This is a genomic window from Pseudomonas sp. Irchel 3F6 (assembly GCF_900187595.1).
Classification (GTDB): domain Bacteria; phylum Pseudomonadota; class Gammaproteobacteria; order Pseudomonadales; family Pseudomonadaceae; genus Aquipseudomonas; species Aquipseudomonas siliginis.
Genome location: NZ_FYDP01000002.1, coordinates 1,139,056 through 1,237,850, shown reverse-complemented (window position 1 = coordinate 1,237,850; position 98,795 = coordinate 1,139,056). Strand labels below are relative to the sequence as shown.

General features: G+C 60.5%; 77 protein-coding genes, 1 tRNA gene, 1 other RNA gene and 1 pseudogene (1 of these 80 running past the window's edge). 33 read left to right on the top strand and 47 right to left on the bottom strand.

Features of this window, described 5'->3' with window-relative positions; genetic code table 11:
• A pseudogene (locus CKW30_RS27375) lies at positions 1-184 on the top strand (IS110 family transposase); the annotation flags it as partial.
• 70 nt (positions 185-254) lie between these two features.
• Here the strand turns inward: CKW30_RS27375 and recR are convergent.
• The 4 genes from recR to dnaX all read right to left on the bottom strand — a co-directional run bounded on the left by recR (position 255) and on the right by dnaX (position 4,690).
• Positions 255-857 carry a recombination mediator RecR gene (recR, locus tag CKW30_RS11750; protein WP_016773861.1) on the bottom strand — a complete coding sequence of 201 codons (603 nt, stop codon included), beginning with the start codon at positions 855-857 and terminating at the stop codon, positions 255-257.
• A 66-nt stretch (positions 858-923) separates the two neighbouring features.
• The gene (locus CKW30_RS11745) at positions 924-1,958 is read right to left on the bottom strand and encodes an NADP-dependent oxidoreductase (protein WP_095180857.1); all 1,035 of its coding nucleotides are present in this window, start codon (positions 1,956-1,958) and stop codon (positions 924-926) included.
• A 260-nt stretch (positions 1,959-2,218) separates the two neighbouring features.
• Positions 2,219-2,557: a YbaB/EbfC family nucleoid-associated protein gene (locus CKW30_RS11740; protein ID WP_003223337.1), complete on the bottom strand. Its 339-nt coding sequence runs from the start codon at positions 2,555-2,557 to the stop codon at positions 2,219-2,221.
• Between the two features lie 66 nt (positions 2,558-2,623).
• On the bottom strand, positions 2,624-4,690 hold the full coding sequence (gene dnaX, locus CKW30_RS11735; RefSeq protein ID WP_095180856.1) for a DNA polymerase III subunit gamma/tau: 2,067 nt from the start codon (positions 4,688-4,690) through the stop codon (positions 2,624-2,626).
• Between the two features lie 145 nt (positions 4,691-4,835).
• Here dnaX and CKW30_RS11730 point away from each other — a divergent pair, with 145 nt between their 5' ends.
• Positions 4,836-5,585, top strand: a complete 750-nt coding sequence (locus CKW30_RS11730; RefSeq protein WP_095180855.1) for an ABC transporter substrate-binding protein — start codon at positions 4,836-4,838, stop codon at positions 5,583-5,585.
• Between the two features lie 20 nt (positions 5,586-5,605).
• Here CKW30_RS11730 and CKW30_RS11725 read toward each other — a convergent pair whose 3' ends face one another.
• The 8 genes from CKW30_RS11725 to CKW30_RS11690 all read right to left on the bottom strand — a co-directional run bounded on the left by CKW30_RS11725 (position 5,606) and on the right by CKW30_RS11690 (position 17,790).
• Positions 5,606-7,573 carry a hypothetical protein gene (locus CKW30_RS11725; protein ID WP_095180854.1) on the bottom strand — a complete coding sequence of 656 codons (1,968 nt, stop codon included), beginning with the start codon at positions 7,571-7,573 and terminating at the stop codon, positions 5,606-5,608.
• A gap of 36 nt (positions 7,574-7,609) precedes the next feature.
• A complete protein-coding gene (locus tag CKW30_RS27320; protein ID WP_177434208.1) occupies positions 7,610-8,110 on the bottom strand; it encodes a hypothetical protein in 501 nt (166 codons plus the stop codon).
• A gap of 204 nt (positions 8,111-8,314) precedes the next feature.
• Positions 8,315-8,411: signal recognition particle sRNA small type (gene ffs, locus CKW30_RS11715), an RNA gene on the bottom strand.
• 146 nt (positions 8,412-8,557) lie between these two features.
• On the bottom strand, positions 8,558-9,721 hold the full coding sequence (locus CKW30_RS11710) for a putative zinc-binding metallopeptidase (RefSeq protein ID WP_095180853.1): 1,164 nt from the start codon (positions 9,719-9,721) through the stop codon (positions 8,558-8,560).
• Between the two features lie 275 nt (positions 9,722-9,996).
• A complete protein-coding gene (gene ligA, locus CKW30_RS11705) occupies positions 9,997-12,354 on the bottom strand; it encodes an NAD-dependent DNA ligase LigA (RefSeq protein WP_095180852.1) in 2,358 nt (785 codons plus the stop codon).
• A gap of 162 nt (positions 12,355-12,516) precedes the next feature.
• Positions 12,517-13,380, bottom strand: coding sequence for a cell division protein ZipA (zipA, locus tag CKW30_RS11700; protein WP_016773851.1), 864 nt, complete (start codon positions 13,378-13,380; stop codon positions 12,517-12,519).
• A 259-nt stretch (positions 13,381-13,639) separates the two neighbouring features.
• Positions 13,640-17,128, bottom strand: coding sequence for a chromosome segregation protein SMC (gene smc / locus CKW30_RS11695; protein ID WP_095180851.1), 3,489 nt, complete (start codon positions 17,126-17,128; stop codon positions 13,640-13,642).
• A gap of 2 nt (positions 17,129-17,130) precedes the next feature.
• Positions 17,131-17,790, bottom strand: a complete 660-nt coding sequence (locus CKW30_RS11690) for a GntR family transcriptional regulator (RefSeq protein WP_039763015.1) — start codon at positions 17,788-17,790, stop codon at positions 17,131-17,133.
• Positions 17,791-18,058: 268 nt separating this feature from the next.
• On the opposite strand from CKW30_RS11690, the gene xdhA reads away from it, so the two are divergent.
• The 4 genes from xdhA (at position 18,059) to guaD (ending at position 24,199) form a co-directional block, all read left to right on the top strand.
• Complete coding sequence (gene xdhA / locus CKW30_RS11685) at positions 18,059-19,513, top strand: xanthine dehydrogenase small subunit (protein ID WP_095180850.1); 1,455 nt, start codon at positions 18,059-18,061, stop codon at positions 19,511-19,513.
• On the top strand, positions 19,506-21,905 hold the full coding sequence (xdhB, locus tag CKW30_RS11680; RefSeq protein ID WP_095180849.1) for a xanthine dehydrogenase molybdopterin binding subunit: 2,400 nt from the start codon (positions 19,506-19,508) through the stop codon (positions 21,903-21,905). Before xdhA ends, xdhB begins: the two co-directional genes overlap by 8 nt.
• A gap of 118 nt (positions 21,906-22,023) precedes the next feature.
• Positions 22,024-22,881: a xanthine dehydrogenase accessory protein XdhC gene (xdhC, locus tag CKW30_RS11675; RefSeq protein ID WP_024012316.1), complete on the top strand. Its 858-nt coding sequence runs from the start codon at positions 22,024-22,026 to the stop codon at positions 22,879-22,881.
• 13 nt (positions 22,882-22,894) lie between these two features.
• Complete coding sequence (gene guaD, locus CKW30_RS11670; protein ID WP_095180848.1) at positions 22,895-24,199, top strand: guanine deaminase; 1,305 nt, start codon at positions 22,895-22,897, stop codon at positions 24,197-24,199.
• Between the two features lie 156 nt (positions 24,200-24,355).
• On the opposite strand, the gene CKW30_RS11665 is transcribed toward guaD, so the two are convergent.
• On the bottom strand, positions 24,356-25,120 hold the full coding sequence (locus tag CKW30_RS11665) for a GntR family transcriptional regulator (protein WP_007918375.1): 765 nt from the start codon (positions 25,118-25,120) through the stop codon (positions 24,356-24,358).
• A 358-nt stretch (positions 25,121-25,478) separates the two neighbouring features.
• Here CKW30_RS11665 and CKW30_RS11660 point away from each other — a divergent pair, with 358 nt between their 5' ends.
• Positions 25,479-26,669: a benzoate/H(+) symporter BenE family transporter gene (locus tag CKW30_RS11660; protein WP_095180847.1), complete on the top strand. Its 1,191-nt coding sequence runs from the start codon at positions 25,479-25,481 to the stop codon at positions 26,667-26,669.
• Between the two features lie 243 nt (positions 26,670-26,912).
• Here the strand turns inward: CKW30_RS11660 and CKW30_RS11655 are convergent, their stop codons facing one another.
• Positions 26,913-27,257 carry a YggL family protein gene (locus CKW30_RS11655; protein ID WP_016773843.1) on the bottom strand — a complete coding sequence of 115 codons (345 nt, stop codon included), beginning with the start codon at positions 27,255-27,257 and terminating at the stop codon, positions 26,913-26,915.
• A gap of 234 nt (positions 27,258-27,491) precedes the next feature.
• Here CKW30_RS11655 and dacB point away from each other — a divergent pair, with 234 nt between their 5' ends.
• Positions 27,492-28,952, top strand: coding sequence for a D-alanyl-D-alanine carboxypeptidase/D-alanyl-D-alanine-endopeptidase (gene dacB, locus CKW30_RS11650; protein ID WP_041479117.1), 1,461 nt, complete (start codon positions 27,492-27,494; stop codon positions 28,950-28,952).
• Between the two features lie 159 nt (positions 28,953-29,111).
• Here the strand turns inward: dacB and CKW30_RS11645 are convergent, their stop codons facing one another.
• Both CKW30_RS11645 and rlmKL read right to left on the bottom strand, forming a co-directional pair.
• Positions 29,112-31,496, bottom strand: coding sequence for a diguanylate cyclase (locus tag CKW30_RS11645; RefSeq protein WP_095180846.1), 2,385 nt, complete (start codon positions 31,494-31,496; stop codon positions 29,112-29,114).
• Positions 31,497-31,640: 144 nt separating this feature from the next.
• Positions 31,641-33,911 carry a bifunctional 23S rRNA (guanine(2069)-N(7))-methyltransferase RlmK/23S rRNA (guanine(2445)-N(2))-methyltransferase RlmL gene (gene rlmKL / locus CKW30_RS11640; RefSeq protein ID WP_024012311.1) on the bottom strand — a complete coding sequence of 757 codons (2,271 nt, stop codon included), beginning with the start codon at positions 33,909-33,911 and terminating at the stop codon, positions 31,641-31,643.
• A 530-nt stretch (positions 33,912-34,441) separates the two neighbouring features.
• On the opposite strand from rlmKL, the gene rmf reads away from it, so the two are divergent.
• Entirely contained in the window at positions 34,442-34,657 is a 216-nt protein-coding gene (gene rmf, locus CKW30_RS11635) for a ribosome modulation factor (RefSeq protein ID WP_003223300.1), read from the top strand.
• A 298-nt stretch (positions 34,658-34,955) separates the two neighbouring features.
• On the opposite strand, the gene CKW30_RS11630 is transcribed toward rmf, so the two are convergent.
• Positions 34,956-35,975: a quinone-dependent dihydroorotate dehydrogenase gene (locus CKW30_RS11630; RefSeq protein WP_071171588.1), complete on the bottom strand. Its 1,020-nt coding sequence runs from the start codon at positions 35,973-35,975 to the stop codon at positions 34,956-34,958.
• 218 nt (positions 35,976-36,193) lie between these two features.
• Here CKW30_RS11630 and CKW30_RS11625 point away from each other — a divergent pair, with 218 nt between their 5' ends.
• The 8 genes from CKW30_RS11625 (at position 36,194) to cobA (ending at position 48,130) form a co-directional block, all read left to right on the top strand.
• A complete protein-coding gene (locus CKW30_RS11625; protein ID WP_095180845.1) occupies positions 36,194-37,405 on the top strand; it encodes a CmpA/NrtA family ABC transporter substrate-binding protein in 1,212 nt (403 codons plus the stop codon).
• Between the two features lie 15 nt (positions 37,406-37,420).
• Entirely contained in the window at positions 37,421-37,996 is a 576-nt protein-coding gene (locus tag CKW30_RS11620; protein WP_007916390.1) for an ANTAR domain-containing response regulator, read from the top strand.
• Between the two features lie 562 nt (positions 37,997-38,558).
• Positions 38,559-39,770, top strand: coding sequence for a NarK/NasA family nitrate transporter (locus tag CKW30_RS11615; RefSeq protein ID WP_041479125.1), 1,212 nt, complete (start codon positions 38,559-38,561; stop codon positions 39,768-39,770).
• Between the two features lie 7 nt (positions 39,771-39,777).
• The gene (locus CKW30_RS11610; protein WP_095180844.1) at positions 39,778-41,448 is read left to right on the top strand and encodes a bifunctional protein-serine/threonine kinase/phosphatase; all 1,671 of its coding nucleotides are present in this window, start codon (positions 39,778-39,780) and stop codon (positions 41,446-41,448) included.
• 419 nt (positions 41,449-41,867) lie between these two features.
• Positions 41,868-44,321 (top strand): nitrite reductase large subunit NirB, encoded by a 2,454-nt coding sequence (gene nirB / locus CKW30_RS11605; protein ID WP_016773837.1) that lies wholly within the window; start codon positions 41,868-41,870, stop codon positions 44,319-44,321.
• Positions 44,318-44,635, top strand: coding sequence for a nitrite reductase small subunit NirD (gene nirD, locus CKW30_RS11600; RefSeq protein ID WP_016773836.1), 318 nt, complete (start codon positions 44,318-44,320; stop codon positions 44,633-44,635). The genes nirB and nirD overlap by 4 nt, the downstream gene beginning before the upstream one ends.
• Positions 44,635-47,346 (top strand): nitrate reductase, encoded by a 2,712-nt coding sequence (locus tag CKW30_RS11595; protein ID WP_095180843.1) that lies wholly within the window; start codon positions 44,635-44,637, stop codon positions 47,344-47,346. Before nirD ends, CKW30_RS11595 begins: the two co-directional genes overlap by 1 nt.
• A 13-nt stretch (positions 47,347-47,359) precedes the next feature.
• Positions 47,360-48,130: a uroporphyrinogen-III C-methyltransferase gene (gene cobA / locus CKW30_RS11590; protein ID WP_095180842.1), complete on the top strand. Its 771-nt coding sequence runs from the start codon at positions 47,360-47,362 to the stop codon at positions 48,128-48,130.
• Between the two features lie 69 nt (positions 48,131-48,199).
• Here the strand turns inward: cobA and CKW30_RS11585 are convergent, their stop codons facing one another.
• The 8 genes from CKW30_RS11585 to ppsA all read right to left on the bottom strand — a co-directional run bounded on the left by CKW30_RS11585 (position 48,200) and on the right by ppsA (position 56,431).
• Positions 48,200-49,234, bottom strand: a complete 1,035-nt coding sequence (locus tag CKW30_RS11585; protein ID WP_039762998.1) for an OmpA family protein — start codon at positions 49,232-49,234, stop codon at positions 48,200-48,202.
• Positions 49,235-49,341: 107 nt separating this feature from the next.
• Positions 49,342-49,932, bottom strand: coding sequence for an RNA polymerase sigma factor SigX (gene sigX, locus CKW30_RS11580; protein ID WP_016773832.1), 591 nt, complete (start codon positions 49,930-49,932; stop codon positions 49,342-49,344).
• Between the two features lie 90 nt (positions 49,933-50,022).
• Entirely contained in the window at positions 50,023-50,847 is an 825-nt protein-coding gene (locus CKW30_RS11575) for a mechanosensitive ion channel domain-containing protein (RefSeq protein WP_016773831.1), read from the bottom strand.
• Between the two features lie 2 nt (positions 50,848-50,849).
• The gene (locus tag CKW30_RS11570) at positions 50,850-51,098 is read right to left on the bottom strand and encodes a hypothetical protein (RefSeq protein WP_003223293.1); all 249 of its coding nucleotides are present in this window, start codon (positions 51,096-51,098) and stop codon (positions 50,850-50,852) included.
• A gap of 63 nt (positions 51,099-51,161) precedes the next feature.
• The gene (locus CKW30_RS11565) at positions 51,162-52,157 is read right to left on the bottom strand and encodes a zinc transporter ZntB (protein ID WP_065614908.1); all 996 of its coding nucleotides are present in this window, start codon (positions 52,155-52,157) and stop codon (positions 51,162-51,164) included.
• A gap of 21 nt (positions 52,158-52,178) precedes the next feature.
• Positions 52,179-52,670 carry a ribonuclease E activity regulator RraA gene (rraA, locus tag CKW30_RS11560; protein ID WP_016773829.1) on the bottom strand — a complete coding sequence of 164 codons (492 nt, stop codon included), beginning with the start codon at positions 52,668-52,670 and terminating at the stop codon, positions 52,179-52,181.
• A gap of 210 nt (positions 52,671-52,880) precedes the next feature.
• The gene (locus CKW30_RS11555; protein ID WP_095180841.1) at positions 52,881-53,870 is read right to left on the bottom strand and encodes an alpha/beta fold hydrolase; all 990 of its coding nucleotides are present in this window, start codon (positions 53,868-53,870) and stop codon (positions 52,881-52,883) included.
• Positions 53,871-54,055: 185 nt separating this feature from the next.
• Positions 54,056-56,431 (bottom strand): phosphoenolpyruvate synthase, encoded by a 2,376-nt coding sequence (gene ppsA, locus CKW30_RS11550; protein ID WP_095180840.1) that lies wholly within the window; start codon positions 56,429-56,431, stop codon positions 54,056-54,058.
• A 174-nt stretch (positions 56,432-56,605) separates the two neighbouring features.
• Here ppsA and CKW30_RS11545 point away from each other — a divergent pair, with 174 nt between their 5' ends.
• Positions 56,606-57,424: a pyruvate, water dikinase regulatory protein gene (locus tag CKW30_RS11545; RefSeq protein WP_016773826.1), complete on the top strand. Its 819-nt coding sequence runs from the start codon at positions 56,606-56,608 to the stop codon at positions 57,422-57,424.
• 133 nt (positions 57,425-57,557) lie between these two features.
• On the opposite strand, the gene prpD is transcribed toward CKW30_RS11545, so the two are convergent.
• The 6 genes from prpD to CKW30_RS11515 all read right to left on the bottom strand — a co-directional run bounded on the left by prpD (position 57,558) and on the right by CKW30_RS11515 (position 66,143).
• Positions 57,558-59,042: a 2-methylcitrate dehydratase gene (prpD, locus tag CKW30_RS11540; protein ID WP_095180839.1), complete on the bottom strand. Its 1,485-nt coding sequence runs from the start codon at positions 59,040-59,042 to the stop codon at positions 57,558-57,560.
• A 186-nt stretch (positions 59,043-59,228) separates the two neighbouring features.
• Positions 59,229-60,419 carry a 2-methylaconitate cis-trans isomerase PrpF gene (prpF, locus tag CKW30_RS11535; protein WP_095180838.1) on the bottom strand — a complete coding sequence of 397 codons (1,191 nt, stop codon included), beginning with the start codon at positions 60,417-60,419 and terminating at the stop codon, positions 59,229-59,231.
• Positions 60,420-60,474: 55 nt separating this feature from the next.
• A complete protein-coding gene (acnD, locus tag CKW30_RS11530; protein WP_095180837.1) occupies positions 60,475-63,069 on the bottom strand; it encodes a Fe/S-dependent 2-methylisocitrate dehydratase AcnD in 2,595 nt (864 codons plus the stop codon).
• Between the two features lie 197 nt (positions 63,070-63,266).
• Positions 63,267-64,394, bottom strand: a complete 1,128-nt coding sequence (prpC, locus tag CKW30_RS11525) for a 2-methylcitrate synthase (protein ID WP_056784134.1) — start codon at positions 64,392-64,394, stop codon at positions 63,267-63,269.
• Between the two features lie 136 nt (positions 64,395-64,530).
• Positions 64,531-65,424, bottom strand: coding sequence for a methylisocitrate lyase (prpB, locus tag CKW30_RS11520; RefSeq protein ID WP_095180836.1), 894 nt, complete (start codon positions 65,422-65,424; stop codon positions 64,531-64,533).
• The gene (locus tag CKW30_RS11515; protein WP_177434210.1) at positions 65,421-66,143 is read right to left on the bottom strand and encodes a GntR family transcriptional regulator; all 723 of its coding nucleotides are present in this window, start codon (positions 66,141-66,143) and stop codon (positions 65,421-65,423) included. The genes prpB and CKW30_RS11515 overlap by 4 nt, the downstream gene beginning before the upstream one ends.
• A 404-nt stretch (positions 66,144-66,547) precedes the next feature.
• On the opposite strand from CKW30_RS11515, the gene CKW30_RS11510 reads away from it, so the two are divergent.
• From CKW30_RS11510 to pabB, 4 genes are all read left to right on the top strand, one after another.
• A complete protein-coding gene (locus tag CKW30_RS11510) occupies positions 66,548-67,084 on the top strand; it encodes an ATP-dependent zinc protease (RefSeq protein ID WP_041479149.1) in 537 nt (178 codons plus the stop codon).
• A 5-nt stretch (positions 67,085-67,089) separates the two neighbouring features.
• A complete protein-coding gene (locus CKW30_RS11505) occupies positions 67,090-68,625 on the top strand; it encodes an inactive transglutaminase family protein (protein WP_024012295.1) in 1,536 nt (511 codons plus the stop codon).
• Complete coding sequence (locus tag CKW30_RS11500; protein WP_056784132.1) at positions 68,625-69,611, top strand: alpha-L-glutamate ligase-like protein; 987 nt, start codon at positions 68,625-68,627, stop codon at positions 69,609-69,611. Before CKW30_RS11505 ends, CKW30_RS11500 begins: the two co-directional genes overlap by 1 nt.
• Before the next feature lie 303 nt (positions 69,612-69,914).
• Complete coding sequence (gene pabB / locus CKW30_RS11495; protein ID WP_095180834.1) at positions 69,915-71,258, top strand: aminodeoxychorismate synthase component I; 1,344 nt, start codon at positions 69,915-69,917, stop codon at positions 71,256-71,258.
• A 172-nt stretch (positions 71,259-71,430) separates the two neighbouring features.
• Here pabB and thrH read toward each other — a convergent pair whose 3' ends face one another.
• Positions 71,431-72,048: a bifunctional phosphoserine phosphatase/homoserine phosphotransferase ThrH gene (thrH, locus tag CKW30_RS11490; RefSeq protein WP_095180833.1), complete on the bottom strand. Its 618-nt coding sequence runs from the start codon at positions 72,046-72,048 to the stop codon at positions 71,431-71,433.
• 165 nt (positions 72,049-72,213) lie between these two features.
• Between thrH and CKW30_RS11485 the strand changes: the two genes are divergently transcribed.
• The 3 genes from CKW30_RS11485 (at position 72,214) to CKW30_RS11475 (ending at position 75,850) form a co-directional block, all read left to right on the top strand.
• A complete protein-coding gene (locus tag CKW30_RS11485) occupies positions 72,214-72,954 on the top strand; it encodes a phosphoadenylyl-sulfate reductase (RefSeq protein WP_041479156.1) in 741 nt (246 codons plus the stop codon).
• 574 nt (positions 72,955-73,528) lie between these two features.
• Positions 73,529-75,067 carry an NCS1 family nucleobase:cation symporter-1 gene (locus tag CKW30_RS11480; protein ID WP_095180832.1) on the top strand — a complete coding sequence of 513 codons (1,539 nt, stop codon included), beginning with the start codon at positions 73,529-73,531 and terminating at the stop codon, positions 75,065-75,067.
• A gap of 54 nt (positions 75,068-75,121) precedes the next feature.
• The gene (locus tag CKW30_RS11475; RefSeq protein ID WP_095180831.1) at positions 75,122-75,850 is read left to right on the top strand and encodes an aspartate/glutamate racemase family protein; all 729 of its coding nucleotides are present in this window, start codon (positions 75,122-75,124) and stop codon (positions 75,848-75,850) included.
• Between the two features lie 131 nt (positions 75,851-75,981).
• Here CKW30_RS11475 and CKW30_RS11470 read toward each other — a convergent pair whose 3' ends face one another.
• Positions 75,982-76,905 (bottom strand): LysR family transcriptional regulator, encoded by a 924-nt coding sequence (locus CKW30_RS11470; protein ID WP_095180874.1) that lies wholly within the window; start codon positions 76,903-76,905, stop codon positions 75,982-75,984.
• A 125-nt stretch (positions 76,906-77,030) separates the two neighbouring features.
• On the opposite strand from CKW30_RS11470, the gene CKW30_RS11465 reads away from it, so the two are divergent.
• Positions 77,031-77,777 (top strand): 3-oxoacyl-ACP reductase family protein, encoded by a 747-nt coding sequence (locus CKW30_RS11465; RefSeq protein ID WP_095180830.1) that lies wholly within the window; start codon positions 77,031-77,033, stop codon positions 77,775-77,777.
• A gap of 62 nt (positions 77,778-77,839) precedes the next feature.
• Here CKW30_RS11465 and CKW30_RS11460 read toward each other — a convergent pair whose 3' ends face one another.
• The gene (locus tag CKW30_RS11460) at positions 77,840-78,535 is read right to left on the bottom strand and encodes an HAD-IA family hydrolase (RefSeq protein ID WP_095180829.1); all 696 of its coding nucleotides are present in this window, start codon (positions 78,533-78,535) and stop codon (positions 77,840-77,842) included.
• A gap of 239 nt (positions 78,536-78,774) precedes the next feature.
• Between CKW30_RS11460 and CKW30_RS27765 the strand changes: the two genes are divergently transcribed.
• Together CKW30_RS27765 and CKW30_RS11450 are read left to right on the top strand one after the other, a co-directional pair.
• A complete protein-coding gene (locus CKW30_RS27765) occupies positions 78,775-83,553 on the top strand; it encodes an RHS repeat-associated core domain-containing protein (RefSeq protein WP_095180828.1) in 4,779 nt (1,592 codons plus the stop codon).
• Entirely contained in the window at positions 83,550-83,978 is a 429-nt protein-coding gene (locus tag CKW30_RS11450; protein ID WP_056784098.1) for a hypothetical protein, read from the top strand. The genes CKW30_RS27765 and CKW30_RS11450 overlap by 4 nt, the downstream gene beginning before the upstream one ends.
• Positions 83,979-84,054: 76 nt before the next feature.
• On the opposite strand, the gene CKW30_RS27315 is transcribed toward CKW30_RS11450, so the two are convergent.
• From CKW30_RS27315 to CKW30_RS27545, 4 genes are all read right to left on the bottom strand, one after another.
• Positions 84,055-84,222 (bottom strand): hypothetical protein, encoded by a 168-nt coding sequence (locus CKW30_RS27315; RefSeq protein WP_016773805.1) that lies wholly within the window; start codon positions 84,220-84,222, stop codon positions 84,055-84,057.
• Between the two features lie 118 nt (positions 84,223-84,340).
• Positions 84,341-84,760: a YMGG-like glycine zipper-containing protein gene (locus CKW30_RS11445; protein WP_024012287.1), complete on the bottom strand. Its 420-nt coding sequence runs from the start codon at positions 84,758-84,760 to the stop codon at positions 84,341-84,343.
• Between the two features lie 135 nt (positions 84,761-84,895).
• Positions 84,896-85,267, bottom strand: coding sequence for a hypothetical protein (locus CKW30_RS11440; RefSeq protein WP_016773803.1), 372 nt, complete (start codon positions 85,265-85,267; stop codon positions 84,896-84,898).
• 312 nt (positions 85,268-85,579) lie between these two features.
• Positions 85,580-85,768 carry a hypothetical protein gene (locus CKW30_RS27545; RefSeq protein WP_024012286.1) on the bottom strand — a complete coding sequence of 63 codons (189 nt, stop codon included), beginning with the start codon at positions 85,766-85,768 and terminating at the stop codon, positions 85,580-85,582.
• 221 nt (positions 85,769-85,989) lie between these two features.
• On the opposite strand from CKW30_RS27545, the gene CKW30_RS11430 reads away from it, so the two are divergent.
• On the top strand, positions 85,990-86,268 hold the full coding sequence (locus CKW30_RS11430; protein ID WP_095180827.1) for a hypothetical protein: 279 nt from the start codon (positions 85,990-85,992) through the stop codon (positions 86,266-86,268).
• A 55-nt stretch (positions 86,269-86,323) separates the two neighbouring features.
• Here CKW30_RS11430 and CKW30_RS11425 read toward each other — a convergent pair whose 3' ends face one another.
• From CKW30_RS11425 to CKW30_RS11410, 4 genes are all read right to left on the bottom strand, one after another.
• A complete protein-coding gene (locus CKW30_RS11425) occupies positions 86,324-86,644 on the bottom strand; it encodes a YbjQ family protein (RefSeq protein ID WP_016773801.1) in 321 nt (106 codons plus the stop codon).
• A gap of 68 nt (positions 86,645-86,712) precedes the next feature.
• Entirely contained in the window at positions 86,713-87,993 is a 1,281-nt protein-coding gene (locus CKW30_RS11420; RefSeq protein ID WP_095180826.1) for a Y-family DNA polymerase, read from the bottom strand.
• Positions 87,980-88,411, bottom strand: coding sequence for a LexA family transcriptional regulator (locus tag CKW30_RS11415; RefSeq protein WP_095180825.1), 432 nt, complete (start codon positions 88,409-88,411; stop codon positions 87,980-87,982). Before CKW30_RS11415 ends, CKW30_RS11420 begins: the two co-directional genes overlap by 14 nt.
• A 249-nt stretch (positions 88,412-88,660) precedes the next feature.
• Positions 88,661-88,750 (bottom strand) — tRNA-Ser (locus tag CKW30_RS11410).
• A 297-nt stretch (positions 88,751-89,047) separates the two neighbouring features.
• On the opposite strand from CKW30_RS11410, the gene CKW30_RS11405 reads away from it, so the two are divergent.
• From CKW30_RS11405 to CKW30_RS11395, 3 genes are all read left to right on the top strand, one after another.
• Entirely contained in the window at positions 89,048-89,737 is a 690-nt protein-coding gene (locus tag CKW30_RS11405) for a crotonase/enoyl-CoA hydratase family protein (protein WP_076566844.1), read from the top strand.
• 219 nt (positions 89,738-89,956) lie between these two features.
• Complete coding sequence (locus tag CKW30_RS11400) at positions 89,957-90,679, top strand: 1-acylglycerol-3-phosphate O-acyltransferase (RefSeq protein WP_076566842.1); 723 nt, start codon at positions 89,957-89,959, stop codon at positions 90,677-90,679.
• A gap of 132 nt (positions 90,680-90,811) precedes the next feature.
• Complete coding sequence (locus CKW30_RS11395; RefSeq protein ID WP_095180824.1) at positions 90,812-91,783, top strand: magnesium and cobalt transport protein CorA; 972 nt, start codon at positions 90,812-90,814, stop codon at positions 91,781-91,783.
• A gap of 69 nt (positions 91,784-91,852) precedes the next feature.
• Here CKW30_RS11395 and CKW30_RS11390 read toward each other — a convergent pair whose 3' ends face one another.
• From CKW30_RS11390 to CKW30_RS11380, 3 genes are all read right to left on the bottom strand, one after another.
• A complete protein-coding gene (locus tag CKW30_RS11390) occupies positions 91,853-92,581 on the bottom strand; it encodes an amidotransferase (protein WP_095180823.1) in 729 nt (242 codons plus the stop codon).
• Positions 92,582-92,672: 91 nt separating this feature from the next.
• Positions 92,673-94,817: a 3-hydroxyacyl-CoA dehydrogenase NAD-binding domain-containing protein gene (locus CKW30_RS11385; RefSeq protein WP_095180822.1), complete on the bottom strand. Its 2,145-nt coding sequence runs from the start codon at positions 94,815-94,817 to the stop codon at positions 92,673-92,675.
• 24 nt (positions 94,818-94,841) lie between these two features.
• The gene (locus CKW30_RS11380) at positions 94,842-96,047 is read right to left on the bottom strand and encodes an acetyl-CoA C-acetyltransferase (protein ID WP_095180821.1); all 1,206 of its coding nucleotides are present in this window, start codon (positions 96,045-96,047) and stop codon (positions 94,842-94,844) included.
• A 577-nt stretch (positions 96,048-96,624) separates the two neighbouring features.
• Between CKW30_RS11380 and CKW30_RS11375 the strand changes: the two genes are divergently transcribed.
• On the top strand, positions 96,625-97,446 hold the full coding sequence (locus CKW30_RS11375; RefSeq protein ID WP_095180820.1) for a cytochrome c: 822 nt from the start codon (positions 96,625-96,627) through the stop codon (positions 97,444-97,446).
• 121 nt (positions 97,447-97,567) lie between these two features.
• On the opposite strand, the gene CKW30_RS11370 is transcribed toward CKW30_RS11375, so the two are convergent.
• Both CKW30_RS11370 and CKW30_RS11365 read right to left on the bottom strand, forming a co-directional pair.
• Complete coding sequence (locus CKW30_RS11370) at positions 97,568-98,371, bottom strand: transglutaminase family protein (RefSeq protein WP_095180819.1); 804 nt, start codon at positions 98,369-98,371, stop codon at positions 97,568-97,570.
• Positions 98,368-98,795: the 3' end of an alpha-E domain-containing protein gene (locus CKW30_RS11365; RefSeq protein WP_016773788.1), read on the bottom strand. Its footprint extends 523 nt past the window's final position; the window shows 428 of its 951 coding nt (coding positions 524-951); the start codon falls outside the window, past its right edge — the gene reads right to left on this strand; it ends in the stop codon at positions 98,368-98,370. The genes CKW30_RS11370 and CKW30_RS11365 overlap by 4 nt, the downstream gene beginning before the upstream one ends.

Sequence of the window (98,795 nt, the reverse complement as noted above, 5' to 3'; positions counted from 1 at the left end):
CATACGTTGCGACCCAAATGTGAAAGCGTTTTACGAAGCCTTGGTGGCTCGAGGAAAGAGGAAGATGCAGGCTATTGTCGCAGTCATGCGCAAATACCTGACCGGACTATGGGCCTGCATGCGGGCAGGCGAAGACTTCAGTACAGCCAAGCTTTTTAGCGATAAACACACCCAAAAAGCTTGACCGTGAACAGAGTATCTACATTGAAATGCGTTTCCTGTAGGAGCTGCCGAAGGCTGCGATCTTTTGATTTTTAGAGGGAAATAGGTTTACGCCCGGCAAACGAATGCGCCAGCGTGCCGCCGTCGACCAGCTCCAGCTCACCGCCCAGTGGTACGCCGTGGGCAATCCGCGAGGCGACCAGGCCTTTGTTGTTGAGCAACTGCGCGATGTAGTGCGCGGTCGCCTCGCCTTCCACGGTCGGGTTGGTGGCGAGGATGACTTCGGTAAAGGTCCCCGCCTCTTCTATCCGCGCCATCAGTTGCGGAATCCCGATCGCTTCAGGCCCCAGGCCATCCAGCGGCGACAAATGCCCCTTGAGCACGAAATAGCGACCACGGAAGCCGGTCTGCTCCACCGCATAAACGTCCATCGGCCCTTCGACCACGCAGAGCAGCGTGTCATCGCGGCGTGGGTCGGCGCATTGCGGGCAGAGGTCGTCTTCGGTCAGCGTGCGGCACTGGCGGCAATGGCCAACGCCTTCCATGGCCTGGCTCAAGGCCTGGGCCAGACGCGTACCGCCGCTGCGATCACGTTCGAGCAACTGCAACGCCATGCGCTGAGCGGTTTTCTGACCCACGCCTGGCAAGGTGCGCAGAGCGTCGATCAGTTGGCGAATCAAAGGGCTGAAGCTCATGGGTAAACAGTCCGACTAAACAACGAGACGCGGTTTATACCCGCGCCTCTGGCCAGCGTCAAATCCTCAGTCCTGGGCGACCCGGACCACCAGTTTGCCGAAGTTGCGCCCTTCCAGCAGACCGATGAACGCCTCGGGCGCCTGCTCCAGGCCTTCGACCACGTCCTCACGGAATTTCACTTTGCCGTCGCGAACCCACGGCACCATGTGGCTGATGAATTCCGGCTGACGATCACCGTAATCGTCGAAGACGATGAAGCCCTGAATCCGCACACGCTTGGTGAGCAAAGTGCGTTGCAGCATCGGCAAACGATCCGGTCCGGTCGGCGCCTCGGCGGCGTTGTAGCCGGCGATCAGGCCGCACAACGGGATGCGCGCCTTGGGATTGAGCAACGGCACGACGGCATCGAAGACATGGCCGCCGACGTTCTCGTAGTAAATGTCGATGCCGTTCGGACAGGCCTTGGCCAGTTGCTCGGCAAAGTCATCGGCCTTGTGGTCGATGCAGGCATCAAAACCCAGCTCCTCGACCACGTATTTGCACTTCTCGGCACCACCGGCCACGCCGACCGCGCGCAGGCCTTTGATCTTCGCCACTTGCCCGACCACCGAGCCGACGGCGCCGGACGCTGCAGCCACCACCAGGGTTTCGCCCTCTTTCGGCTGGCCGATGTCCATCAGGCCCATGTACGCGGTCATGCCCGGCATACCCAGCACCCCGAGGGCCATCGACGGGCTCGGCAGGCCGGCCGGGATCGGCATGATGTTGCGACCGTCGCTGATGCTGTGGCTCTGCCAACCGGTGGCGCCAACCACCAGATCACCTACGTGGAATTTCGGATGATTGGACTGCTCGACCCGACTGACCGCACCACCGGTCATGACTTCGCCGATTTGCACTGGCGCAGCGTAGGACGGAGCGTCGCTCATGCGCCCGCGCATGTAAGGGTCGAGCGACAGGTACAGGGTTTTCAGCAGGACTTGACCGTCCTGCAGATCCGGCAGCGCCTCGCGCTCCAGACGGAAATTCTCCGGGGTCGGCGCGCCGCTCGGGCGCGAGGCGAGGACGAAGCGTTGATTGAGGGTGAGAGGGTCGGACATGTCAGCGTCTCCTGTGAATGAGGAATTCGGTGTATAGGGAGCAGACCTTGGTAGCGGTGGTGTGTTCGATGTTTCTTCAGTTGTGCCGAGGTGACTTCATTCGCGAGCAGGCTCGCTCCCACACTTGGAAATGCAATCTCTGTGGGAGCGAGCCTGCTCGCGAAAGCGTCAGTCTGCGGCACATGCCCATCAGGCAGAAACAAAAATGCCAGGCGCAATGCCTGGCATTTTGTGTAGCTCATCTGCCGCGCAATGGCGAATCAGAACGGCAGTTTCATACCCGCCGGCAGGTTCATGCCGGCGGTCATGCTGCCCATTTTTTCCTGGCTGTTTGCTTCGATCTTGCGCACGGCGTCGTTGACGGCGGCAGCGACCACGGCTTCCAGCATTTCTTTGTCGTCTTCGCTCAGGCCTTCGACCAGGCTTGGGTCGATGCTCACGCTTTTAACGTCGTGACGACCGGTCATCACCACGGTGACCATGTCGCCGCCGGCCTTGCCGGTGACTTCGGCGTTGGCCAGTTCTTCCTGCATCTTGGCCATTTTTTCCTGCATCTGCTGCGCCTGCTTCATCAGGCCGGCCATGCCACCTTTCATCATGGGAATCACCTCAAACGTACTTGGATAAAACAGCGCCCGGCCATCGAGGCCGAGCACCTTCAGTTATTAGCCTTGGGTGACCAAGGCGTCGACAGGTTCAATAGTATCGCTTCGCACCACCGCGCCGAACTGCTGAACCATCTGCTGGATGAACGGATCACCGTGGATCGATTCCTCGGCCTCGCGCTGGCGATTGGCGCGGCGGCGGGAGGCGGCCTGGGCCGGGGTTTCCTGCTCGGGCTTGATCAGCTCGATGGTCAGCGTCAGCGTGCGCCCGTGGAACTGGTTCAACGCGTCGTTGAGACGACGCTGTTGCGTGGCGTTGAACAGCGCGCTGTGGGCCGGATCGAGGTGCATCAACCAATGATCGCCGTCGACCGCAATCAACGTGCAGTTGGCGGCGATGCTGCCGGTCATGCCGGAAATCGGCAGCTTCGGGAACAGCTCCAGCCATTGCAGGGCCAGGCCGGTGGCCGGCGCGGCGGCAGGTTCCGGCTCGGGCTCAGGCTCGGGATCGGCGGCGTGTTCGCTGGCCAGTTCGTCGAGGTAGCTGTAGGCCGAATCCATGTCCGGCTCGATGTAGTCTTCATCCAGCGGCGGTTCGTCGTCCATGTCCATGCCCGGCGTAGCGGCATCGACGTCGGCGACGGACGGCTCGGGAATCGGCGCAGCGGCCCACTCCGGCGCATCCGGCACCACGCTGTCCGGGGTCGGCAGCGGCATCGGCGGCAGCTCGGGCTGCTCGCCAGCGGTTTCCAATACCGGCTCGACGGCGGGTTGCTGAACTGGCGCCGGCTCGGCCTCGGCTTCCACCGGGTCGTTCCATGGCAGATCGACCACGGTTTCGACGGCGACTGGCTCAGGCTCCGGTTGCGCTTCGACAACCGGCACAACCGGTTCTGGCTCGGCAGCGGGCGCGGGTGCTGGCGCAGCAGCCGCAGCGACCACCGGCGCAGGCTTCGGCGCGGCAGCCACTGAGTTTGCGGAATCAACTGTGGCCTGGCTGATCCCCACTGGCTTTAGCGGTTGCCTCGGCGCGTCCGCCGTATCCGCCGGGCGGAACGCGAGCATCCGCAGCAAGACCATCTCGAAACCGCCACGCGGGTCCGGCGCGAGCGGCAAGTCGCGGCGACCGATCAGGCCCATCTGGTAATAGAACTGCACGTCTTCGGCCGGCAGCGCCTGAGCCAGGGCCAATACGCGATCACGGTCGCCGTGGCCATTGTCGACGCCTTCCGGCAACGCCTGAGCGATGGCCACGCGGTGCAGCACGTTGAGAATTTCCGAGAGCACGCCGTTCCAGTCCGGGCCTTGCTCGGCCAGATGCCGCACGGCTTCGAGCAGCGCCTTGGCATCGCCTTCGATCAGCGCATGCAGCACGTCATAGACCTGACCGTGATCCAGCGTGCCGAGCATGGCCCGCACGTCGGTCGCGAGGACCTTGCCTTCACCGAACGCGATGGCCTGATCGGTCAGGCTCATGGCGTCGCGCATCGAGCCGTCAGCAGCGCGGCCGAGCAGCCACAGTGCGTCGTCTTCGAAAGGTACGTTTTCTGCGGTCAGGACGTGGGTCAAATGCTCGACCACACGCTCGGGCGTCATGTTCTTCAGGGAGAACTGCAGGCAGCGCGAAAGAATCGTTGCCGGAAGTTTCTGCGGATCGGTGGTCGCCAGGATGAACTTGACGTAGGGCGGCGGCTCTTCGAGCGTTTTCAACAGCGCATTGAAGGAATGGCTGGAAAGCATGTGCACTTCGTCGATCAGGTAGACCTTGAAGCGCCCACGGCTTGGCGCGTACTGCACGTTATCGAGCAGTTCGCGGGTGTCTTCGACCTTGGTGCGGCTGGCGGCGTCGATCTCGATCAGGTCGACAAAACGGCCTTCATCGATCTCGCGGCATACCGAACACTCGCCGCAGGGGCTGGAGGTGATACCTGTCTCGCAGTTCAGGCACTTGGCAATGATCCGCGCGATGGTGGTCTTGCCGACCCCGCGCGTCCCGGTGAACAGGTAGGCGTGGTGCAGCCGTTGGCTGTCCAAGGCATTGATCAGAGCCTTGAGCACATGGGTCTGGCCGACCATTTCGCGGAACGAGCGTGGACGCCATTTACGTGCAAGAACCTGATAACTCATCGAAAACCGTCGCAGCGAAGGAAGCAGAAGCGGCTAATGCTAGCGGAGCAAGGGCAAAATTGCATCCGGTGTCCTCGTCTAATATGGCTAAGCTGCATCAGCAGAGGCTTTTATCAGCTCGGGACGAGGAATTACCGGAGCGTCTATGCGGTGGGCCGTGGCGGCATTGCTGGGTATCAGCCTCAACGCGATGGCAGCGCAAGCGCCGTTGCGCTTCGCCGTGCCGGACAGTTGGGCGATGCCGATGATGCAACTGCAAAGCGGCAGACCGACCCAGGGCATCCTGCACGACGCCCTGCTCAGCCTGGCGACCCAGGTTGGCGCGCCAGCGCAATTCGTCGTCCTGCCGCGCGCGCGGGTACAGAGCGCCATGGAGCACGGCGACATCGACGTGCGCTGCTATGCCGCACAGTCGTGGCTGCCGAATCAGTCCGGCGATTACATCTGGAGCGTGCCGTTGTGGTTTCAGCGCGACCTGCTGATCAGCCGCAAGGAACAACCGGCGCAGATCGATCCCGCCCGGCTGCCGCGCCAGGCCATCGGCACCGTCCTCGGTTACAGCTACCCTACCCTGCAACCGCTGTTCGACGCTGATCAGTTGCAACGCGAAGACGCGCGCAATCAGGAACAGGTACTGGAAAAGCTGCTGGCCGGGCGATACCGCTATGCGGTGAGCAATCAGTGGACCCTGGACTGGATCAATCAACGCCTGCTGCCGGAGCAGCAGTTGCAGGGGGTCGCGGTGCTGCAGGAACAGAATATCGGCTGCTATGTGAGGAACGACCCGAACGTGCCGGTGCAGCGGATCCTGCGCACGCTGCTGCGAATGAAAATGTCCGGCGAGATCGACGACATTATCCGGTTGTACACCGGCGCCTCTTCAACCACACCCTAGCTCCCACAGGGTTGGCCTGGTCAATAACCGTGCGACTCGCGGAATTTCGGCTCGCGGCTGTGGTGATAATCGATCCACTCGACCACGTCGTAAGGCAGATAAAGCTGCTGCCGGGCACGGGACACGGCGATGTACACGGCACAGATGCGCTGATCGAACTCGTAGGCATCCTTGAATTTCTCGTTACTGAGCAACGTCCGGGTCAACAGCACGCGCTTGAACTCCATGCCGCCAGCCCGCTCGGCCATCATCAACAGGCAGGCTTTGCCTGGCTCGATGATCTTTTGGCTCAGGCGAGTCAGGTCGGCAATCATGAAGCCGTTTTGCAACTGCGCCTCGATCCACAAGAAAGCTTCATCGAACTGGTTGGCGGCGCGCACCTGCTGCCAATCAGCCATGTCGCTGAAATACGGGTGCGGTCCTTTCTCGCTGGACCCGGCGTTGTAGAAATCGCGGCGGAACAGCTCGATGGCGGTGGTCATGAAATGCTTGATGTCGTCCTGCGCTTCCCTGTCGGGAAAACTGAAGGCGCAACTGGAGTCGTGCAGATGGATGGCCCACATCATCGTGTCCCAGGGTGACGCGGTCAGCACCACGCAACCTTCGGGCGGCACGAAGGCTTGCGGGTAGTACTCGATATCGACGTCGGCGTGACGAGCGCCTTCGAACGGCACTTTGCTCTTGTGCGTGTGGCGCGAGATCAGCGGATTGACCAGGCGCTCGACATTGCGCCCCGAACGCACCGAATAGCAGATATCGCTCTGACGAACTTCACGCTTGCGCTTGGGCGCCTCGCCCGTGGCCTGCTGATACTCATCGCCGAGGGTGATCAGTACCTGCTGCCCGCGCTCGATGATTTGCAGCAGCGACGCCGGCACGTCCTGGCTTTCGTCGATGATCACATGGGTGTAGCGCGGCGGGACGCGGCAACCGGCCAGACTGGCGCGCTTGATCATGAGCAACGTCGGAAAACCGCTCTGGCTGGCCCACGCCGGATTGGCCTCGAGATATACCCACAGGCGACTGGAATATTCCAGCAGCGCCTGTGAGTCTGCGCCGCTCAAGGGCTGCTGAAAATGCGGCAGGTGCCTGGCGGATAGCGTGTGGTCTCTGGAGGCGCAATACAGCTCCAGCACGCGCAGACAAACCTCCAGAGTGCCCTGCCCATCGTGGTGGCGAAAGCCGAACATATTCAGTTCCTGCGCCAGCGCCTGCCTGCTCGGGATCCGCGCTGGCGTCCTGGCCATGTGCGATCGGGGGCCAAGCAACTGGGCCTGGGCAAAATCGTAGAAGGTCTGGCCAATTTCCGTGTCGTGCACTTGCACGATGTGCTTGCGCAACGTCGCCAGTTTCGCCGGGGTGCGCGCCAGTACCAGGGTGCGTTTCGAGCGCAGGCATTCGATCAGCGCGCTGAGCATGTAACTCTTGCCGATGCCCGCATAACCCTGCACGTGCAGGTCTTCGTCGAGGTTGGCACGGAAGGTTCGCAGCAGCTTGTCCTGCGCCGCGCTTAACCAGTGCTCGCGCTCGCGTGGCGTGACCATTTGCTGGCTGAACGGATTGTTCTGTTGCTGATGGCGAATTTTGTAGTCCACATCCCACTGCCCGCCGGGCAACAGGTATTCCTGCGCTGTGACTTCATCGGCCATGAGAAACCGCAGGTTCAGGCCTTTGAGCGCATTGAGGCCGAAATACAATTTGCGCGAATCGAAAAGACGCCGCGCCTCTGCAAGCAGTCCCGCCGATCCGGAGCGCCGGGAGGTGACAGACCAGTCAATGAGTCTGGCGAGAATTTTCTCCGCTGCGCTGGCACTCAGGTCCTTTTCCGTGGCCTGGGCAAGGTTCTGGATGACCAGCACCGCCGCCAGTTCCGGGTCGCTCAGGTTGGCGAGTGTCGCGTCACCCTCGGGCTGCAACAGCGCCGTACACACATCATGGGTGATGGGCAGAAATACCGGGGTGGCCAAATCAAAATGTTCCGGGTGCATACAACCTCGCCGCCTGGGCCTTAATACAACACCAGATCAGTCCTGGTCATTCTCGTCGGGCATTTCATGGGACTGCGGCAAGTTTCCTTCACTGCCGGCCTCGGGGTTGATCCGCAGCTCGAAGGAGTAGTCGCCGAGCGTGCCGGACATGCCGCGTCGTTCAGTGCCGCTGGCCACCGCCGCCGCATCGATCTGCGCCTGCACTTCGTAGAGGGCCATTTCGAGCAGTTTGCGCAGGTGTTCAGGGTTTTGAGCGGTGGCGTGCAGTTGCAGGTCGTACTTTGCGGTCAGCGAGGCTGATGCGTGCTCGACGATCGCCGATTGTGCCTCGACCGGGACCGACTGTTCAGGCTCGTCTGCCGCGTTGAAAACAGCAGATGCCGCCAGAATCGCAGCGTGTTCTTCATCCATCAGATCGAGCACTCGCGACAGTTCCAGCGTGCGCTCGGGCTGATCCTGCATCTGCGCTTTGACTTCCAGACGACGTAACTGCCATTCGCGCAGCTTTTCCCGGGTCAGATCGTCAATTTCACCCACTTGCCTTACCTCTCGTTGCCAGGCGGGGGAGTATGCCACTGTTCGCTGTCGACAGCCGCACGGGCACTGGAAGCTGCCCGGCTGATCCGAGCATTTTTGCTGGCGGAGCAACGCCACTAGCCAAATCGCAGGCATAAAAAAACCGCAGTGGGCGAAACCCATGCAGTTCTGTCTGAAGCCTTGGCTGGTTCGTTAAGGTGGTGCCCCCACCAGCCACACCCCGGCACACAATGTTCCCGCTGTGGCTGCTTCCTTCCGGATCTGACCAGGTTCACGGGTAATCGTTGCGGGGGGACCGATGGGGTCACCATAACGACGCTTGCCTGTCGGCGAGCCGCGCCATTGTACCTGTCTGAGATGAAGTTACAACCGTTGGTTGCAGATAAAAAATACCAACAGGTTCAAGGACATGCGGTGACGCCAAAAGATCGCAGCCTGCGGCAGCTTCTACAGGGCCAGGACTTCGTCTGCGCGACCGCCCGCATCCTGGATCACCAGATGAATGAAGTGCAGCTTGGCGATCGCCGCTGCCGGCAGTACGAACGGATAGAAATCCGGCTGGCCCATGCTGCGCGACAGTTCGTTGAGCATGCCCGCCAGCTCGATCCACGCATTGACGAATGACAGGAAAGCGCCACCGCCGGGGTGCTCCGGGTCGTACAGGGTGCTGGTCGGAAACGGCTGATAGTCAAAGTCCATTTCCCGCGCGCTCATGCCGAAGCCCAGCGCAGTATCCACGGCGTCCATCATGTGCAGGTAGTGCGCCCAGGTTTCCGCCCAGTCTTCCCACGGGTGCATGGTCGCGTAGGCACTGACGTAGTGCTGCGGCCAGTCCAGCGGTGCGCCTTGCTGGTAGTGCCGGTCCAGCGCGTCGGCGTAACTGGCGCGCTCGTCGCCGAACAGGTTACGAAACGCCTCCAGCCAAGGGCCGTTGGCGATGAGGCGATCCCAGTAGTAGTGGCCGACCTCATGGCGAAAATGCCCGAGCAGCGTGCGGTAAGGTTCGTGCATCGCCGCCCTGACCTGTTCACGGTGAGCGTCGTCGGCCTCTTTGATATCGAGGGTGATCAGGCCATTGGCGTGGCCGGTCATCGGCGCGTTGCCTTCCAGGTCGACGCCGATGAAGTCGAACGCCAGCCCGGTTTCTTCATCCGTGGTTTTCGGGATGACCGGCAAGCCGAGGGTGATCAGTTGCGCGACCAGTCGACGCTTGGCGATTTCGACCTTGCGCCAGCGTTCGGGATTTTCCGCGACGGACAGGTCGGGAATGGTGCGGTTGAGGCTGCAAGCGATGCACAAGGTGTCGTGATCGTTGGCCGGCAGCAGCCAGTTGCACGCGGCGGGCATGTCGAGGTTGGCGCAGCGGCGGAACAGTCCGGCGTCGGGATCGGCGTCGAGCGCCCAGGTGCCCTCTTCCGGCCCCGGCTGCAGCGAGGTCAGGCGACTTTGTTCAGGTTGATAGCCAAGCAAGGCGTTACAGGCCAGGCACTGACTGTTGCGAAAGAACAGCGACTGGCCGCAACGGCACGGCCAGACTTTGCTGTTGCGCGAGGATCCGGCCACGAACGGCGCGATGATGCGGGAACTGAGCTGCTCGAAAAAACGGTGCATGGCGATCTCTCCCTGGGACTGGCCAAGACTAGATCATTCTGAAGACAACATCGTTCCCACCCATAACCGCGCAGCCGGGTGATAGCACCATTGTGGCGAGGGGATTCATCCTCGCTCGACTGCGCAGCAGTCGCAAAAAACCGTACACGCGATACAGATAAAATGATCGGCTGCAGGGTTTTGGGGTCGCTGCGCAACCCAGCGGGGATAAATCCCCTCGCCACAGGTGTCCATCCGGAGAGGGGTAAATCCCCTCGCCACAGGGGTTCATCCGGTCAGACGGCGACGCCGTGGGTTTTGAGGAAGGCGATAAACGCTTCCTCGTCCATGACCTTCACACCCAACTCGTTGGCCTTGGTCAGTTTCGAGCCGGCACCCGGGCCTGCGACCACGCAATGGGTTTTCGCCGACACCGAACCGGCGACCTTGGCACCCAGGCTTTCCAGATGATCCTTGGCCACATCCCGGCTCATCAGTTCGACCTTGCCGGTCAGCACCCAGGTTTCCCCGGACAGCGGCAGACCTTCGACGACTTTTTTCTCGCTCTGCCAATGCATGCCGAAATCGCGCAACTGCTGCTCGGCCCGCTCGGCCAGTTGCCGATGCTCAGGCGAGGCGAAGAACTCGCGCACGGAGTTGGCCTGCTTCTCTGGCAATGCCTGGCGCATATCCAGCCAGTCAGCGTTCATCACCGCTTCCAGCGAGCCAAAGCGGTCGGCGAGTTTTTGCGCACCACCGGGGCCGACGAAAGGAATGTGCAGTTTGTCGAGCAAGCCGCCCAGCGTGGTACTGGCGGCGAATTCGGCGCCTAACTCGCCTTGATCCTGAATCTGCAAACCATGGCCGAGCAATTCGCTGATGACCTGCTGGTTGTGCGCATCCTCAAAGAAACTGTGAATCTCGTGCGCCACTTCCAGGCCGACATCCGGCAGGTAGGTCAGCACATGCGGCAAGGCCTGTTGCACGCGCTCCAGCGAACCCAGCGAACGCGCCAGCACTTTCGCCGTTTCTTCACCGACATCGGGGATGCCGAGGGCGTAGATGAAACGTGCCAGGCTCGGTTGCTTGCTGTCTTCGATGGCTTTGAGAAGCTTGTTGCTCGATACCTCGGCGAAGCCTTCCAGATCGACGATGTCGTCGAACTTCAGCGCATACAGATCGGCCGGCGAGCTGACCAGACCTTCGTCGACCAGTTGTTCGACGCTCTTGTCGCCCAAGCCTTCGATGTCCATGGCCCGGCGCGAGACGAAGTGAATGATCGCCTGTTTCAGTTGCGCACCGCAGGCCAGTCGGCCGACGCAGCGATACACCGCGCCTTCGCTGAAGGTTTCCTTGCCCTTGCTGCGCTTGACCAGTTGCGTGCGTTCAACGTGCGAGCCGCACACCGGGCAGCTTTGAGGAATGGCCACCGGGCGCGCGTCATCGGGGCGACGCTCGGTGATCACTTGCACCACTTGCGGAATCACATCGCCGGCGCGGCGGATGATCACCGTATCGCCGATCATCAGGCCCAGCCGCGCGACTTCGTCCATGTTGTGCAACGTGGCGTTGGCCACGGTGACGCCGGCGACTTTCACCGGTTTCAGGCGCGCCACGGGAGTTACCGCACCGGTGCGGCCGACCTGGAATTCCACGTCGAGCAGCTTGGTGAGTTCTTCCATCGCCGGGAATTTGTGCGCGATCGCCCAGCGCGGCTCGCGGGCGCGGAAGCCCAGTTCACGCTGGTCGGCAATGCTGTTGACCTTGAACACCACGCCGTCGATTTCATAGGCCAGCGAGTCACGGCGCGCGCCGATGTCGCGGTAATACTCAAGACACTCGTCGATGCCCTTGGCCAGCTTCAGTTCGTGACTGATCGGCATGCCCCACTTCTGCAACTGCTTGAGGTTGCCGATGTGAGTGTCGGCAATATCGTGGGACACCTGGCCAATGCCGTAGCAACAGAATTCCAGCGGCCGGTTGGCGGTGATCTTCGAATCGAGCTGGCGCAGGCTGCCTGCTGCCGCGTTGCGCGGGTTGGCGAAGGTCTTGCCGCCGATTTCCAGCTGCGAGGCATTGAGGCGCTCGAAACCGGCCTTGGACATGAACACTTCACCGCGCACTTCCAGCGTCGCCGGCCAGCCTTCGCCATGCAGCTTCAGCGGAATATTGCGCACAGTGCGCACGTTGACGCTGATGTCTTCGCCGGTGGTGCCATCGCCACGGGTGGCGCCGCGCACCAGCAGACCATCCTGATACAGCAGGCTGACCGCCAGGCCATCAAGCTTCGGCTCGCAGCTGTATTCCACCGCCGCGCCGCCACCAAACAGATCGCCGGCCGGCACGTCGAGGCCTTCGTTGACGCGGCGATCGAACTCGCGCATGTCGGATTCTTCGAAGGCGTTGCCGAGGCTGAGCATCGGGATTTCGTGACGCACCTGAGTGAACGCAGTCAACGCCATGCTACCGACGCGCTGGGTCGGCGAATCGCTGGTGATCAGTTCCGGGTTGGCCGCTTCCAGTGCCTTGAGCTCCTGAAACAAGCGGTCGTATTCGGCATCGGGAATGCTCGGCTCGTCGAGAACGTGATAGCGATAGTTGTGCTGATCCAGCTCAGCGCGCAGCTCTAGAATGCGGGTTTTGGCGGCGGTCATGGGTGTTCTCTCATAAAGCAAAAGAGCAGCCGAGGCTGCTCCAGTTTTATTCCATTATCGGCGGCGGGGCCAGAAGATCGCAGCCTCGTTGCACTCGTCAGCTCCTACAGTATCGCGATCCTCTGTAGGAGCTGCCGAAGGCTGCGATCTTTTGATCTGGCCTTAGCGCTTCTGGGTCAATGCGCGGCGTTCGAATTCGACGATGCGCTGACGGTAATGCTCAATCGTCTGGGCGGTCAGTACGCTGCGCTGATCGTCTTTCAATTCGCCGTTCAATTCCTGGGACAGCTTGCGGGCTGCCGCGACCATCACGTCGAAGGCCTGCTTCGGATGACGCGGGCCTGGCAGACCGAGGAAGAAGCTCACCGCCGGGGTGCTGAAGTGGTCAATGTCGTCCAGATCGAAGATACCCGGCTTGACCGCGTTGGCCATGGAGAACAGCACTTCGCCGTTGCCGGCCATGCTTTCGTGGCGGTGGAAAATGTCCATCTCGCCGAAACGCAGGCCGCTTTCGAGAATATTCTGCAGCAGCGCCGGGCCTTTGAAGCCGGCCGGGTCGCGGCAGATCACGCTGATCACCAGGACTTCTTCGGCTTGCGGCTGATCTTTTTCCGCCACGGCCGCTGCAGGCTTGCTGTCTTCGGCGAAATCGTCGTCACGGCTGCTGAAGCTCGGGCCGCCGTCCAGATCGAGGTCGAGGTTCAAGTCGCCCTGCGCCGGGCCGTTGCTGCCGCGCTTGCCACGTTTCGAACCGGATTCACGCGGCTCGCGGGCTTCGCGGTTGGGCATGCTCACCGACGGCAGATCGTGCTCGTCCAGTTGCGGCTCTTTGTGCGTATCCAGGACGCGGGCCGGGCCCAACAGCTCGGCGCTGGTGTCCTCGTCCGGCAGATTGGACAGGCTCCGGTCGAGACGGAATTTCAGCTTTCCCTTGCCGCCGCGCATACGGCGCCAGCCATCGAAAAGAATACCGGCTATCACAATGATGCCGATGACGATCAGCCACTCGCGCAGACCGATTTCCATGTAATCCCGTGCCTCTATAAAAAATGCTGAAAAATAAGGGGTTTACACTGCGTAAACCGCTTTAAAACGTGGCGCCAACTCTATGTTCTGACAGGCGTTTTGCCCACGTATACGAAAAATTGACATTAAACTAGCACGACCAAAGACAACTTTACACCGTCTGTCTCATTTGGCTTGCGCGAATATGTCGATTGGCCATCCCGCCGATGTCAGTAAAAAGTCCTACAGACCTCCAAAACTATTCCGACACCACACCGACTCAGGCATCCACCATCGCCATCGCCTCCTCGACATCCACCGCCACCAGTCGCGAGCAGCCCGGCTCATGCATCGTCACACCCATCAACTGCTCGGCCATTTCCATGGCGATCTTGTTGTGGGTGATGTAGATGAACTGCACGGTCTGCGACATCTCTTTGACCAGGCGTGCGTAGCGTCCAACGTTAGCGTCATCCAGTGGCGCGTCAACCTCATCGAGCATGCAGAACGGCGCCGGGTTCAACTTGAAGATGGCAAAAACCAGGGCCAGTGCAGTCAAGGCTTTTTCGCCGCCGGAAAGCAAATGGATGGTGCTGTTCTTCTTCCCGGGCGGCTGCGCCATGATCGTCACCCCTGTATCGAGTAGATCTTCGCCCGTCAGTTCCAAATACGCGCGCCCGCCACCGAAAACTTTCGGGAAAAGTGCCTGCAAACCGCCGTTGATCTGATCAAAGGTATCTTTGAAACGGTTGCGGGTTTCCTTGTCGATCTTGCGGATGACGTTTTCCAGGGTCTCCAGCGCCTCGACCAGATCGGCGTCCTGCGCATCCAGATAACGTTTACGCTCCGATTGTTGCGTGTATTCATCGATGGCCGCGAGGTTGATCGCACCCAGGCGCTGAATCCGCGCGTTGATGCGTTCGAGTTCTTCTTCGGCCTCGCGTTCACTGGCTTGTGCGGTCAATGTGGCGAGCACGCCGTTGAGATCGTAGCCATCTTCGAGCAATTGATCCTGCAAAGCCTTGCGCCGTACGGTCAGCGCCTGCCATTCCATGCGTTGCTGTTCGAGCTGGCCGCGAATCAACTGCGATTGCTGCTCGGCCTGGGTGCGGCGTTTTTCCGCGTCGCGCAATTCACGATCGGCGTCTTCCAGGGCGATCTGCGCAGTCTTGAGTTCTTCATCGACGGTCATGCGCTTGTCGAGCAGTTCTTCAAGTTTCAGACGCAGCTCTTCCAGCGGCGCCTCACCCTCCTCCAGATTCAGACTCAACTGTTCGCGCTTTTCAGTCAGACGCTCGGCCTGCATCTCCAGACGCTCCAGCGCCTGTCGCGTGGAGTCATGCTGGGCGCGCAACGAGCCGAGACGCACGGCCAGTTGATGGGCGTGATCCTTGTGCTGCCGGGCTTCCTGACGCACGCGATCAAGGCGCTCGCGCAGGCTGTCGCGCTGGGCCAGCAGCAACTCGCGCTGCTCGGTGTCGAGCGCCATGGTGTCCAGCGCTTCTTGCAATTGCATGCGCGCTTCGCCGACCTGCTCGTGCTCAAGCTCGCGCTGTTCGGCGAGCTCGACCAGTTCTTCATCGAGACGGGTGCGGCGCAATGTCAGCTGTTCGGCTTTGGCCTTACCGGCGGACAACTGCGCTTTCAGTTCGCCTTGCTGGCGCGCTTCGTCCTGCAGCAAGCGGCGCAGATGTTCGCGGCCGTTTTCCTGCTGGCGCTGTTGCGCGCGCAAGGTTTGCAGGCGGGTTTCCATGGCCTCGACGGTGGCTTCGCGCTCTTCGCGTTCAAGCTGCAAGTCTTCGATTTCCTGGCCACGGGCGAGCATGCCGCTTTCCGCTTCGCTGGCGCGACGTACGCGTAAAAAGTGTCGACCCACCCAATAGCCATCGCGACTGATCAGGCTCTGCCCGGCGCTCAACTGACCGCGCAACGCCAGCGCCTGTTCAAGGCTGTCGACCGGTTTGACCTGACCAAGCCACGGCGACAGATCGATCTGCGCCTCGACTTTGTCCAGCAGGCTGCCCGCCACCCGCACGCCATCGCTGGCCGGGCTGAGCAGGCGCAAATCGCCTTGGGTGAAACCGGACAGATCGAAGCCGCTGAAATCGTCGACCAGTACCGCTTGCAGATCGGCGCCGAGCACGGTTTCCACCGCCAGCTCCCAACCGGCCTCGACCTTCAGGCCTTCGGCCAGACGCGGACGCTCGGCGAGATTGTGTTCCTTCAACCATTCGGCGGTGCCGGTGCCCGGGTCGAGCGCGGCCTGTTGCAAGGCTTCCAGCGACGCCAAACGCCCGTTGAGCCGCTGCAGATCGCCCTGCGCCTGCTGCTGCGCGGTCAACGCCTGCTGCAACTCCTGACGCAGTTGTTCGAGCTTTTCGACCTGCGCTTCTTCGCTGGTCTGCAAATCTTCCAGGGTCGCTTCGGACTCGGCGAGCTGCTCGTTGAGCGCCATGATCGCCGCGTCTTCCGGGTCGGCGGACAGCAACCCGCGCTCTTCAGCGAGGCGTTTCTGCCGGTCAGCCAGACGCTCCATGCTGCTTTCCAACTGCTGGATCCGCGATTGCTGGACTTCAGCCTGACGGCGCGGTTCGGCAGCGGTCAGGTTGAACGCGTCCCACTGCTCCTGCCAGCCGTGCATGGTGGTTTCGGCTTCTTCGAGGGCCGCAGCGGCTTCCTCGGCGGCGGCGCTGGTGACTTCCTGCTCGGGGGTGAGCATGTCCAGTTCTTCGCCGAGGGTCAGCAACAGCGTGCGGTCGTGGCCAAGGTGCGATTCGGTTTCCAGACGCGCGCGCTCGGCTTCTTTCAGATCGTCCTGCAACTGACGCAAACGCTGCTGGCCGTGCTGGATGCTCTGCTCGACCCGGGCGATGTCGCCGCCGACCGAATAGAAGCGGCCCTGCACCAGATTGAAGCGCTCGGACAGGTCGTGGTGACCGTCGCGCAGGCGTTCGATGGCGGCGTCAGCGTTACGCTGTTCAGCGACCAGCGCTTCGAAGCTGACTTCCTGGTTGCCGATGATCGACTCGCGCTGGCCGACCTGCTCGTTGAGGTCCTGCCAGCGCAGCGCCGACAGTTGCGCCTTGAGCTGACGCTCTTCGGCCTTGAGTTCCTGATACTTTTTCGCCGCCTCGGCCTGACGGTGCAGTCGTTCGAGCTGGCGCTCCAGTTCTTCGCGCAGGTCGGTGAGTCGGGCGAGGTTTTCGTGGGTGCGGCGGATGCGGTTCTCGGTCTCGCGGCGGCGCTCTTTATATTTCGAGATGCCGGCGGCTTCTTCGATGAAGTTACGCAGGTCTTCGGGCTTGGATTCGATCAGCTTGGAGATCATCCCCTGTTCGATGATTGAGTAGCTGCGGGGACCGAGGCCGGTGCCGAGGAAAATATCGGTGATGTCGCGCCGACGGCATTTGGTGCCGTTGAGGTAATACGTGGTCTGGCTGTCGCGGGTGACTTTGCGGCGGATGGAAATTTCCGCGTAGGCGGCGTATTCGCCGAGCAGCGTGCCGTCGGAGTTGTCGAACACCAGTTCGATGCTGGCCTGGCTCACCGGTTTGCGGCTGGTCGAGCCGTTGAAGATGACATCGGTCATCGACTCGCCACGGAGGTTCTTCGCCGAACTTTCGCCCATCACCCAGCGCACGGCGTCGATGATGTTCGACTTGCCGCAACCGTTCGGCCCGACGACCGCCGCCATGTTACTGGGGAAGTTCACCGTGGTCGGGTCGACGAAGGATTTGAACCCCGCCAGTTTGATGCACTTCAGCCGCACGCTCAGGCAACCGTCAGCGCAGACACCACCAGATCGCAGCTGCGCTGGGCATACGCCGTGAGCACGATGCGGATCTGCGGCAAATCACGGGCGAGTACGGCGGCGAGCAAGCGTTCGAACAGTTCGAGGAATTCGCTCATTTCCGCCTTGCGCTGTTCGAGGGCGAGGAAATACGCGCGGCTCATCGCCGGCTGGAGGTTCTCGACGGTTTCTTGCAGGTACGGATTGTTGGCAAACGGATAGGCGGCGCGCATCACCGCGAAGCTGTCATCGACGAAGCTGCGGATATCGCCGCGTTCGTAATTGGCGGTCAGGCGCTGCTGGATCTGCACGAAGGGCGCCATGTCTGACTGCACTTGCCAGCCGTTGGCCACGGAATTGCCGAGCAGGATGTACAGCTCGCTCATCAGCGTGCACAGGCTCTGCACCTTGTGCGGCGTCAGCTCGGTAACGTGGGCGCCACGACGCGGCAGGATCGCGATCAGGTGACGGCGCTCGAGGATCAGCAAGGCTTCGCGGACCGAACCGCGGCTGACGTTGAGCGCCAGCGTGACCTTCTGTTCCTGGATGCGCTCTCCTGGCTTCATTTCGCCACGAATGATGCGTTCGGCGAGGTGGTGAGCGATTTGCTCGGCGAGGCTGTCCGGCGCCTTGAACGTCATGGTTGTCCTTCAAACTCTATCGATCTGCACAAGCGGCGCAGTGTAGCGCAAATGCGCGGTCATGGCGGAGTGCCCACTCAGCGGTTTTTGGCACGAATCCCGCAAAAAAGCGCAGTGACCGATGAAGGTCAATACTGAATAGACACGCTGTCGATCGACGAAACGGATTTTCCTGACCTTTAAGTCAGAAAACCATTGACCGAAAAGTCAGACCTGCTAAATTCGGTTCACGTCGGTTAACAACAATAATGAGTCTGCGAGGCCTTCCGTGATCCAGTTTTTACTTAACCAGGAACTCCGTAGCGAGCACGCCCTGGACCCGAATCTGACTGTGCTCAATTACCTGCGCGAACACGTGGGCAAGCCCGGCACCAAAGAAGGTTGCGCCAGCGGTGACTGCGGAGCCTGCACCGTGGTGGTTGGCGAGTTGCAGACCGATGACAGCGGGCGTGAGCATATTCGCTATCGCAGCCTCAACTCGTGCCTGACCTTCGTTTCGTCGTTGCACGGCAAACAACTGATCAGCGTCGAAGACCTCAAGCACAAGGGCGAACTGCACAGCGTGCAGAAAGCCATGGTCGAGTGCCACGGTTCGCAGTGCGGCTTCTGCACCCCCGGTTTTGTGATGTCGTTGTTCGCCCTGCAAAAGAACAGCGATGCGCCGGATCAGGCCAAGGCCCACGAAGCACTGGCCGGCAACCTCTGCCGCTGCACCGGCTACCGCCCTATTCTCGCCGCTGCCGAACAATCCTGCTGCGGCAAACCAGCGGATCATTTCGACGCCCGCGAAGCCGAAACCATCGCCCGCCTCAAGGCTATCGCGCCGACCGATATTGGTGAACTCAACAGCGGCGACAAACGCTGCCTGGTGCCGCTGACCGTGGCCGATCTGGCCGACCTCTACGACGCTTATCCACAAGCGCGGCTGCTCGCCGGCGGCACCGATCTGGCGCTGGAAGTCACCCAGTTCCACCGCACCCTGCCGGTGATGATCTACGTCGGCAACGTCGCCGAAATGAAGCGCATCGAAACCTTTGCAGACCGCATCGAAATCGGCGCCGCCACCGCCCTCTCCGACTGCTACGAGGCGTTGAATGCCGAGTACCCGGACTTCGGCGAATTGCTGCACCGCTTCGCCTCGTTGCAGATCCGCAATCAAGGCACCCTCGGCGGCAACATCGGCAACGCATCGCCGATCGGTGACTCGCCACCGCTGCTGATCGCCCTTGGCGCGCAGATCGTGCTGTGCAAAGGCGAAACCCGCCGCACCTTGAACCTGGAAGATTACTTCATCGACTACCGCGTCACCGCGCGCCAGGAAAGCGAATTCATCGAAAAAATCATCGTGCCGCGCGCCTGCGCCGAGCAGTTGTTCCGCGCCTATAAAGTGTCGAAGCGACTGGACGACGACATCTCCGCCGTCTGTGCTGCGTTCAATCTGCGTGTGGAAAACGGCGTGATCAGCGACGCGCGCGTGGCCTTCGGCGGCATGGCGGCGATTCCGAAACGCGCTGCGCATTGCGAAGCCGTGCTGCTCGGTCAGCCGTTCAACAACGCCGTGATCGAACGCGCCTGCGCCGCGCTGGCCGAGGATTTCACGCCACTCTCGGACTTCCGCGCCAGCAAGGAATATCGCCTGCTCAGCGCGCAGAACCTGCTGCGCAAATACTTCATCGAACTGCAAACACCGCACATCGAGACTCGGGTGACCGCTTATGTCTAACCATCACGCCGTAGAGAAGACCCAGGCTGAATTGGCCGAATTGTTCGCCAAGGACCTGACCACCGGTGTCGGCCGCAGCGTCAAGCACGACAGCGCCGCCAAGCATGTGTCCGGTGAAGCGCAGTACATCGATGATCGGCTGGAATTCCCCAACCAATTGCACCTGTATGCGCGCCTGTCGGACCGCGCCCACGCGAAAATCCTCAGCATCGACACGTCGCCGTGCTACGCCTTCGAAGGCGTGCGCATTGTCATCACCCACGAAGACGTGCCGGGCCTGAAGGACATCGGCCCGCTGATGCCGGGCGACCCGCTGCTGGCCATCGATGACGTGCAGTTTGTCGGCCAGCCGGTGCTGGCGGTCGCGGCGAAAAACCTGGAAACCGCGCGCAAAGCAGCGATGGCCGCAATCATCGAATACGAAGACCTCGAACCGGTGCTCGACGTGGTCGACGCCCTGCGCAAACGCCACTTCGTGCTCGACAGCCACACCCATCAGCGCGGCGACTCGGCCTCTGCACTGGCCACGGCTGAACACCGCATTCAGGGCACGCTGCACATCGGCGGCCAGGAGCACTTCTATCTGGAGACACAGATCTCCTCGGTGATGCCTACTGAAGACGGCGGCATGATCGTCTACTGCTCGACGCAGAACCCGACCGAAGTGCAAAAACTGGTCGCCGAAGTGCTCGACGTGTCGATGAACAAAATCGTCGTCGACATGCGCCGCATGGGCGGTGGTTTCGGCGGCAAGGAAACCCAGGCCGCGAGCCCGGCGTGCCTGTGCGCGGTGGTCGCGCACCTCACCGGCCAACCGACCAAGATGCGCCTGCCGCGTGTCGAAGACATGCTGATGACCGGCAAGCGCCACCCGTTCTACGTTGAATACGACGTCGGCTTCGACAGCAGCGGCCGTCTGCACGGGATCAACATGGAGCTGGCCGGCAACTGCGGCTGCTCGCCGGACTTGTCCGCCTCGATCGTTGACCGCGCGATGTTCCACTCGGACAACTCTTACTATCTCGGCGATGCAACCATCAACGGTCACCGTTGCAAGACCAACACCGCGTCGAACACCGCTTATCGCGGCTTCGGCGGCCCGCAAGGCATGGTCGCCATCGAAGAAGTGATGGACGCGATTGCCCGGCACCTGAAGCTCGACCCGCTGGCGGTGCGCAAGGCCAACTACTACGGCAAAACCGAGCGCAACGTCACCCACTACTACCAGACCGTCGAGCACAACATGCTCGAAGAGATGACCGCCGAACTGGAAGAAAGCAGCCAGTACGCCGAGCGCCGCGAAGCGATCCGTCGCTACAACGCCAACAGCCCGATCCTGAAAAAAGGCCTGGCGCTGACGCCGGTGAAATTCGGCATTTCCTTCACCGCCAGTTTCCTCAATCAGGCCGGTGCGCTGATCCACATCTACACCGACGGCAGCATCCACTTGAACCACGGCGGTACGGAAATGGGTCAGGGCCTGAACACCAAAGTCGCTCAGGTCGTGGCGGAAGTGTTCCAGGTCGAAATCGATCGTGTGCAGATCACTGCGACCAACACCGACAAAGTGCCGAACACCTCGCCGACCGCTGCCTCCAGCGGCGCCGACCTGAACGGCAAAGCCGCGCAGAACGCAGCACAGACCATCAAGCAACGCTTGGTCGAGTTCGCCGCGCGGCACTACAAGGTCAGCGAAGAAGACGTCGAATTCCGCAACGGCCACGTGCGGGTGCGCGAGCAGATTCTGACCTTCGAAGCGCTGATCCAGCAGGCGTATTTCAATCAGGTCTCGCTGTCCAGCACCGGCTTCTACAAGACCCCGAAAATCTACTACGACCGCAGTCAGGCCCGTGGGCGTCCGTTCTATTACTTCGCCTTTGGCGCAGCCTGCTGCGAAGTGATCGTCGACACCCTGACCGGCGAGTACAAGATGCTGCGCACCGACATCCTGCATGACGTCGGCGCCTCGCTGAACCCGTCGATCGACATCGGTCAGGTCGAGGGCGGGTTCGTCCAGGGCATGGGCTGGCTGACCATGGAAGAGCTGGTATGGAACAACAAGGGCAAGCTGATGACCAACGGCCCGGCCAGCTACAAGATCCCGGCGGTGGCCGACATGCCGCTGGATCTGCGGGTGAAACTGGTGGAAAACCGCAAGAACCCGGAAGACACGGTGTTCCACTCCAAAGCCGTCGGTGAACCGCCGTTCATGCTCGGCATCGCCGCGTGGTGTGCGATCAAGGATGCGGTGGCGAGCCTCGGTGATTATCAGCATCAGCCGAAAATCGACGCCCCGGCGACGCCGGAGCGGGTGTTGTGGGGCTGTGAGCAGATGCGCCAGCTCAAAGCGGTGAAGGCTGTCGAAGCTGAAACCGAGCTGGCTCCGCTCTAGGACCGAGGCGCGGCCATTCGCGAGCAGGCTCGCTCCCACATTTGGAATGCATTGCCAATGTGGGAGCGAGCCTGCTCGCGAAGAGGCCGGCACAGACAACGAAGATGTCGAGGTGAACATGTACAACTGGATCGACGCCCTCGCCGACCTGCAGAATCAGGGCGAGCCCTGTGTGCTGGTGACGATCATCGAAGAACTCGGTTCGACGCCACGCAACGCCGGCTCGAAAATGGTCGTCAGTGCCGACCGCCTGTTCGACACTATTGGTGGCGGGCATCTGGAATTCAAAGCCATGCAGATCGCCCGCGAGATGCTCGCCAGCGGTAAGCAGGACACCCATTTGGAGCGCTTCAGCCTCGGCGCCAGTCTCGGCCAGTGCTGCGGTGGCGCTACGGTATTGCTGTTCGAACCGATGGGCCAGGTGCAGGCGCAGATTGCCGTGTTCGGTGCCGGCCATGTCGGTCGCGCCCTCGTGCCGCTGCTGGCCAGCCTGCCCTGCCGGGTGCGCTGGATCGATTCGCGCGAGGCGGAGTTCCCCGAACACATTCCCCACGGCGTGCGTAAAATCGTCAGCGAAGAGCCGGTGGACGAAGTCGATGATCTGCCTGCCGGCAGCTACTGCATCGTCATGACCCACAACCATCAGCTCGATCTGGAGCTGACCGCGGCGATTCTCAAGCGTAACGATTTCACTTGGTTCGGCCTGATCGGCTCGAAAACCAAACGCGCCAAATTCGAACACCGTCTGCGTGATCGTGGTTTCGACCCGAGCGTGGTGCAGCGCATGCGCTGCCCGATGGGCATCGGCGAAGTCAAAGGCAAACTGCCTGTGGAAATCGCCATCTCCATCGCCGGCGAAATCATCGCCACTTACAACGCCAATTTCGGCCAGCACAGCGCCCGCGCCGAACCGATTGCCCGACTGCTGCCCGCCTCGCGCCGCAGTCAGGCCGCCAAACTCAAAGCCTCAAACTGATTAGAGAACCCTCATGCCTCTGACTCGCAAAGCCTACCGCGCCGCCATCCTGCACAGCATCGCCGACCCTGCCGAAGTCGGCATCGAAGCCTCGTATGAATATTTCGAGGATGGCCTGCTGGTGATCGACGACGGCAAGATCAGCGCCCTCGGCCACGCCAGCGAACTGCTGCCAACCCTGCCGGCGGATATCGAGATCAACCATTATCAGGATGCGCTGATCACCCCGGGCTTTATCGATACGCACATTCACCTGCCGCAAACCGGGATGGTCGGCTCCTATGGCGAGCAATTGCTCGACTGGCTGAACACCTACACGTTCCCCTGCGAAAGCCAGTTTGGTGATAAGGCTCACGCCGACGAAGTGGCGGACATTTTCATCAAGGAACTGCTGCGCAACGGCACCACCACCGCGCTGGTGTTCGGCAGCGTGCACCCGCAGTCAGTCAATTCGTTTTTTGAAGCGGCGGAAAAGCTTGATCTGCGCATGATCGCCGGCAAGGTGATGATGGACCGCAATGCCCCGGACTATCTGGTCGATACCGCCGAATCCAGCTACGTCGACAGCAAGGCGCTGATCGAGCGCTGGCACGGCAAGGGCCGCTTGCACTATGCGGTGACGCCGCGCTTCGCCCCCACCAGCACCCCCGAACAACTGACCCTCGCCGGGCAACTGCTGACTGAATACCCGGATCTGTACATGCAGACCCACATCAGCGAAAACCTCAAGGAAATCGAGTGGGTCAAGGAGCTGTTTCCGGAGCGCAAGGGCTACCTCGACGTCTACGATCATTACCAACTGCTCGGCGAGCGCTCGGTATTCGCCCACGGCGTGCACCTGTGTGACGAAGAATGCGCGCGACTGGCGGAAACCGGCTCGGCGATCTCGTTTTGCCCGACCTCGAACCTGTTCCTCGGCAGCGGTCTGTTCAACCTGCCGATGGCGGAAAAGCACAAGCTCAATGTCGGCCTCGGCACCGACGTCGGCGGCGGTACCAGTTTCTCCCTGCTGCAAACCCTCAACGAAGCCTACAAGGTCATGCAACTGCAGGGCGCGCGGTTGAGCCCGTTCAAGTCGCTGTACCTGGCAACCCTCGGGGGTGCGCGGGCGCTGCGCCTGGAAGACAAGATCGGTAACCTGCAACCGGGCTCCGATGCCGACTTCCTCGTGCTGGATTACAACGCCACGCCGCTGCTGAGTTATCGCTTGAAGCAGGCCAATAACATTGCCGAGACGTTGTTTGTGTTGATGACCTTGGGCGATGACCGGACTGTGCAGCAGACGTATGCGGCGGGGGCTTTGGTGCATCAGCGCTGAGTTTCCCCAAGGCATAAAAAATCCCCCGGTGGTGTTTACCCCGGAGGATTTTTGTTGCCGGTCAGGTTGTCTTCGCGAGCAGGCTCGCTCCCACCTTTGAAATGCATTCCTCTGTGGGAGCGAGCCTGCTCGCGAAAGCCGCGACTCGGTTTCAGCTTAGAGCTTGGCCGCTGGACGCCCCGGCTTCTTGGTCTGCAACAAATGCGAGAACACCGCATGCAGATCATCCGACGCGCCTTCCTCGTCGAGGTTGAGCTTGCTGTCGATGTGATCCATGTGATGCATCATCAGATTCACCGCCAGTTCGCCGTCGCGCTTTTCAATGGCGTCGATCAACTGCGTGTGTTCGTCGTACGAGCAGTGCGAGCGGTTGCCGCTTTCATACTGGGCAATGATCAGCGAGGTCTGCGAAACCAGGCTGCGCTGGAAGCTGATCAACGGTGCGTTCATCGCCGCTTCCGCCAGTTTCAGGTGGAATTCGCCCGACAGACGAATACCGGCACCGCGATCGCCGCGCGAGAAACTGTCGCGCTCATCGTTGACCATCTGCCGCAATTCGGCGATCTGCTCGGCCGTGGCGTGCTGCACGGCCAATTCAGTGATCGCACGCTCGACCAGACGGCGGGCGAGGAACACTTGACGCGCTTCTTCAACACTCGGGCTGGCGACGACGGCGCCACGATTCGGCCGCAACAGCACCACGCCTTCATGGGCCAGACGCGACAGCGCGCGGCGAATGATGGTGCGGCTGACCCCGAAGATTTCCCCCAGCGCCTCTTCGCTCAACTTGGTACCGGGCGCCAGACGCTGTTCGAGGATGGCCTCGAAGATATGCGCGTAGACAATATCGTCCTGGGTTCCGCTGCGGCCGGCTTTGCCTGCTCGCGGTTGTTTCTTGAGGGGTTGCAACTGTTCGTTCATGGGCACTCGAGTCGGGAAAACTGCGGCGAATAGACCGTGACTGTAATACGGCACAGTAGGTCGCTGGCAAGTATCGCGTAAAAAACAGCGCGATTGTACACAATGAATGGTGGCAACACGACTGTACGGCTATTTGCGCCTGCGGCTGTATTGCAACGGTTTGTCAGGTTTGAGTTTAGGCTTGATCGCAGAATCCGCTGCATGACCGCAATCCCCCGTGGGAGCGAGCCTGCTCGCGAAAGCCATTTCACATTCACTATGAATGTTGACTGACATAGCGCTTTCGCGAGCAGGCTCGCTCCCACAGAGGTTCTGTGTTGTGGCGGACATCTCCATTGGTATAAGGAACACCGCCGTCATGACCGACGCCACCCACGCCCGCCTGCGCCCTCTGGCCGACACTTCGCCTTCCGCCATCGTCGCCGGTTTCATCGCGATGATGACCGGTTACACCAGTTCGCTGGTGCTGATGTTCCAGGCCGGGCAAGCGGCCGGCCTGAGCAGCGGGCAGATTTCCTCGTGGATCTGGGCGATTTCGATCGGCATGGCGGTGTGTTCGATTGGCCTGTCGCTGCGCTATCGCACACCGATCACCATCGCCTGGTCGACACCCGGCGCGGCGTTGCTGATCACCAGCCTGGGCGGTGTCAGTTATGGCGAGGCAATCGGCGCCTATGTCACGTGCGCGGTGCTGGTGACGATCTGCGGCCTGACCGGCAGCTTCGAACGGCTGGTAAAAAAGATCCCGGCCTCTTTGGCGGCAGCTCTGCTGGCAGGGATTCTGTTCAAGATCGGCAGCGAAATCTTCGTCGCCGCGCAACACCGTACCGGTCTGGTGTTGGGGATGTTCTTCACTTATCTGCTGGTCAAGCGCCTGTCGCCGCGCTATGCGGTGCTCGCGGCGCTGCTGATCGGCACCGCGCTGTCGGGCTTCATGGGGCTGCTGGATTTCAACGGCTTTCATCTGGAAGTGGCCACCCCGGTGTGGACCACGCCGCACTTCTCCCTGGCCGCAACCATCAGCATCGGCATTCCGCTGTTCGTGGTGGCGATGACCTCGCAGAACATGCCCGGCATCGCCGTGCTGCGCGCCGATGGCTATAACGTCCCGGCCTCGCCACTGATCACCACCACCGGCATCGCCTCGCTGTTGCTGGCGCCGTTCGGCTCACACGGTATTAACCTCGCGGCGATCAGCGCGGCGATCTGCACCGGTCCGCATGCCCATGAAGATCGCAACAAGCGATACACCGCAGCGGTGTGGTGCGGGGTGTTCTACGGGATTGCCGGGGTGTTCGGCGCGACGTTGGCGGCATTGTTTGCGGCGTTGCCGAAAGAACTGGTGCTGTCGATTGCCGCGCTGGCGCTGTTCGGCTCGATCATCAATGGCTTGAGCATTGCCATGAACGAGGTGAAGGAACGGGAAGCGGCGTTGATCACCTTTATGGTCACGGCGTCGGGGCTGACGCTGTTTTCCATTGGTTCGGCGTTCTGGGGGATTGTGGCGGGGGTTTTGACGCTGGTGATTTTGAATTGGCGCAGAGCTTAAGATCAAAAGCCCCTCACCCTAACCCTCTCCCAAAGGGAGAGGGGACTGACCAAGGTGCTCGGAAGATATACGCCGACGAGGGATATCAAGTCGAACTCACATCCCGAAAAGCCCACAGATCGGCTCCCTCTCCCTCGGGAGAGGGCTGGGGTGAGGGGCGAGTCCACCATCAAATCCAAGCCGTATCACCTAAACACCAGACGAAAAAAAACGGCGACCCTCAGGTCGCCGTTTTTTTCAGTATCACTTGGCCGCGTTGATCGGCTTTTCCGGATACCACACATCCAGCAGCGGGCTGACTTCGTACTTGGTCAGCTCGGAGCGGTTTTTCAGCCAGGCTTCAACGGCAGCGCGCTGCTCTTCGTTGACCGAGCCACGCTTCTGCAGGCACACCAGACCGAAGTCGTCGCCGCCAACATAACCCAGACCGTTGGCTTCCATGGCTTCTTTGATGAATGCTTCGAGGAAAGCGTCAATGGCTTCTTCGGACAAGTCTTCTTTGAAGTCCAGGTTCAGTTCGAAACCCAGCTCTTGAAATTCATCTACGCACAGTTTTTTGCGCAGACGCTGGGAACGGTTAGTCGCCATTGGAACAATCCTCTTAAGTAATAACGGCCGGCACTTTACCAGTTTAAGCCAGCGATTGCCCGACTCTCTGGTCGCTGCGGCCGACCGCCTGTAAAAAAATAAGCGATTGGCCGGTCGCGACACGGCACAAGCTGTTACAGCTTGGGGCATAATGCCGACACTTTCATGACCACTGAGGGCCTTTTCATCCATGTCCTCGTCTTTCCCCCCCTCTTTTGCAGGGTTTTATTGCATATGATCAAATCGTTGCGTCCACTGTTTCTCGCCGGCCTTCTTCTGCCTCTGGCCCTGCCTGTCTCCGCTGCCACCATCAACACTTCCCTCACCCCGAACGTCGAAAAAGCCCTCAAGGCCAGCAAGCTGCAGCCCACTGCGCTGTCGCTGGTGATGGTGCCGCTCGACGGTCCGGGCACGCCGACCGTGTTCAACGCCGACGTCTCGGTCAATCCGGCCTCGACGATGAAACTGGTCACCACTTACGCGGCGCTGGAAATGCTCGGGCCCAACCATCAGTGGAAAACCGAGTTCTACACCGATGGCACCCTGAGCGGCGGCATTCTCAACGGCAACCTCTACCTCAAGGGCGGCGGTGACCCGAAGCTGAACATGGAGAAACTCTGGCTGTTGATGCGCGACCTGCGCGCCAACGGCGTCACGCAGATCACCGGCGACCTGATCCTCGACCGCAACTTCTTCGTGCAGCCGCAATTGCCGGAATTCAACGATGACGGCAACGACGACAACAAGCCGTTCCTGGTCAAGCCCGACTCGCTGCTGGTCAACCTCAAGGCCCTGCGCTTTGTTGCGCGCAATGACGGTGGCCGCGTGTTGATTTCCGTGGAGCCGCCGATCGCGAACATCCGCATCGAAAACACCGTCAAAGCCCTGCCGTCCAAGCAATGCACCGGCGGCGTGCGCTACAACCCGGTGCCGCAGGCCGATGGCAGCGTGACCGTAACCGTCGGCGGCCAGTTGGGCGAAGGCTGCAGCTCGCAGACTTATCTGTCGCTGCTCGACCACGCGACCTACACCGCCGGCGCCGTGCGGGCGATCTGGAAGGAACTGGGTGGCAGCATTCAGGGCAAGGATCGTCTGGCGCCGACGCCGAGCAGCGCCAAACTGCTTGCCCGCGCGTACTCGCCGGATCTGGCCGAGATCATCCGCGACATCAACAAATACAGTAACAACACCATGGCCCAGCAGCTGTTCCTCAGCCTTGGCCAGCGTTTCCGCAACGATGCCGACGGTGACGACGCCCGGGCTGCGCAGCGCGTGGTGCGTCAGTGGCTGGCGAAGAAAGGCATCACCGCGCCGCATCTGGTGATGGAGAATGGTTCTGGTCTGTCGCGGGCCGAGCGGGTCAGTGCGCGGGAAATGGCCAACATGCTGCAGGCCGCCTGGCACAGCCCGTACGCCGCCGAATACATCAGCTCGCTGCCGATTGCCGGCACCGACGGCACCATGCGCAAACGCCTGAAAACCACGGCGATGCGCGGCGAAGCCCACGTCAAGACCGGCACCCTGAACACCGTGCGCGCGATCGCCGGTTTCAGTCGCGATGTGAACGGCAATACCTGGGCGGTGGTAGCGATCCTCAACGACAAGGCCCCGTTCGGCGCCTCGTCGGTGCTCGATCAGGTGCTGCTGGATCTGTACAAACAGCCGAAACTGCCGCAGACCGCTTCGGTGCTGTAAGCGCAGCAGGTGCAATTGTGGGAGCGAGCCTGCTCGCGAAGGCGTCGGTTCAGTAAGCATGTTCAGTGACTGTCACACCGCTTTCGCGAGCAGGCTCGCTCCCACAGAAAATCAGCGCCAGGTCCCCTCTGCCCCACAGGGTCAGGTGTCAGGTTCGAATCAGCACATCTCCCGCTCAACCCGATCCCGGCCATTCTGCTTCGCTGCGTAAACCCCTGAGTCAGCGCGCAGCAACAGCGCATCCGCGCCCTCCGCCGGGCGCCAACTGGCGATGCCGAAACTGGCGGTGACTACGCCGACCACGTCCACCGGCGCGCCGCGCAAACCTTCCCACAATTCCCTCGCGAGCATGTAGGCGTGTTCGCCGTCGATGTCCGGGCACAGCACCATGAACTCTTCGCCGCCCAGACGGCAGAACACGTCGGTGCGGCGCAAGCGATGGCCGATCCGCTCGCAAACTGCTTGCAGCACGCGGTCGCCGACGGCGTGGCCGAACTGATCGTTGATGCGTTTGAAGTGGTCGATGTCGAGCATGATCACCGACAACTCACCGCCGCCACGCTCAACCCGGGCCATTTCGGTGGTCAGGCGTTCCTGGAAATAGCGGCGATTGTGAATGCCGGTCAGCGAATCGGTGATCGACAACGCGCGCAATTCTTCTTCCACGCGCTTGAGGTCAGAAATATCCGAGATATAACCGTGCCACAGCACCCCGCCGCCCGGCAGTTCTTCAGGCGTCGCCTCGCCGCGCACCCAGCGCAGGCCGCGTTCAGGCAGTTGCACGCGGTATTCCTCGCGCCACGGGCTGAGGTTTTCCGCCGATTCGCGGATCGAGCTGCGCACGCGAATCGCATCCTGCGGGTGGATACGACTGAAGATCGCCTCGGAGTCGAGCAGCAGCACATCCGGCTCCAGCTCGTAGATTTCGCGGATGCCATCGCTGGCGTAGATCACGCTGAAGCGTCCGTCGAATTCCATCTTGAATTGGTAGATGCCACCGGGAACATGGGCGCTGAGCTTCTTCAGCAATGTGTCGCGTGCTGCCAGCACCTCGTGCACGCGTTTGCGTTCGGTGATGTCGATGCAGATCGCCAGATGACCGACCCACAGGCCTTGCTCGTCAAGCACCGGGGTGGCGAGCATGTTCACCGGCAGGTGACTGCCATCGCTGCGCACCAGTGTCCACTCGCGCGCTTCATGGCCGCCGACTTCGCCGCCCTCGACCAGCATCGCGTGGCAAGTCGGAATACTTTTGCCGTAGCGCGCACTCAACTCGGCCGAACGCGCCGCCAGTTCCCGTGGCAAATGCAGGTTCTCCAGGGTCATGCGCCCGACCACTTCGGCGCTGCTGTAGCCGAGCATTTGCTCGGCGCCGGGATTGAAAGTGTTGATCACCCCGCGCAGGTCGGTGGCAATGATCGCGACCTGAGTGGCGGCATTCAGCACGCCGCGCAACTGACCGTGGGTGCCGCGCAGTTCCTGCTCGCGCTCGTGCAATTCCTGGGTGCGCACCTCGACCAGCCGCACCGCGCGCTGGCGCTGGCTGACCAGCACGTAAAGCAAGGCGCTGAGCAATGCGCTGAGCAAGCCGCCAAGAATGATCACGCTGCCCACCGACGAATGGTTGGCCTGCATGAACGCCTCGCTCGGAAGGATATCGACCTGATAGTCGTGGTCGGCCATGCGCAGCAAGCGCGTCGCCGCCAGATCGCCGGGCACCGCCTCGTTGCTCGATTCGAACAGCGCCTCGTGCTGATCCTGGGTCGACAGGTCGAGAATGCGCACCGACAGGTAATCGTGCAGGGCATCGGGCAAACCGTCGGCGAGCAACTGGCGCATGCTGATCACCGCCATCACATAGCCGAACGGCTGCGATTCTCCGGCGCGACTGACCGGCGCCAGTAGCAACACCCCACGCGCGTAGGACGGCTCAATCCCGACCAGGTGCATCGGTTGCGACACCGCCATGCTGCCGAGCTGGTCGGCGCGTTGCAGGGTTTCGCGGCGCAAGGGTTGGGCGAGCAAGTCATAACCCAGTGGTGGCGCCAATCGGCTTTGGGTCTGGGTGTACAGCACCGGCACATATGCGTCGCGCGCTGCCGCCAGTTGCAGCTCGCCATTGGCGTCGAGCTCGCGAATGGTGAAGTTGCTCAGGCCTTCGTCACGCACCTGCTGTTCGAACGCGGCGCGTTCGGCACCACTGACTCTCGGGGCATAGGTATAGGCTTGGGTGCGCAGCAATAAAGGGCGGGAGTAGCCGTCGAATTCGGCGCGGGACACCGATTCGGAGTTGGCGAAGAACCGGCGCAGACTATCGAGACGTTGCTCCTGGTCCTGAAAACGTTCGGCGATACGGCTGTAGCGTTCGTTGGCCAGCAGTTGAAAGCGCTGACGCGATTGTTGCTGAAACTGGTTGAAGGTGCCCCACGCGAGCAGCCCGGTGAGAATCCCGCCGGCAAGCAACACCAGCAAAGCGACCAGCCAGGCTGAGACGTCTTCACTGATGAAACCGAGGATTTTCGGGCGCACGGGGTGCAACGGCATAAGCACGACTCACTCCGCCAGATTCACGGGAAAACCCCATTGGCGGTGTGTGAGTTATAGCTATTAGCCACTAATTTAGCCAGCACCGCTGGATCCACCGAGCCGTTAAAAATCAAGGCTCTGTGGATCCAACCAGTGAAAGCGTCAACGAGCCGTGATTTTCCAGGCGCGGTGGATCTTGGTATTGCGGGCGAAATCCGGATCAATGGTCTGCGCGCTGATTTCCTCGACCGCATAACGCTCGGCGAGGTTTTCCTCCAACTGGAACTTGCGGAAGTTGTTGGAGAAATACAGCACGCCACCCGGTGCCAGCCGCGCCATCGCCAAGTCGATCAACTGCACCTGATCGCGCTGTACGTCGAAGATGCCTTCCATGCGCTTGGAGTTGGAGAACGTCGGCGGGTCGATGAAGATCAGGTCGTATTCGTCGCGGCTGCTTTCCAGCCACGCCATCACATCACCCTGCTCCAGACGGTTCTTGTCCGAGAAGCCGTTCAGCGACAGGTTGCGTCGCGCCCAGTCCAGATAGGTTTTCGACAGGTCGACGCTGGTGGTGCTGCGCGCGCCGCCCTTGGCCGCGTGCACGCTGGCGGTCGCGGTGTAGCAAAACAGATTGAGGAAGCGTTTGCCGGCCGCCTCTTTCTGAATGCGCATGCGCATCGGCCGGTGATCGAGGAACAGGCCGGTGTCGAGGTAATCGGTGAGGTTGACCAGCAACTTCACGCCACCTTCATTGACCTCGACGAACTTGCCCTGGGCCGCCTGACGCTCGTACTGCTTGGTGCCGCTCTGCCGCTCGCGGCGCTTGACCACCACGCGGTTCTTGTCGACGTTCAACGCCTGCGGTATGGCCGCCAGCGCATCGAACATGCGCGCCGAGGCTTTTTCCGGGTCGATGGATTTCGGCGCGGCGTATTCCTGAACGTGCACCCAGTCGTGGTACAGGTCGATGGCCATCGCGTATTCAGGCATGTCGGCATCATAGACGCGGTAGCAATCGATGCCTTCGCGTTTGACCCACTTGCCCATCGCCTTGAGATTTTTTTGCAAGCGATTGGCAAACATCTGCCCGCCTTCACTCAGGCGCGGCTGTTCGATCACTGGCGCCGGGGCTGGCGTCGGCTTGATCGGGTTGCCGTTCTTGTTGAACTTGCGCTCTTGCGGCTCGTCCGGGGTCTGATCGTAAGCCGCTTGCTCGCGCTCGGCCTGACGCTGTTCCGGAGTGCGGCGTTCGCCAGTGACGAACTGATCCGGCAGAACCTTGATCAGCAGCAGTTTGCACGGCAGCGCGCCGTTCCAGAACGAATATTGTTTATGGCTGCGGATACCCATGCGTTTGCCCAGATCCGGGGCGCCGGTGAACACCGCCGCTTCCCAGTTCAGGCAGGCCTGACGCAGACGCTCGCCGAGGTTCTGGTAGAGATACAGCAGGCTGGCTTCGTCACCGAGACGCTCGCCGTACGGCGGGTTGCAGATGACCAGACCTTTCTGGTTCTGATCCGGGCGCGGCTCGAAGGTCGCCACTTCGCCCTGGTAGATCTTGATCCACTCGCTGAGGCCGGCACGTTCAACGTTGTTGCGGCCTGGCTGAATCAGTCGTGGATCGGCTTCGTAACCGCGAATCCACAGCGGCGGTTTGGCCAGACCGGCGGCGGCACGCTCGACGGCTTCTTCGTGGAGTTTTTTCCACAGTGCCGGCACGTGACCGAGCCACGCGGTAAAGCCCCACTGCTCGCGACGCAGGTTCGGCGCCATGTCGGCGGCGATCATCCCCGCTTCGACGAGGAACGTACCGACACCGCACATCGGGTCAGCCAGTGCGCCACCTTCGGCGGCAATGCGCGGCCAGCCGGAACGGATGAGGATTGCCGCCGCGAGGTTTTCCTTCAGCGGCGCCGCGCCCTGCTGCAAGCGATAGCCGCGCTGGTGCAGGCTGTGGCCGGAGAGGTCGAGGGACAGAATCGCTTCGCCGCGATCCAGACGCAGGTGAATGCGCAGGTCCGGGTTGAGTTTGTCGATGGATGGACGATCGCCCTGTGGCGTGCGCAGTTTGTCGACGATGGCATCTTTGACTTTCAGCGCGCCGAAGTGGGTGTTGTCGATGCCCGAGCCGTGGCCGCTGAATTCGACGGCCAGGGTGCCGTCGCTGAGCATGTGATCCTGCCAGTCGATGTCGAGCACGCCGTGGTAGAGGTCTTCGGCGTCCTTCATCGGGAAACGCTTGAGCACCAGCAACACACGGTTGGCCAAACGCGACCAGAGGCACAGGCGATAAGCGGTTTCCATGGTCGCCATGCCACGCACGGCGGAGGTGTGCTCGCGAGCTTCTTCAAGGCCAAGCCCGACGGCTTCCTCGATGAGCAGGCCTTCAAGGCCTTTGGGGCAAGTGAGGAAGAGTTCGAAACGATCGGACATGGTAATTCCAGAGCCTTTGGCTAGTGGGCGGGCAACGCATTGCCGACCCGGTTTTCAATCAGGCGCTTTTCTGAAAGAGCGCCCGCGTGGCACGAAGGTGTGCCGTTCCATCCCCGCTGCTCGGGTTAAAAGAGCTTAGATGCCGGGACAGATAAAAAAGTTGGTGAAACAAAAAGACTGAAAGCGACCCTTCGTCGAATATTACCCAAGCGCAAACGTGGGTCATTCTCACTAAAGGATTAACCCCCTGAGTCAGCGGGGCGCCGATCATACCGGGGTTTGCGCAATGAACGTTGAATAAATACGCGGTTACTTATCGCCATAGCATCCTTTACGTTACGTGCTTATGACAAAACGATCATTCCCTCGGTGTGACTCATTGGTTAGAACTGAGCACAGGTTGACGTCGCAACGGCGTCAACACCTTGGCTCGCCACGCCGGCAGCGAGCCGCACGATGGCAGGTTTTTTCTGCCAGACCTCAATTGAGGTCAACGCGACACTACAGTCAACAAGTGAGGGAAACACCCTATGAGAAGACTTAAGCGTGATCCGTTGGAAAGAGCATTTTTGCGCGGATATCAATATGGCGTTGGTGGCAAATCCCGTGAGCTTTGCCCATTTACTCTACCGTCGGTACGTCAAGCCTGGATCAACGGCTGGCGAGAAGGACGCGGCGACAACTGGGACGGTATGACCGGCACTGCGGGAATCCACAGACTCAACGAACTTCACGCCGTCGGCTGACACAGGGCATTTATTCCGACACGACAATCTGAATTTGCATTGAATTAACCACGCACGTCCCTCCCGGACGGCGGGCTACGGCCCAGGGGCTCCTTCGAGGAGCCCTTTTTTATGCCTGCAAAAAGGGTTAACCGGGATCCACGTGGCGAGGGGATTTATCCCCGCTCGGCTGCGCAGCAGTCGCGAAGTCCGAACTTCAATCTACCTGGCATATCACTGTGGAAGGTTTGGGGCTGCTGAGCAGCCCAGCGGGGATAAATCCCCTCGCCACAAAGGCTCCCCAAGGCCTCGGCAATCCTCAGCGCAACGCGGCGATGGCGTCTACCGATTCACGAATCAGCGCCGGGCCTTTGTAGATGAAGCCCGAATAGATCTGCACCAGGCTTGCACCGGCCGTGATCTTCTCCGCCGCGTGCTTGCCCTCGGTAATCCCGCCCGCAGCAATGATCGGCAAACGCCCGGCCAATTCGCCCGCCAGCACCTTCACGGTATGGGTGCTCTTTTCACGCACCGGCGCACCCGACAGACCGCCCGCCTCGTCACCATGCTCCATGCCTTCGACGCCGACACGGCTCAAAGTCGTATTGGTGGCGATCACCGCATCCATGCCGGTTTCGATCAAGGCTTGGGCGACCTGCGCAGTTTCTTCGTCGGTCATGTCCGGCGCGATCTTGATCGCCAGCGGCACATGCTTGCCGTGACGCAGAGCCAGTTCGGCGCGGCGCGTGGCCAGGTCCGCGAGCAATTGCTTGAGCGAGTCGCCGAACTGCAGGCTGCGCAGGCCCGGGGTGTTTGGCGAGCTGACGTTGACGGTGACGTAGCTGGCGTGGGCGTAAACCTTGTCCAGGCAGATCAGGTAATCGTCGACCGCGCGCTCGACCGGGGTGTCGAAGTTCTTGCCGATATTGATGCCCAGCACGCCCTGGTATTTCGCCGCAGCGACCCGCGCCAGCAGGTTATCCACGCCAAGGTTGTTGAAGCCCATGCGGTTGATGATCGCCTCGGCTTCCGGCAGGCGGAAGATCCGTGGTTTCGGGTTACCCGGCTGCGGACGCGGGGTCACGGTGCCGATTTCGACAAAGCCGAAACCCAGTTGCGCGAAGCCGTCGATGGCCGCGCCGTTCTTGTCCAGACCGGCCGCCAGACCGACAGGGTTCGGGAACTCCAGCCCCATGACGGTCACCGGCATTTTCGCCGGAGCCTTGCACAGCAAGCCGTTGAGGCCCAAACGTCCACCCGCGCCGATCAGATCCAGCGACAGATCGTGGGAGGTTTCCGGGGAAAGTTTGAACAACAGCTGACGGGCCAGGGTGTACATGGGCGGCAATGACTCGGGCGGCGAAAAGAGGCGGCGATTATAGCCGGGCATCGTCCCCCGGCGCGAGGCGCCTGCGCGAATCAGGCGACTGGCATATGCCTTGCACCACCCCGCTCATCAGTCTGCCGACCAATGACGGCGCGCAGGCCAGGACAATGGCGTCGTCCCCGGGTTTTGCCTGCGCAGAATCCGGGACGACGTTTTTTTTGAGGTAGCGTATGAACGAAACGTCCTTGGGGCCTCTGGCCTGGGTCAATGGCAGCGATGCGCCGGAAAAGAGCGCGATCAATCTCGGCTTCATGGCGCTGAGCGACTGCGCCTCGGTGGTGGTCGCCGCCACCCAGGGCTTCGCCCAACCCTACGGCCTGACCCTGAACCTCAAGCGTCAGGCGTCATGGGCCAACTTGCGCGACAAGCTGGTCAGCGGCGAACTGGATGCCGCGCACAGTCTGTACGGGCTGATTTATGCGGTGCACCTGGGCATCGGCGGTGTCGCCCCGACCGACATGGCGGTGCTGATGGGCCTGAACCAGAATGGCCAGAGCCTGAACCTGTCCCATGGCTTGCAACAGGCTGGCGTGAACAGTCCTGAAGCGCTCGATCGGCATGTGCACCAAAGCCGCGCAAAACTGACCTTCGCCCAGACCTTTCCCACCGGCACTCACGCGATGTGGCTGTATTACTGGCTGGCGAGCCAGGGCATTCATCCGTTGCAGGACGTCGACAGTGTGGTGGTGCCGCCGCCGCAAATGGTCGCGCACCTGCAAGCCGGGCGCATCGACGGCTTTTGCGTCGGCGAACCGTGGGCGGCCAGCGCCGTGCAGCAGAATCTCGGTTTCACCCTGGCGACCAGCCAGAGCATCTGGCCCGACCACCCGGAAAAAGTCCTCGGCTGCACTCGCGAATTCGTCGAGCAATACCCCAACACCGCGCGGGCGCTGGTCATGGCCATCCTTGAGGCCAGTCGCTTCATCGAAGAAAGCCCGGAAAACCGCCGCAGTACCGCGCAATTACTCAGCGCCGCCGAATACCTCGACACCCCCGCCCCGTGCATCGAGCCGCGTTTCATGGGGGATTACGCCGATGGCCTCGGCAATCGCTGGCAGGACCCGCATGCGCTGCGTTTTCACGGCGGTGGCGAGGTCAATCTGCCGTACCTCTCCGACGGCATGTGGTTCATGACCCAGTTTCGTCGCTGGGGTCTGTTGCGCGAGGATCCGGATTATCTGGCCGTAGCCCGCCAGGTTCAGCGTCTGGATCTGTATCGCGAGGCCGCCAGCGCTGTCGGTGTTGCGACTTCGTACGCAGACCTGCGCAGCAGCCAGTTGCTCGACGGCAAGGTCTGGGACGGCAGCGACCCGGCGGGTTATGCGCGCAGTTTCAAACTGCATGCCCTGAGCGACACCGCCCCCCTTCTCGCCCAGCGCTGACAGGAGACCGCGAACATGTTGCGCATTCTGCTGATCAACGACACCGCGAAAAAAGTCGGACGCCTGAAAGCGGCGCTGACCGAGGCCGGCTTCGAGGTAATCGACGAGTCCGGCCTGACCATCGACCTGCCGGCGCGCGTCGAAACGGTGCGCCCGGACGTGATCCTGATCGATACCGAGTCACCGAGCCGCGATGTCATGGAGCAAGTGGTGCTGGTCAGCCGCGACCAGCCCCGGCCGATCGTGATGTTTACCGACGAACATGACCCGGGGGTGATGCGTCAGGCGATCAAGTCCGGGGTCAGTGCCTACATCGTCGAAGGCATTCACGCACAACGGTTGCAGCCGATTCTCGACGTGGCGATGGCGCGCTTCGAGAGTGACCAGGCTTTGCGCGCGCAATTGCAGGCGCGCGATCAGCAACTGGCCGAGCGCAAGCGCATCGAACTGGCCAAGGGGTTGCTGATGAAGATGAAGGATTGCAACGAGGAAGAGGCCTACACGCTGATGCGCCGCCAGGCGATGAGCCGCCAGCAGAAGCTGATTCAGGTGGCGGAGCAGATCATTGCCATGAGTGAGTTGCTGGGCTGAAATTTTCGCTGCAAATCAAGGGCCCCTCACCCTAGCCCTCTCCCGGAGGGAGAGGGGACCGACCGCGTTGTCTTGCGCTGTCCGCCGACCTGAACGACCGAGTCGATTATGGATTCACTCGAAATCGTTCAGATCGGCAAATGATTCGGCCATCCCCCGCTCGGTTCCCTCTCCCGGAGGGAGAGGGGACCGACCGCGTTGTCTTGCGCTGTCCGCCGACCTGAACGACCGAGTCGATTATGGATTCACTCGAAATCGTTCAGATCGGCAAATGATTCGGACATCCCCCGCTCGGTTCCCTCTCCCTCTGGGAGAGGGCTAGGGTGAGGGGCTTTTGCTTTTCAGCTGTTGGCACAAATCTCGCTAAGTAAACCGCACAGGTAACCAACGGCGGTTGCCCCACCTACGACAAAGACGTCGCTCACCCCGTTCGCCCCCCGGCGAATCAGGTAGCGGCGTTTTTGCGTTTTGGCCCCACAGAACGGGGCCGGTGGTGCGGCCGTGAGGCGCTCCACCTGCTGTGCATGACTCCTTTCGAGACTCTTTTCAGCCGAGGTGCGCGATGAATTCAAGCTTCTGGAAATCCGGCCATACCCCGACCCTGTTCGCGGCCTTTCTGTATTTCGACCTGAGCTTCATGGTCTGGTACCTGCTCGGCCCGCTGGCGGTGCAGATTGCCGCCGACCTGCACCTGACCACCCAGCAACGCGGCCTCGTCGTCGCCACGCCGATTCTGGCCGGCGCGGTGTTGCGCTTCGCCATGGGCATGCTCGCTGATCGCTTGTCGCCGAAGACCGCCGGGCTGATCGGCCAGGTCATCGTCATCTGCGCGCTGTTCGGCGCCTGGAAACTGGGCATCCACAGTTATGAACAGGCGCTGATCCTCGGCCTGTTCCTCGGCATGGCCGGCGCGTCGTTCGCCGTGGCCCTGCCGCTGGCCTCGCAATGGTATCCGCCAGAGCACCAAGGCAAAGCCATGGGCATCGCCGGTGCGGGCAACTCCGGCACCGTGTTCGCCGCGCTGCTGGCGCCAGTGATTGCCGCCGCGTTCGGCTGGAGCAATGTCTTCGGGTTTGCCCTGATCCCGCTGGTCCTGACTTTGGTGCTATTCGCCTGGTTGGCAAAAAACGCCCCGCAGCGGCCAAAACCGAAAGCCATGGCCGATTACTTCAAGGCCCTCGGTGATCGCGACAGCTGGTGGTTCATGTTTTTCTACAGCGTCACCTTCGGCGGCTTCATCGGCCTGGCCAGCGCCCTGCCCGGTTACTTCAACGATCAATACGGTCTGAGCCCGGTGACCGCCGGCTACTACACCGCTGCCTGCGTGTTCGGCGGCAGCCTGATGCGGCCATTGGGTGGCGCGCTGGCCGACCGCTTCGGCGGCATTCGTACCTTGCTGGCGATGTACACCGTCGCTGCCATCTGCATCGCAGCGGTGGGCTTCAATCTGCCAAGTTCCTACGCGGCGCTGGCGCTTTTCGTCTGCACCATGCTCGGCTTGGGCGCCGGCAACGGTGCGGTTTTCCAACTGGTGCCACAGCGTTTTCGTCTGGAGATCGGCGTGATGACCGGGCTGATCGGCATGGCCGGCGGAATTGGCGGCTTCGCCCTCGCCGCCGGTATGGGCGCGATCAAGCAAAGCACCGGCAGTTATCAATTGGCGCTGTGGTTGTTCGCCAGCCTCGGCGTGCTGGCATGGTTTGGCCTGCACGGCGTCAAGCGTCGCTGGAGAACCACCTGGGGTTCGGCGGCGGTGACGGCGGCGCGGGTCTGAGGCCCCAATGGCCCTGCAACTGAGCTTCGCCGAAGCCAGCGCCACCGGCCCGCGCGCGGAGAATCAGGACGCCCTGCGTTCAGTGACACCGGCGCCGGCACTAGCGGTGAGCAAGGGTTATCTTTTCGCCATCGCCGACGGCGTCAGCCAGTGCGCCGATGGCGGCCTCGCCGCGCGTTCGACCTTGCAGGCCCTGGCGCTGGACTACTTTGCCACGCCGGAAACCTGGAGCGTGGCCCAGGCGCTGGATCGCCTGCTGCTCGCGCAAAATCGCTGGCTGCAGGCCAACGGCGGCGGGCAACCGCTGCTGACCACGGTCAGCGCGCTGGTGATGCGTGGTCGACGCTTCACCCTCGCCCATGTCGGCGATTGCCGGGTCTATCGCTGGCACACCGAGCGCTTGCAGCGCATCAGCGAGGATCACGTCTGGGAGCAACCGGGCATGCAACACGTGCTCAAGCGTGCGCTCGGGCTCGATCAGCATCTGGTCCTGGATTTCCTCGACGGCGAACTTCGTGAGGGCGAAAGCTTCGTGCTGCTCAGCGACGGCGTCTGGTCGACCCTGGGCGATACCGCGATCGCGGCGATTCTGCGTGATCAAGCGGATCTGCCCAGCGCCGCGCAAACCTTGGTCAACGCCGCGCATCTGGCCGGCAGTCAGGACAACGCCAGTGCCCTGCTGGTGCGCGTCGATGCGCTGGGCGAAGCGAGCATTGGCGATGCGCTGGTGCAATTGCAGCAATGGCCACTGCCGCCAACGCTGAAACCCGGGCAAGCGTTTGAAGGCTGGCAGGTGCAAGGCATCATCGGCCAGAGCCAGCAATCATTGCTGTATCGCGTGCTCGATAGTCAGGGCCAGCCTTGGCTGTTGAAAACCTTGCCGACGCGGCTGGCCGACGACCCGCAAGCCGGGCAGGCGCTGCTGTCCGAGGAATGGTTTCTCAAGCGCGTGGCCGGCCGGCATTTTCCACAAATCCATGCCTGCACTCAGCGTCAGCATTTGTATTACGTCATGCGCGAATACGCCGGGACGACGCTGGCCGACGTGTTTCAACACAGCGGCCCGTTGCCTTTGGCGCAGTGGCAGGACATCGCCGAACGGCTATTGCGCGCGGTCGGGCTGCTGCATCGGCGGCAGATTCTGCACCGCGACATCAAACCGGAAAACCTGCTGTCAGGTGACGACGGCGAGCTGCGCCTGCTGGATTTCGGTCTGGCTTACTGCCTCGGGCTGTCGGAAGACGCGCCGTCGACCCTGCCGGGAACGCCAAGCTTTATCGCCCCCGAAGCGTTTCGTGGCGAACCACCGAATGCGCAGCAGGATTTGTATTCAGTCGGCGTCACTCTCTATTACCTGCTCACCGGGCATTTCCCTTATGGCGAGATCGAAGCGTTTCAGCGGCCCCGATTCGGCGTGCCGGTGAATGCCAGTCGCTATCGCCCGGACTTGCCGGAATGGCTGGCGCAAAGTCTGGAACGCGGCGTCGCCGCCGATCCGCAGCAACGCTTCGAAACCGCTGAAGAGTGGCTGCTGGTGCTGGAACAGGGTGAGCGGCAAAGTTTGAGTGTGCGGCCCCGGCCTTTGTTGGAGCGGGAGCCGTTGAAGGTCTGGCGGACGATGGCTTTGGTGTCGTTGCTGGGGAATGTGGTGCTGCTGGTTTTGTTGTTTCATGGCTGAGATTGAGTTGCGCCATTCGCGAGCAGGCTCGCTCCCACAGGGAATTTGTGTCGTTCGCAGACACCTTGTGGGAGCGAGCCTGCTCGCGAAGGCATTCGGCTTCACACCGCATAACCCCAAGAATTAACGCGCCACGAACGAGCAACACGCCTCGATTCGGTGCAAAAAAAGCTCCTGTCACAACCCCAATCCCCAATAAATCCGCGTCCCCCCGAGTTGGCACAACTACTGCATTACCCTTTTCACCATACATAAAGCCCAACCTTCAACGACGAAGGCTGCGCTTCCCGAGAGAACGGGACCAGGACAAAGGCGTCCTCGCTAGGCAACTAGCGGGACGCCTTTTTTTGTTTGCGCAAAATTTGTCGAGCAAGGCCCGACGGCCCACCAGAGGCCAGCCGCAGCTCCCGGAGAACCTGATGAAAAAACTCAAACTGGTGATGATCGGCAATGGCATGGCCGGGGTCCGTACCCTGGAAGAACTGCTCAAGCTGAGCGACGAGCTCTACGACATCACCGTCTTCGGCGCCGAACCGCACACCAACTACAACCGCATCCTGTTGTCGCCGGTGCTGGCCGGTGAGCAGACCTTCGAAGAGATCGTCCTCAACGACCTCGACTGGTACCTGGAAAACAACATCAAGTTGCTGCTCAACCGCAAAGTGGTGGAGATCGACCGGGTCAAACGCCGAGTGATCGCCGAGGACGGCACCGAAGCCGAGTACGACCGTCTGCTGATCGCCACCGGCTCGACTCCGTTCATCCTGCCAATCCCCGGCAACACTTTGCAGGGCGTGATCGGTTATCGCGACATCGCCGACACCCAGGCCATGATCGACACCGCCAGGACCCACAAGCACGCCGTGGTCATCGGCGGCGGTCTGCTCGGCCTCGAAGCGGCCAACGGCCTGATGCTGCGCGGCATGCACGTGACCGTGGTGCACCTCGGCGAATGGCTGCTGGAGCGGCAACTGGACAAGACCAGCGGCCAGCTTCTGCAATCGGCGCTGGAATCCCGTGGCCTGCATTTTCGCCTGTGCGAACAGACCCAAGCCCTGCACGACGCCGGCAATGGCCGGGTCGGCTCGGTGCAGTTCAAGAACGGCGACATCATCCCTGCCGATCTGGTGGTGATGGCCGCCGGCATCCGTCCCAACACTGAACTGGCAGAAAAGGCCGGCATTCCGTGCAATCGCGGGATTCTGGTCAACGACACCCTGCAAACCTACGACCCGCGCATCTACGCAATCGGCGAATGCGCCAGCCATCGCGGCATCGCCTACGGTCTGGTTGCACCGCTGTTCGAACAGGCCAAGGTCTGCGCCAATCACCTCGCGCAACTGGGTTTCGCTCGCTATCAGGGTTCAGTGACCTCGACCAAATTGAAAGTCACCGGCATCGACCTGTTCTCCGCCGGCGACTTCATGGGCGGCGAAGGCACCGAGACCATCACCCTCTCCGACCCGATCGGCGGTGTGTACAAAAAACTGGTGATCAAGGATGACGTGCTGGTCGGCGCCTGTCTGTACGGCGATACGGCAGATGGCGGTTGGTATTTCCGGCAGATTCGTGAGAATCACGCCATCGGCGAGATCCGCGATCACCTCATGTTCGGCGAAAACGCCTTAGGCGACGTAGGACATCAGGGCCAGGACAAAGCCATGGTCATGGCCGACAGCGCCGAAGTCTGCGGCTGCAACGGTGTGTGCAAGGGCACCATCGTCAAGGCGATTCAGGAGCACGGCCTGTTCAGCGTCGATGAAGTGAAGAAACACACCAAGGCTGCCAGCTCCTGCGGTTCCTGCGCCGGTCTGGTCGAGCAAATTCTGATCAATACCGTGGGTGGCGCGGCCGACGTCAAACCGAAAAGCGAAAAAGCCATCTGCGGTTGCAGCGATCTCAACCACGGGCAGATTCGTCAGGCGATCCGCCAGGAACACCTGCTGACCATCGCCGAGACCATGAGTTACCTGAACTGGCGCACGCCCAATGGCTGCGCGACCTGTCGCCCGGCGCTCAACTACTACCTGATTTCCACCTGGCCGGGCGAAGCCAAGGACGATCCGCAATCGCGCCTGATCAACGAACGCGCCCACGCCAACATCCAGAAGGACGGCACCTATTCGGTGGTGCCGCGCATGTGGGGCGGCGTCACCAACCCATCAGAACTGCGCCGAATCGCCGATGTGGCCGACAAGTACAACGTGCCGATGGTCAAGGTCACCGGCGGTCAGCGCATCGACTTGCTGGGGATCAAGAAACAGGATCTGCCCGGCGTCTGGAAAGACCTCGACATGCCGTCCGGCCACGCCTACGGCAAATCCATCCGCACGGTGAAAACCTGCGTTGGCAGCGAGTTCTGCCGTTTCGGCACGCAGAACTCGACGCAACTGGGCATCGAGCTCGAGCACGACCTGTTCAACATGTGGTCGCCGCACAAGGTGAAGCTGGCGGTGTCCGGTTGCCCACGCAACTGCTCGGAAGCGGGCATCAAGGACGTAGGAATTATCGGCGTCGACTCCGGCTGGGAGATGTACATCGGTGGCAACGGCGGGATCAAGACCGAAGTCGCCGAGTTCTTCGTCAAGCTCAAGACCGCCGAAGAAGTCCGCGAATACAACGGCGCATTCCTGCAGCTCTACCGCGAAGAAGCCTTCTACCTTGAGCGCACCGTGCATTACCTGCAACGGGTCGGCATGGAGCACATCAAGAAGAACGTGCTCGAAGACGCCGAGCGGCGCAAGGCCCTCAACGAGCGGCTGCAATTCTCCCTGTCGTTCGAACAGGACCCATGGAAAGAGCGCCTGGCGCAGCCGCAACTGAAGAAAGAATTCGACGTGATCCCCGTGAAAAACCTGGAGGTGCCGGCATGAACTGGCTCGATATCTGTGCGCTGGAAGAGATCAACGCCCTCGGTTCGCGGATCATTGCGGGGCCGAAAGGAGACATCGCGATTTTTCGTACAAGCGACGACGAGGTTTTCGCACTCGATGACCGCTGCCCGCACAAGGGCGGGCCGCTGTCGCAGGGCCTGATCTATGGCAAGCGCGTGGCCTGCCCGCTGCATAACTGGCAGATCGACCTCGAAACCGGCGAAGCCCAGGCGCCGGACATCGGCTGCGCCCACCATCATCCGGCGCGGGTCGAGAATGGCCGGGTGCAACTGGCCCTGCGGGACGCCATCTGATGAACCGCCAGACGACCGCCTCGACCTGCTGTTACTGCGGGGTCGGCTGCGGCGTACTGATCGAGCATGACGGCGAGCGCATCCTCGGCGTCAGCGGCGATCCGGCGCACCCGGCCAACTTCGGCAAACTGTGCAGCAAAGGCTCGACGCTGCACCTGACCGGCGACCTCGCCGCCCGCGCCTTGTACCCGGAACTGCGCCTGGGCAAAGGCCTGGCGCGCGGCCGTACTGACTGGGATACCGCCCTCGACCACGCGACCAACGTGTTCGCCGAAACCATCGCCGAGCACGGCCCGGACAGCGTGGCGTTCTACATCTCCGGACAGTTGCTCACCGAGGACTACTACGCCTTCAACAAACTGGCGCGGGCGCTGGTCGGCACCAACAACATCGACAGCAATTCGCGGCTGTGCATGTCCTCGGCGGTGGTCGGCTACAAACGCAGCCTCGGCGCAGATGCCCCGCCGTGCAGTTATGAGGATCTGGAGCTGAGCGACTGCGTGATGATCGTCGGCAGTAACATGGCCTACGCACATCCGGTACTTTTCCGTCGACTGGAGGAAGCCAAATCCCGTCGCCCGCAGATGAAAGTCATCGTTATCGACCCACGTCGCACCGACACCTGCGATTTGGCTGACCTGCATCTGGCGATTCTTCCCGGCACCGATGTCGCCTTGTTCCATGGGATTTTGCATCTGTTGCTGTGGGAAGACTGGGTCGATCGCGATTTCATTAAGGCGCACACCGAAGGCCTCGCCGATCTTAAAACCCTGGTCCGCGATTACACGCCGCAAATGGTTTCGCAACTGTGCGGCATCAGCATCGAGCAACTGCAGCAATGCGCAGAATGGGTCGGCACTGCGCCGAGCTTCCTGTCGCTGTGGTGCATGGGCCTGAATCAGTCCACCGCCGGCAGCGCAAAAAACAGTGCGCTGATCAATCTGCACCTGGCCACCGGGCAAATTGGCCGGCCAGGTGCTGGACCTTTCTCCCTGACGGGTCAGCCAAATGCCATGGGCGGGCGGGAAACCGGCAGTCTGTCCAATCTGCTACCGGGCCATCGCGATGCCGCCAACCCGGAACATCGCGCCGAAGTGGCGGCGTACTGGGGCGTGGAGAGCTTGCCCGAGACGCCGGGCCTTAGCGCCATCGAACTGTTCGAAAACCTGCGCAGCGGCAAAATCAAAGCGCTGTGGATTGCCTGTACCAATCCGGCACAGTCGATGCCTGATCAGAGCGCAGTCCGCGCAGCGCTTGAGGCCTGCCCTTTTGTGGTGTTGCAGGAAGCCTTTCGCACCACCGAAACCGCAGCGTTTGCCGACTTGTTGTTGCCCGCCGCCAGTTGGGGCGAGAAGGAAGGTTCGGTGACCAACTCCGAGCGGCGCATTTCCCACGTGCGCAAAGCGGTTGTCGCACCGGGCGAAGCGCGGCCGGACTGGGCGATCACGGTGGATTTCGCACAGCGTCTGGAGAAACGTCTGCGCCCCAGGCAGCCGAGCCTGTTCGCTTTCGATCAACCTTCGCAGTTGTTTGATGAATTCAAAGCGCTGACCCGTGGGCGAGACCTGGATCTGTGCGGAATCAGTCACGCCTTGATCGACGAGATCGGTCCGCAGCAATGGCCCTTCCCTGCCGGCGCCCGCCAAGGCACGCCACGACTCTACGAAGACGGCGTCTTTCCTACGCCTAGCGGCCGCGCGCAGTTCATTGCCGATCCTTATCGCGCCGCCAAGGAACAACGCGACGCGCGCTTCCCGCTGACTTTGATCACCGGTCGCCTGCGTGACCAGTGGCACGGCATGAGCCGCACCGGCACCGCCGCGCAATTGTTCGGCCACGTCAGCGAAGCCGTGCTGAGCCTGCACCCTGACGAAATGCGGCGGCACCGCTTGCAGCCCGGTGATCTGGTCAATCTGAAAAGCCGCCGTGGCGCGGTGATTGTTGCGGTCGGAAGCGACGACAGCGTGCGTCCGGGCCAGGCGTTCCTGCCGATGCACTGGGGCGATCGCTATCTCAAGGGCGGCGTCAACACGCTGACCTTGTCGGCGTTTGATCCGCTGTCCAGGCAACCGGAGCTCAAGCACAGCGGCGTGCGTCTGGAGGCAGTCAACCTGCCGTGGCAACTGTTCGCTTTGATCGAGGGTGATGTTCAGCGGAATTTCGAGACGCTACGACCGCTGTGCGAGGCGTTTTCCTACGTCAGCCTCAGCCTTGTCGGTCGTGAGCGGCCAGCGTTGCTGATACGCGCTGCACACGCTGAGGCGCCCGATCCACAGTTGCTGGGCGAGATCGACCAATGCCTCTCGCTGCTGGATGGCCCGGTTCTGGCCTACGACGACCCTCGCCGAGCCATCGGCAAGCGGGTGCGTATCGAAAACGGCCGTATCACTGCGATTCGCCTCGCCGGCGAAACCCTTGCGCAACACTGGCTGCAAAGCCTGTGGCTGGAGGGCCGTGCCGACCAACAACTGCGGCGCTGGCTGCTCGCGCCGATGAGCGCGCCGCCGGGCGCTGTCGGCGCCATTGCGAGCGACAAGACCTTGTGCAATTGCGAAAACGTCAGTCTCAACGCAGTCTGCGCCGGCATTCGCCAGGGACTGGATCTGCAAGGCCTGAAAAACAATCTCCGATGCGGTACTCAATGCGGTTCCTGCGTGCCGGAAATCAAGCGTCTGCTGGCTGCCGAAGCGCGGCCGGTCGCGGTCATTTAACGAGGACAACACCATGTATGCGAAAGTCTGGCTGGTGGGCGCAGGCCCTGGCGATCCGGAGTTGCTGACGCTCAAAGCGGCGCGCGCATTGCGCGAGGCCGATGTGGTGATGATCGATGATCTGGTCAACGACGCCGTGCTGGAACACTGCCCGACTGCGCGGGTTATCCCCGTCGGCAAACGCGGCGGCTGCCGTTCGACGCCACAGGCATTTATCCATCGGCTGATGCTGCGTTATTCACGCCAGGGCAAATGCGTAGTGCGCCTGAAGGGCGGCGATCCGTGCATTTTCGGCCGCGGTGGCGAAGAAGCGCAGTGGTTGCGCGAGCGCGGGGTTGAAGTGGAACTGGTCAATGGCATTACCGCCGGGCTGGCCGGGGCGACGCAGTGCGATATTCCGCTGACGTTGCGGGGCGTGGCGCGCGGAGTAACGTTGGTGACTGCGCACACTCAGGATGACAGCCAGTTGAACTGGCAGGCGTTGGCGCAAGGCGGAACGACGCTGGTGGTTTACATGGGCGTGGCCAAGCTGGGCGAGATTCGTGATCAGCTGCTGGCGGGAGGGATGGCGGCGCATACGCCGGTGGCGATGATCGAAAACGCTTCTTTGGCGCATCAGCGTGAATGTCGCAGTGATCTGACTGCGATGGCTGAGGATGCGTCGGCGTTTGAGTTGAAAAGTCCGGCGATTCTGGTGATTGGTGCGGTGGCGGCTGTTGCTCAAGAGCAAAAGATCGCAGCCTTCGGTAGCTCCGGGACGGCGTACAACGCGCAGGCGCTTTAAGCGGCGAAGCCAAATCGCAGACAAAGAAAAGCCCGGCCTGAGCCGGGCTTTTCCATCAGCGGCAGCTAATTACTTAGCTTGAGCTTCAACCTGCGCTTCTACGCGACGGTTTACAGCGCGGCCAGCTTCAGTTTTGTTGTCAGCAACTGGGCGGGATTCGCCGTAGCCAACAGACTGAACGCGGGACGATTCAACACCGTACTGGTTGGTCAGAACTTGCTTAACGGCGTTTGCACGACGCTCGGACAGTTTCTGGTTGTAAGCGTCAGGACCGACGGAGTCAGTGTGACCTTCAACAGTAGTGGTGGTGGATGGGTACTGCTTCATGAAGTCAGCCAGGTTTTTGATGTCGCCGTAGCTGTTAGGCTTGACTACCGACTTGTCGAAGTCGAATTTCACGTCCAGCTCAACACGAACAACTTCAGCAACTGCTGGGCAGCCATCAGCGTCAACGGTTACGTTGGCTGGGGTGTCCGGGCACTTGTCAACGTTGTCGCAAACGCCATCGTTGTCGCTGTCGGAGCAGACTTCAGCAGGTGCTGGAACTGGAGCAGCAGCTGGCTTGGAGCCGCCACCGAAGTTCACACCGATACCGACGCTAGGAGCCCACTCGGTGTCGCCCTGGTCGATGTTGTACTGAGCTTCAACGCCGGCACGGGCGTAGAAGTTCTCGGTGAAGTACAGCTTGGCACCGCCGCCAACGTTGGCGAAGGTGGAACGGTTACGACCGTTCGAACCGTTCTGGTCGATGCTCTGGTCAGAGAAACCGGCCGAAACGTATGGACGAATCATGTCGCCTGGGTTGTTGAAGTGGTACAGAGCGTCCAGAGCGGTGTTAGCGCCTTTGACGTTCTTGCCATCGTCGGCACGTACGTTGTGCACTTCGTCGTAGCCCAGACGCAGTTCAACGTCGTCGGTCAGGAAGTAACCGATCGAACCGCCGAACAGGTTGCCGTTGTTCTTGAAGTTACGAGCGCTGTCGAATTGTTCTTTCTTAGCGAAGCCTTCGATTTCAACTGCGCCTTGGCCTTGTGCCAGAGCGCCGAACGAAGTGGCGGCAATCAGAGAACCAATGGCCAAGCCCAAGGTGTTTTTCAGTTTCATCCGTTAAATCCCCATCTGGTGATTGTGAAGCAGTCCCGCAAACCGGGGGACAACTCGGCGGCAAGTCTATCAGAACTTGCCTACACGTAAGAGATATTTGCGCTGAACTAAGTTTCAGCAATGCCTGCAAATTTCTCACGCAATTTATCTAGAGCGCGTTTGTAACGCATTTTTGTCGCACTCAAACCCATGTGCATGATGTCTGCGATCTCCTGAAACTCCAGCTCTGCGACAAATCGTAGCACCAGAATTTCGCGGTCAATCGGATTCACATACACCAGCCAGCGATCAAGCCCACCCTTCTCCTCCGGCTTCGGCGCCTTTTCTTCAGACGCTTCTTCAAGAGGGTCCAGACTGAGAGCGTCCATCAAGCGACGCTTACGCCGTTCCTTCCGATACTGCGTGATGCATTCGTTGTAAGTGATGCTGTAAAGCCAGGTTTTGAACTTCGATTTCCCCTCGAAGTTCTTCAGGCCGTACAGCACCTTCAGCATCACTTCCTGACAGACATCGTCCGCGTCGCGATCGTTCCCAAGATATCTCGCGCAGACGTTAAATAATGTTCGCTGGTAACGCCGCATCAACTCTTCGTAGGCGCGCGTTACGTGAAACAGCTCGGTATGCGAGCGCGCGACCAACTCCTCATCAGAGAGCTCGCGGGGGTCGTAGCGCGTGGATAGCGGTTGGGCTTTATTCAAAACAAGTCGTGCCGACAGTCAGGTCAATGTCCGCCACAACCAGCCTCGGCTGGCATTTTGCGGCGGCATACATTAGCAGGGTTTGCCGGTTTAGCGGCTACTCACATGCTGTTCCAGCAGGATCCGATTGGAGAGAGAGACTAGCTCACCCTCATCGGTCAGCAATGTGGTTTTAACCGTGCCGATCTCTTCGATCTGGCCTTCGACCTCGCCAACACGCACTTGTTGCCCAACCTCGTACAGCTCACGCACATAGATTCCCGCAAGAATCTGACCGGCAATTTCCCGGCTTCCCAAACCCATGGCCAGCGCAACTGCCAGACCAACGGTAATCAATACGATAACAATCACATGGTTCAGCAGGTCGGTCTTGACCTCGAGCTGGCTGATCGCAACCGAGATGCTGATGATGATCACCAGCCCCTGCGCGATCCGTCCCAACCCGGAAGCGTAGTCCAGGCCTACGCCTTCTGCTGCGCCGCGCACCAGCCCGTTGGCCAGTTGCGCCAGCAGGACACCGACCAGCAACACCAGCGCGGCGCCGAATACTTTCGGCAGATACAACGCCAGCATGTCCAGCGTAGCTGAAACTCGCTCAAGGCCAAGGGATTCTGCTGCGGAAACCAGAAAAATCAGCAGAACGAACCAGTAGACGATTTTACCGATCAGCGTCGAGATCGGCACTTGCAGCCCGGCGCGCGACATCAGCTTGGTCAGCCCGGTGCCGCCCATCAGGCGATCAAGGCCCAGTTTTGCGAGCAATTTGGAGAGCAAGGTGTCGAGCAGTTTGGCCACGACGAAACCCAACAGCAGCACAACCAGTGCGCCGAACAGGTTCGGAATGAAGTTAGCGACTTTGGTCCACAACGCAGTCATTGCAGTGACGAGGCTCTGAGTCCAGAGATCAAGTTCCATATTCAATCAGCCTTATCAGCAGTGCGAGCAGTGGTTTTACGAAGACGGGAAACCGGCGAGACATGCGCCGAGCCATTGTTCAGGGCGATCATCAGCGCGGGCAGCCAGCGGCCCAGCAGGCTGAACAGATCACCGGCGCCAACCTGGCGGTTGGCGGTTTTGAGTACGCGGCCCAGGCAGGCATCGTCGTCGCGGCTGGACGGCGAAGCGTTGAGCATGTCGCGCAAAGACTGTTCAAACGGATCGTGCATACGCACCTCTCGTGATGTCTGTGAAAGACGCGGGCAGTTTTACTCGGGTCACATGCGCCATGTTCACACCCAGCGCAATCGACGGAACAACCACCACTGACCGAACGCCAGGGCGAGTACCGTCAGGCAGGCAATCAGGAAACCATACGGGCTTTCGGCAAACGGAATACCGCCGACATTGATGCCCAGCAGACCGGTGATGAAACTCATCGGCAAAAAGATGCAGGTAATGATGCCGAAGCGGTACATGGTGCGATTCATGTGCACGCTCAAACGCCGATCTTCGGCCTCCAGCACAAGCCCCACACGCTCTCGAGTCAATTCGAGCTCTTCCAGATAACGGGTCAGGCTGTTGTTCAATTCGTTCCAGTAGTCGGCGTCGTCTTCGACGAACCACGGCAATTTTATCCGCGTCAGCTGTCCAAAAATATCCCGCTGTGGCGCGAGAAAACGCTTCAGCCCGGCCGCTCTGCGGCGGATGTGCAAAATCGCCCCGTGCTCGGGCGTATACCGTTCGTCGGCGTCGAGTTTTTCTTCCTCTTCATCGACCACTTCCGACAGGCACGTGACCAGATCCTGCACTTTATTGGTGAGGAACTGCGCCAGATACAGCATCAATTCAGAAGACGTTTTCGGACCTTTGCCCTCCCCCAGCAGCGCCAGCAACTCATCTGTAGCGCGCAACGGACGCAAGCGCAGGGAAATCACGCGCTGAGCGGAGGCGAAAATCCGCACCGAGACCATGTCTTCCGGCTCGGCGCCCGGGTTGAGATTGACCCCGCGCAGAAACAGCAGCAGCTCGGAGTCGGGCAATGGCAACAGACGCGGGCGGGTATTCTCTTCCAGCAACAGATCGCAGGTGAATTCATTGAGCCCGCTGGATTTGCGCAGCCAGGTACGGGTCTGCGGATGGCTGCGATCCCAGTGCAGCCACAGGCTTTCATGGGCCTGCAGTTGCAAATCGTCGAGCTCAGTCCGGGCTATCGAACGCGCACCGCCCTTGCCGTCCAGCACCAGGGCATGCACCAGCCCCCATTGCGCGTTTTCTTCCTCGAACATCCGCATCCCTTGTCGAAAATCTTATTCAGGCATTTTCAGCGGGCTCGGCGATACGATCACGCCGTTGTTGTCCGCATAAATGTATTGACCTGGGTGGAACGTCACGCCGGCGAAAGTCACCGGAACGTTGAGGTCGCCGATGCCGCGCTTGTCGGTTTTCATCGGGTGACTGGCCAGCGCCTGCACGCCGAGATCGGTCTGGGCGATGACGTCGACGTCACGGATGCAACCGTAGATCACCAACCCTTCCCAACCGTTCTGCGCGGCCTTGGCGGCGATCATGTCGCCCAGCAGGGCGCGGCGCAGCGAACCGCCGCCATCAACCACCAGCACTTTGCCTTTGCCGTTGAGTTCGGCCTGCTCCTTGACCAGCGAATTGTCTTCGAAGCATTTGATGGTCACGATTTCGCCGCCGAAGGAATCCCGGCCACCGAAATTGCTGAACATCGGTTCCAGCACCTGCACCAGCTCCGGGTAGGCGTCGCACAGGTCAGGCGTAAGGTAATGTTCCATCGAAAAACTCCTGTAACAAGGAAGACGATCAAGGATGCCGCATTCTGATGAGACGAGTTCCGGCGGTCGCTGTTTACCTTAGTCCATGCCATGGTCGCTGAGCGAACCTGAACCGCGGCTGAAACGTTATCGCTAAACAGTCACGAAATATGACCGGAACCGCACAATGCGTCATATCTTAGCCGCAAGCCAAGCTGAACGGAACGCCCCTCACACCGCAGCGGCCAGATCCGTCGCCTGCGCCAGCAATGGCGTCTGCTGATCGTTCAACCAGCGCGCCACCAGCGGCCACACCTCAGCCTGCGCCGCTTTGCTCACCAACATTTCGACATGACCGAAATTATCCGAGAAGCCCTGCTCGCGGCCCAGGTTGATGAACTGCTTGTGCTCGGAGCCGATCTGTTCGAACAGCTTGCGGCAGGCCCACGCCGGATCCTGATGATCACCCGCTGCCGTCACAGCCAGCACCGGCAGCTGAACATCGGCAAGCCCGGCCCACCAGTCCTTGTCCTTGTCGCCGAAGCGACCGAACAAGCCGTACCAGCGCATGCTTTCGATGGCCAGGCCAATCGGTTCGTCTTCCGGGCCGCGTTTGAGGCGTGAGCCGGACAACTGCGCGAAACGCTTGAGAATAAAGCGCCCGCCCCACTCCACCGGTGGGATTTTCAACGGCCAGTAGGTGCGGCTGACCTGAGTACCGAAAAACGCCGCCGAGGCCACGGCCGGTTCGCCGAGATACTCGCCACCGAGCGCCGCCGCCAGGGTGATGCCGCCCAGCGAATGGCCGATCCAGTGCGGGATCTGTCCGCTCTGCTCACGCACGAACGCGGCAATCGCCGGCAGATCGTAGCGGGCGTAATCGGCCACGCGGTTGCGCCGGTAGTCTTCGTTGCGCTGGGACAGGCCGTGACCGCGCATTTCCGGAATCCACACGTCGAAGCCCAGCCGCGTCAGATACGCGCCGAGCCCGAGGCCTTTGGGGGAAAACCAGAAGCGCCGATTGGAAAAGCTGCCGTGCAACAGAATCACCGGCACGCCGCGTGGCGCCGTGTCATCGGCCATGCCCAGGCGGGTGACGGCGATCTCCACGGACCAGTCCGGGCTGTTGCCGGGTTTCAATCGATAGACGTCTTCGCTCAGATCGCCGCGCCGCTCGGCGCTGATCAGCGCGACAGGAAACAGGTTGCTGCTGCTTTGCATAATGCTCTTGCACAAAAAAGGGCGGCATCCGATGGAGCCCGCCCTACTTCAATCTCAAGGCCCGGCCCATGTGGGAGCGAGCCTGCTCGCGAAAGCGGTGTATCAATCAACATCCATGCTGAATGTTGGTCCGTCTTCGCGAGCAGGCTCGATCCTACAGGGGGCGCGGCCCGTTCACATGTTGATCAAGCCTGCGCCTGACCTTCGGCGAGGAAGAACCAGGTTTCCAGCACGGTGTCCGGGTTCAGCGACACGCTCTCGATGCCCTGTTCCATCAGCCACTTGGCCAGATCCGGGTGGTCCGAAGGACCCTGACCGCAGATGCCGATGTACTTGCCAGCCTTGTTGCAGGCCTGAATGGCGTTGGCCAACAGCTTCTTGACCGCTGGATTACGTTCGTCGAACAGGTGCGCGATGATCCCCGAGTCACGGTCCAGACCCAGCGTCAGTTGGGTCAGGTCGTTGGAGCCGATCGAGAAACCGTCGAAGAATTCGAGGAATTCCTCAGCCAGAATCGCGTTGGATGGCAGCTCGCACATCATGATCACGCGCAGACCGTTCTCGCCACGCTTCAAGCCGTTTTCGGCGAGCAGATCGACCACCTGGCTGGCTTCGCCGAGAGTACGGACGAACGGCACCATGATTTCCACGTTGGTCAGGCCCATCTCGTTGCGCACGCGTTTCAGCGCGCGGCATTCGAGCTCGAAGCAATCGCGGAAAGATTCGCTGATGTAACGCGAAGCGCCACGGAAGCCCAGCATCGGGTTTTCTTCTTCCGGCTCGTAGAGCTTGCCGCCGATCAGGTTGGCGTATTCGTTGGACTTGAAGTCCGACAGACGCACGATGACTTTTTTCGGCGTGAACGCTGCAGCCAGGGTGCTGATGCCTTCCACCAGTTTGTCGACGTAGAAGTCGACGGGGTCGCTGTAACCAGCAATACGCTTGTCGACGCTGTCCTTGATTTCCTGCGGCAGACCGTCGTAGTTCAACAGCGCTTTCGGGTGCACGCCGATCATGCGGTTGATGATGAATTCCAGACGCGCCAGACCGACGCCGGCGTTCGGCAATTGGGCGAAGTCGAAGGCGCGATCCGGGTTGCCGACGTTCATCATGATCTTGAACGGCAGCTCCGGCATGGCGTCGACGGAGTTCTTCTTGATGTCGAAGCCCAGTTCGCCTTCGAAGATGTAACCGGTGTCGCCTTCGGCGCAGGATACGGTCACGCCCTGGCCATCCTTCAGCAGCTGGGTGGCGTTGCCGCAACCGACCACCGCCGGAATGCCCAGCTCACGGGCAATGATCGCCGCGTGGCAGGTACGTCCGCCACGGTTGGTGACGATGGCGCTGGCGCGCTTCATCACTGGTTCCCAGTCCGGGTCGGTCATGTCGGAAACCAGCACGTCGCCCGGCTGGACCTTGTCCATTTCCGAGACGTCTTTGATGATCCGTACTTTGCCGGCGCCGATGCGCTGGCCGATCGCCCGGCCTTCCACCAGCACGGTGCCGGTTTCTTTCAGCAGGTAACGTTCCATGACGTTGGCCTGGGTGCGGCTTTTCACGGTTTCCGGACGCGCCTGGACGATGTACAGCTTGCCGTCGTCACCGTCCTTGGCCCACTCGATGTCCATCGGGCAGCCGTAGTGCTTCTCGATGATCATCGCCTGCTTGGCCAGCTCGCTGACTTCGGCGTCGGTCAGGCAGAAACGCGCGCGCTCGGCCTTGTCGACATCGACGGTCTTGACCGAACGACCGGCCTTGGCCTCGTCGCCGTAGATCATCTTGATGGCTTTGCTGCCCAGATTGCGACGCAGGATCGCCGGACGACCGGCCTCCAGCGTGCCTTTGTGTACGTAGAACTCATCCGGGTTGACCGCGCCTTGTACGACGGTTTCGCCCAGGCCGTAAGCGCCGGTGATGAACACCACGTCACGGAAACCCGATTCGGTATCGAGGGTGAACATCACGCCGGCGGTGCCGGTTTCCGAACGCACCATGCGCTGCACGCCAGCCGACAGGGCGACCAGTTTGTGGTCGAAGCCCTGGTGCACGCGGTAGGAAATCGCACGGTCGTTGAACAGCGAAGCGAACACCTCTTTGGCGGCGCGGATAACGTTTTCCACACCACGGATGTTCAGGAAGGTTTCCTGCTGACCGGCGAAGGACGCGTCCGGCAGGTCTTCGGCGGTGGCGGAAGAACGCACGGCCACGGCCACATCAGGATTGCCCGCCGACAGCGCGGCGAACGCGGTGCGGATCTCGGCATTCAGTTTTTCGGGAAATTCGGCTTCCATGATCCATTGACGGATCTGCGCACCGGTCTTGGCCAGGGCATTGACGTCGTCGACGTCAAGCGCGTCGAGGGCCTTGTGGATCTGCTCGTTCAGGCCGCTCAGTTCGAGGAAGTCACGATAGGCCTGAGCCGTCGTGGCGAAGCCGCCGGGGACCGAAACACCGGCGCCTGCCAGGTTACTGATCATCTCGCCCAGGGATGCGTTCTTGCCCCCCACATGCTCAACATCGTGTTTGCCGAGCTTATCGAGGGAAACTACGTACTCTACCAAGGTGATCTCTCCACTAACTGTGTTGGAAAAGCTCAGAAACCGGCGGCCCGGGGGAGCCTTGGCCGGTTGTATGGCCTGGACCTGGAAAATAAGTGAGAATGCGGGCCAATGGCGGCCGGCAAATCGCGCCTATCATATCCAGAAATGCTCATCAGCTTAAGGCCCAAGGTGCAAATGAAACGATCTGCTTTCTTCATCTCCGATGGCACCGGCATTACCGCCGAAACCCTGGGTCAAAGCCTGTTGGCGCAGTTCGAAAACATTACCTTCAGCAAATTCACGCGGCCCTACATCGACAGCGTGGAAAAAGCGCGGGCCATGGTACAACAAATCAACAAAGCCGCTGAAACCGACGGCTTTCGGCCGATCATCTTCGACACCATCGTCAATCAGGACATTCGTGAGATTCTCGCAACGTCCAATGGTTTCATGATCGACATTTTCTCGACCTTCCTCGCGCCGCTCGAACAGGAGCTTACCGAGCATTCTTCCTACACCGTCGGCAAGTCCCATTCCATCGGGCACAACTCCAATTACATGGAGCGCATCGAGGCGGTGAACTTCGCCCTCGACAACGATGACGGCGCGCGCACCCACTATTACGACAAAGCCGATCTGATACTAGTGGGCGTGTCGCGATGCGGCAAAACGCCGACGTGTCTGTACATGGCCATGCAGTTCGGTATCCGCGCGGCCAACTATCCGCTGACCGAAGACGACATGGAGCGCCTGACCCTGCCGACGGCCCTGCGCGCCCATCAGCACAAGCTGTTCGGCCTGACCATCGACCCGGACCGCCTCACTGCGATTCGCAACGAGCGCAAGCCCAACAGCCGTTATTCGAGCTACGCCCAGTGCGAATTCGAAGTGCGCGAAGTGGAGAACCTGTTCCGCCGCGAGAACATTCCGCATATCAATTCCACGCATTTCTCGGTGGAAGAGATTTCGGCGAAGATTCTCGTGGAAAAAGGCGTTGAGCGGCGGTTCAAGTAGGTTTGCGGTGCCTGATCTGACGCTATCGCGGGCAAGCCCGCTCCCACAGGTTCTGAAGGCGTTCACAATTTCTGTGTTCATCACAATTCCCTGTGGGAGCGGGCTTGCCCGCGAAGAACGATAACGCGGTCTGTCAGAGCACAAACAGATCGATGAATCGATTCACCGCTGTGGCTTCAAGCCGCGCCTGATCCTCACAGAGCGCAAAAATCTCCGCGCAACGCTGCTCGGCAAACCGCGTGGCCAGATTGGCCTTGAACTTGTCCTCCAGCAACGGAATACCTTCGGCGCGGCGGCGGCGATGGCCGATCGGGTACTCCACCAGCACGTTATCGGTGCTGCTGCCGTCCTTGAAAAACACCTGCACGGCATTGGCAATCGAGCGTTTGTCGGGCTCAAGGTATTCGCGAGTGAAACGCGGTTCTTCGACGATGACCATTTTCTCGCGCAGCACATCGATGATCGGGTGCGCCTTGTGGAAGTCGTCTTCGTAGTGCTCCGCCACCAGATTGCCGAATGCCAGCGGCACGGCGGTCATGTATTGCAGGCAGTGGTCGCGGTCGGCGGCATTGGCCAGCGGGCCGACCTTGGAAATGATGCGGATCGCCGATTCATGGGTGGTGATGACGATGCGGTCGATCTCATGCAGGCGATTGCGCACCTGCGGATGCAAGGTCACCGCCGCCTCGCATGCCGTCTGCGCATGGAATTCGGCGGGGAAACTGATCTTGAACAGCACGTTTTCCATCACGTAACTGCCGAACGGCCGGGAGAAGCTGAAAGCGCGTTTGTCCGCGGGTTTCAGCGCCAGATCGTTGTTGGTGTGGCTGAACGAAACGTCATAGAAGCCCCACTGCTTCGCGCTCAAAACTCCGGGAATGCCCATCTCGCCGCGCATGGCGATGTCGGCCAGCCTTACGCCGCGACTCGCCGCATCCCCCGCCGCCCAGGATTTGCGCGAGCCGGCGTTCGGCGCGTGACGATAGGTGCGCAGCGCCTGACCGTCGGCGAAGGCATGGGACAGCGCCGACAGCATCTGCTCGCGATTGGCACCCATCAGTCTGGCGCTGACGGCGGTCGAGGCGACTTTCACCAGAATGACGTGGTCGAGTCCAACCCGGTTGAAGGAGTTTTCCAGAGCGATCACGCCTTGAATCTCGTGGGCCATGATCATCGCTTCCAGCACATCACGAACCGTCAGCGGCGCCTCACCGTGGGCGACGCGTTTCTGCGACAGGTGATCGGCTACGGCGAGGATGGCACCGAGGTTGTCCGATGGATGCCCCCATTCGGCGGCAAGCCAGGTGTCGTTGTAATCGAGCCAACGGACGATGCAGCCGATGTCCCACGCGGCCTTGACCGGATCGAGGCGATAACTGGTGCCCGGCACTCGTGCGCCGAACGGTACAACCGTGCCTTCGACGATCGGGCCGAGATGTTTCGTGCATTCGGGGAAACGCAGGGCCAGCAGACCGCAGCCCAGCGTGTCGATCAGGCAGTTGCGCGCGGTGTTCAGCGCTTCGGCGGATTCGGGCTTGAAGGTGAGGACGTAGTCGGCGATGTCCTGCAGGACTGCGTCGTAATCGGGACGGTTGTTCAGGTCGACGTTGGCGCTCATGTTCGATTCACTCGTAAAGTGGTTCGTTGATGGGACCTCGGTTCAGGGCTAACGATTTCTTATGATTGAAATGCAATCCACTGTGGGAGCGAGCCTGCTCGCGAAGGCTGAGTGTCAGTCAACCTTTGCATGTCTGATGCATCGCTTTCGCGAGCAGGCTCGCTCCCACAAGGATATTGCTGTCGCTTAAAAGGAATCTCCGGGCACGCGGACGTAACCTTCCATGAGAACGCGTGCACTGCGGCTCATGATGGCTTTCTTCACCACCCACTCGCCATTCTCCAGCGTCGCCTCAGCGCCCACGCGCAATGTCCCCGACGGATGGCCGAAACGCACCGCGTTGCGTTCAATGCCACCCGCAGCGAGATTCACCAACGTGCCGGAAATCGCCGCCGCCGTGCCGATCGCCACCGCTGCCGTGCCCATCATCGCGTGGTGCAGTTTGCCCATCGACAACGCGCGCACCAGCAGATCGACGTCACTGGCGGCAATCGCTTTACCACTCGACGCCACGTAATCCGCTGGCTTGGCGACGAACGCAACTTTCGGCGTGTGTTGCCGCTTGGCGGCTTCTTCCAGATTGGCGATCAGGCCCATGCGCAACGCACCGTAAGCACGAATCGTCTCGAACATCAGCAGCGCTTTTGGATCGCCGTTGATCGCGCCCTGGAGTTCGGTGCCGGTGTAGCCAATGTCTTCGGCGTTGACGAATATCGTCGGGATCCCGGCGTTGATCATGGTCGCCTTGAACGTGCCGACACCCGGGACCTCAAGCTCATCGACCAGATTGCCGGTGGGGAACATCGAGCCACCGCCGCCCTCTTCTTCCGCCGCCGGATCCATGAATTCAACCTGCACTTCGGCCGCCGGAAAGGTCACGCCGTCGAGTTCGAAATCACCGGTTTCCTGCACTTCGCCGTTGGTGATCGGGACGTGGGCAATGATGGTCTTGCCGATGTTGGCCTGCCACACGCGCACCACCGCCACACCGTTGTGCGGAATGCGGCTGGCGTCGACCAGACCGTTGCTGATGGCGAACGAACCGACCGCCGCCGAGAGATTGCCGCAGTTGCCGCTCCAATCGACGAACGGCTTGTCGATCGACACTTGGCCAAACAGGTAATCGACGTCGTGATCGGCACGGGTGCTTTTCGACAGGATCACGGTTTTGCTGGTGCTCGACGTCGCGCCGCCCATGCCGTCGATCTGCTTGTCGTACGGGTCGGGGCTGCCGATGACCCGCAGCAGCAAAGCGTCGCGGACGGGACCGGGTACCTGCGCCGCTTCGGGCAGGTCGGTGAGGCTGAAGAACACGCCTTTGCTGGTTCCGCCGCGCATGTAAGTCGCAGGAATTCTTATCTGTGGTGCGTGAGCCATGATTGCTCCTTCTAAGCGGCCAAGGGACTCATCACCCCTCGGCCGCTGAACCTGTTTAAACGGCTACCGCCGATCCTTCGAGGAAATCCTGTGCGAAGCGCTGCAACACGCCGCCGGCCTCGTAGATCGACACTTCTTCAGCGGTATCGAGACGGCAGGTCACCGGCACTTCGACACGCTCGCCATTCTTGCGATTGATCACCAGCGTAAGATCCGCACGCGGCTTGCGCTCGCCGATCACGTCATAGGTTTCGCTGCCATCAATGGCCAGGGTGTGGCGGTTGGTGCCGGGTTTGAATTCCAGCGGCAACACGCCCATGCCCACCAGGTTGGTGCGGTGAATGCGCTCGAAACCTTCAGCGGCAATCGCCTCGACACCGGCCAGGCGCACGCCTTTCGCCGCCCAGTCGCGGGACGAACCCTGACCGTAGTCGGCACCAGCGATGATGATCAGCGGCTGCTTGCGCTGCATGTAGGTTTCGATGGCTTCCCACATGCGCATGACCTGGCCTTCCGGCTCGACACGCGCCAGCGAACCCTGCTTGACCTTGCCGTTTTCCACGACCATTTCGTTGAACAGCTTCGGATTGGCGAACGTCGCGCGCTGTGCGGTCAGGTGGTCGCCACGGTGGGTGGCGTAGGAGTTGAAGTCCTCTTCCGGCAGGCCCATTTTTGCCAGGTATTCGCCGGCGGCGCTGTCGAGCATGATCGCGTTCGATGGCGACAGGTGATCAGTGGTGATGTTGTCCGGCAGCACCGCCAGCGGGCGCATGCCCTTCAACGGACGGGCGCCGGCCAGTGCGCCTTCCCAGTACGGCGGACGGCGAATGTAGGTGCTCATTTCGCGCCAGTCGTACAACGGCGCGACTTTCGGCCCGGTGTCTTCATGCACGGCGAACATCGGAATATAGACCTGACGGAACTGCTCAGGCTTGACCGAAGACTTCACCACCGCATCGATTTCTTCATCGCTCGGCCAGATGTCTTTCAGGCGAATTTCCCGGCCATCGACCACGCCCAGCACATCCTTCTCGATATCGAAACGGATGGTCCCGGCGATCGCGTAGGCAACCACCAGCGGCGGCGAGGCGAGGAATGCCTGTTTGGCGTACGGGTGAATGCGGCCGTCGAAGTTGCGGTTGCCGGAAAGCACCGCGGTCGCGTACAGATCGCGGTCGATGATCTCTTGCTGGATCAGCGGATCGAGGGCGCCGGACATGCCGTTGCAAGTGGTGCAGGCAAATGCCACAACGCCGAAACCGAGCTGTTCCAGCTCAGTGGTCAGCCCCGCTTCATCGAGGTACAGCGCCACGGTTTTCGAACCGGGCGCCAGCGAGGATTTGACCCACGGCTTGCGGGTCAGGCCGAGCTTGTTGGCATTGCGCGCCAACAGGCCGGCGGCGATGACGTTGCGTGGGTTGCTGGTGTTGGTGCAGCTGGTGATGGCGGCGATGATCACGGCGCCGTCGGGCATTTGCCCCGGCACGTCATCCCACTGGCCGGAGATGCCTTTGGCCGCCAGATCGGACACCGCGACGCGGGCGTGCGGGTTGCTCGGGCCGGCCATGTTGCGCACCACCGAGGACAGATCAAAAGTCAGACCGCGCTCGTATTGCGCACCTTTGAGGCTGTCAGCCCACAGGCCGGTGAGTTTGGCGTACTGCTCGACCAATTGAACCTGCTGGTCTTCACGACCGGTCAGTTTCAGGTAATCGATGGTCTGCTGGTCGATGTAGAACATCGCCGCCGTGGCGCCGTATTCCGGGGCCATGTTGGAGATGGTCGCGCGGTCGCCGAGGGTCAGCGCTGCTGCACCTTCACCGAAGAACTCCAGCCACGCGCCAACGACTTTCTGTTTGCGCAGGTATTCGGTCAGGGCCAGGACCATGTCGGTGGCGGTGATGCCCGGTTGCAACTTGCCGGTCAGTTCGACGCCAACGCTTTCCGGCAGGCGCATCCACGACGCGCGACCGAGCATCACGCTCTCGGCTTCGAGGCCGCCGACGCCGATGGCAATCACACCCAGCGCATCGACGTGCGGCGTGTGGCTGTCGGTGCCGACGCAGGTGTCGGGGAACGCCACGCCTTCGCGCACTTGAATCACCGGGGACATTTTCTCCAGGTTGATCTGGTGCATGATGCCGTTGCCCGGCGGGATCACATCGACGTTCTTGAAGGCCTTTTTGGTCCAGTTGATGAAGTGGAAACGGTCTTCGTTGCGGCGATCTTCGATGGCGCGGTTCTTCTCGAAGGCCTGGGCATCGAAACCGCCCGCCTCGACGGCCAGCGAGTGGTCGACGATCAATTGCGTCGGCACCACCGGGTTGACCTGCGCCGGGTCGCCGCCCTGCAAAGCGATGGCGTCACGCAGGCCAGCGAGGTCGACCAGCGCGGTCTGGCCGAGGATGTCATGGCAGACCACCCGCGCCGGGAACCACGGGAAATCGAGGTCGCGCTTGCGTTCGATCAGTTGCTTGAGCGAGTCGGTGAGCGTGGCCGGGGCGCAGCGACGCACAAGGTTTTCCGCCAGCACGCGGGAGGTGTACGGCAGGGTGTCGTAGCTGCCAGGCGCAATCGCCTCGACCGCCGCGCGGGTGTCGAAGTAATCCAGCGGCGTGCCGGGCAGGTTCTTGCGGAATTCTGTGTTCATCGGGTCAGGACTCGGGTCACGGTGGTTGCAAAGGGTGGGCCAGAAACCTGAGTTACACACCGTCCACTATGGGAGCGAGCCTGCTCGCGAAAGCGGTATATCAGTCGACATCAATGTTGAATGTCAGTCCGTCTTCGCGAGCAGGCTCGCTCCCACAGGGTCTAGCGGTGTTCTCTGGTTCCGGGTCAGCCCACCATTCAGCGACGTTCGATTGGCACGAACTTGCGCTGTTCGACGCCGGTGTACTCGGCGCTTGGGCGGATGATGCGATTGTTGGCGCGTTGTTCGAACACGTGCGCGGCCCAGCCGGTCAGGCGCGAGCAGACGAAGATCGGCGTGAACAGCTTGGTCGGGATGCCCATGAAGTGGTACGCCGAGGCATGGTAGAAGTCGGCATTCGGGAACAGTTTCTTCTGTTCCCACATGGTCTTGTCGATGGCTTCGGAGACGGGGAACAACACCTTGTCGCCGACCTCGTCCGCGAGTTTTTTCGACCAGCCCTTGATCACCTCGTTGCGCGGGTCGCTGTCCTTATAGATCGCGTGGCCGAAGCCCATGATCTTGTCCTTGCGCTCGAGCATGCCGAGGGTGCCTTTGATCGCCTCTTCCGGCGACGAGAAGCGCTCGATCATTTCCATCGCCGCCTCGTTGGCGCCACCGTGCAATGGACCGCGCAGCGAACCGATTGCCGCTGTTACGCAGGAATACAGATCGGAAAGGGTCGAGGCGCAAACCCGCGCGGTGAAGGTCGAGGCATTGAATTCGTGTTCGGCGTAGAGGATCAGCGACACGTTCATGACTTTGACGTGCAGTTCGCTCGGTTTCTTGCCGTGCAGCAAATGCAGGAAGTGGCCGCCAATGGTCGGCTCGTCGCTGACGCAGTCGATGCGCTTGCCGTCGTGGCTGAAGCGATACCAGTAGCACATGATCGCCGGGAAAGCGGCGAGCAGGCGGTCGGTCTTGTCGCGCTGTTCGGAGAAGTCCTTCTCCGGTTCGATGTTGCCGAGGAATGAGCAACCGGTACGCATGACGTCCATCGGATGCGCGTCAGCCGGGATGCGCTCAAGCACTTCCTTGAGCGCTTGCGGCAGGTCGCGCAGCTTGCTCAGTTTGCTTTGATAGTCGGCCAGTTGCGCTTTGGTCGGCAGTTCGCCGTACAGCAGCAGATACGCGACTTCTTCAAATTGCGCGTCGGCGGCCAGTTCACGCACGTCGTAGCCGCGATAGGTCAGCCCGGCACCGGCCTGGCCCACGGTGGACAGTGCGGTTTGCCCGGCTACCTGGCCACGGAGCCCGGCGCCACTGAGTACTTTTGCTTCGGCCATTGTGTTCTCCAATCTTCTTGAATTTGTATGGGGAAACTTGTGGGAGCGAGCCTGCTCGCGAAAGCGTCGTGTCAGTCACTTTGACATTGCCTGATCCACCGCTTTCGCGAGCAGGCTCGCTCCCACAGGGTTTTGTTCAGCCTTTCTTCTGTGCAAACAACGCATCGAGCTTCTGCTCGAACGTGTGGTAATCGATACGATCGTAGAGCTCCATGCGAGTCTGCATGGTGTCGATGACATTCTGTTGCGTGCCATCGCGGCGGATCGCCGTGTAGACATTTTCCGCCGCCTTGTTCATCGCGCGGAATGCCGACAGCGGATACAGCACCAGAGAAACGTCGGCGCCGGCCAGTTGTTCGGTGGTGTACAGCGGCGTTGCGCCGAACTCGGTGATGTTGGCCAGGATCGGCCCTTTCACGCGGTTGGCGAACAGCTTGTACATGTCCAGCTCGGTAATCGCCTCAGGGAAAATCATGTCAGCGCCGGCCTCGATGCACGCCGCCGCACGATCGAGTGCCGATTCCAGACCTTCCACCGCCAACGCATCGGTGCGCGCCATGATCACGAAGCTGTCGTCGGTGCGCGCATCGACGGCGGCTTTGATGCGATCGACCATTTCCTGCTGGCTGACAATTTCTTTATTCGGGCGATGGCCGCAGCGCTTGGCGCCAACCTGGTCCTCGATGTGAATCGCCGCCGCGCCGAACTTGATCATCGACTTGACCGTACGCGCGACGTTGAACGCCGACGAGCCGAAACCGGTGTCGACATCCACCAGCAGCGGCAGGTCGCAGACATCGGTGATGCGGCGCACGTCGGTGAGCACGTCGTCCAGCCCGGTGATGCCCAGGTCCGGCACGCCCAGAGAACCTGCGGCCACGCCGCCGCCGGACAGGTAGATCGCCTTGAAACCGGCGCGTTTGGCCAGCAGCGCGTGGTTGGCGTTGATCGCGCCGACCACTTGCAAAGGATGCTCGCTGGCGACCGCATCGCGGAAGCGCTGGCCCGGCGTGTTCAGGTTGGAAGTCATGCATCACCTCGTTCAGTGGCTGTCTTGTTGTGGGCGCCGTCCTCGTAGTGACGGGCGATGTTGCGTTTCGAGGCGCCGATGTGGCGGCGCATCAACAATTCCGCGAGCTCGCCGTCACGGTCGGCGATGGCATCGAGAATGCGGTGGTGTTCGGCGAAGGCCTGATGCGGGCGATTCGGCGTGGTGGAAAACTGGATGCGGTACATGCGCACCAGTTGATACAGCTCGCCGCAGAGCATCTGCGTCAGCGTGCGATTGCCGCTGCCCTGGATGATCCGGTAATGAAAGTCGAAATCGCCTTCCTGCTGGTAATAACCGACGCCGGCCTGAAACGCCGCATCGCGCTCGTGGGTTTCCAGGACCCGGCGCAGTTCGTCGATTTCCTCGACGCTCATGCGCTCGGCGGCGAGGCGGCAGGCCATGCCTTCAAGGGATTCACGGATTTCGTAGAGCTCGATCAATTCGGCATGACTGAGCGAGACCACCCGCGCACCGACGTGCGGCACGCGCACCAGCAAGCGCTGGCCTTCCAGACGATGGATCGCCTCACGCAGCGGGCCTCGGCTGATGCCATAGGTGCGCGCCAGTTCCGGCTCGGAAATCTTGCTGCCCGGGGCGATTTCGCCTTTGACGATTGCGGCCTGGATGCGCCGGAAGACGTTTTCCGACAGCGTCTCGGAATCGTCGCCACTGATGACCGGGGGATCGAGTTGACCCAGCATGATTGTCGACACCTTTAAATCCAATGCGGCAAAAACTAGCCAATTTGGCCCGATGAGTCAAAGGATAAATAGGTATTGTCGACAATCGTCTAATAACCGCTGCCAATCGATCATCTATTACTGTGGGAGCGAGCCTGCTCGCGAAGGCGGCAGGTCAGTCGGCTTCTGCATCGAATGACACAGCGCATTCGCGAGCAGGCTCGCTCCCACAAGGGTGGCACCCCTTGCAGGTTTTGGGTCGGCGCAAGCGCTGGCGCCATAAAACCACCGTGCTAGAATGCCGCCCGCATTTGCGGGTCTTTTGTACGGCTTGCCATAAAAAGCTGCCAGGCACACGCGGGGGCTTGCGCACGGTTGTGCGGGCACCTGAACCGATAACGGAACGCTGCGCACCAGGATTTATGAGACTCAAGCCTTTCCCCACCTTTTTTGCTCTGTTTTGCCTGCCCGGCCTCGCCGCCGCGGGGGAAAAAACCGTGTACGGCCTCAACGAATACGCTTCGCTTGACGGCATCAATCTCGAAGTTGCGGCCAAACTCGACACCGGGGCGAAAACCGCCTCGCTGAGTGCCCGCGACATCAAACGCTTCAAACGCAACGGTGAATCCTGGGTACGTTTCTACCTGGCGATCGACACCGCGCATTCGCACCCCATCGAACGGCCGCTGGCGCGGGTCAGCAAGATCAAGCGCCGCGCCGGCGACTACGATCCGGAAGAAGGCAAGCAGTACACCGCCCGTCCGGTGATCGAGCTGGATATCTGCATGGGTTCGGCATTGCGCAGCATCGAAGTGAACCTCACCGACCGAAGTGCGTTCCAATACCCGCTTTTGATCGGCTCCGAGGCGCTGAAACGCTTCGACGCGCTGGTCGACCCCAGTCTTAAATACGCTGCCGGCAAACCTGCCTGCACCATCGCCGCTCACACCGCCGAGTAATTTCCATGCGTTCTCTAACCTTCCACCTGAAAATCCTGATCGCCGTGCTGGTGCTGCTGGGCGTTTCGGTTACGGCCTATCAGATTTTCGTGCTCGGCATCCCGGTGACCGAAGACGCCACCGACGACCTGTGGAACATCGACGCCAAGGTCGAGTTCGTCGCCAGCACCAAAGATCCGGTGAAGATCCAGATGTTCGTGCCGCCGTTGAGCCGCGATTACGTGAGCCTCAACGAAAGCTTCATCTCCAATAACTACGGCGTAGCAGTCAACCGCATCGACGGCAACCGCAAGGTGACCTGGTCGGCCCGTCGCGCCAAGGGCAACCAGACGCTGTATTACCGTCTGGTGCTGACCAAGCGCTACACCGCGGAAAAATCCAAGGTCAAAGGCCCGACCTTCCGTGACAGCATGGTCATCGAAGGCCCGGAAAAAATCGCCGCCGAAGCCCTGCTCGCGCCGATCCGCCAACATTCGGCCGACGTCGAAACCTTTATTGGCGAGGCGATCAAGCGCGTCAACAACGTCAACGACGACAACGTCAAATTGCTGCTGGCCGGCGATCCGTCGACTTCGCACAAAGCCAAGATCGTCGAACTGCTGCTGTCGATTGCCCACGTTCCGGTAGAAAAAGTCCACACCATCCGCCTCGTCGCCGATCAGCCTCAGACTCCCGAACTGTGGCTGCGCAGCTTCAACGGCAACGACTGGCTGTACTTCAACCCGGAAACCGGTGAGCAAGGCCTGCCAACCGACCGCCTGCTGTGGTGGACCGGTGACGAAAACCTGATCACCGTCGACGGCGGCAAGAAAGCCAACGTGACCTTCAGCCTGAACAACAGCGAGATGAACGCGATTCGTCTGGCCAAGCTGACCGACGAAAACACTGACGCCAACTTCCTCGATTACTCGCTGTACGGCTTGCCGCTGCAGACCCAGCAGACCTTCATGATCATGGTGATGATCCCGATCGGTGTGCTGGTGATCCTGATCCTGCGCAACCTGGTCGGCCTGCAGACCCTCGGCACATTCACCCCGGTGCTGATCGCCCTCGCCTTCCGCGAAACGCAGCTGGGCTTCGGCATCCTGCTGTTCACAGTGATCACCGCGCTGGGCCTGTCGCTGCGCTCGTATCTCGAACATCTGAAGCTGCAAATGCTGCCGCGCCTGTCGGTGGTGCTGACGTTCGTGGTGGTGTTGATTGCGGCGATCAGTCTGTTCAGCCACAAGCTTGGCCTTGAGCGCGGCTTGTCGGTGGCGCTGTTCCCGATGGTGATTCTGACCATGACCATCGAACGTCTGTCGATCACCTGGGAAGAACGCGGCGCCAACCATGCGCTGAAAGTCGCCATCGGCACGCTGTTCGCCGCCTCTCTCGCACACCTGATCATGACCGTGCCGGAGCTGGTGTACTTCGTGTTTACCTTCCCGGCGATCCTGCTGATTCTGGTCGGTTTCATGCTGGCGATGGGTCGCTATCGCGGCTACCGCCTGACCGAACTGGTACGTTTCAAGGCCTTCCTGAAGAAGGCTGACGCCTGATGTTCGGTTTTTGGAAGACCTGGAAGGCCCTCGAGGCGCGCGGCATCATGGGCATCAACCGCCGAAACGCGGACTACGTGCTCAAGTACAACAAGCGCAGCCTGTACCCGATCGTCGATGACAAGATCCTGACCAAGGAACGCGCCATCGCCGCCGGCATTCATGTGCCGGAGCTGTACGGGGTGATCTCCACCGAGAAGGAAATCGACAAGCTCGACGAGATCATCGGCGGGCGCAGCGACTTCGTGATCAAACCGGCGCAGGGCGCGGGTGGCGACGGCATCATCGTCATCGCCGACCGCTTCGAAGGCCGTTATCGCACGGTGTCGGGCAAGATTCTCGCCCACGAGGAGCTGGAACATCACATCTCCAGCATCCTCACCGGCCTGTACTCGCTGGGCGGCCACCGCGACCGCGCGCTGATCGAATACCGTGTGACCCCGGACCAGATCTTCAAAAGCATCAGCTACGAAGGCGTGCCGGACATCCGCATCATCGTGCTGATGGGTTACCCGGTCATGGCGATGTTGCGTCTGCCGACCCGCCAGTCCGGCGGCAAGGCCAACCTGCACCAGGGCGCCATTGGCGTCGGCGTCGATCTGGCCACCGGCCTTACTCTGCGCGGCACCTGGCTGAACAACATCATCACCAAACACCCCGACACCACCAACGCGGTGGATGGCGTGCAACTGCCCTACTGGGACGGTTTCATGAAACTCGCCGCCGGCTGCTATGAGCTGTGCGGGCTGGGTTATATCGGCGTGGACATGGTGCTCGATCAGGAAAAAGGCCCGCTGATCCTCGAGCTGAATGCGCGGCCGGGGCTGAACATTCAGATCGCCAACGATTGCGGCCTGACCTTGCGTACCCACGCGGTTGAAGCGCGGCTGGAAGAGCTGAAGGCGCGGGGCGTGACGGAGTCGGTTGAAGAGCGGGTGGCGTTTACCCAGGAGATGTTTGGGCATATTCCAGCTGTCGAAGGCTAAAAGCTCAAGAGCCCCTCACCCTAACCCTCTCCCAAAGGGAGAGGGGACTGACCGAGGTGGATGTTGGAGGTACGCCGACCTGAACGTCTTGAGTCGAACTCAAGCTTTGAAAAGCATGAAGATCGGCTCCCTCCCCCAAGATATCGAGCCGAACCCAAGTTTTGAAAAGCCCCCGATCTGCTCCCTTTCCCCCTCGCCCCCTTGGGGGAGAGGGTTGGGGTGAGGGGGAGGCTTTTGACTTTGATCTGGCATCGCAGAGGACTACAATCCCCACCCCGCCTCAACGGCCGATCTGCCCCGCCCATGCTGACCTGCTCCGTACACCCACTGCCCTACCGCGCCAATCCCGCCGACTACTTCGCGGCCATTCGCAATGCCCCCGGCGCCGTGCTGCTCGACAGCGGCCGGCCGAGCGCCGAACGCGGCCGTTATGACTTGTTGAGCGCCTGGCCGCTGGAACAACTGGCGGTGTTGCCGGAGGAAAGCGGTGCGCATTTCCTCCAGCGCCTGCGTGACCATCTCAGCCGCTTGGGCGAAGCGCAGTTGCCTGCCGGGTATGAATTACCATTCGCCGGTGGATTGATCGGCTATTTGAGCTACGACTTCGGCCGGCATCTGGAAAACCTGCCGAGTCAGGCGCTGGATGACCTGCAACTGCCCGATGCGCGTTTTGGCCTGTACGACTGGGCGCTGATCAGTGATCACCACGCGCAAACCAGCCAACTGGTCTTTCATCCCTCGCTTGTCGACAGTGAACGGCAGCGATTGGTCGCGCTGTTCACCCAGCCTCAAGTTGACGCGCTGGCGCCCTTCAAACTGAGCGCCCCGATGGCCGCTGATATTTCGGCCGACGATTACCGTCAGGCGTTCGAACGCATTCAGGACTATATCCAGGCTGGCGACTGCTATCAGGTCAACTTCGCGCAACGCTTTCGTGCTGAATGCCAGGGCGATCCGTGGCTGGCTTACTGCGCTTTGCGTCAGGCCTGCCCGACGCCGTTCTCCGGTTTCCAGAGCCTGCCCGACGGCGGCGCGGTGCTGAGTCTGTCGCCGGAACGCTTCGTCAGAGTCAGCCAGCGTCAGGTCGAAACCCGTCCGATCAAGGGCACCCGCCCTCGCGGCCTGACTCCAGCCGAAGACGCCGCCAATGCCGCCGAACTGCTGGCCAGCCCCAAGGATCGCGCGGAAAACCTGATGATCGTCGACCTGCTGCGCAACGACCTCGGGCGCACCTGCCGCATCGGCTCGGTGCGGGTGCCGGAGCTATTCAGTCTGGAGAGCTATCCGAATGTGCATCATCTGGTCAGCAGCGTGACCGGTGAACTGGCGGCGGATCGTGACGCGCTCGACCTGATCGCCGGCAGCTTCCCCGGCGGCTCAATCACCGGCGCACCGAAGATTCGGGCGATGCAGATCATCGACGAGCTGGAGCCGACCCGGCGCGGTCTGTATTGCGGCTCGTTGCTGTATCTGGACGTGCGCGGCGAGATGGACAGCTCCATCGCCATTCGCAGTCTGCTGGTCAAGGATGGCCAGGTGTGCTGCTGGGGCGGCGGCGGGATCGTCGCCGATTCGGACTGGCAGGCGGAGTATCAGGAGTCGATGACCAAAGTCAGAATTCTCTTGGAAACCCTGCAAAACCTCTGAGGAATGATCGTTCCCACGCTCCGCGTGGGAATGCAGCCCGGGACGCTCCGCGTCCCATCCAAAGCCGAACGCGGAGCGTCCGTTGAGGCATTCCCACGCAGAGCGTGGGAACGATCATCAATGCATTTTCTTGTGGGAGCGAGCCTGCTCGCGAAGACGTCCTTCCAGACAACTACAAACTCAACTCTCTATTAGAGGCCTTGAGAAATTCCTGCTTCAGCTCTTCAAACGTATGCACCGCCGGGAACTGCGGAAACTCGCGAATCACGTTGTCCGGCGCATGGAACAGAATTCCCGCATCCGCCTCGCCGAGCATGGTCGTGTCGTTGTATGAATCCCCCGCCGCGATCACCCGGTAGTACAGGCTCTTGAACGCCAGCACCGACTGGCGCTTGGGATCTTTCTGACGCAGTTGATAGCTGGTCACCCGCCCGCTGTCGTCAGTGATCAAGCGATGGCAAAGCAAGGTCGGGAAGCCCAGCTGGCGCATCAGCGGCTGCGAGAATTCATAAAAAGTGTCCGAGAGAATCACCACCTGGAAACGCTCGCGCAGCCAGTTGACGAACTCCACTGCGCCATCCAGCGGTTTCAGCGTGGCGATCACTTCCTGAATGTCCGAGAGTTTGAGGCCGTGCTCATCGAGGATGCGCAAACGCTGCTTCATCAATACGTCGTAATCGGGAATGTCCCGGGTGGTGGCCTTGAGGGAGTCGATTCCGGTTTTTTCGGCGAAGGCGATCCAGATTTCCGGTACCAGTACCCCTTCAAGATCCAGGCAAGCAATTTCCACAAGACACTCCCGTTTGTAGTGATTATTTGAGTCAAGCGAGGCCGAACTCTAGCGTCTGCACCAGACGCGCGCAACGCAGAGGACGCCCCGGCCGCGGCAGCTTTTTGTTACCATCGGCCCCCTATAGAGCGCCCGAGCGCCATTGACCTGTAGGAAGCCGCCCTGATGAGCCCAACGTTTGACGTCGTGGAACTCGCCACGACCTATGCCAACAAATCCGCCCAGGACATTCTCAAACTCGCCTTCGCCGAGTTCGGCGATGACTTGTGGATATCTTTCAGCGGCGCCGAGGACGTGGTGCTGGTGGACATGGCGTGGAAGCTGAATAAGAACGTCAAAGTGTTCAGCCTCGACACCGGCCGCCTGCATCCGGAGACCTACCGCTTCATCGAGCAGGTGCGCGAGCACTACAAGATCGATATTGAAATCGTCTCGCCGGACTACACGAAACTCGAACCGTTCGTGAAGGAAAAAGGCCTGTTCAGTTTCTACAAGGACGGCCACGGCGAATGCTGCGGTATCCGCAAGATCGAGCCGCTGCGCCGTAAGCTGTCCGACGTCAAAGCCTGGGCCACCGGCCAGCGCCGCGACCAGAGCCCGGGCACCCGCAGCGCTGTGGCGGTACTGGAAATCGACACGGCGTTCTCGACACCGGAACGCACCCTGTACAAGTTCAACCCGTTGGCGCAGATGACCAGCGAGGAGATCTGGGGTTACATCCGCATGCTCGAACTGCCCTACAACAGCCTGCACGAGCGCGGCTTCATCAGCATCGGCTGCGAACCCTGCACCCGCCCGGTACTGCCGAACCAGCACGAGCGTGAAGGCCGCTGGTGGTGGGAAGAAGCCACGCAGAAAGAATGCGGACTGCATGCGGGGAATATCATCAGCAAGAGCAAGGTCTGATCCACCATTTATAGAAAGACCTGTGGGAGCGAGCCTGCTCGCGAAAGCGCAGTTCCAGTCAACGTTTCAGTTGCCTGATACACCGCATTCGCGAGCAGGCTCGCTCCCACATTGATATGTGCCAGGCACGCAAAAGGTGTACACAAGGTTGTCACCATTGGTGCCATTTATGTGTGCACTTTCTGTTTTTACGCCCTGAAAAGTTACATCCCCCAGCAGAATCCCGTCTGCGTGCGCCCCCTGCAAAATCCCTCCTCCAAAAAAAATACCTGTCCAATCGATCAATTTATATCGCCGGTTTTTCAGTCACTTACCCCGCATTGATAACTATTCGAAATGAGCCTTGGCGCTTATAGATTGGCAACTGGCACAAATCTGGCTTTATCGCATACATGTTTTGTATACAAAACTGCAAAACATGCACACTTTCGATCCGCAAGCCTGAAGCGCCCTATCCCATACAGGCTGCAGATGCCCCGTAACCAGTGATGTTTTCACCGCCGCGACGAAGATTTGTCGAGCCTGAGCGCTCATGCACAGTCATCGCGGGAGTGAACGTCAGGAGCCTGCCGGAATGCGTACAAGTCTTTCGAATAACATCGTGCTGAATCTGCCCTCCTCCACGCTTGATCAACCGTTGCCCGATGACGGACTGAGCGAGCCGCTGCAACTGAGCCCGCGTCTGCACAACAGCGATCTGGCGCCGACCAAAGCCGAAGGCCGACGTTGGGGCCGGTACAGCATCTTCGCCCTGTGGACGAATGACGTGCACAACATCGCCAACTACTCGTTCGCCATCGGCTTGTATGCACTGGGTCTGGGCGGCTGGCAGATTCTGTTGTCGCTGGGGATCGGCGCGGCGCTGGTGTATTTCTTCATGAACCTGTCCGGGTACATGGGGCAGAAAACCGGGGTGCCGTTTCCGGTGATCAGCCGGATCAGTTTTGGCATCCACGGTGCGCAAATTCCTGCATTGATCAGGGCGGTTATCGCCATCGCCTGGTTCGGTATTCAGACGTACCTCGCCTCGGTGGTATTCCGCGTCCTGCTGACCGCCGTGCATCCCGGCTTTGCCGAATACGATCACGACTCAATTCTGGGCCTGTCGAGTCTGGGCTGGGTGTGCTTTGTAGCAATCTGGCTGGTGCAACTGGCGATCCTCGCCTACGGCATGGAGATGGTGCGCCGTTACGAGGCATTTGCCGGGCCGGTGATTCTGCTGACCGTAGCCGCACTCGCCGGGTGGATGTACTTCCAGGCCAACGCGACCATTGCCTGGTCGATCCGCGAGCCGCTGACCGGGGGCGAGATGTGGCGCAACATTTTTGCTGGTGGCGCGTTGTGGCTGGCGATCTACGGCACGCTGATCCTCAATTTCTGCGACTTCGCCCGTTCTTCGCCGTGCCGCAAAACCATCAAAGTAGGAAATTTCTGGGGCTTGCCGGTGAACATTCTGGTATTCGCCGCGATTACCGTACTGCTGTGTGGCGCGCAGTTCCAGATCAACGGGCGGATCATCGAAAGCCCGACCGAGATCATCGCTTCGATCCCCAACACGTTCTTTCTGGTGCTCGGCTGCCTGGCTTTTCTGATTGTCACCGTTGCGGTGAACATCATGGCCAACTTCGTTGCCCCGGCGTTCGTCCTCAGCAACCTGGCGCCGAAGTATCTGACCTTCCGCCGCGCCGGGTTGATCAGCGCGACCATCGCCGTGCTGATCCTGCCGTGGAACCTCTACAACAGTCCGCTGGTGATCGTGTATTTCCTGTCGGGCCTCGGCGCCCTGCTCGGCCCGTTGTACGGGGTGATCATGGTCGACTACTGGCTGATCCGCAAAGGCCGGATCAACGTGCCGCAGCTCTACAGCGAAGACCCCAACGGCGCTTATTACTACAGCCGCGGCATCAATTTCCGCGCGGTGGCGGCGTTTATTCCTGCGGCGCTGATCGCCATCGTTCTGGCATTGGTGCCCGGTTTCCACAGCGTCTCGCCGTTCTCCTGGCTGATCGGTGCCGGCATCGCCGGCATGCTTTACCTGATCATCGCCAAGCGCCAGACCCATTACGCCGAAGTCAGCGGTGAATGCATCGCTGTGGATAACGTCAGCCACTGATCCCTTCGCGGCCCGGTTTTCGGGCCGCACCACTGCCCGCAATAAGGATTTTCCATGCGTATTCTCGTGGTCAACGTCAACACCACCGAATCCATCACCGACGCCATCGCCCGCTCGGCACAGGCCGTCGCTTCGCCCGGTACCGAAATCGTCGGCCTGACGCCGTACTTCGGCGCCGAATCGATTGAAGGCAATTTCGAAAGTTACCTGGCCGCCATCGCCGTGATGGATCGAGTGATGTCTTACGATCAACCCTTCGATGCGGTGATCCAGGCCGGCTACGGCGAACATGGCCGCGAAGGTTTGCAGGAACTGCTCAACGTGCCAGTGGTAGATATCACTGACGCGGCGGCCAGCACCGCGATGTTTCTCGGCCATGCCTACTCGGTGGTGACCACGCTGGATCGCACCGTGCCGCTGATCGAGGATCGGCTGAAATTGTCCGGCCTGTGGGATCGCTGTGCCTCGGTGCGCGCCAGTGGTCTGGCAGTTCTGGAGCTGGAACATGAACCGCAGCGCGCACTGGAAGCGATCGTGCAGCAGGCCGAACTGGCGGTGACCCAGGACAAGGCCGAGGTGATTTGCCTGGGCTGCGGCGGCATGGCCGGGCTGGACGAGCAGATTCGCCGGCGCACCGGCGTGCCGGTGGTGGATGGCGTGACAGCCGCCGTGATGATTGCCGAGTCGCTGGTGCGTTTGAAGTTGTCGACGTCGAAGGTTCGCACTTATGCCACGCCACGGCCGAAGAACATTGTTGGTTGGGCGGAGCGCTTTGCTCGATAGACCGAGTGATCGTTCATCGCGGGCAAGCCCGCTCCCACAGGGTTTTGTGTTGTTTGCAAGATGTGTGAACAACTCAAAACTTGTGGGAGCGGGCTTGCCCGCGATAGCCGCAACTCGGTTTGATGCCTGGCTCAGATAGCACTAAACCGCCGCCCCAGTCCCTGCTCAGCAAACTGTTCAATCACGAAATCCACAAACGCCCGGGTCTTACCCGGCAACAATTTGTGCTCGGCGTAATAGATCGAAATGTTGCCGTCATCGACAAACCAGTCCGGCAGCACTCGCTGTAACGTCCCTGCCTGAAGATACGGCACCGCAAACGGCATGCTCACCAGCGCAATGCCCAAACCTTGCATCGCCGTTGCACAGGCAGCCTCGGAATCACTCATGGTCATCCGCGTCCGCAATGTCAGTGGACTGTGTTGCTGATCGCGGTGAGTCAGTTGCCAGGAACGCACGCGCCCGGTCTGCGGTGAGCGAATCAGAATGCCGTCGTGTTGCTTGAGGTCATCGGGATGGCTGATCGGCGCATGTTTTTGCAGATAGTCCTCCGATGCCACCAACACCCGATGCGCCGGTGTCAGCCTGCGCGCAACCACGCCTTGTGGCAGTTCAAAGCCGCCGCCAATCGCCGCGTCAAAGCCCTGCCCGATCAGGTCGACCTGGCGGTTATCGAAATGCCAGTCCGGGTTGATCGCCGGATAGCGCCGCAGAAACTCACCGAGCAGCGGCACGATATACAGACGACCGAACACCGTGCCCATGCTGACTTTCAGCGTGCCGGCCGGTTGCCCGCCGGCACTGGCCAGATTGGCTACGGCATTCTGGATGGTGGTCAGGCTGGCGCTGACTTCACTCAAAAACAGCTGCCCCGCTTCGGTCAACGTCAGGCTGCGTGTACTACGCTGGAACAGCCGCACGCCAAGCCGCGCTTCCAGTTTCGCCACGCTCTTGCCGACCGCCGCCGGGGTCAGGCTCAAGCGTCGCGCGGCTTCGGCAAAGCTGCCGACTTCGGCGCCGCGCACAAAGCATTCGATACTGCTGAACGTTTCCATGATCGCCACTATAAACTTCTGGTTTACACAGACTATAGCAATCATGGTCTACCCGGTTGTCGATGCCAGGCCGATACTCGGCACCAACACCAAGGCATTCCGCCTTGAACACTTGGAGATCGAACATGACCACTCAACACCTCAGCGGCAAGGTCGCTCTGATTCAAGGCGGTTCGCGCGGCATCGGCGCGGCCATCGTCAAACGTCTGGCCGCTGAAGGCGCCGCTGTCGCTTTCACCTACGTCAGCTCCGCCGCCAAAGCCGAAGAACTGCAGAACAGCATCACTGACAACGGCGGCAAAGCCTTGGCGATCAAGGCTGACAGCGCCGACGCCAGCGCGATTCGCCACGCCGTCAGCGCCACCGTCGAAGCGTTTGGACGCCTGGACATTCTGGTCAACAACGCCGGCGTGCTGGCCATCGCGCCGCTGGAAGACTTCAAACTCGAAGATTTCGATCAGACCCTGGCCATCAACGTGCGCAGCGTGTTCATTGCGTCCCAGGAAGCGGCGAAGCACATGGGCGAAGGCTCGCGGATCATCAACATCGGCAGCACCAACGCCGACCGCATGCCCTTCGGCGGTGGCGGTGTCTACGCGATGAGCAAATCGGCACTGGTCGGCCTGACCAAAGGCCTTGCCCGCGACCTCGGCCCTCGCGGCATCACCATCAACAACGTGCAACCTGGCCCGGTCGACACCGACATGAACCCGGCCCATGGCGAATTCGCCGACAGCCTGATCCCGCTGATGGCCGTCGGTCGTTACGGCACCGCCGATGAAATCGCCAGCTTCGTCGCCTACCTGGCCGGGCCGGAAGCCGGTTACATCACCGGTGCCAGCCTGACCATCGACGGTGGTTTCGGCGCCTGACAGACCGACAAGAAAAAACGCCGCCCTTCTTTATAGCAAGGGCGGCGTTTTTGTATGGACGGTCAAGCCAGTTCCAGCATCGGCAGGCCAAATGCGCTGGGCGTGAAATCTTCCAACGAACGAATAATGCCGTCAGCGTGGGCATATTTCTCATCGGCCATCGCTGCGTCGGGGATGGCGATCGCGGTCATGCCTGCCGCTTTCGCGGCGGTGACGCCGAACGGCGAATCCTCGAACACCAGACAATCCCCGGGCGCGATGCCCAGGCGCCGGGCGGCGGTGAGGAAGATATCCGGCGCCGGTTTGGCCGCGCCGACTTCCGGATCGTCCGCCGTGACGATGAAATCGAACAGCGCAAACCACTCACGGTGCAAGGTGGTTTTCTGCCCGAACGACTGGCGCGACGAACTGGTGCCGACTGCGATCGGGATGTTGTGCGCCTTGAGGTGACGCACCAGCGCTTCGGCCCCCGGCATCGCTTGCGCCTTGGGAAAACGCTCGCGCATCAGCGGCTCGCGGATCTGCAGAAATTCTTCCGGAGTGATCGGTAACTCCAACGCCTGCACCACGTAATTGGCCAGATCATTGGCACCGCGACCAATGATGTTCTGCTTGACGCTCCAGTCGAAGGTTTTCCCGTAGCGCCCGGCAATCAGCGAGGTGACCTCGGTGTAAATGCCCTCGGTGTCGAGCAGCAAACCGTCCATATCGAAAATCACGGCCTTGATCGGGCCGAACGTCTTCAGCGGTGCATTCATCATCGGATCCGTTAACAAAGACATCCCGGGCGACAGGCAACGTGCCGCAACGCGGATCTGATTAATGGGTTCAGCAGCATAGCGAGGCCGATGGACATTGAGCAACGGGCAATGCCATCGACGCCTTTTCGCATTTAGCGAAAACTCCTACAGACACTGCCTACTTCCCCGACTTCTTTCCTTTTTGATCCCCCGCAAAGTCCGCGCTCCCGTTTCTTCATATGCGCGAGCGACTGCGAATGTTTCAACCCGATCAGCTCCTGGCCCTGAACAACAGCATCGGACTGCTGGTGGTGGCCGCCCTGAATCCGAAGCAGCCAGATTTTGAAGCGCTGATCGACGAGTTCCGCCTGTGCCTGAACAACTACGACGCCTGGGCCGAGCAGTTCTGGACCGGGACGGCGCTGGACATCGAGCAGGTGTTCAAGGTTGGCAATGACGTACAACTGAGCGCGCCGATCACTTCGCGCGCACCTGTCAGTTCATCGGTGGTCATGTGTTCGGCCAGCGGGCCGCTGACCCTGGTGCATCTGTTTGAAGCAGCGCGCTTCGTGCCGATCGGCGACACCCCGGTGACCCTCGAACCGCTGCTCAGCGACGTCGACGGCGTGCTGACCTTCGGCGAACCAAAGCGCTACACCATTGGCCCGAGCGGGATCCTCGAGGTGACCGATTGCATGCGCGGCCAGCGCTATCGCGTCACCTTCTTTCCCAACGTTTCCTCCGCCCATGTCCGCGCCCTGTATGCCTCATATGAAGGGGTCATTGCCGGCCTTGAAGGCTGGCTGCGCAGCGAATGGACAGGCTTCCAGCCGCAGTGGACGGAGTTTTCCAGCGCCGGTTTTCTTGATCGTTACGGGCAGTTGCAGCGGGCCGATTGGCGCGGCCTGGAAAAAGCCCTGAATGGCGTCTGGGATGACATTCAGCAGCTGTTTGCCCTCCTCGCCGACCTCCAGGAACACAGCGCAAAGCTCCTCGAATATCTGAGCGAAGTCGAACTCGAGGCGCTGCTTGCTGCTTCAAACGAAGCGATCGCCAACGCCTTGTTGATGCTCAGCGACGAGCCGTTGTTGTTCATTCATCTGGCCGCGTTCACCAGTTGGCTGAAGATGCTGCCGCCGCAATACCTCGCCGAGGTGGTGGCCGAAGTTCGCACCGAGTTGCTGATCAGCTTCCTGTTGATGCGCGTGGCGGGCGGTGCCGGCGTATCGCTGCGTTTGAGCAGCAAGGTCCTGGCGAAAGTCAAGTCGCCACGGGCGCGAGAGTGGCTGGCCGCCTCAGCCTTGCGTCTGGCTGAGCTGACTTCGACACCGGAACTCAAACAGCACGCGAGCACGCTGAAGCCGCTGATGTTTCATGCGCGCGAAGTGGAGCTGAAGCCGACGCCATCGATTCCGCTGAACATTCGTCAGGCCGACGCGGTGGTGCTCCGCGTGCCGAATCCGGCGCCGCTCGCGCGGGAAAAATCCCAGGGCATGGCGCGCCTTGAGCGCCACGAGCCCCACGACGACGTCCCCGATCAAGCGAAAAACCCCAACGGCGACGCCGCCGACTGCGTCCCCAATACCTGCAAAAACGGCTGCCCGGTGTCGATGGTCACCGGCGAAGAACTGCTGACCCTGACCGACGCGGTGCTCGATGGCGTGCTGCCCTTCGAGTTCACCCGCTTGTACCGCAGCAGCGCGGTCGAGATCGACATCGGCCTGGGTTTTGGCTGGAGCCACACGCTGGCCCATCGCCTGTCCTTCGACGGCGATGGCGTGATCTGGATCGACCACGAAAACCGCCGCACTCGTTTTCCCCTGCCCAACGTCGCGCGCCCTGCGATCCACAACAGCCTGTCGCGGGCGGCGATCTTTCTTGGCGATGAGCCGGAAGAACTGATTCTGGCTCTGGCCGGCGACAGCGCGCGGTTCTATCACTTTCGCGCCGGCCGGCTGACCGCAATCAGCGATGTCTACGGCAATCGTCTGACCCTGCAACGCGATCGCTCCGATCGCATTCAGCGTCTGGACAACGGCGCCGGGCGCGCCCTGCTGTTGCGTTATGACCGCGCGCAGCTGGTGGCAGTCGATTATCAGGTGTTCGTCCAGGGCGAGTGGACCACCGAGCAAAACCTTGCCACCTACAGCTTCGATGCCCGGCAACGCCTGCTGGTCGCGACCAACGCGGTCGGCGACAGCGAGCGCTACGACTACGACGACCACCACGTCATCCTCCAGCGCCAGTTGACCGGCGGTGCGAGCTTCTTCTGGGAGTGGCAGCGCGAGGGCAAAGCCGCCCGCTGTGTGAGGCACTGGGCGTCGTTCTCGCAGATGAACACCCGTTACGTCTGGAACGATGACGACGCCAGCGTGACCGTGCATTACGTCGACGGTACCGAAGAAGTCTACGTCCACGACGAGCGCGCGCGACTGGTGCGCCAGGTTGCGGCCGATGGCGGCGAGCAGCTCAAGGCTTATGACCAGCAGGGGCGATTGATCGCCGAGCAGGATGCTTTGGGCGCGGTTACCGAATACCGCTATGACGAAATCGGACGGCTGATCGCGCTGGTTCCGCCGGACGATGCACCAACGTCCTACGAGTACCGCAACGGCTTTCTCTACAAGCGTTGCCGTGGTGATGCGGTGTGGATCTATCGGCGCAACGCTGAAGGCGCCGTTACCGAAGCGGTCGATCCCGACGGCCAGGTCACCCATTACTACTACAACCTGCGCGGGCAATTGCTGTCGCTGCGTTACCCGGACAGCAGCCGCCACCGCTGGGTGTGGAACGAGCTCGGCCAGCTCATCGAAGAAACCCTGCCCGATGGTGGCGTGCGGCGCTTTTCCTACGATGCGCTGGGACGGCGGATTACCACCCAGGACGAATTTGGTGTCGTCAGTCGTCAGCAGTGGGACGCGGCCGGCCGACTGATCCTGACGACTTCTCCTACGGGCAGCACGCGCGCCTACAGCTACGGCGCCTACGGCCAGATCACCGCTGAGCGCGATGAACTCAGGCGCATTACCCGCTACGAATATGACGATGATTTGCACCTGGTCTCGCGACGGATCAATCCCGACGGCACCCGCGTGCAGTACCGCTACGACCATGCGCGGTTGCTGCTGACCGAAATTGAAAACGAGTCAGGGGAAAAATACTGCCTGGATTACACGCCGACCGGATTGATCCGACAGGAAACCGGGTTTGATGGGCGGCGCACGGCGTATGCCTACGACCTCAACGGGCACCTGCTGGAGAAGACCGAGTTTGGCGAGCAGGGTTTATCGCTGGTCACCCACTACCAGCGCGATAAGGCCGGGCGCTTGCGGGTCAAAACCCTGCCCGATGGCGCCAAGATCCGCTACGACTACGATCGCCTCGGTCGGTTGATCGGCGTCGATGACGGGCAAAACCATCCGCTGGCCTTCGAGTACGACCGTCAGGACCGGCTGATCACCGAGCATCAGGGCTGGGGCACCTTGCGCTACGCCTATGACGCCTGCGGTCAGCTCAAGCGCCTGCGCCTGCCGGACAACAGCAAGCTCGATTACCACTACGCCAAGGGCGGTGCGCTGTCGGCCATCGACCTTAATGGCACGCCGCTCACGCGCCACGTCTACCAGTCCGGTCGCGAACAGCAACGCCAGCAAGGTTTGCTGCTCAGCGAATATTCTTACGACGATCAGGGCCGCTTGCTTGCCCACGCTGTAGGTCATCGCCACGCTTCGCTGTACCGCCGCGATTATGCCTACAGCGCCAACGGCAATCTCGAGCACATTGCCGACAGCCGCCACGGCCAGCGCACTTATGGCTACGACGCCCTCGACCGGTTGATCCGCGTACGTCACTCACGCGACGAGCTGCCCGAATCCTTCGCCCACGACCCGGCCGGCAACCTGCTGATGCAGGATCGTCCCGGCCCTGCGCAGATCAAGGGCAATCGCCTGCTGATGCAGGGCGACCGTCATTACGACTACGACGCCTTCGGCAACCTGATCCGCGAACGCCGTGGCCACGGCCAGACCCTGGTCACCGAATACCGCTACGACTGCCAGCACCGCCTGATCGGCCTGACCCGCCCCGACGGCCAGACCGCCACTTATCACTACGACGCCTTCGGCCGGCGCATCCGCAAAACAATCGACGGCGCCGTCACCGAATTCTTCTGGCAAGGCGAACACCTCGTCGCCGAAAGCAGCGCCACGCAATACCGCAGCTTCCTCTACGAACCCGGCACCTTCCGCCCACTGGCGATGCTCGACGGCAAAGGCCCGAAAAAAGCCTGCCCGTTCTACTACCAACTCGACCACCTCGGTACTCCGCAGGAACTCACCGACTACAGCGGCGAAATCGTCTGGTCCGCGCAATACGACGCCTACGGCAAAGTCGCCGCCGTCACCCTCGCCGGCGAAGACTACCTCGACCAACCGCTGCGCTTTCAGGGGCAGTATTTCGATGTTGAAAGCGGATTGCATTACAACCGGCATCGGTATTACGACCCAAGGCTTGGACGGTATTTGACGCCGGACCCGGTGAAGCTGGCGGGTGGGTTGAATCAGTACCAGTACGTGCCGAATCCGACGGGGTGGGTGGATCCGTTGGGGTTGACGTCCAACTGCCCTCCGCCGAATAAGCCTAGGTGTGAGGTGCCGGGGGCGAGTGATAGGGTTAAGGTTGATGAGGGGGAGCCGGACCTACCGGCCATTGCTCACAATATAGATCCAAACACTCTGAAACGAGTACATGCAATCGCGGGTAAGACCTCAACTAGGACAGTAGATGGGTATAAGGACAAAATGCGTGACGGATTCAATTCAGTACGCCCCATTGACGTTCTAGAACATAACGGCAGTTTATATATTCTGGATGGACACCACCGCGCAGCAGCTGCACGACAAACTTCGACCAATGTGACGATTAAACTCATAACAAATCTGAAAGCGTACGAAGGATCTCTAAGAAGCATTGAAGATATATTAGAGTCAGCAAATAATGTAGGCTTCGACAGATTGGAGCACCGGAGAAGAAGATGAGTGATCAAAGTGAAAATCTGGAGACCCTGATAAATGATTTTATCTCCATGGTAGATTCCAGCACGTTGATACTTGAAAGAAAATTTGGCACTCGAGATATTCGAAAGCTCTGGTATACCAAGGCGATCAAGCGATGCGGGAGAGTCACTCGAGGCGTTAAATATGAATTGCACGGCATTGGCTGCCGCATCAATCTATCGACAGGAACCGTAGATTTTGACTATGGACCTAATGGTGAAATCAATGGATTCGACACTTGGCGCTTATACAACTTTGCTTGTGAACGACCATCTAAGCATAGAAAGTATTGCAACGAAGAAACTATCGAAAAAGAATTCGCCGAATACATCAATCTAAAAAAAATCAAAAAAATTTCAGCCATAAGTAATCTATATATCTGGGCCGACTCGAAAGAAACGACCTAAACACGACCACAAAGAGGGCCTGTGGACTCAGGCCCTTTAAACCAATATTCAAAATCTCCATTCACCAAGAACACTCTCACTGCTCATCCCCATCCTCCTCATACTCCATATCCGCCTCATCCGCATCATTCAACGGCACCGTCGCATCATCCATCAGCGAGCCGGGATCTTCATTCCCCGGATCATTGATAAACGGCAATCCACTCGGGCCCTTCTCTTCTTTGCCTTCGGTTTCGGGAGTCATGGCGCACCTCTTGAGCGTGTGGGATGTATCACTTTCGAAAAGCCCTATCGCCAATCGTTCCTCTGCCTGACGGCCAGACACGAAAAACCCGGCGCCAGGCCGGGTTTTCGTTGATCAATCAGCGATGTTTATTTTTGTGTTTGTTCTTGTGCTTGTGGCCGCCGGAATGAGATCCGCCGTCGTCGTCGCCAAGATTGTTACCTACCGCGCCGCCTGCTGCGCCGCCCAGGCCTGCGCCAATGGCGGAGCCGGTGGAGCCGCCGAGGCTGTTGCCGACGACCGAGCCGCCTGCTGCGCCAAGACCGCCGCCAATCGCGGCTTCGGTGCGGTTGCGTTTGTTCGCGCCGACGGCACTGCCGGCCGCGCCGCCAACACCTGCGCCGACCGCTGCGCCCGTACTGCCGCCAAGTTGTCCGCCAACCACATTACCCAGCGCACCGCCGAGACCACCGCCTACGGCAGCGGTGCCGTCTCCGGCCGCCATCGCGCCCTGCGCCACGACCAAGCCAAAAAACAGTGCAGATAATGACAATCGCATATGAACCTCGCAGTTCCCGAATCGGGACAGTCCGCCCAAGCGGGGCGTATGCAGATTGGAGATGATTTCTGACGAAACGTTCAGCCATGAAAAAGCCCGACATCGAGTCGGGCTTTTTCTGACAGGCCATCAGTCTCAGTGGCGCTTGTGACCTTTGCCCAGGTTGCTGCCGACTGCGCCGCCGGCCGCGCCGCCAAGGCCCGCGCCGATGGTGGCGCCGTTGCGGCCGCCCAGGCTGTTGCCGATCACCGAACCACCGGCTGCACCGACACCGCCGCCGATCGCCGCTTTGGTGCGGCTGCCCTTGCGTGCGGCGACGGCACTGCCTGCTGCGCCCGCGACGCCAGCGCCAATGGCGGCACCGGTGCTGCCGCCCATTTTCTGACCGACCACGTTACCCAGCGCGCCACCCAGGCCACCGCCCAGCGCCGCGGTGCCATCACCGGCAGCCATCGCACCTTGAGCAACCAGAAGGCCAAGAACCAGAGCAGGCAGTGTTAAACGCATGACGAAAACCTCAAATAAACGGGATGACGAGAAGGAGCGGGATTTAATGCGCTCGGCGCAGGAAAGTCCAGACGCGGGCGGCAGCGTCGATTGGACCGCAATCGTGGAAAAGGTTTTATGCCGGGCAAAAAAAAGCCCGCTGGGGAGACGGGCTGGAGACTTGCTTTCTAACGGATGGCTTCACACTACGTTGGCCAACGTGAAAAGTTTGTGAAAAAAAACCGACATTAATGTCAATGCCCGTCAGGGATTTCAAACCCCTATTCCTGCGCACATAAAAAACCCCGTTCAATGACGGGGTGCAGGATGAAATCACTTTCTGGTCCTTGCCGTGACCTTGGGTAGGAATTTCGCTTTCGGCCCTTTGGGGGCTGTGGATTTGATTTTGCCGATGCTCACCGGATCCTCGCCAAACCCCGACTGATACTCCGACTGACCGCAGCGCACACAATTGTTGAATGAAAACTCTGCGCCATCATCTTCGATAAATGGACCTGACATAGACTCTCCCCTACGCAACCGGGTCGACACCGACAAAACAGTTTTGCCTGGAAAATATCGCCCCTCAGCGCTTTTGAGACTAGCTGGTCACTACTGGACTTGCCGTTCAGAAAGACTGATCACCGACGAATGGAAAAAAGCGTCGTGAACGATCATTCGCTAAAGATTTCCATCGAACGGCCGCTGCCCTTACTCCTACAAATGAATCTCAAGGAGAGATCATGCAGATCAATGGATTCCCGAACATGCCAGTCGTAAAACTCACGGACGAGCAGATCGCTGCTGGCAAGGCCGGTGCGGAAAAACTCAAGGAAAAGATCGCCTCCGGTGAAATCACCGTCAAATACCCGGACAAACCGCTTCTGCAACCGGGCGTCGTCTACCATCCCAGCGAGCCCGCACCATCGGCGCAGCCTGACGGGACACCGCCCCTCGTTGCCATCGATACACCGCTGACCTATGACGCAAGAGGTGCTGTGTTGCTCAAGCCACAAGGCTGATTGACGCGAAAAAGCCCATTCGTTGTGCGAGTGGGCTTTGCCTTGAACACAATGATCAACGCAGCTTCACCGCCGTTCCGGTGACAAACACCACGACCATGCCACCCTTGCCTGCCGGCATGCTGATCTCAAAATCCACGCCAACCACCGCGTCAGCCTGCAATGCCCGCGCTCGATCTTTCAGTTCGTCGGTTGCCTGAATACGTGCTTCTTTAAGAGCCCGCTCCAACGTCTGCGAGCGCCCGCCAAAGAAGTCGCGCATGCCCGCAAACATATCGCGGATCACGTTGACGCCCTGCACAGACTCGGCGCTGACGATGTCCAGATAGGCCGTGATCTGCCGCCCCTCGACGGAATGAGTGGTGGAAATGATCATGAAAGTCGTCCTTTTACTGCAAAAGTGAAGGCGGCGATTGTAACGCGGCACCAGATCTGGCCCGTGCCTCAATTGGATTTAACCACCCACAATTGATCCAGCTTCGTCGTAAAACTCGAACTCATCATCTCCCGCCGCATGCCCCAGGCCGGATCCGCCGGCACACTCCCCGCTCGCAACGTTCCATGCCCCCAGCGCTGATTGATCTGGTCGAGCACCCCCATCACCTTCTCCGCCGTCTGCGGTTGCGACTGGGAAAACAAGTCTTCGGTAAACTCTCCGGGCTGCCGAAGATCCATCAATAACACTTCAGCCTTGCTGTACTTGAAGCCCGGCCGGAACAATCGATCAACCGCCTCGCTCGCCACCTTGCTCAGCAATCGCACATCATTGGTCGGATAAGGCAACTCGATCAGCGCGCCATTGGCGTACTTCGCCTCTTCCGGATTGAACATGCCGGTGCGGATACTCACGCGGATCTTTTTGCACAGCGAACTCTGCGCACGCAGCTTTTCCGCCGCTCGATGCACATAAGTAGCAACGGCTTCCTTGATCGGCTCGATGGTAGTCAAACGGTTGCCAAACATGCGGCTGCTGCAAATTTCCTGCTTCGGCGGTTCTGTTTCCGACAGTTCCAGACAGGATGTGCCGCCCAGTTCGCGCGCGGTCTTCTCGATCACCACGCTGAACTTGCGCCGCAGTGTCCACGGATCGGCCTTCGCCAAGTCCATCGCACTTCTGATTTGCATGCTTTCCAGATGAGCTTTCATCCGCCGTCCGACGCCCCACACTTCACCGACATCGGTATTGCGTAACACCCAGTCGCGTTTGGACGGATCGCAGATGTCGACCACGCCGCCGGTATGCGCTTGCAGGCGTTTCGCGGTGTGGTTGGCGAGCTTGGCCAGCGTTTTCGTCGGGGCGATGCCGACGCCGACCGGGATGCCGGTGCGCTTATAAACAGCAGAGCGGATGGTCCGGCCAAAACCTGTCAGGTCCCCAGGAATGCCGCTGAGATCGGCGAACGCCTCATCAATGCTGTAAACCTCGACCGCCGGCACCATGGATTCGATGATCGTCATCACCCGTTCGCTCATGTCGCCGTACAACGCGTAATTACTGCTGAACACCTGAATGCCGTGGCGGCGCAGATCATCACAAATCTGAAAGTACGGCGCGCCCATTTTCACAAAAGGTTTGGCATCGTAGCTGCGCGCGATCACGCAGCCATCGTTGTTGCTCAGCACGACAATCGGCGTCTTCGCCAGATCGGGCCGGAACACTCGCTCACAGCTGGCATAGAAGCTGTTGCAATCGATCAGCGCGAAAACCTGCTCACGATTTGCCATGGTCGCGCACGCTGTAAGTGACCACACCCCAGATCACCAGCTCATCCCCTTCCATCACGTAGCGTGGCGGGTATTTGCTGTTGGCCGAAAGAAGGATGATGGTGTTGTCGCGCATGTGCAGGCGCTTGCAGACAGGTTCGGAGTTGAGACCGGCGATGACGATATCGCCGTGCTCGGCAGTCAGGCTGCGGTCGACGATCACCAGATCACCGCAAAATATCCCGGCGTCCTGCATGCTCTCGCCTTCGATCTTCGCCAGATAAACGTGCGGCGCACGAATATCAAAAACTTCGTCCAGAGAGATGTGCTTTTCAATGTGATCAGCCGCGGGCGAAGGAAAACCGGCGGGAATCCGAAACGAATACAGCGCAAGCTGTTCGCCCGCGCCTGACAAAGGGCCGAGGATGGTGACGCTCATGATACGAACCTGATAGTGAGTTTACTGTATGCGCATACAGTAAACTCGGGACGGTTCGGAGGGTCAATGAGGCGTGTAGGAGATTTCGACGGGTGACAGGGTTTTGTACAACTTCTTGGTAATAAAAGACTGCCAACTCACGTTTCAGAGGCTTCGAACCAGTGGTCCTTTAGCAACTTTTTCCAGACACCAAAAACCACAAACCCCCGACTTTCTCTAGGAAAATCAGGGGTTTGCGTTTACTGAATGTGGCGGTGAAGGAGAGATTCGAACTCTCGATACAGTTTCCTGTATACACACTTTCCAGGCGTGCTCCTTAAGCCACTCGGACACTTCACCGTATCTCTGCAGACATGTTCTGTCTGTCGAGGCGCGCTAATGTAGTCGAAAGCTTTTCCGATGGCAAACTTTTTTTCAGAATTTTCATGCGCTTAAGAGAGGCCGCTGCGTTCAGCCAGAGCGGACGATGGCAAACCCGCCAATCTTGGGTAAACCGTGCGCTTCCTTTTATAGCAGGCAACACGCGCGCAGCGCTGGCCGAAGCGCAAAACGGTGACTGGCAGGTCAGTCACGGCGCTTTACCTGGCCTGCGGCGGTGGGTAACGTCTGCCCATCTTTCTAATAAGGAATAGCGTCATGAGCGAGTTGATTGCCTACCACCTCGAAGACGGTATCGCGACCCTGACCCTGAACAATGGCAAGGTCAACGCGATTTCTCCGGATGTGATTGCGGCGTTTAACGCGGCGCTGGATCAGGCGGTGGCGGATCGCGCCGTGGTGATCATTACCGGGCAGCCGGGGATTCTTTCGGGTGGTTATGACCTGAAGGTGATGACGGCCGGCCCGAAAGAGGCCGTTGCGCTGGTGACGGCCGGTTCGACCCTGGCGCGCCGCCTGCTCTCTCACCCGTTCCCGGTGATCGTTGCTTGCCCGGGGCACGCCGTGGCCAAGGGTGCTTTCCTGCTGTTGTCCGCCGATTACCGCATCGGTGTCGACGGCCCGTTCAGCATCGGTCTCAACGAAGTGCAGATCGGCATGACCATGCACCATGCCGGTATCGAGCTGGCACGCGACCGCTTGCGGCGTTCGGCTTTCCATCGCTCGGTAATCAATGGCGAGATGTTCGATCCGCAAAGTGCCGTTGATGCAGGCTTCCTCGACAAAGTCGTCACAGCCGAAGAATTGCAGGGCGCCGCCCTGGCTGCCGCGCGTCAGTTGAAGAAGATCAACATGCTGGCGCACAAGAACACCAAGCTGAAAGTGCGCAAGCAACTGCTGGAAACTCTTGACGATGCCATCCTGCAGGATCAGCAACATCTGGGCTGACTCGTCCAAAATCTGCCGGTAAGAGAATAGCCCGACCTTGGTCGGGCTTTTTCTTACGTTCAGCGTTGAAGATTCGCTGAAAGCTCTAGGACGCGCCTGACAGGCAATGCTGAAACATGCGCTTAAACATCGGCCATCTCCGGACTCTATAGCGGCAATTGCCGAAAACAGTGCACATCCGTACACTGCGCCACCTTTTGTCCCGGTGGGCCTGCAAAAATGCTGTTTGTGTTTCGTATGTTGTTGATGGGCCTGCACTTTATTCTGGCCGGCGTGCTGGGCGTGATCCTTGGATTGTGCCGCCCGTTCAACCCGGACAACAGCCGACTCTGCGCCCGCCTCTACGCTTTGCCGGCGATGTGTATCTTGCGTTTGCGGGTCAAGTCCGAGGTCAACGGCTTGATGAACAAGCCCGACAGTTGCGTGATCATCGCCAACCATCAGTCAAACTACGATCTGTTCGTGTTCGGCAATGTCGTCCCTCGTCGCACCGTTTGTATCGGCAAGAAGAGCCTGAAGTGGGTGCCGTTGTTCGGCCAGTTGTTCTGGCTGGCCGGCAATGTGTTGATCGACCGTGGCAATGCGCACAAGGCGCGGCAGTCGATGCTGACGACGACCCACACCTTGCAGAACGAAGACACCTCGATCTGGGTATTCCCGGAGGGCACCCGCAACCTCGGTGAAGATTTGTTGCCGTTCAAGAAAGGTGCGTTCCAGATGGCGATTGCCGCTGGCGTGCCGATCGTTCCGGTGTGCGTGAGCAGCTATATAAAGCACATGCGCCTGAATCGCTGGCGCAGTGGCAACGTTCTCATACGTTCCTTGCCGGCGATTCCTACAGTCGGATTGACCATGGACGACATGCCCATGCTGATCGAGCGATGCCGCGAGCAGATGCGCGAGTGCATCGAATCGATGGATCGGCAACTGCAAGCCGCGTGAAACCAGACCCGCCCCGTGCGGGTTTTCTTTTGCCGGGTGAACTGTAGAAGTTTCACTGACTCTCAAGCAGCGACACGGCTAAGCTGAAGCCTAGTTTCCCTGCCATCTGCCAAGAAGAAGTGAATCACCACCATGGGTCGAGTTGTTGCTGCTGCGGTGTACAGCGAGGGTAAGAAAGTCTCCAATATTGCGCTGGACGAAGGTGCTGCCTGGGCCGCCAAACCCGGCCACTTCGTCTGGATCGGTCTGGAAGAACCGGACGCACAGGAATTATCCAACCTGCAACGACAGTTCAACCTGCATGAACTGGCCATCGAAGACGCGCTGGAAAAACACAGCCGACCAAAACTGGAAACCTTTGGTGACGCTCTGTTTATCGTCACCTACTCACCGGTTCGCGAAAACGGCGTTTTGCAATTCATCGAAACGCATATCTTCGCCGGCAGGGGTTACATCATTACCGCACGCAACGGCCATTCCGCGTCGTACGCCTATGTGCGTCAACGCTGTGAGGCGCGTCCGCTGTTGCTCGAGCACGGGGAAGATTTCGTCCTGTATGCGCTGCTCGATTTCGTCATCGAAAACTATCAGCCGGTGGGCGAAGCGATCCACGCCGAGATCGATGAGCTGGAGCGCAATGTGCTGTGCAGCGCCCTCAACGAGCGCGACATCCAGAAGCTGCACGGTCTGCGCCGCGATGTGGTGCGCTTGCGTCGGTATGCGGCACCGATGGTGGAGATCGGCGAGGAGCTGCAAAAGCTCAGTTTCCCGTTCATCGACAAGAACATGCGCCCGTACTTTCGCGATGTGCAGATTCATGTAACGCGGCAGATGGAAGACCTGACCACGCTGGCGGACATTGCCAGCCAGACCATCGAGATTGGCGTGTTGCTTGAGGCATCACGGCAGAGCGTGGTGCAACGCAAGTTTGCAGCGTGGGCGGCGATTCTGGCGTTCCCGACAGCGGTGGCGGGGATCTACGGAATGAATTTCCAGAACATGCCGGAATTGACCTGGCACTACGGTTATTTTGCAGTGCTGGGGTTTATTGCGGTGGGGTGTGTGAGTTTGTGGGCGAGCTTCAAGCGGTCCGGGTGGCTGTAGCCGGGACCGCGTTGCCCCGGAGATTCGCGAGCAGGCTCGCTCCCACAGGGATTGTGGGAGCAGGCCCTTTTAGCGTTGAGCCGTTTCTGGCTTGTGCGCTACGAAGCGCATCATCCACTCCGCAACCGTAGCGCCATGATGTTCCTGCTCAAGGCTGGCCATGCCTTTGCTGTAAATCTGCGAACCCAGCGCTTCCTGGCGCAGATCGAGCAGCGCGCGGGAGTAATCGTGAATGAATTCCGGGTGACCCTGGAAGCACAGCACTTGATCGTTGATGTGATACGCCGCGAACGGGCAGAAATCGCTGGAGGCGATGACCGTGGCGTTTTCCGGAAGCTCGGTTACCTGATCCTGATGACTGATCAGCAGTGTCAGCTCTTCGCGCGCCGGGCTCATCCACGGTGCCTTAGCTGCCAGCTGATAGCTGTGAGTGCCGACGCCCCAGCCTTGGGACGCACGCTCACTCTTGCCACCAAGCAGTAGCGCCAGCAATTGATGGCCGAAGCACACGCCGAGCAATTTGTCGCCGCGTTCGTAGCGATTCAAAAGGTAGGTCTTGAGGGTCTGGATCCACGGATCCGTGCCGAACGAATCGGCCTTGCTGCCAGTGACCAGGTACGCATCGAAAGTCTCGTCGTCACTTGGGTAATCCCCTTTCACCACGTTATAGACAGTGAAATCAGCGGCGATCGGTTGCTGCGAGAACAGGCGCTGGAACATCTGCCCATAGCCCTGATATTGGTCAATCAATTCGGGCCGCAGGATGTCGGTTTCGAGAATGCAGATGCGCAGCGACATAAAAAATACCTGACACGTGATGGGAATAATGAACACCCAGAGCCTGCCCTGAAACACCCGGCCAAGGCAAGCCCCGAAATGCTCGCCGGCCCTAGAACATTTCACCTTTCGCCGCTTTGTCCAGCAGCAGCGCTGGCGGGGTAAAACGCTCGCCGTATTGCTCGGCCAGATACTGCGCGCGGGCGATGAAGTCCTCCAGGCCATACTGGTTGATGAACTGCAGCGCCCCGCCGGTCCACGCGGCGAAACCGATACCGAAGATGGAACCGACGTTGGCGTCCGCCGTCGAGGTGAGCACGCCCTCCTCCACGCAACGCACGGTTTCAATGGCCTGCACGAACAACAGACGATCACGCACATCCTTCGCAGAGATCTGTCCGTCGGCCTTCTCGAAGCGCGTTTTCAGCTCCGGCCATAAATGCTTCTGGGCACCGGCTGGATACTCATAGAAACCGCCTCCGGCAGCTTTGCCCGGTCGCTTGAATTCATTGAGCATCAAGTCAATCACGGCGAAGGCCGGGTGCTCAATCAGCGGTTTGCCTTCTGCCTGCAAGTCCTTGGCCGTCTGCTGACGGATATGGCTCATCAGGCTGAGGGAAACTTCGTCGGAGATTGCCAGAGGCCCGACCGGCATCCCGGCCTTGCGCGCTTCGGTCTCGATCATCGGCGCACTGACACCCTCGCCGAGCATGGCGATACCCTCGTTGGTGAATGTGCCGAAAACCCGCGAGGTAAAGAAGCCGCGACTGTCATTGACCACGATCGGAGTTTTCTTGATTTGCAGAACGAAGTCGAAACCGCGAGCGAGAGTTTCGTCGCTGGTCTGCGCGCCCTTGATGATTTCCACCAGCGGCATTTTTTCCACCGGACTGAAGAAATGCAGGCCGATGAATTTGCTTTGATCGGGCACGGCCGTCGCCAGGCCGGTGATCGGCAGGGTCGATGTGTTGGAGGCGATGACAGCGTCGCCACCCACCACCTGTTGCGCGGCAGCAGATACCTTGGCTTTGAGCTGGCGATCCTCGAACACCGCTTCGATGATCAGATCGCAACCGGCCAGATCGGCATCGCTTTCGCTCGCAACGATGCGCGCCAGCACCGCCTCGCGCTGCTCGACAGTCAGCTGGCCACGGGCAACTTTTTTATCCAGCAGCGCTGCGGAATGCGCTTTGCCCTTCTCGGCTGCGGCAAGGTTGATGTCCTTGAGGACGACGTCGATACCAGCCGAGGCGCTGACAAAAGCGATGCCCGCGCCCATCATTCCGGCGCCGAGCACACCGACTTTGCGGGTTTTATAGGGCGCAAAACCTTGCGGTCTGGAACCGCCGGCGTTGATTTCGTTCAACTGGAACCAGAACGTGCCGATCAGGTTTTTCGAAATCTGCCCGGTCGTCAGCTCGGTGAAGTAGCGGGTTTCGATCAGGTGCGCGGTGTCGAAATCGACCTGAGCGCCCTCCACCGCCGCGCATAGAATCTTCTCCGGCGCCGGCAGGGTGCCTTGAGTTTTTTTGCGCAGGATCGACGGCGCAATCGCCAGCATCTGCGCCACTTTCGGGCTCGATGGCGTGCCGCCAGGAATCTGGTAGCCCTTCACGTCCCAGCGCTGCACTGCCGCCGGATTGGCGAGAATCCAGGCGCGCGCCTTGGCCAGCAGCTCATCGCGATTCGCTGCCAGTTCATCAATCAGCCCGGCCTGCAACGCCTGTTGCGGGCGCACCTTCTTGCCTTCAAGCAAGTACGGCAGGGCTTTTTCGATACCGAGCATGCGCACCATGCGCACCACCCCGCCGCCGCCCGGCAACAGGCCCAGCGTCACCTCCGGCAAACCGAGTTGCACCGAGGCATCATCCACAGCGATGCGATGGTGGCAGGCCAGACAGATCTCCCAGCCGCCGCCCAACGCAGCGCCGTTGATCGCCGCGACCACCGGTTTGCCGAGGGTTTCCAGGCTGCGCAATTGCGCCTTGAGGGTCAGCACCATGTCGTAGAAGGCTTTGGCTTCGGGCTTGCCAACCTTGATCAATTCATTGAGGTCGCCGCCGGCAAAAAAGGTTTTCTTCGCCGAGGTGATGATCACTCCGGCGATGCTGTCCTTCTCCGCTGACAAACGAGCAACGCAAGCGGCCATGGCCTCGCGATACACGGCGTTCATGGTGTTGGCGCTCTGGCCCGGCATGTCCATGGTCAGCACGACGATAGCGTCCTGGCCTTTTTCGTAACGAATGGCTTCGCTCATAACAGGGTTCCTTGAAGTCGGGGCTCAGAGGCGTTCGATGATGGTGGCAATGCCCATGCCGCCGCCGACACACAGCGTCGCCAGGCCGTAGCGCAAGTTGCGCGCTTCCAGTTCATCAAGCAGGGTGCCGAGGATCGCGCAACCGGTGGCGCCCAGCGGGTGGCCCATGGCGATCGAGCCGCCGTTGACGTTGACCTTGCCCGGGTCGACGGCCATGTCCTTGATGAATTTCAACACCACCGAAGCAAACGCTTCGTTGACCTCGAACAGATCGATGTCCTCCACGCGCAGTCCGGCCTTGGCCAAGGCTTTGCGGGTCGCCGGCGCTGGGCCGGTGAGCATGATGGTCGGATCTGTGCTGGTGACGGCCGTGGCGACGATACGCGCGCGTGGCTGCAGCCCCAGCGCGCGGCCCTTGGCTTCGGAGCCGATGAGCATCAGCGCCGCACCGTCGACAATTCCGGAACTGTTGCCCGGCGTGTGCACGTGGTTGATCCGCTCGACATCGCTGTAGACCCGCAACGCCGTGGCGTCGAAGCCCATTTGCCCGATCATTTCGAAACTCGGCTTGAGCTTGCCCAGGCCCTCGAGGGTAGACTCGGCGCGGATGAACTCATCGTGGTCAAGCAGGATGATGCCGTTCTGATCCTGCACCGGCACCAGCGACTTGTTGAACGAGCCGTCGGCCCGCGCTCGTGCGGCTTTTTGCTGGGAGTGCAGTGCGTAGGCATCGACATCCTGCCGGCTGAAGCCTTCGAGGGTGGCGATCAGATCGGCGCCGACGCCTTGCGGAGTGAAATGGCTGTGCAGGTTGGTCTGCGGGTCCAGTGCCCAGGCGCCGCCATCGCTGCCCATCGGCACCCGCGACATCGACTCGACGCCGCCAACCACCACCAGATCCTCGAAACCCGAGCGCACTTTCATCGCGCCAAGATTCACCGCTTCCAGACCCGAAGCGCAGAAACGGTTGATCTGCACACCGGCGACGCTGACGTCCCAGTCGGCCACTTGCACCGCCGTCTTGGCGATGTCCGAACCTTGATCGCCGATCGGCGTGACGCAGCCAAGGACGACGTCATCGACCTGACTGGTATCCAGCGCGGTGCGCGCCTGCAAAGCGCTCAGCAAACCGGCCACCAGGTTGACCGGCTTCACGCTGTGCAGCGCGCCATCGGCCTTGCCTCTGCCACGCGGAGTGCGTAACGCATCGAAAATCAAAGCTTCAGTCATGACGTCCTCGAACCTGATTTATTGTCACTTCACTTTCGCCCTGCGCCGACTGGCAAGCAATGACCACATTGCTCAAAGCGCTTGACGCACACGCTCAGACGGACGGTCATCGGACCTCAGGTGAACCGGTTCAGGTCGTCGAGTTGTCTAGCCAGCGGGCGGCAAAGAAGCTGGCAATACGCCTCATGCCGTTTTAAAAGCTTTTTTCAAGATCCCCATATGAAATGGATCTAAGCGAAGGGTGACGCGGGCTCTAAGGTGAACATGTACGCCATCGTCGTCGGGTTTTGCCGAGACGGGCGTGCTTCAACAGGAAGTGCAACGCGTGCCGTCAGGGAAATGCAGTCAGGCACGCATCAGGAAATAACAATAAAGGCGGTCAAGCCATGTTCAAACAACCGAAAGTACGTCAAGCAGGACTCATTCTTTTCGCCACGACGCTGTTGTTGATCTTGCCGAATCTGACCAAGGTCATCGGCTGATTCAAACGTCGCGTGCTGTATGTCGCCATTGAAAATGTGACTGGCCCGCTACCCGGGCCAGCGCGGTTGTGCCAACCTTTGCGCACTACCACGACATGGACGGCGATCATTTGAAAACCCTCATTGCGCTCGGTGCCTTGCTACTGAGCTTGCCCTTGGCTGCCGCACAACTGGATCTGCAGTTGGGCGCAAACAGCCGCACCTGGCAGACCGAAGAGCTGCTCAAACATCCTCAGCTGCAAACTCTCACGATCAACAATGATGTTTCCTACAAGAAGGACATGACTTATCAGGCTGTGCCTCTGGCCGCATTGCTGAAGGGGGTCAAGCCGGAGGATCACTTGCAAGCGGTGGCGCTGGATGGCTTTGCCGCAGAGCTGGCCGCTGCACCCTTGCTGAACAAGGACGGCGCACGAGCATGGCTGGCAATCGAGGACCCGGCGCGGCCGTGGCCACCGCTGTCTGCCGGCAAGCACAGCGCCGGGCCGTTCTATCTGGTCTGGACCGACCCGCAGGCCGGCAATATCAGCCCCGAGCAGTGGCCGTTCGAAGTCGCCAGCATCAAGCTGATGGCGCCGGTGGCCCAACGCTTTCCTGCCCTGCTGCCCGATCCTGCCTTGAAGGCCGATGATCCGGTGAACCAGGGTTTTGCCCTGTTTCAAAAAAACTGCCTGGCCTGTCACCGGTTGAATGGTGCCGGAGACGCGCAGTTCGGTCCGGATCTGAATATTCCGTATAGCCCGACCGAGTATTTCGGGGCGGATTTCTTGAAGCGCTACATCCGCGATCCGCAGAGTTTGCGTCAGTGGCCGCAGGCGAAGATGCCGGGGTTTTCTGCTGAGGTATTGCCGGATACAGATCTTGAAATGCTGGTGGGCTATCTCAAGCATATGGCCGGGCGCAAAGTTAAGCCGTAAGCCTTAGGGTGTTATTACTGGCCTCTTCGCTGGCAAGCCAGCTCCCACAGGGTATGCGCAGAGTTCGAATCAGCGGTCATCCTGTGGGAGCTGGCTTGCCAGCGATAGCGATATCCCGAATCTATTGTTGCTGCACGGAAATAACCGGTGTCGGCGAGACGAACACCTTCGCATGCATCTGCTCGCAGCCACCGCCCCGGCGCATGCCACGGACCGGGCAGGCATCGAGATAATCCAGGCCCACCGCCAGCTTCAGGTGTCGCTCCGGGCGCGCCAGCTGGTTGGTCACGTCGAAGCTGTACCACGCGTCATCCAGCCACGCTTCCGCCCAGGCATGACTGGCCAGATGCTCGCAATCTTCGCTGTACAGATAACCCGACACGTAACGCGACGGCACCCCGAGACTGCGGGCGCAGGCTAGGAAGGCGTGGGCATGATCCTGACAGACCCCGGCCCGACCGGCGAAAGCTTCGGCGGCGCTGGTGTCGACTTCAGTCGAGCCCGGCGTGTAGCTCATGTGCTGATTCAACCCGTGCATCAAGTCGATCAGCGCGGTGCGATCACGCCGTTGCTTGCAGTTCTTCTCGGCAAACTCGCGCAAGGCTTCATCGGCTTCGGTCAGGCGCGTGAAGCGCAGGAACGGCAGCGCCGATTGGCTCTCATGTTCGGCCTCGCGCAATTCGTCGATATCGACCTGCCCCCGGGCGCCAATGATGATCGCTTCGTGCGGCTCGTCCATGGTCAGCACATGCAGGATGTTGCCGAACGGATCGAGCTGCGCACGCACCGGACGCGGCAAGTCGAGTTGCCAACTGAGGACATGCTGACGCTCGCTGTCGTGGGGTGTCAGACGCAGGTACTGGATGCTCGCGCGCACCTGATCTTCGTAGTGATAGGTGGTCTCGTGGCTTATGGAAAGTCTCATGCAGCCTCCAGATAGGAACTGTGAATGGCGTTGCCCAACTGGCGCACCAGCGGGATGAATTCGGTCAGCCAGGCGTGCAGGCCTTCTTCGAGAATTTCGTTGATGCCGGTGTAACGCAGGCGCGCATCCATTTCCGCCGCCAGGCGTTGTGCCGGGCGGCCGTTGGCGCCGGGCAGTTGCGCGAGGATCTGGTCAATCTCTTCTGTACAGGCACGCAGCGAACGCGGCACATCGGCGCGCAACAGCAGCAATTCGGCGACATGCCGGGCGCCGGGCGCGTCGCGGTAGATTTCGGTGTAGGCCTCGAATGAGGACAAGGCCCGCAGCAGCGCACTCCATTGGTAATAGGCGTGCGCCGTGCCGTCGCTGACTGCTTCGGCCTGATCGCCGGCCATTTCGTAACGGGCATCAAGCAGGCGCAGCG

What these genes read in the sequence shown, in the direction of transcription:
- recR (WP_016773861.1), bottom strand. Translation starts at nt 857, where the DNA reads ATGAGCTTCAGCCCTTTGATTCGCCAACTGATCGACGCTCTGCGCACC.
- CKW30_RS11745 (WP_095180857.1), bottom strand. Translation starts at nt 1,958, where the DNA reads ATGTCCGACCCTCTCACCCTCAATCAACGCTTCGTCCTCGCCTCGCGC.
- CKW30_RS11740 (WP_003223337.1), bottom strand. Translation starts at nt 2,557, where the DNA reads ATGATGAAAGGTGGCATGGCCGGCCTGATGAAGCAGGCGCAGCAGATG.
- dnaX (WP_095180856.1), bottom strand. Translation starts at nt 4,690, where the DNA reads ATGAGTTATCAGGTTCTTGCACGTAAATGGCGTCCACGCTCGTTCCGC.
- CKW30_RS11730 (WP_095180855.1), top strand. Translation starts at nt 4,836, where the DNA reads ATGCGGTGGGCCGTGGCGGCATTGCTGGGTATCAGCCTCAACGCGATG.
- CKW30_RS11725 (WP_095180854.1), bottom strand. Translation starts at nt 7,573, where the DNA reads ATGCACCCGGAACATTTTGATTTGGCCACCCCGGTATTTCTGCCCATC.
- CKW30_RS11710 (WP_095180853.1), bottom strand. Translation starts at nt 9,721, where the DNA reads ATGCACCGTTTTTTCGAGCAGCTCAGTTCCCGCATCATCGCGCCGTTC.
- ligA (WP_095180852.1), bottom strand. Translation starts at nt 12,354, where the DNA reads ATGACCGCCGCCAAAACCCGCATTCTAGAGCTGCGCGCTGAGCTGGAT.
- zipA (WP_016773851.1), bottom strand. Translation starts at nt 13,380, where the DNA reads ATGGAAATCGGTCTGCGCGAGTGGCTGATCGTCATCGGCATCATTGTG.
- CKW30_RS11690 (WP_039763015.1), bottom strand. Translation starts at nt 17,790, where the DNA reads ATGACGTTCAAGGCGCCGGACAGCCTCGCCGAGCAAATCGCTCACCAC.
- xdhB (WP_095180849.1), top strand. Translation starts at nt 19,506, where the DNA reads ATGTCTAACCATCACGCCGTAGAGAAGACCCAGGCTGAATTGGCCGAA.
- xdhC (WP_024012316.1), top strand. Translation starts at nt 22,024, where the DNA reads ATGTACAACTGGATCGACGCCCTCGCCGACCTGCAGAATCAGGGCGAG.
- guaD (WP_095180848.1), top strand. Translation starts at nt 22,895, where the DNA reads ATGCCTCTGACTCGCAAAGCCTACCGCGCCGCCATCCTGCACAGCATC.
- CKW30_RS11665 (WP_007918375.1), bottom strand. Translation starts at nt 25,120, where the DNA reads ATGAACGAACAGTTGCAACCCCTCAAGAAACAACCGCGAGCAGGCAAA.
- CKW30_RS11660 (WP_095180847.1), top strand. Translation starts at nt 25,479, where the DNA reads ATGACCGACGCCACCCACGCCCGCCTGCGCCCTCTGGCCGACACTTCG.
- CKW30_RS11655 (WP_016773843.1), bottom strand. Translation starts at nt 27,257, where the DNA reads ATGGCGACTAACCGTTCCCAGCGTCTGCGCAAAAAACTGTGCGTAGAT.
- dacB (WP_041479117.1), top strand. Translation starts at nt 27,492, where the DNA reads ATGATCAAATCGTTGCGTCCACTGTTTCTCGCCGGCCTTCTTCTGCCT.
- CKW30_RS11645 (WP_095180846.1), bottom strand. Translation starts at nt 31,496, where the DNA reads ATGCCGTTGCACCCCGTGCGCCCGAAAATCCTCGGTTTCATCAGTGAA.
- rlmKL (WP_024012311.1), bottom strand. Translation starts at nt 33,911, where the DNA reads ATGTCCGATCGTTTCGAACTCTTCCTCACTTGCCCCAAAGGCCTTGAA.
- rmf (WP_003223300.1), top strand. Translation starts at nt 34,442, where the DNA reads ATGAGAAGACTTAAGCGTGATCCGTTGGAAAGAGCATTTTTGCGCGGA.
- CKW30_RS11630 (WP_071171588.1), bottom strand. Translation starts at nt 35,975, where the DNA reads ATGTACACCCTGGCCCGTCAGCTGTTGTTCAAACTTTCCCCGGAAACC.
- CKW30_RS11625 (WP_095180845.1), top strand. Translation starts at nt 36,194, where the DNA reads ATGAACGAAACGTCCTTGGGGCCTCTGGCCTGGGTCAATGGCAGCGAT.
- CKW30_RS11620 (WP_007916390.1), top strand. Translation starts at nt 37,421, where the DNA reads ATGTTGCGCATTCTGCTGATCAACGACACCGCGAAAAAAGTCGGACGC.
- CKW30_RS11615 (WP_041479125.1), top strand. Translation starts at nt 38,559, where the DNA reads ATGAATTCAAGCTTCTGGAAATCCGGCCATACCCCGACCCTGTTCGCG.
- CKW30_RS11610 (WP_095180844.1), top strand. Translation starts at nt 39,778, where the DNA reads ATGGCCCTGCAACTGAGCTTCGCCGAAGCCAGCGCCACCGGCCCGCGC.
- nirB (WP_016773837.1), top strand. Translation starts at nt 41,868, where the DNA reads ATGAAAAAACTCAAACTGGTGATGATCGGCAATGGCATGGCCGGGGTC.
- nirD (WP_016773836.1), top strand. Translation starts at nt 44,318, where the DNA reads ATGAACTGGCTCGATATCTGTGCGCTGGAAGAGATCAACGCCCTCGGT.
- CKW30_RS11595 (WP_095180843.1), top strand. Translation starts at nt 44,635, where the DNA reads ATGAACCGCCAGACGACCGCCTCGACCTGCTGTTACTGCGGGGTCGGC.
- cobA (WP_095180842.1), top strand. Translation starts at nt 47,360, where the DNA reads ATGTATGCGAAAGTCTGGCTGGTGGGCGCAGGCCCTGGCGATCCGGAG.
- CKW30_RS11585 (WP_039762998.1), bottom strand. Translation starts at nt 49,234, where the DNA reads ATGAAACTGAAAAACACCTTGGGCTTGGCCATTGGTTCTCTGATTGCC.
- CKW30_RS11575 (WP_016773831.1), bottom strand. Translation starts at nt 50,847, where the DNA reads ATGGAACTTGATCTCTGGACTCAGAGCCTCGTCACTGCAATGACTGCG.
- CKW30_RS11570 (WP_003223293.1), bottom strand. Translation starts at nt 51,098, where the DNA reads ATGCACGATCCGTTTGAACAGTCTTTGCGCGACATGCTCAACGCTTCG.
- CKW30_RS11565 (WP_065614908.1), bottom strand. Translation starts at nt 52,157, where the DNA reads ATGTTCGAGGAAGAAAACGCGCAATGGGGGCTGGTGCATGCCCTGGTG.
- rraA (WP_016773829.1), bottom strand. Translation starts at nt 52,670, where the DNA reads ATGGAACATTACCTTACGCCTGACCTGTGCGACGCCTACCCGGAGCTG.
- CKW30_RS11555 (WP_095180841.1), bottom strand. Translation starts at nt 53,870, where the DNA reads ATGCAAAGCAGCAGCAACCTGTTTCCTGTCGCGCTGATCAGCGCCGAG.
- CKW30_RS11545 (WP_016773826.1), top strand. Translation starts at nt 56,606, where the DNA reads ATGAAACGATCTGCTTTCTTCATCTCCGATGGCACCGGCATTACCGCC.
- prpD (WP_095180839.1), bottom strand. Translation starts at nt 59,042, where the DNA reads ATGAGCGCCAACGTCGACCTGAACAACCGTCCCGATTACGACGCAGTC.
- prpF (WP_095180838.1), bottom strand. Translation starts at nt 60,419, where the DNA reads ATGGCTCACGCACCACAGATAAGAATTCCTGCGACTTACATGCGCGGC.
- acnD (WP_095180837.1), bottom strand. Translation starts at nt 63,069, where the DNA reads ATGAACACAGAATTCCGCAAGAACCTGCCCGGCACGCCGCTGGATTAC.
- prpC (WP_056784134.1), bottom strand. Translation starts at nt 64,394, where the DNA reads ATGGCCGAAGCAAAAGTACTCAGTGGCGCCGGGCTCCGTGGCCAGGTA.
- prpB (WP_095180836.1), bottom strand. Translation starts at nt 65,424, where the DNA reads ATGACTTCCAACCTGAACACGCCGGGCCAGCGCTTCCGCGATGCGGTC.
- CKW30_RS11510 (WP_041479149.1), top strand. Translation starts at nt 66,548, where the DNA reads ATGAGACTCAAGCCTTTCCCCACCTTTTTTGCTCTGTTTTGCCTGCCC.
- CKW30_RS11505 (WP_024012295.1), top strand. Translation starts at nt 67,090, where the DNA reads ATGCGTTCTCTAACCTTCCACCTGAAAATCCTGATCGCCGTGCTGGTG.
- CKW30_RS11500 (WP_056784132.1), top strand. Translation starts at nt 68,625, where the DNA reads ATGTTCGGTTTTTGGAAGACCTGGAAGGCCCTCGAGGCGCGCGGCATC.
- pabB (WP_095180834.1), top strand. Translation starts at nt 69,915, where the DNA reads ATGCTGACCTGCTCCGTACACCCACTGCCCTACCGCGCCAATCCCGCC.
- CKW30_RS11485 (WP_041479156.1), top strand. Translation starts at nt 72,214, where the DNA reads ATGAGCCCAACGTTTGACGTCGTGGAACTCGCCACGACCTATGCCAAC.
- CKW30_RS11480 (WP_095180832.1), top strand. Translation starts at nt 73,529, where the DNA reads ATGCGTACAAGTCTTTCGAATAACATCGTGCTGAATCTGCCCTCCTCC.
- CKW30_RS11475 (WP_095180831.1), top strand. Translation starts at nt 75,122, where the DNA reads ATGCGTATTCTCGTGGTCAACGTCAACACCACCGAATCCATCACCGAC.
- CKW30_RS11470 (WP_095180874.1), bottom strand. Translation starts at nt 76,905, where the DNA reads ATGGAAACGTTCAGCAGTATCGAATGCTTTGTGCGCGGCGCCGAAGTC.
- CKW30_RS11465 (WP_095180830.1), top strand. Translation starts at nt 77,031, where the DNA reads ATGACCACTCAACACCTCAGCGGCAAGGTCGCTCTGATTCAAGGCGGT.
- CKW30_RS11460 (WP_095180829.1), bottom strand. Translation starts at nt 78,535, where the DNA reads ATGAATGCACCGCTGAAGACGTTCGGCCCGATCAAGGCCGTGATTTTC.
- CKW30_RS27765 (WP_095180828.1), top strand. Translation starts at nt 78,775, where the DNA reads ATGTTTCAACCCGATCAGCTCCTGGCCCTGAACAACAGCATCGGACTG.
- CKW30_RS11450 (WP_056784098.1), top strand. Translation starts at nt 83,550, where the DNA reads ATGAGTGATCAAAGTGAAAATCTGGAGACCCTGATAAATGATTTTATC.
- CKW30_RS27315 (WP_016773805.1), bottom strand. Translation starts at nt 84,222, where the DNA reads ATGACTCCCGAAACCGAAGGCAAAGAAGAGAAGGGCCCGAGTGGATTG.
- CKW30_RS11445 (WP_024012287.1), bottom strand. Translation starts at nt 84,760, where the DNA reads ATGCGATTGTCATTATCTGCACTGTTTTTTGGCTTGGTCGTGGCGCAG.
- CKW30_RS11440 (WP_016773803.1), bottom strand. Translation starts at nt 85,267, where the DNA reads ATGCGTTTAACACTGCCTGCTCTGGTTCTTGGCCTTCTGGTTGCTCAA.
- CKW30_RS27545 (WP_024012286.1), bottom strand. Translation starts at nt 85,768, where the DNA reads ATGTCAGGTCCATTTATCGAAGATGATGGCGCAGAGTTTTCATTCAAC.
- CKW30_RS11430 (WP_095180827.1), top strand. Translation starts at nt 85,990, where the DNA reads ATGCAGATCAATGGATTCCCGAACATGCCAGTCGTAAAACTCACGGAC.
- CKW30_RS11425 (WP_016773801.1), bottom strand. Translation starts at nt 86,644, where the DNA reads ATGATCATTTCCACCACTCATTCCGTCGAGGGGCGGCAGATCACGGCC.
- CKW30_RS11420 (WP_095180826.1), bottom strand. Translation starts at nt 87,993, where the DNA reads ATGGCAAATCGTGAGCAGGTTTTCGCGCTGATCGATTGCAACAGCTTC.
- CKW30_RS11415 (WP_095180825.1), bottom strand. Translation starts at nt 88,411, where the DNA reads ATGAGCGTCACCATCCTCGGCCCTTTGTCAGGCGCGGGCGAACAGCTT.
- CKW30_RS11405 (WP_076566844.1), top strand. Translation starts at nt 89,048, where the DNA reads ATGAGCGAGTTGATTGCCTACCACCTCGAAGACGGTATCGCGACCCTG.
- CKW30_RS11400 (WP_076566842.1), top strand. Translation starts at nt 89,957, where the DNA reads ATGCTGTTTGTGTTTCGTATGTTGTTGATGGGCCTGCACTTTATTCTG.
- CKW30_RS11395 (WP_095180824.1), top strand. Translation starts at nt 90,812, where the DNA reads ATGGGTCGAGTTGTTGCTGCTGCGGTGTACAGCGAGGGTAAGAAAGTC.
- CKW30_RS11390 (WP_095180823.1), bottom strand. Translation starts at nt 92,581, where the DNA reads ATGTCGCTGCGCATCTGCATTCTCGAAACCGACATCCTGCGGCCCGAA.
- CKW30_RS11385 (WP_095180822.1), bottom strand. Translation starts at nt 94,817, where the DNA reads ATGAGCGAAGCCATTCGTTACGAAAAAGGCCAGGACGCTATCGTCGTG.
- CKW30_RS11380 (WP_095180821.1), bottom strand. Translation starts at nt 96,047, where the DNA reads ATGACTGAAGCTTTGATTTTCGATGCGTTACGCACTCCGCGTGGCAGA.
- CKW30_RS11375 (WP_095180820.1), top strand. Translation starts at nt 96,625, where the DNA reads ATGGACGGCGATCATTTGAAAACCCTCATTGCGCTCGGTGCCTTGCTA.
- CKW30_RS11370 (WP_095180819.1), bottom strand. Translation starts at nt 98,371, where the DNA reads ATGAGACTTTCCATAAGCCACGAGACCACCTATCACTACGAAGATCAG.